Raw genomic sequence first — 115,343 nt, 5'->3', positions numbered from 1 at the left:
TCCAGTGGGCGCCGGCCCTGCCCAAGACCCGCTCGGGCAAGATCATGCGGCGTATACTGCGCAAGATCGCCTGCAACGAACTGGACAACCTGGGAGACACTTCTACCCTTGCCGATCCAAGCGTGGTCCAGGGCCTGATCGACAAACGCCTCAATCGATAACACGCGGCCGGGTGGCCGCCATGAACCCAAGGTCACCATGGAAGCCCTACGTCGCCGCATCGAAACCCAGGTCATGAGCCTCACCGGCGTGGCCCTCGGCCAGCTCGACCTGGAATCGCCCAAGGGTGACCCCGGCCTGTTCGGGCCAAAGAGCATCAGCTGGCAGGTGCATGGCGACTTTCCCAGCATGCTGGTCGGCGGAATCAGCGCGCTGATGCTGCAACTGCTGCACCCACTGGCGCTGGCTGGCGTATGGGATCATTCGAACTTTCGCCACGACCTGCTCGGTCGCCTGCGTCGCACCAGCCAGTTCATCTCCGGCACCACCTTCGGTTCGACCCGCGACGCCGAGTGGCTGATCGACAAGGTACGCACCATCCATCTTCAGGTGGTCGGCACCGCGCCTGACGGACGGCCCTACGCGGCCAGCGACCCCGACCTGCTGACCTGGGTGCATGTGGCCGAGGTCAGCAGTTTCCTTGCCGCCCACCTGCGCTACCGCAACCCTGCCCTGCCCCGCGCCAGCCAGGATGCCTACTACGCCGAAATCGCCCTGATCGCCGAACGCCTGGGCGCGCGCGACGTGCCACGTTCCTGCGACGCAGTGGAGGACTACCTGCGCCGCATGCGCCCACAACTGCAATGTGACAGCCGTAGCCTGGAGGTGGTGGACATCCTGCTCAAGGCCCCGGCCCCCAGCCGCCTGGCCGAACCGGTGGGCAAGCTGATGCTCAAGGCGGGCATCGACCTGCTGCCGGACTGGGCGAGCGACATGCTCGGGCTGCACCAGGGGCCACTGGCCCGGCACATGATCCGCCTGGGCCTGGGCAGGACCGCCCCGGTGCTGCGCTGGGCCATGCGCAATGGCTCTGCACACCGCGCCAGGCGGCGCATGGGCATCGAATGAGGTATTTTGGTTCGTTCATCGGAACCGATTTAACGTGCCATACTCCAAGCACTCCAGCCTGATACAGACGAAGCGACACATGCCCAAAGGATTGACCCGCGCCATCGGCGCACTGCTGGCCCTCGTGGCCCTGTACGGCCTGCTCGGCTTTTTCATTCTCCCCGGCGTCGCCCTGCGCATCGCCAACCAGCAACTGGCGCAGTACGCCACGGTGCCCGCGCACCTGCAACGCATCGAACTCAACCCGTTCAGCCTCGAACTGACGCTCTGGGGCCTGCAGATCGGCGAGCCCGGCAAGGAACAGGTCGGCTTCGAACGCCTGTACGCCAACTTGTCCCTCGACAGCCTGTGGACCAAGGCCCTGCGCCTGGACGCGGTGGAACTGGACAAACCCCGCACCGAGCTGCTGTTCGCCAAGGACGGCAGCCTCAACCTGGCCCAGTTGTTCAAGATCCCGCCCAGCGAGCCCAAGCCCGAGGAACCGCCAAGCGACCCGTTCCCGCTGCGCATCGCCAGCATCAAGCTCAGCGAAGGTTATCTGCATTTCCAGGACCTGCGCCCCAGCGAGCCCATCGAGTTCCTCTACGATTCGATGAACCTGGAGCTGAAGAACCTCAGCACCCTGCCTGACGACAATGCCGACATGACCCTGGTGGCCAACGGCCCGGCCGGTGGGCGCATCGACTGGAGCGGCACCCTCAGCCTGGCCCCGATCGCCTCCGAAGGTACCCTGAAGGTCACCGATGGCCAGATGAAGCTGTTCTGGCCCTACGTGCGCGACGCCGTGCCGCTGGTGCTGGAAGACGGCTTGCTCAGCCTGGAAACCCACTACAAGCTCAACCTCGCCAAGGAGACCGAGCTGCTGCTCGACAACACCTCCGTGCGAGTCGCGCCGTTCGCCATCAAGGCCCCGGATGGCCGGCCACTGGCCCGCCTGGCCAGCCTGGAAGTGAGCGAAACCTCTATCGACCTGGCCAAGCAACTGGTCACTGTCGGCAAGATCCGCAGCGAGAAGCTGGAAACCTGGGCGGCGCTGGAAAAGGACGGCCAGCTCGACTGGCAGAAACTGTTCGCCAGCCAACCGGCCAAGGCCACGCCAAAGGAAAAGGCCGAGCCCGCCGCCGCACAACCGGCGCCGGAAGAACAGGCCGCCAAGGAACCCGCCAAGCCCTGGCAGGTGCTGCTCAAGGACGTACAGGCGCGCAACTACATGGTCCACCTGGCCGACCGCAGCCAGAAGGAGCCCGTGGCGCTGGACGTAGGCCCGCTCAACCTCGACCTGCAGAACTTCGACAGCCTCAACCAGTCGCCCTTCACCCTGAAGCTGGACACCGGCGTGGGCAAGCAGGGCAAGCTGCAGGCCGCGGGCCAGGTCAATCTGGCGCCGGTGAGCGCCAGGCTGGACGTCGCCACCCGAGACATCGACCTGCGCGTCGCCCAGGCCTACATCAGCCCGTTCATCCGCCTGGAACTGCGCAGCGGCATGCTCTCCAGCGACCTGAAGGTCGACCTCAAGAGCACCGAGCCACTGGCCTTCAGCATCACTGGCAAGGCCCAGGCCAACCAGCTGCACACCCTGGACACCATCAAGAATCGCGACTTCGTCAAATGGCAGCAGGTCAACGTCGACGGCCTGTCCTATGTGCATGGCGATGCCCTGTCGATCGACAAGGTCACCCTGCTACAGCCTTACGCGCGCTTCATCATCAACGAAGACCGCACCACCAACGTCGACGACCTGCTGATTCCACAGCCCGCCGACAAGCCGGCTGCGGCGCCGAGCAAGCCGGCAGCACCCGGCACTGGCAAGGAACTGGGCATCCGTATTGGCCAGATCAGTATCAACGATGGTTCGGCCAACTTCGCCGACCTGACCCTGACGCCCAATTTCGCCACCGCGGTGCAGCAGCTCAATGGCCAGATCGGCACCATCGACAACCGCAAGCCGTTGCCGGCCAAGGTGGATATCAAGGGCAAGGTGGACCGCTACGCGCCAGTGACCATCAAGGGCGCGCTCAACCCGTTCAGCCCGCTGGCCAGCCTGGACATCGCCACCAGCTTCAAGCGTGTCGAGCTGACCACGCTCACCCCCTACTCCGGCAAGTTCGCGGGCTTGCGGATCCGCAAGGGCCGGCTGAACCTCGACCTGCACTACCTGATCACCAACGGCCAGCTCAAGGCCGAGAACAAGGTGGTGATCGAGCAGCTGCAACTGGGCGAGAAAGTCGACAGCCCGGACGCGGTGGACCTGCCGATCCGCCTGGCCGTTGCCCTGCTCAAGGACACCGAAGGCAAGATCTCCATCGAGCTGCCGGTATCGGGCGACCTCAACAACCCGCAGTTCAGCGTGATGCCCATCGTCTGGCAGACCCTGCGCAACCTGGTACTGCGCGCAGCCCAGGCGCCGTTCAAGCTGCTCGGCGGGCTGGTCTCTGGTGGCGGTTCGGAGGATCTGGGCAATGTCTCGTTCGCAGCGGGCTCCAGCGACCTCACGCCCGAGGTGCAAACCTCTCTGGACAAGCTCGCCTCGGCCCTCAAGGAGCGCCCCGAGCTGCGCCTGGAGATCGAAGGCACCGCCGCCCAGAGCAGCGACGGCCCACTGATCGCCCAGCAGCGCCTGGAGCGCGAATACCAGGCCACCTGGTACAAGATCCTGCAGCGCCGTGGCGACAAGGTTCCGGCCAACGCCTCGCTGCTGGTGGTCGACGACAGCGACAAGCCGGCGATGCTCGAAGGCATCTACCGCGCTCGCCTCAAGCAGCAACCGCCGGCCGAGTGGGAGAAGCTCGGGCGCGACGAGCGGACCACCAAGCTGCGCGAGGCCGTGATCAAGTCATGGGCCGAAAGCCCCGCCCTGCTACGCAACCTGGGCCAGGAACGGGCCAGCAGCATCAAGGACTACCTGGTGGACAAAGGGCAGCTGGAAGATGACCGGGTGTACTTCATCGATACCAACCTCGGCCAGGCTGAAAGCGATGGGCGGGTGGTGACGCCGATGCACCTGGACGCCGAGTAGCCCTTCACGATCGAGTCGCCTTCATCGCCGGCAAGCCGGCGATGAAGGCAGCACAGGCGATCGATCCCATCAGGCCAGCCGCTGCCCCGACACTGCCGGGTGATACAGCGGCTGCACCTTGTTCCCCGCCGGGTCCAGCAAGTGGAAACTGCGCGCGCCGTCGCCATGGTTGAACGGCCGATCCAGCAGCGTCACGCCATGGGCCTTGAAGTACTGGTACCAGGCTTCGAGCTCCTCCACACTATCGACGACAAAGCCATAGTGGTCCAGGGTCTGGAAACCGTTCGAGGCCCCCGCACCGCGCCCCAGCGACAGGTTGTCATTGCCACAGGTCAGGTACACCAGGTCTTCGTTGGCACGGTTGAGCACCTCCATGCCCAGCACATCGACATAGAAGCGCTCGCATTCCTCGAGGTTGGGCACCAGCAGGGCGATGTGACGCAGGCCATTCAGACGACCAGGGCGGGCGGGCAGATCGGACATGAGAGAAGCTCCTTTTTTTGTATACAATTCAAATCTGAATTTAAAACAAAAGGAGCTTCCTGTGTACTGCCTGTTCATCAAGACACGGGTGAAACCCGGTACCGCCGACACCTTCCTCAGCGCCATCAAGGCCAATGCCGCCGCATCGGTGGCCACCGAGCCGGGCTGCCTGGTGTTCGATGTGTCGCAGGACCGCGACGATGCGCACGTGATCTACCTGTACGAGATCTACCAGGATGACGCGGCGTACGACGCCCATACCCAGACCGCGCACTTCCGGGATAGCCGGCCGCTGGTGGAACCGTTGATCGTGGAGCAGGTGTGCTTCGAGAGCGATGTGATCGCACGCAATCCGGCGCTATAGCGCCCTGTGTAGGAGCGGCCTCGTGCCGCGAAAGGGCTGCAACGCAGCCCCTGATCCCTGCTCCGAGGCAGAAATTGATGGGGCCGCTGCGCGCGCCTTTCGCGGCGCCAGGCCGCTCCTACAGGGACAGCACAAAGCAAAAGCCCCGGCTAATGCCGGGGCTTGTGCTTGAAGGGGTGGCCAATTCCCTTTGGCCGCCGGGACATCCCTTACTCGGACTTCAGGCCATCAGCCGAGACGGCCTGCACGCCTTTGATCTTCTTGGCGATGGCGACTGCCATTTCCTTCTGGGCGTCGGTAATGGCCACCTCAGAGGACAGCGATACCACGCCTTTGTTGGTTTCTACCTTGATGTCACTGCCTGGCACGCCTTTCTCGGTCATCAGGTCAGCTTTCACCTTGGTGGTGATCCAGGTGTCGGAAGTAGCTTCCTTGGCTTTGGTCACCTCACCGGCCGCCAGCGTCATCGGGGCCTGGGTGGACTGGGCAGCGAACGCCGCGTTAGCCATGGTCAGGGTCAGAGCGGTGGCAGTAGCGGCAGCAATGGCGAACTTCTTCATGTGGGTCACTCCTGTTTTTCGAAAGGTCTGCGCCTTGGTTCCTGGCGTCAGGTAGGAGTGATGTTGCACAGCGTATGCCAGTTTTTAGATTTAAAATTAACCTTTAAAAATCAATAAGTTAGATATTAATACAAAAAGCCATGATCGTGCATTTTGCAAGTCCTGGCAAATTCCTGCATGCAAGATGCAAGTCCACAAGAGAAAGGCACAGGCATAAAAAAAGGACCCCGAAGGGTCCTTCTTCTCAGCCTGGAAGGCTTAGACGCCCGATGCCTTGGCAGCGGCGACGTCCTTGATCGACAGCTTGATACGACCGCGGTTGTCCACGTCCAGTACCAGCACTTCGACTTCCTGGCCTTCCTTGAGCACGTCGGTGACCTTCTCGACGCGAGCATCGCTCAGCATGGAGATGTGCACCAGGCCGTCCTTGCCCGGCAGGATGTTGACGAAGGCGCCGAAGTCGACGATGCGCTCGACCTTGCCGACGTAGATCTTGCCGATCTCGGCCTCGGCAGTGATGCCCAGGATGCGCTGCTTGGCAGCGTCCGCGGCTTCCTTGGTCTCGCCGAAGATCTTGATCGAGCCGTCGTCTTCGATGTCGATCGAAGCCTTGGTCTCTTCGCAGATGGCGCGGATGGTGGCGCCGCCCTTGCCGATGACGTCACGGATCTTGTCGGTGTCGATCTTCATCGCGATCATGGTCGGGGCGTTGGCCGACAGCTCGGTACGCGACTCGCCGATGATCTGGTTCATCTGGCCGAGGATGTTCAGGCGCGCTTCCAGGGCCTGGCCCAGGGCGATTTCCATGATCTCTTCGGTGATGCCGTTGATCTTGATGTCCATCTGCAGCGCGGTGACACCCTTGGCGGTACCGGCTACCTTGAAGTCCATGTCGCCCAGGTGGTCTTCGTCACCGAGGATGTCGGTCAGGACGGCGAACTTGTCACCTTCCTTGACCAGACCCATGGCGATACCGGCGACCGGGGCTTTCATCGGCACGCCGGCGTCCATCAGGGCCAGCGAGGCGCCGCAGACCGAAGCCATGGAGCTGGAACCGTTGGACTCGGTGATTTCCGACACCACGCGGATGGTGTACGGGAACACGTCGGCGGCAGGCAGCATGGCCTGGACCGAGCGACGGGCCAGACGGCCGTGGCCGATTTCGCGACGACCGGCACCGCCCATGCGGCCACACTCGCCCACCGAGAACGGCGGGAAGTTGTAGTGCAGCATGAAGGGGTCTTTCTTCTCGCCTTCCAGGGTGTCCAGCAGCTGGGCGTCACGGGCAGTACCCAGGGTCGCGACGACCAGGGCCTGGGTTTCGCCACGGGTGAACAGCGCCGAACCGTGAGTCTTCGGCAGAACACCGACTTCGATGTTCAGCGGACGCACGGTCTTGGTGTCACGACCGTCGATACGTGGCTTGCCGTTGACGATGTTCTCGCGAACGGTGCGGTATTCGATCTCGCCGAAGATGTCTTTGACTTCAGCAGCCGATGGCTGGCCTTCTTCACCGGAGAACTTGGCGATCGCCTGATCGCGCAGTTCGCCCAGGCGCGCATAGCGGTCGGCCTTGACGGTGATGGTGTAGCCCTGGGAAACAGCCTCGCCGAACTCGGCGCGGATGGCGTCGAACAGCGCGGTGTTGGCAACGGCAGGTTTCCAGTCCCAGGTTGGCTTGGCGGCTTCGGCAGCCAGCTCCTTGACGGCCTTGATCACGGCCTGGAATTCATCGTGGGCGAACAGCACGGCGCCCAGCATCTGGTCTTCGGTCAGCTCCTGGGCTTCCGACTCGACCATCAGCACGGCGGACTCGGTACCGGCAACGACCATGTCCAGGCTCGAGGCAGCCAGTTGCTCGTAGGTCGGGTTCAGCAGGTAGCCGGTGCTTTCGTGGAAGGCAACGCGGGCGGCGCCGATCGGGCCTTCGAACGGAATGCCGGAAATGGCCAGGGCAGCCGAGGTACCGATCATCGCGGCGATGTCCGGATCGGTCTTCTTGCTGGTGGAAACCACGGTGCAGACGACCTGGACTTCGTTCATGAAGCCTTCAGGGAACAGCGGGCGGATCGGACGGTCGATCAGGCGCGAGGTCAGGGTTTCTTTCTCGGAAGGACGGCCTTCACGCTTGAAGAAACCGCCAGGGATCTTGCCGGCAGCGTAGGTTTTTTCCTGGTAGTGCACGGACAGCGGGAAGAAGCCCTTGCCCGGATCGGCTTGCTTGGCACCGACCACGGTCACCAGCACGGTGACATCGTTGTCGACGGTGACCAGCACGGCGCCGGTGGCCTGACGGGCAATGCGGCCCGTTTCGAGGGTAACGGTCGATTGACCGAACTGGAACGTCTTGATTACCGGGTTCACGGTTTCCTACCTTTTTCAGTGGCTCTTGGGGGAACTGGTTCTTGCGAATTCTTGGGCAGAACGGGGAATCGGCCCCATTGACCGTCCAGATACAACACGAGGCTGGGAGCCTGGCGCCGAGCGGTCGAACCGCACGACAGACCAGGCTGCCAACCTCGCAGATCGCGTGGCGTGTCCAACGGCAACGCTGACGGGCAGCGTTGCCGAAGAATGCGACACACCATGCAACACCACTGGCCAGGCCGCTATTAGCGACGCAGACCCAGGCGACCGATCAGGGCGCTGTAACGAGTGGTGTCCTTGCCCTTCAGGTAGTCCAGCAGCTTACGACGCTGGTTGACCATACGGATCAGACCACGACGGGAGTGGTGGTCTTTTTCGTTGGCCTTGAAGTGGCCTTGCAGCTTGTTGATGTTGAAGGTCAGCAGGGCAACCTGAACTTCCGGGCTACCGGTGTCGCCGGCGGCTTGCTGATAGTCTGCAACGATCTGAGCTTTTTCTTCGACGCTGAGGGCCATTTGGCTTCTCCTGATAAACGGATCCCGTAAACGGTCTCCAATAGGCCAGGGACGAATCCCCGTATTAATAAGAAGAGGTGTGACCGTGCCTAATAACAGCCACCCTCGATACCACCGGTTTCAGCCGAAGCCTCTGCCCGTGGTTTCGGTCATTCCGACCGAATCAGTCGACGCGGCGCGATGCGCCCGTCTTCGCTCACTTCACCGATACCGATGAAGCGACCATTATGATCCTGTACCCGGACCATGCCGAACTGCGGCGCCTCCGGCGCGCGTACCGCCTGGCCATGCAGCCAGTAGAACGCGCTATGTTCGGAGAGACCTACCAGTGGCCAGTCCTGCAGCCCGCTGTCGGATGGCATCAGGAAGCGATCGAGCGCTTCGTTGCCGCCTTCGGCGTGGGCCTGTTCGAGCGCCTCGAGCGTCACCGTCTGTGCCAGCGCGAAGGGGCCTGCCTGGGTACGGCGCAGTTCGGCGACGTAGGCACCACAGCCCAGCGCCTCACCGATATCCTCCACCAGGGTGCGGATATAGGTACCTTTGCTGCAGCCAACCGACAGGCGCGCACGGGTGCCTTCGCACTCGAGCAGCTCCAAGCGGCCAATAGTAACAGAACGCGCCTCGCGCTCCACTACCTCTCCTGCACGCGCCAGCTTGTACAGCGGCTGGCCATCGCGCTTGAGCGCCGAGTACATCGGCGGTACCTGGAGAATGTCGCCACGAAAACGTGGAATGACGGCTTCGATATCGGCGCGACCAACGGTCACTTCGCGGGTCTGCAGGACTTCGCCCTCGGCGTCCGCCGTGCTGGTGGTCTGGCCCAGCTGCATGACCGTTTCGTAACCCTTGTCGGAGTCGAGCAGGTACTGCGAGAACTTGGTCGCCTCGCCGAAGCACAGCGGCAGCACGCCGGTGGCCAGCGGGTCGAGGCTGCCGGTGTGACCGGCCTTTTCCGCGTTGAGCAACCAGCGGACTTTCTGCAGCGCGGCGTTGGAGGTGAACCCCAGCGGCTTGTCGAGCAGGATGATGCCGCTGACATTGCGGCGGATACGTTTGACCTGGGCCACCGCTTACTCCTTGGTGTCCGGCTCGTCGGCATCCTTGTGCTGGCGATCTTCGGCCACCGCACGCTCGATAAGTGCCGACAGATGGGCACCGCGACTGACGCTTTCATCGAAGTGGAAATGCAGCTGCGGCACGCTGCGCAGCTGCATGACGCGGCCAAGGTGCAGGCGCAGGAAGCTCGCGGCGCTGGTCAAGGCTTTGAGGGTCTGCGGCACGGCGTCGGCGCCGTCCTGGCCCATCACGGTGATGAAGACCTTGGCATGGCCCAGGTCGCGGCTGACGTCGACGGCGGTAATGGTCACCAGGCCGACGCGCGGGTCTTTGACTTCACGGCGGATCAGTTCCGACAGCTCACGCTGCATCTGATCGCCGATGCGTTGGGTACGGCTGTATTCTTTTGCCATTTTTGCTACCTGTTACGTAAAGCGGCAAACGCCCGGTCAGGCGGAAACCTGACCGGGCGCTACCTGCAGAGGCGCTGCCAGCCGCCTTGCGACGGGGGCTGCGCCAGGCTCGACCCTTACAGGGTACGAGCCACCTGGACTTTCTCGAAGACTTCGATCTTGTCGCCGACCTTGACGTCGTTGTAGCTCTTGACGCCGATACCGCACTCCATGCCGTTACGCACTTCGGCAGCGTCGTCCTTGAAGCGACGCAGCGACTCCAGCTCGCCTTCGAAGATCACCACGTCCTCGCGCAGTACGCGGATCGGACGGTTGCGGTACACGGTACCCTCGATGACCATACAGCCGGCGATGGCGCCGAACTTCGGCGAACGGAACACGTCACGCACTTCCGCGACACCCAGGATGTTCTCGCGAACATCGCTGCCGAGCATGCCGGTCAGGGCCTTCTTGACGTCTTCGATGATGTCGTAGATCACGTTGTAGTAACGCATATCCAGACCTTCCTGCTCGACGATCTTGCGCGCGCCGGCATCGGCACGCACGTTGAAGCCGAACAGCACCGCGTTGGACGCCAGCGCCAGGTTGGCGTCGCTCTCGGTGATACCACCGACGCCGCCACCGATGACGCGCACCTGAACTTCGTCGTTGCCCAGGCCGCCGAGCGAGCCTTGCAGGGCCTCCAGAGAACCGCGCACGTCGGTCTTGAGGACGATGTTGAGGGTCTTCTTCTCTTCCTGACCCATGGTCTCGAAGATGTTTTCCAGCTTGCCGGCGTGAGCACGGGCCAGCTTGACCTCGCGGTACTTGCCTTGACGGAACAGGGCAACTTCACGGGCCTTCTTCTCGTCGGCGACCACGGACAGCTCGTCACCGGCTTCCGGCGTGCCATCCAGGCCGAGGATCTCGACCGGGATCGACGGGCCGGCTTCCTTCACAGGCTTGCCGTTCTCGTCGAGCATGGCGCGCACGCGGCCATAGTTGGAGCCGACCAGGACCATGTCGCCCTGACGCAGGGTACCGTCCTGAACCAGGATCGTGGCAACCGGGCCACGGCCCTTGTCCAGACGCGATTCGACCACGACACCACGACCCGGAGCGGTCGGCGTGGCGGTCAGCTCGAGGATCTCGGCCTGCAGCAGAACCGCTTCGAGCAGCTCGTCGACACCGGTACCCATCTTCGCCGAGACCTTGACGAACGGCGTATCACCGCCCCAGTCCTCGGAGGTCACGCCTTCGACGGCCAGCTCGTTGCGGATGCGATCGAGGTCGGCACCCGGCTTGTCGATCTTGTTCACCGCGACGACCAGCGGAACGCCGGCAGCCTTGGCGTGCTGAACGGCTTCGCGGGTCTGCGGCATCACGCCGTCGTCCGCCGCCACCACCAGGATGACGATGTCGGTGGCCTTGGCACCACGGGCACGCATCTGGGTGAACGCAGCGTGACCCGGGGTATCGAGGAAGGTGACCATGCCGCGGTCGGTTTCCACGTGGTAGGCACCGATGTGCTGGGTGATGCCACCGGCTTCGCCAGCAGCAACCTTGGCACGACGGATATAGTCGAGCAGCGAGGTTTTACCGTGGTCGACGTGGCCCATGACGGTCACGACCGGCGCGCGGGACTCGACTTCACCTTCGAACTTCAGCGATTCGGCCAGGGAGTCTTCCAGGGCGGTGTCGCTGATCAGGGTAACCTTGTGGCCCAGTTCTTCGGCGACCAGTTGAGCGGTCTCCTGGTCCAGCACCTGGTTGATGGTGACCGGAGTGCCCAGCTTGAACATGAACTTGACGACTTCGGCGGCCTTGACCGACATCTGTTGCGCCAGTTCCGAGACGGTGATGGTCTCGCCGATGGTCACGTCGCGGATGACCGGACCGGTCGGGTTCTGGAAGCCATGCTGGTTGCGCTTCTTCGGCTTGCCCTTGCCACCGCGACCGCGACGGAAACCATCGCTCTCTTCGTCGGTGGTGCGTGGCGCGGCGCGCGGAGTCGGAGCCTTTTCCTTCTCCTTGACCTTGACCTTGATGGAAACGCGTGGCGCTTCGCCACGACGCTCGCCTGCCGCACCGCCGCCGCCGCCGCGACGTTCATCGTCACGGGCACGGCTTTCGTTGCGACGCGCTTCTTCCTTCTTGCGCTCGGCAGCACGGGCAGCGGCGTCTTCCGAAACCGGTGCATCGGCCACTACCGGGGCCGGGGCAGGCTCGGCCTTCGGCGCAGGCGCCGCAGCCGGTGCTTCGGCCGCCTGACGACGGGCTTGCTCTTCGTTGCGCTGGCGTACTTCGGCCTCGACCTTCTCGCGGGCGGCGTTTTCCGCCGCGCGGCGCTCTTCCTGCTCGCGCTTCTGCTCGGCCTGGATCTCTTCCGGGCTGCGCTGCACGAAGACTTTCTTCTTGCGTACTTCTACGCTGATGCTCTTGCTACCGGCGACACGCAGAGTGCTGGTGGTCTTGCGCTGCAAGGTGATCTTGCGCGGCTCTTCCGCCTTGCTCTTGTGGCTGCTCTTCAAATGGGTCAGCAGGGTCTGCTTCTCATTGTCGGTCACTACCTGACCGGCGTCGGTGTGCGGCAGACCTGCCTCACGCATCTGCTGCAGCAGGCGCTCTACCGGTGCCTCGACCTCTTGGGCCAGTTCTTTCACCGTGACTTGCGTCATGCACTTCTCTCCTCAGGCCGCGCCTAATTACTCGAACCAGTGGGCTCGGGCGGCCATGATCAACTTGCCGGCACGCTCTTCGTCGATGCCGTCGATGTCGAGCAGATCGTCGATCGACTGCTCGGCCAGGTCTTCGCGGTTAACCACGCCGCGCACCGCCAGTTCCGCCGCCAGGTCCTTGTCCATGCCCTCGAGGGAGAGCAGGTCGTCGGCCGGATGGGCGTCTGCCAGTTTTTCTTCGGTAGCGATGGCCTTGGTCAACAAGCGGTCCTTGGCACGAGCGCGGAGCTCGTTGACGATGTCCTCGTCAAAGCCATCGATGTTGAGCATTTCTTCCAACGGTACGTAAGCAATTTCTTCGAGGCTGGTGAAGCCTTCGTCGACCAGCACTTGTGCCAGCTCCTCGTCGACTTCCAGTTCCTCGATGAAGTTACGCAGGATGTCGCCTGTTTCCGCCTGTTGCTTGGCCTGGATGTCCTTCTCGGTCATCACGTTCAGGGTCCAGGCGGTCAGCTGGCTGGCCAGGCGGACGTTCTGACCGCCACGGCCGATGGCCTGGGCCAGGTTGTCCTCGGCCACGGCGATGTCCATGGCATGGGCATCTTCATCAACGATGATCGCGGCAACCTCTGCCGGCGACATGGCGTTGATGACGAACTGCGCCGGGTTCTCGTCCCACAGGACGATATCCACACGCTCGCCACCCAGCTCGCCGGATACGGCCTGGACGCGCGAACCACGCATGCCGATACAGGCACCTTGCGGGTCGATGCGCTTGTCCTTGGAGCGGACGGCGATCTTGGCGCGCGACCCCGGATCACGGGAGGCGGCCATGACTTCGATGAGACCTTCGGCGATTTCCGGCACTTCGATGCGGAACAGCTCGATGAGCATCTGCGGCGCGGTGCGCGACAGGATCAACTGCGGACCGCGGTTCTCGGTGCGGATTTCCTTGAGCAGCGCACGCAGGCGCACGCCGACGCGGAAGGTCTCACGCGGGATGATGTCTTCACGAGCCAGCAGCGCCTCGGCATTGTTGCCCAGGTCGACGATGACGTTGTCGCGGGTGACCTTCTTCACGGTGCCGGAGATGATCTCGCCGACACGCTCGCGATAGGCGTCGACCACCTGGGCGCGCTCGGCTTCGCGAACCTTCTGCACGATGACCTGCTTGGCGGTCTGGGCGGCGATACGGCCGAATTCGATCGACTCGATCTTCTCTTCGATCACGTCACCGATCTTGGCGTCCGGGTGCGTGTCCTGGATCTTTTCCAGCCAGGTCTCGATCGCCGGATCGTCCAGGTCGTTCTCGTCGACCACGGTCCAGCGGCGGAAGGTCTCGTAGCTACCGGTGTGGCGGTTGATTTCCACACGCAGGTCGACTTCGTCCTCAAAACGTTTTTTGGTTGCAGTGGCCAGGGCCACTTCCAGCGCTTCGAAAATGACGCCGGGCGGTACACCCTTTTCGTTGGATACCGATTCAACAACCAGCAGTACTTCTTTGCTCATCGTACGCCTCGCCTTGCGCAAGCCATTGGGCCCGGAAAGTCCGCCGGGCCCGGCACGTCTCAGTCAAAACTGGGAATAATATTGGCCTTGTCGATCGAGTCGATCGGCAGCAGGAACTCGTTGTTGTCCACCTGGACCACCACATCCTGCTCCTCCACACCACGGAGAAGGCCCTGGAAGTTACGACGACCCTCGAAGGGCGTACGCAGCTTGATCTTCACCTGCTCGCCGGCATGCGAAGCAAACTGTTCAAGGGTGAACAGCGGGCGGTCCATGCCTGGAGAGGATACCTCGAGGGTATATTCAGAGCTGATCGGATCTTCCACATCGAGGATGGCGCTGGCCTGACGGCTGACCGCTTCGCAGTCGTCCACCAGGATCCCGTCTTCCTTGTCGATGTAGATACGCAGTACCGAATGCTTGCCTTGGGAGACGTATTCGATCCCCCAGCATTGATAGCCCAGACCCTCGACAACCGGGGCCAACAAGGCCTGCAACTGTTCTAGCTTGCTCGACACCTGAACCCCCTCGTGCATGCTGTGCAAATAAAAAATGGGCGAAGCGCCCATCCCTGAAAGCGCCGTTGGACAACGGCACCTAAAACTGTTCGGCTAGCAAAAAGCCCCTGAAAAGGGGCTCCGCTGAGACTGGTTGCGGGGGCTGGATTTGAACCAACGACCTTCGGGTTATGAGCCCGACGAGCTACCAAGCTGCTCCACCCCGCGACAAAGCTGGGGCGAAAGTATAAGACTGAACCCTTTGCTGGGTCAATCCGACCTCCACCTGCAAGAAAGCCCGCTACAGCGGGCTCTCATGCTTCAATTGGTACCGAGAAGGGGACTCGAACCCCTACACCCTATGGGCACAACCACCTCAAGGTTGCGTGTCTACCAATTCCACCACCTCGGCAATACTACTTCTTGAAACCCGTTACTGCTGCTCTTTGGCTGGAGGAGGTACGTCACCAGAGTTGGTGGTTTCGCTCTTCTGCTGCTGGAGCACCGGTACATCATCATTGACTGCCGGCTTTGGCTCTTTGACTTCCAGCACCGCTGGATCTGGCAAGCCAGCTTGATTCAGCTGGTGAGCCTGCTGCTTGGCGAAGTATCCTAACCCAAGTGCAGTCAAAAAGAAAGTGGCAGCAAGTATAGCAGTAACTTTACTCAAAAAGGTAGCGGAACCTTGGCTTCCGAACACAGTATTTGAAGCACCTGCGCCGAAAGATGCACCTGCTTCCGCACCTTTACCCTGTTGCAGCAGCACCATTACAACCAGTGCCAACGCTGCCAACAGATGAAAAACAACGATGACTGTTTCCAGCATTTGTTCAGTTTCCTGCGGCGCGACAAATTGCACCGAATTCGTCTGCGTTCAGGGACGCTCCACCAATGAGCCCCCCATCGATATCCGGCATGCCGAACAGTTCGGCCGCATTGGCCGCCTTCACGCTGCCGCCGTAGAGAAGTCGCACATTCGCTGCAACTTCGGCGTCCTTCGCCGCCAACTGCTTGCGGATGGCTGCATGCACATCCTGGGCTTGCTGTGGCGAGGCCGTCAAACCAGTACCAATGGCCCATACAGGCTCATAGGCAATTACTGCATTGGCGAAAGCCTTGATACCGAATACCTCGATAACACTGCTTAGTTGACGCTCTACAACTTTGAGCGTTTCGCCTGCCTCGCGCTCCGCGAGAGTTTCCCCTATACAGAGCACCGGCGTCAAACCACTTTTCTGAGCAGCTGCAAACTTCTGATTCAGCACTTCGTCACTTTCACCAATAATCTGGCGACGCTCGGAGTGCCCAACCAAAACATACTTGCAACCCGCTTCAGACAACTGACTCGGTGCAACTTCCCCGGTCAGCGCGCCTTGTTCAGGCTGTACAGCAGAATTCTGTGCGCCTACGGCGATTTCCTTACCCTCGAGCCCATCAACAACTTGATTGATGAACAAGGCCGGTGGAAACACCGCGACTTCCACACCGTTCGGCAGGGGCATATTGCCCAAGCCCTGGGTCAGCTCAGCGACGCTGGCGCGGGTACCGTGCATCTTCCAGTTACCAGCTACCATGGGGCGACGCATGCTTTACCTCGTCGGTCAAAGTGGGCGCAGATCTTACCCAACACGATCTGCGCTGGCAAGCCTCTTTCAGGCACAAACTTCTTCGACGAGCTTGGCCAGGGCCTCGGCATGGCCGCGCACCTGCCCTTCGTCGTCACCTTCGACCATCACCCGCACCAGCGGCTCGGTACCGGACTTGCGCAACAGCACGCGCCCACGCCCCGCCATGGCTTCGGTCGCCTTGGCGCTGGCTTCCTTGACCAGTGGGTTTTCCAGTGGGTCGCTCTTGCCCGCCGCGAAACGCACATTGATCAGCACCTGCGGGCACTTGCGCACGGCCTGACGCGCCTGGGACAGGTTCTCGCCCCGGCGCTTGAGCGCCATCAGCACCTGCAAGGCCGCGATGATCGCATCCCCCGTGGTGGTGTGGTTGGCGCACACGACGTGCCCGGAGTTCTCGCCACCCAGCAGCCATTCGCGCTCGAGCAGTTCGGCCATGACGTAACGATCACCGACTTTCGCCCGCACGAAGGGGATATCCAGCTCCTTGAACGCCAGTTCCAGGCCCAGGTTGCTCATCAACGTGCCAACGACGCCGCCCTGCAGCTTGCCGCGCTCCTGCAGGTCACGACCGATGATGAACAGCAGCTCGTCACCGTCGACGATGGCGCCGGTATGGTCGACCATCAGCACGCGATCACCATCGCCATCGAAGGCGATACCGAGGTCCGCATGCCCAACCAGGACAGCAGCCTGCAGCGACTCGATGTGGGTCGAACCACAGTTTTCGTTGATGTTCAGACCATCCGGAGCGGCATGCAGCACCGTGACATCGGCACCCAGCTCACGGAATACGCTCGGCGCTACCTTGTAGGTGGCGCCGTGAGCGCAATCCACGACGATCTTCAGGCCGTCGAAGCTGGTGCTGCTAGGCACGCTGCTCTTGCAGAATTCGATGTAGCGCCCGGCGGCATCATTGATGCGCGAGACCTTGCCCAGCTTGCTGGAGTCGACGACGTTCATCGGCTGATCGAGCAGCTCTTCGATCATCAGCTCGACTTCGTCCGGCAGCTTGGTGCCGGCACCGGAGAAGAACTTGATGCCGTTGTCGTCATGAGGATTGTGCGAAGCACTGATGACGATCCCGGCTTCGGCATGGAAGGTACGGGTCAGGTAGGCGATGGCCGGGGTCGGCATCGGCCCGAGCAGCATCACATCAGCCCCCGCTGCGGACAGGCCGGCCTCCAGGGCGGACTCGAACATGTAGCCGGAAATCCGTGTGTCCTTGCCCACCAGCACCCGGCAATTGCCTTGCTTGCGGAACGCCATGCCGGCGGCCCAGCCGAGCTTCAGCATGAAGTCGGGAGTGATGGGGTACTGGCCAACACGACCACGGATACCATCGGTACCAAAGTATTTTCTGCTCATAGTGACTCCAATGTTCTTATTCGGCGCTCTGCACGGCGGCGATCATGCGCACGACATCGACGGTTTCGGCGACATCGTGTACCCGCAGGATGCTCGCGCCCTTGGTCATGGCCAGGGCGGCCAGGGCCAGACTGCCGTAGAGCCGCTCGCCGACCGGACGATCCAGCGCGAGGCCGATCATGCTCTTGCGCGAGACGCCCACCAAGAGTGGCCGCCCCAGGCGGTAGAGCGCTTCCATGTGTTTGAAAAGGCTGAGGTTGTGCTCAAGAGTCTTGGCAAAGCCGAACCCCGGGTCGAGGATGATGCGCTCAGCCCCGATGCCGGCCGCCGCGCAGGCGGCCATACGCTGTTCAAGATAGCGCGTTACATCGGCTGTCACATCCTCGTACTGCGGATTGTCCTGCATGTTGCCCGGCTCGCCACGCATGTGCATGAGGCAGACCGGCAGGCCGCTATCGGCCGCCGCATCGAGCGCGCCATCACGCTCCAGGGCACGCACGTCGTTGATCAGCCCTGCACCAAGGCGGGCCGTCTCACGCATGACCGAAGGTGTCGAGGTGTCGACCGAGATGATCACATCGAGCCGACTGCTGATCGCCTCGACAATGGGCGCCACGCGCTCCAATTCCTCGATAGGCGAGACGGCGCGAGCCCCAGGACGGGTGGACTCGCCACCTACGTCGATCAGGGTCGCACCGGCCGCCACCATCTCCTCGGCATGGCGCAACGCTGCATCGCGCTGACTGAAGCGCCCACCATCGGAGAACGAGTCTGGGGTGACATTGAGGATACCCATGACATGGGTACGGGACAAATCAAGAACCCGGTTGCCGCAAGGCAACCGGGTCGGGTACTGCGTCAAGCTCATAGATACCCTTAGTGTTGAGCCGCTGGACCGCCGATCGGCGACTCCGGACGATCGTCCTGGGAAGCCTGGTTACCGGAGGTACCCGAGTCATTGTCCCAGTCACGCGGCTCGCGCGGGGTACGACCCGCCATGATGTCGTCGATCTGGTCGGCATCGATGGTTTCGTACTTCATCAAGGCTTCGGCCATGGCGTCGAGCTTGTCGCGGTTGTCGGTGAGGATCTGCTTGGCCGTGGCGTAGCACTGGTCGATGATGCTGCGCACCTCGGAGTCGATCATCTTGGCGGTCTCGCCCGAGACGCTGGCGTGCTGGCTGCCAGCACTGCGACCGAGGAACACCTCGCCCTCCTCTTCCGCGTACATCAGCGGGCCGAGTTTCTCGGACAGGCCCCACTTGGTGACCATGTTCCGGGCAATCTGGCTGGCACGCATGATGTCATTGGAAGCACCGGTGGTGACACCATCGAAGCCCAGGGTCATCTCTTCGGCGATACGGCCGCCGTACAGCGAGCAGATCTGGCTGATCAGCGCGCGCTTGGACAGGCTGTAGCGATCTTCCTCCGGCAGGAACATGGTCACGCCCAGGGCGCGACCACGAGGAATGATCGACACCTTGTAGACCGGGTCATGCTCAGGGACGACGCGACCGACGATGGCGTGGCCCGCCTCGTGGTAGGCGGTGTTCTGCTTCTCTTTCTCGGACATGACCATGGTCTTGCGCTCGGCGCCCATCATGATCTTGTCCTTGGCCAGCTCGAACTCCTTCATTTCGACCAGGCGCTTGCTGGCACGGGCGGCGAACAGCGAGGCCTCGTTGACCAGGTTGGCCAGGTCGGCACCGGAGAAGCCAGGCGTACCACGAGCGATGACCGCGGCATTGACGTTCTCGCCGACCGGCACTTTGCGCATGTGCACTTTCAGGATCTGCTCGCGACCACGGATATCCGGCAGGCCGACCACGACCTGGCGGTCGAAGCGGCCAGGGCGCAGCAGCGCCGGGTCGAGCACGTCCGGACGGTTGGTGGCGGCGATGACGATGATGCCATCGTTCATCTCGAAGCCATCCATCTCGACCAGCAACTGGTTCAGGGTCTGCTCACGCTCGTCGTGACCGCCACCCATGCCGGCGCCACGGTGGCGACCGACGGCGTCGATTTCGTCGATGAAGATGATGCACGGCGCGTGCTTCTTGGCCTGCTCGAACATATCACGAACACGGCTGGCACCCACGCCGACGAACATCTCGACGAAGTCGGAACCGGAAATGGTGAAGAACGGTACCTTGGCTTCACCGGCAATGGCCTTGGCCAGCAGGGTTTTACCGGTACCGGGCGGGCCGACCATCAGCACGCCACGCGGGATGCGACCACCCAGGCGCTGGAACTTGCCCGGGTCGCGCAGGAACTCGACCAGCTCGCCGACTTCTTCCTTGGCCTCGTCGCAACCGGCAACGTCGGCCAGGGTGGTCTTCACCTGGTCTTCGGACAGCAGGCGCGCCTTGCTCTTGCCGAAGCTCATCGGCCCGCCCTTGCCGCCGGCACCGCCCTGCATCTGGCGCATGAAGAACATGAACACGGCGATGATCACCAGGATCGGGAAGCTGGCCACCAGCAGCTGGGTCCAGATGCTCTGCTGCTCCGGCTGCTTGCCTTCGACGGTCACGTGATTGTCGACCAGGTCGCCGATCAGGCCGTTGTCGGTGATGGCCGGGCGCACGGTCTTGAAGTTGTCGCCATCGGTGCGCTTGCCGGTAATGATGTAGCCGTCGACGGTCACGCGCTCGACCTTGCCATCCTTGACCTGCTGGATGAAGTCGGAATAGTTGAGGGTCTGCGGCTCGTTAGGGCTGGAGAAGTTGTTCATCACCGTCACCAGGACGGCGGCGATGATCAACCACAGGATCAGATTCTTTGCCATGTCGTTCAATTCGCTACCCTCTGAGGCCGGCGCACGACGCAGCCGTGCCTCGCATGATATTCATCGCCCTAACTTACTACATTACCTACGCATCCGCAGGCACCGTCTGTAACCCTTTGTGAAAGCTAGACTACACGAAGTTCGGACGATCCAGACGGGGCTGCCGATTGGAAATAACTATCGGCAACCCCGCAAAACGCCTCTCATGCCCCCTTGAAGCCCCTGGCCAGCAGGTACTGCTCGCGGGAGCGATCCCGCGAAGACGACGGCTTGCGCATCTGCACCTTGTCGAACTTGCCTCGTACCTCCTTGAGGTACACATCGAAACCTTCACCCTGGAAGATCTTGATCAGGAAGTCGCCGCCAGGGCGCAGTACACGGGTTGCCAAATCGAGCGCGAGCTCGCAGAGGAACATGGCGCGCGGGATGTCCACCGCGGGCGTACCACTCATATTGGGGGCCATGTCGGAAATCACAAGGTCCACGTGTGAATCGCCCACCGCCTGCAGGATGTCGGCGAGCACTTCGTCCTTGGTGAAATCGCCCTGGATGAAGGTCACATCGGCGATCGCGTCCATCTCCAGGATGTCCGAGGCGATCAAGCGGCCCTGGCCACCGATCAGACGACTGGTCACCTGGGACCAGCCTCCGGGCGCCGCGCCGAGGTCGATGACGCTCATGCCGGGACGGATCAGCTTGTCCTTTTCCTGGATCTCCAGCAGCTTGTAGCTGGCGCGCGAACGGTAGCCGTCCTTCTGCGCCTGCTTGACGAAGGGGTCGTTGAAATGCTCTCGCAGCCAGTTTGCGCTGCTTTTGGAACGTTGTACCACGGGGCACCTCGATGATATGCGTCGTGATTGACTGGGCGGAGCCACAGGCCCTCGGGTAAAATGCCCGTCAATTTTACAGAATCAGACGAAAAGGGTCAGATTATGCCGCTCAACAACGAGCAGAAGAAGCAATACAAGTCCATTGGTCATGACCTGAAGCCGGTTCTGATCGTCGCGGGCAATGGTTTGAATGAAGGTGTCATCGCCGAACTGGAGCGCGCCCTGGCTGATCACGAGCTGATCAAGGTCGAAATCCGCTCGGAAGACCGTGAAGAGCGCGCTGCCGCCATCGCCGAACTGTGCAAGGCCGGCCGTGCAGAGCTGGTGCAGACCATCGGCAAGAAAGCGCTGATCTATCGCAAGAACCCACAGCCGAACAAGCAGCTGTCCAATATCCACCGCTACAAGTAACGGTAGCAGGGCTGCTGCGCAGCCCATCGCGACACAAGGCCGCTCCCACAGGGATTGCACCGACCTACGGCGCAGCGCAATCCCTGTGGGAGCGGCCTTGTGTCGCGAAAGGGCCGCAAAGCGGCCCCGGCGAACCTGGACTGCTTACCGCCGCGCCCTGACCGGGACCGGCTGGGCCACCAGCACGATGCCGGAGAAGCCCAGCACCAGGAAGCAGAACATCTGCCAACGCTCGCCCACGGAAATTCCGTAGCGCAGCGTGTAGTAGCTGACACAGGCGCCAAAGCCGAGCAGCAGCATCTGGCCACGGAATTGCCGCCACCAGGCCGCCAGGCCATCCACCCTCGCCAGCACCGCCAGCTGGGTCAACAGCCCGAGCATCGCCACGCCGATCAACCAGCGGTCGATCTGCGCGGCCACATCATGCACCAGCAATGGCGCCAGGCCACTGACCTTCAGCGCCGGCACCAGCCCCACATGGAACACCCAGAGGCCGCCGACCCAGAACACCTGGGCCAGCTGCCAGAGGATACCCTCGAGGGATGGCGCCCGCAGGCGCCGGTCAGATGTGCTTGACTTCGACAATCTCGTACTCGACCGTGCCGCTTGGCGTCTTGACGACGACAGTATCACCTTCTTCCTTGCCGATGATGGCCTTGGCGATCGGAGCACCGCTCGAGAGCTTGCCCTGCTTCACGTCGGCTTCGTCCTCGCCGACGATCTGGTAGGTCACCTCTTCATCGGTCTCGGTGTTCGCCAGCACCACGGTGGTACCGAAGATCACCTTGCCGGTGTGGGCGATGGTGGTGACGTCGATCACCACCGAGTTCTGCAGACGGCCTTCGATATCGCGGATACGCGCCTCGACCATGCCCTGCTCCTCACGGGCGGCATGGTACTCGGCGTTTTCCTTGAGATCGCCCAGCTCGCGAGCCTCGCCGATCGCCTGGCTCAGGCGCGGGCGCTCGGTCTTGCTCAGGAACAGATGCTCTTCTTCCAGGGCGCGAGCGCCCTGGACGGTCATCGGGTACTTGGTAATGCTCATGCTTTGAGTCCTGCATGCAGATCCTGCAGGCGACGAACGGTCTTTTCCGGACCGAATTTCAGCGCCTCGCAGATGGCTTCACCAGCCGCAATGGTCGTGGTGCAGTAGATCTTGTGCTGCAACGCATTGCGACGAATCGAGTAGGAATCGGCGATCGACTGGCGGCCTTCGGTGGTGTTGATGATCAGCGACACTTCGTCGTTCTTGATCATGTCGACCACGTGCGGGCGACCCTCGGTCACCTTGTTCACGCGACGCACTTTCAGGCCAGCCGCCTCGATCACCTTGGCGGTGCCGGCAGTGGCGACCACTTCGAAGCCCAGGGCGATCAGGTCGCGGGCAACGCCAGCCACTTGCGGCTTGTCGTCGTCACGCACGCTGATGAAGGCGGCACCGCCGGTCGGCAGCACTTCGCTGGCGCCCATCTGGGCCTTGGCGAAGGCTTCGCCGAAGCTGTCGCCAACCCCCATGACTTCACCGGTGGATTTCATCTCAGGGCCGAGGATCGGGTCAACCCCCGGGAACTTGGCGAATGGGAAGACGGCTTCCTTGACGCTGTAGAAGTTCGGGATGATCTCCTGGGTGAAGCCCAGCTCTTTCAGGGTTTTGCCAGCCATTACGCGAGCCGCGATCATCGCCAGGGAGGTGCCGATGCACTTGGACACGAATGGCACGGTACGCGAGGCGCGCGGGTTGACTTCGATCACGTAGATCTTGTCGCCCTGCAGGGCCAGCTGCACGTTCATCAGGCCGACCACGCCCAGCTCCAGGGCCATCTTCTTGACCTGTACGCGGACTTCGTCCTGCACTTCCTTGCTCAGCGAGTAAGGCGGCAGCGAGCACGCCGAGTCACCGGAGTGAACGCCGGCCTGCTCGATGTGCTGCATGATCGCGCCGATCACCACGTCGGTGCCGTCGCAGACCGCATCCACGTCCATCTCGATGGCGCAGTTGAGGAAGTGGTCGAGCAGTACCGGGCTGTCGTTCGAGACCTGTACCGCTTCACGCAGGTAGCGCTTGAGCTCGTCCAGTTCGTAGACGATCTCCATGGCGCGGCCGCCCAGCACGTAGGACGGACGCACCACCAGCGGGTAGCCGATGCCGCCCGCGGCGCTGATGGCTTCTTCCTCGCTGCGCACGGTGGCGTTTGGCGGCTGCAGCAGGTTCAGGCGCTGAACCATCTGCTGGAAGCGCTCACGGTCTTCGGCGCGGTCGATGGCGTCCGGGCTGGTACCGATGATCGGTACACCGGCTTCTTCCAGGGCGCGAGCCAGTTTCAGCGGGGTCTGGCCGCCGTAGTGGACGATCACGCCTTTCGGCTTCTCGACGCGGCAGACTTCCAGCACGTCTTCCAGGGTCAGCGGCTCGAAGTACAGGCGGTCGGAGGTGTCGTAGTCGGTGGAGACGGTTTCCGGGTTGCAGTTGACCATGATGGTCTCGTAACCGTCTTCACGCAGCGCCAGCGCGGCGTGCACGCAGCAGTAGTCGAACTCGATGCCTTGGCCGATACGGTTCGGGCCGCCACCGAGGATCATGATCTTGTCGCGGGTCGACGGGTTGGCCTCGCACTCTTCCTCATAGGTCGAGTACAGGTAGGCGGTGTCGGTGGCGAACTCGGCGGCGCAGGTGTCGACGCGCTTGTACACCGGGAACACTTCCAGCTTGTGGCGGTGACGGCGCAGGTTCTTGTCGGTGATGCCGAGCAGCTTGGCCAGGCGCTGGTCCGAGAAGCCCTTGCGCTTGAGGCGCAGCATGTAGTCCTTGTCGATGGCCGACAGGGCCAGGGTCTTGACCTTCTCTTCTTCCTTGATCAGGTCTTCCATCTGCACCAGGAACCACAGGTCGATGCCGGTCAGCTCGAAGATCTGTTCGATGGTCATGCCGGCACGCATGGCGTCGGCCACGTACCAGATGCGCTCGGCGCCCGGCACGGTCAGCTCGCGCTTGAGCGTGCTCATGGCATCGGCGCTGGCCAGGTCGACTTTCGGGTCGAGGCCGCAGGCGCCGACTTCCAGGCCGCGCAGGGCTTTCTGCAGGGACTCCTGGAAGGTACGACCAATGGCCATGACTTCGCCCACGGACTTCATCTGGGTGGTCAGGCGAGCGTCGGCTTTCGGGAATTTCTCGAAGGCGAAGCGCGGCAGCTTGGTGACGACGTAGTCGATCGACGGCTCGAAGGAGGCCGGAGTGCGACCGCCGGTGATGTCGTTCTGCAGCTCGTCCAGGGTGTAGCCGACGGCAAGCTTGGCGGCGATCTTGGCGATCGGGAAGCCGGTGGCCTTCGAGGCCAGGGCGGACGAACGCGAAACGCGCGGGTTCATCTCGATCACGACCATGCGACCGGTGTTCGGGCAGATGCCGAACTGCACGTTGGAACCGCCGGTCTCGACACCGATCTCGCGCAGCACCGCCAGCGAGGCGTTGCGCATGATCTGGTATTCCTTGTCGGTCAGGGTCTGGGCCGGGGCGACGGTGATCGAGTCACCCGTGTGCACGCCCATCGGGTCGAAGTTCTCGATGGAGCAGACGATGATGCAGTTGTCCTTCTTGTCGCGGACCACCTCCATCTCGTATTCCTTCCAGCCGATCAGCGATTCGTCGATCAGCAGCTCCTTGGTCGGCGACAGGTCCAGACCACGGGCGCAGATTTCCTCGAACTCTTCACGGTTGTAGGCGATGCCGCCACCGGTGCCGCCCATGGTGAACGACGGACGGATGATGCACGGGAAGCCCAGGCGCTCGAGAACGGCGTTGGCTTCTTCCATGCTGTGGGCGATACCGGAACGCGGGCATTCGAGACCGATGTCTTTCATGGCCTTGTCGAAGCGCGAACGGTCTTCGGCCTTGTCGATGGTGTCGGCGTTGGCACCGATCATCTCGACGCCGAACTTCTCCAGAACGCCGTGGCGCTCCAGGTCCAGGGCGCAGTTCAGCGCGGTCTGGCCGCCCATGGTCGGCAGCAGCGCGTCAGGGCGCTCCTTCTCGATGATCTTGGCCACCGATTGCCACTTGATCGGCTCGATGTAGGTGGCATCGGCCATGGCCGGGTCGGTCATGATGGTGGCCGGGTTGGAGTTCACCAGGATGACGCGGAAACCTTCCTCGCGCAGCGCTTTACACGCCTGGGCGCCGGAATAGTCGAACTCGCAGGCCTGGCCGATCACGATCGGGCCAGCGCCGAGAATCAGGATGCTTTTGATGTCTGTACGTTTTGGCATGGTTGTCACTCAAATCCGCGGGTCAGTCGGCAAGCCGTCTTGAACAATCTGGGTCAGGCGCTTCCGGGCGCGGCACAAGCCGCCCCGGGGCCTTGCTGCAGGATGCTCAGCGGCGCTTGGCCATGGCATCGATGAAACGATCGAACAGAGGCGCGACGTCGGTCGGGCCTGGGCTCGCTTCAGGGTGGCCCTGGAAGCTGAACGCGCTCTTGTCGGTGCGCTCGATGCCCTGCAGGGTACCGTCGAACAGCGACTTGTGGATGGCGCGCACGTTGCCCGGCAGGGTGGCTTCGTCGACGGCGAAACCGTGGTTCTGGCTGGTGATCATGACCACGCCGGTGTCCAGGTCCTGGACCGGGTGGTTGGCACCGTGGTGGCCGTGGCCCATCTTCACGGTCTTGGCGCCGGAGGCCAGGGCGAGCAGCTGGTGGCCGAGGCAGATGCCGAACACCGGGATCTCGGTGTCGAGGATCTCTTTGATCGCCTGGATCGCGTAGTCGCAAGGCTCGGGGTCGCCAGGACCGTTGGACAGGAACACGCCATCAGGATTGAGCGCCAGGACTTCGCTGGCCGGGGTCTGGGCTGGCACCACGGTGACGCGGCAGCCACGGGCGACCAGCATGCGCAGGATGTTCAGCTTCACGCCGTAGTCGAAGGCGACGACGTGGTACGGCAGGTCGGCGGCGTCGATGGTCGGGTGGCTGTCGGTCTTCAGCTCCCACACGCTGGAGCGCCATTCGTAGCGTTCCTTGGTGGAGACGACCTTGGCCAGGTCCATGCCTTTCAGGCCCGGGAAGGCGCGAGCAGCGGCGATGGCGGCTTCTTCGCTGATGTTGTCGCCGGCCAGGATGCAGCCGTTCTGGGCGCCCTTCTCACGCAGGATGCGGGTCAGGCGACGGGTGTCGATACCGGCGATGGCGACGACGTTGTGTTCTTTCAGGTAGTCGGGCAGGGACTGGGTGTTACGCCAGTTGCTTGCCAGCAGCGGCAGGTCGCGAATGACCAGGCCAGCGGACCAGACGCGGTTGGATTCGGCGTCTTCGGCGGTGGTGCCGGTGTTGCCGATGTGCGGGTAAGTCAGGGTAACGATTTGCTGGGCGTAGGAAGGGTCTGTGAGGATTTCCTGGTAGCCGGTCATTGCAGTATTGAACACGACCTCACCAACGGTCTGACCGTCGGCTCCAATGGCTTCACCGCGAAAAATGCTGCCATCGGCAAGGGCGAGTATGGCTGGCTTAGTCAAGAAGACCTCCCGTAAATCAAGCCTGAAAGGGCGATCGCAGGTTGCAAAAAAGCGGAATGACGTATGGACACGTCACCCCGCTTTTATGCTGAATTAGTCTGCGCGCTTTTAGTGGACACACTAAAGCTGTAGCTTACAGGAATTGTGGTTTTCGGTCTACCGCGTATGTGTCTCTAAAACACAGGATTGCGACAGGCAGACTTCGCGGGCTTGCCCGCGAAGAAGCCAACACCGATCGAACTGATCAACGCAGCTCGAGCACATCCTGCATGTCGTACAGCCCCGGCTCGCGCCCATCCAGCCACAGCGCCGCACGCACCGCGCCCTTGGCGAAGGTCATGCGGCTCGACGCCTTGTGGGTGATCTCCAGGCGCTCGCCCTCGGCGGCGAACAGCACCGTGTGGTCGCCGACCACGTCACCGGCACGCACGGTGGCGAAGCCGATGGTCTTGCGATCACGAGCGCCCGTCTGACCTTCACGACCATAGACCGCCACTTCCTGCAGGTCACGCCCCAGCGCATTGGCGACCACTTCGCCCATGCGCAGCGCGGTCCCTGATGGCGCATCGACCTTGTGCCGATGGTGGGCCTCGATGATCTCGATATCCACATCGTCGCCCAGCACCCGTGCCGCCATGTCCAGCAGCTTGAGACTGAGGTTCACACCGACGCTGAAGTTCGCGGCGAAGACGATCGGGATCTCCTTGCCCGCCTCGGCCAGCAGCTGCTTCTCTTCGACACTGAAACCGGTGGTGCCGATGACCATGGCCTTGCCCGCCTTGCGGCAGAACGCCAGGTTCTTCAGGGTGACCGACGGATGGGTGAAGTCGATCAGCACATCGAACTCGTCGACGACCTTGACCAAGTCGTCGCAGATGGTCACACCGATGCGCCCCAGGGCCGCCAGCTCGCCGGCATCGGCCCCGACCAGCGAACTGTCCGGGCGATCGATCGCCGCCGTCAGGCCAGCCTGAGGGGCCTGCTGCTGCACGGCCTCGATGAGGGTCTTGCCCATCCGCCCCGCCGCACCCATTACCGCAATACGTCGCATAGCCTGTTCCTTGTCAGAGATCGCCGAAGAAGCGCTTCATGCCGTCGAACCAACCGGTGGCCTTGGGCGAATGGGAATTGTCACCTTCGAGCGAATCGCGCAGCTCTTCGAGCAGCTCACGCTGGCGACGGCTAAGGTTGACCGGCGTTTCCACCGCCACGCGGCACAGCAGGTCGCCGGCCGCGCCGCCGCGCACCGGCGCCACGCCCTTGCCGCGCAGACGGAACTGCTTGCCGGTCTGGGTCCCTTCGGGAATCTTCAACTTGACCCGGCCATCGAGGGTCGGCACTTCCAGCTCGCCGCCCAGCGCCGCATCGGTGTAGCTGATCGGCACTTCGCAATAAAGATGCTTGCCATCACGCTGGAAGATCTCGTGCTCGCGCACATTGACGACCACGTACAGGTCACCGGTCGGACCGCCATGGGCGCCCGCCTCGCCTTCGCCCGACAGGCGAATGCGATCACCGGTATCGACGCCCGCCGGCACCTTGACCGACAGGGTCTTGTACTCCTCGACACGGCCTTCGCCATGGCACGAGGTGCAGGGGTCGGTGATGATCTTGCCTTGGCCATGGCAGCGCGGGCAGGTCTGCTGTACCGCGAAGAAGCCCTGCTGCATGCGCACCTGGCCGATACCGCCGCAAGTCGGGCAGGTCGACGGCGTCGAGCCTTTCTTGGCACCGGAGCCATCGCAGGGCTTGCAGTTGACCAGCGTCGGGACACGGATGTTGACCGTGGTGCCACGCACCGCTTCTTCGAGGTTGAGCTCGAGGGTGTAGCGCAGGTCGCTGCCACGCTGGGCACCACCACGACCACCGCCACGCCCGCCACCGAAGAAGTCGCTGAACACGTCGCCGAAGATGTCGGAGAAGTTGGCGCCGCCGAAGCCAGCACCGCCGCCGCCCATGCTCGGGTCGACACCGGCATGACCGTACTGGTCGTACGCGGCGCGCTTGCTGGCGTCGGACAGCACCTCGTAGGCCTCGTTGGCCTCCTTGAACAGGTCTTCCGACTCCTTGTCGCCCGGGTTGCGGTCCGGGTGGTACTTCATCGCCAGGCGGCGGTAGGCCTTCTTGAGGTCACCCTCGCTGGCGCCACGCTCGACACCCAGGACCTCATAAAAATCACGCTTTGCCATAGGTCATTTGCACTCTTGGGGGCGTTCGGCATACCTCGGCGCCTCAGTGCGCCATGCCGTCAGCACCTGTCGACTTACGCGAATGCGCCCTGACAGATGCTGTAAATAATTCTCGTGTTCCAGACACGCCAACGCGGGAGCAAGCTCCCGCGCGGCGACATCCTAGCAGTTCACCGCCAAACGGCGGTGAACTGACCGACAACATGCAGCAATTACTTCTTGTCGTCGCCTTTGACTTCTTCGAACTCGGCGTCAACCACGTCATCGTGCTTGGCTTCCGGCTCGGCCTGCTGGGCACCGCCCTGCGGTTGCTCGGCCTGCTCGGCGTACATCTTCTGAGCGACAGGCGCCGAGACCTTGGACAGCTCCTCGACCTTGGCGTCGATGGCGGCCTTGTCGTCACCTTTGACGGCGGCTTCCAGGGCGACCACGGCGGCCTCGATGGCGGTCTTCTCTTCAGCGGTGACCTTGTCACCCGCTTCGCTGACCATCTTGCGGGTCGAGTGGACCAGCGCGTCACCCTGGTTGCGAGCAGCGGCCAGCTCTTCGAACTTGCGGTCTTCCTCGGCGTTGGCCTCGGCGTCACGCACCATCTTCTCGATCTCTTCGTCGGACAGGCCGGAGTTGGCCTTGATCACGATCGACTGAGCCTTGCCAGTGGCCTTGTCCTTCGCGCCGACGTGCAGGATGCCGTTGGCGTCGATGTCGAAGGTCACTTCGATCTGCGGTACGCCGCGCGGTGCCGGCGGAATGTCGGCCAGGTCGAACTTGCCCAGCGACTTGTTCTGCGAAGCTTGCTTGCGCTCGCCCTGCAGCACGTGGATGGTCACGGCGCCCTGGTTGTCGTCGGCGGTCGAGAACACCTGCGACTTCTTGGTCGGAATGGTGGTGTTCTTCTCGATCAGCGCGGTCATCACGCCACCCATGGTTTCGATACCCAGGGTCAGCGGGCTGACGTCCAGCAGCAGCACGTCCTTCACGTCACCGGCCAGAACGGCGCCCTGGATGGCGGCGCCCATGGCGACAGCTTCGTCCGGGTTGACGTCCTTGCGCGCTTCCTTGCCGAAGAAATCGGCAACGGCCTTCTGCACCATCGGCATACGGGTCTGGCCACCGACCAGGATCACGTCGTCGATCTTGCTGGCGTCGATACCGGCGTCCTTCAGGGCGATGCGGCATGGCTCGATGGTACGGGTCACCAGGTCTTCGACCAGCGATTCCAGCTTGGCGCGGGAAATCTTCACGTTCAGGTGCTTCGGACCGGTCGCATCTGCAGTGATGTACGGCAGGTTGACGTCGGTCGACTGAGCGGAGGACAGCTCGATCTTGGCTTTTTCAGCGGCTTCTTTCAGACGCTGCAGGGCCAGAGGATCGTTCTTCAGGTCCATGCCGGACTCTTTCTTGAACTCGTCGACGAGGTAGTCGATCAGGCGCATGTCGAAGTCTTCGCCACCCAGGAAGGTGTCGCCGTTGGTGGCCAGTACTTCGAACTGGTGCTCACCGTCGACTTCGGCGATTTCGATGACCGAGACGTCGAAGGTACCACCACCGAGGTCATAGACGATGACGGTGTGGTCGCCCTTGGCCTTGTCCATGCCATAGGCCAGCGCGGCGGCGGTCGGCTCGTTGATGATGCGCTTGACGTCCAGGCCGGCGATGCGACCGGCATCCTTGGTGGCCTGGCGCTGGCTGTCGTTGAAGTAGGCCGGAACGGTGATGACCGCCTCGGTGACTGGCTCGCCGAGGTAGTCTTCGGCGGTCTTCTTCATTTTCTTCAGGACTTCGGCGCTGATCTGCGGCGGCGCCATTTCCTTGCCGGAAGCCTCGACCCAAGCGTCACCGTTGCCGGCCTTGACGATCTTGTAAGGCACCAGCTTGATGTCTTTCTGCACGACGTCTTCTTCGAAGCGGCGACCGATCAGGCGCTTCACCGCGAACAGGGTGTTGTGCGGGTTGGTGACGGCCTGGCGCTTGGCCGACTGGCCGACCAGGATTTCGCCGTCGTTGGCGTAGGCCACGATCGACGGAGTGGTGCGCGCGCCTTCGGCGTTCTCGATGACCTTGGCGGTGCCGTTTTCCAGCACGGAGACGCAGGAGTTGGTGGTCCCCAGGTCGATACCGATGATTTTGCCCATGTTAACTCTCCCGAAACTTGAATTGGGTGGCAGCGGCTACATTGGCCAACTGCGGTAATATTTGAATGCTTGACACCTAGATGGGGATGCCCGGAAGGATTTCAAGCCTTTTCATCAATAGAAGGCTGAGCGGCCGATGGCGCCTTGCTGACCACCACCATGGCGGGGCGCAGCAGACGGCCGTTGAGCAGGTAGCCCTTCTGGAACACCTTGAGCACGCTATTGGGCTCGACATCGGCGCTTTCCTGCATGGCCATGGCCTGGTGGTGCTCGGCGTTGAACGGCTCGCCGTGCGGCTCCAGGGCCTCGAGGTTGTAGCGCTTGAGGGTGTCGTGGAACATCTTCAGGGTCAGCTCGATGCCTTCGCGCATCGGCTTGATGGTCTCGTCGTCGGCGCTGGACAGCTCCAGGCCACGCTCCAGGCTGTCGATGATCGGCAGCAGGTCGCCGGCGAACTTCTCCAGGGCGAACTTGTGGGCCTTCTCGACATCCTGCTCGGCGCGACGGCGAATGTTCTGCAGGTCGGCGGCGGCGCGCAGGGACTGATCCTTGGCCGCGGCCAGCTGCTCCTCGAGCTCCAGGACGCGGGCATCGACATTCGCTGCACCAACTTCTTCGGAATTCAGGTTCTTCTCATCCAGCTGTTCGTCAGCCATTAGGTTTCTCCTCCACAATTTCTGTCGTGCGAGCCAGGCTCGCCATGTCTTGCCGGCTATATGGGGCCGGAAAATCCAGGTTCAAGGGGCAGGCCCGTTTTCCACATTCATCGGGCGGGCATTGTCAGCCCGGGGAAAAGCACTGTATAAATATCCAGACAAGACCCTTCGGGAGCCGACCCATGCTGGTGCACCTGTCCATTCACAACTACGCCATCGTCGAACACCTCGACCTCGAGATCGCCCGCGGCATGTCCGTCATCACCGGCGAGACCGGGGCCGGCAAGTCGATCATGCTCGACGCCCTGGGCCTGGCCCTGGGCGATCGCGCCGATAGCGGCGTGGTGCGCCCGGGCACCGACAAGGCCGATATCCTCGCCACCTTCGACCTGGTCGACATCCCCGAGGCGCACGCCTGGCTCGCCGAGCGCGACCTGGAAAGCGACGGCCCGTGCATCCTGCGCCGAGTGATCACCGCCGAAGGCCGCAGCCGGGGCTATATCAACGGCACGCCCTGCCCGCTTGGCGACCTCAAGGCGCTGGGCGAACTGCTGATCGACATCCACAGCCAGCACGAGCACCAGTCGCTGCTCAAGCTCGATACCCACCGCCGCCTGGTGGACGAGTACGCCGGCGCCAGCGACCTGGCCCGCCAGGTGCAACTGGCAGCCAAGCGCTGGAACCAGACGCGCCTGGAACTGGAGCGCCTGAGCAATTCCGGCGACGAGCAGCGCGCGCGCCACCAACTGCTCAGCTACCAGCTGGAAGAGCTGGACAACCTGGGCCTGGGCGAGAACGAGCTGGAGCACCTGGAACAGGAACACAAGAACCTGACCAATGCCGAAGCGCTGTTCGGCATCTGCCGCCAGGTCATCGACCAATGCAGCGAAAGCGACTCGGGCAATGTGTTGAGCGCCCTGACCGTCAGCCTCAACCGCCTGACCGCCGTCACCAACACCCCCAAGGCGCTGGGCGAGGCGGTCAACCTGATTGCCAGCGCACAAATCCAGATCGAGGAAGCCGTCGGCGAGCTGAACCGCTTCCTCGACCACTTCGACGCCGACCCGCTGCGCCTGCAGGCGCTCGAGGAGCGTCTCGACACTATCTACACCCTCGCCCGCAAGCACCGCGTGCACCCCACCGAACTTCCCCACCTGCAACAGCGCCTGATGGAAGAGCTGGAGGGGCTGAATGCCAGCGATGAATCCATCGAGCGCCTGGGCGAAGAGCTGACCGCCTATGCTCACCACTATAAAGAGAAGGCCGGCGAGCTCAGCGCCCTGCGTCAGCACGCCGCCAAGCAGCTGGCCACCGCCGTTGAGCAGGAAATCCAGCGCCTGGGCATGCCTGGCGGGCGCTTCTGCATCGAACTCACGCCTTTCGAGCAGGGCGACCTGTCACCCCACGGCCTGGAGCAGATCGAACTGCTGGTCAGCGCCAACCCCGGCCAGCCGCTCAAGGGCCTGGCCAAGGTCGCCTCGGGTGGCGAGCTGTCACGTATCAGCCTGGCGATCCAGGTGATCACCGCGCAAACCTCGCGCATTCCCACCCTGGTATTCGATGAAGTGGACGTGGGCATCGGCGGTCCTACCGCGGAGATCGTCGGCCAGTTGCTGCGCCGCCTGGGCGAACGCGGCCAGGTGCTGACCGTGACCCACCTGCCGCAGGTAGCGGCGCAGGGGCATCACCACCTGTTCGTGCACAAGGTGCGCAACAGCGACACGACCCACACCGCCGTCGCCAGCCTGGGCAAGCGCGAGCGGGTCGAGGAGGTGGCACGCATGCTGGGCGGGATCGACCTGACCAAGGAGTCCCTGGCCCACGCGCGCAAGATGGTGGTGAGCAGCAAGGCCTGATACCAAGACAACGCCCTTTCGCGGGCAAGCCCGCTCCCACAGGTCCGGCGTCACCCCTGTGGGGGCAGGCTTGCCCGCGAAAGGGCCGCAAGCCCCACCCACATCAGTGAGCCAAGGCCAGAAAGCACAAAGGCGGCCATAGGGCCGCCTTTGTCACTAGAAACGATCGAAATCGTTACTTCTTCTTACGCACATACAGGACCAGATTGTGGTCCACCAGCTCGAAACCATGCTCTGCCACGATTTCCTTCTGGCGCCGTTCGATCTCGGCATCCATGAACTCGATGACTTCGCTGGTATCCACGTTGACCATATGGTCGTGGTGACCGCCATCCGCCAGCTCGAACACCGCGTGGCCGCCGTCGAAGTTGTGGCGAACCACCAGACCCGCCGCTTCGAACTGGGTCAGCACGCGATACACGGTCGCCAGACCGACGTCCTCGCCAGCTTCCATCAGCGCCTTGTAGACATCCTCGGCACTCATGTGCCGCTGTTCGGTGGAGTCGAGCATCTGAAGAATCTTGACCCGAGGCAGGGTTACCTTCAGGCCCGCTTTGCGCAATTCGCTATTTTCAACCATGGTCAGCTTTCTCGCCGATGCTGCTTCGCAGCTTCTCTTAATACGGGTATGATCGGGGTTTACGTTGTCCAGCCAAGATAGTGGAAGTCGCCCACCGATGCAAAACAACACCAAGCTCTTGCTAACCAGTTTCACTCTCGTGGGACTGCTCGCACTCGCCGGTTGCTCGTTTCCCGGGGTTTACAAAATCGACATCCAGCAGGGCAATGTCGTTACGCAGGACATGATAGACCAATTGCGCCCGGGAATGACCCGCCGGCAAGTAAGGTTTATCATGGGCAACCCGCTGATCCAGGACACCTTCCACACCAACCGCTGGGATTACCTGTACAGCCTGCAGCCCGGTGGCGGCCAGCGCCAGCAAGAGCGCATGAGCATCTTCTTCAACGAAAGCGACCAACTGGTCAGCCTTTCCGGCGACTTCATGCCGGGCGTCAGCCGCGACCAGGAGATCCTCGGCGGCAGCGGCGATACCACCGTCAGCCCGGACAAACAGCCGAGCCAACCGGAAAAGCCGGCCAAGCCAGGCTCGCTGGAAGACACCCTGCAAAAAGAAATCGACAACATCGAGACCACCCCGGTACCCACCCCGGCCCCGCTCGAAACCTCGCCACAGTAAGCACTGGCGACCACGAAAAAGCCCGGACATGTCCGGGCTTTTCTATGGGCGCCTGCCTGGCGAGCCGTCAGCTGTAGAGCTGCTTGGCGCGCTGGCAGAATGCATCGACCATGGTGTTGGCCGCCTGGTTGAACAGCGGCCCCAAGGTGGCCCGCACCAGCGCCCCCGCATAGTCGAAGGACAGGTCAAGGCTGATCTTGCAGGCCTTTTCGCCCAATGGCTTGAAGATCCACAACCCATGCAGCTGGGTGAACGGACCTTCCTCCAGATTCATCTCGATCGACTGCCCCGGCACCAGCACATTGCGCGTGACGAACTGCTGGCTCATGCCGCCCTTGGCCACCTCCAGCCGGGCGCGCATATGCGTGTCGCTGGCCTCGAGCACCGTGGACGCCGAGCACCAGGGCAGGAACTCCGGGTAGCCGGCCACATCGTTGACCAGGTCGTAGAGCGCCTGGGCGGGGTACGGCAGCAGAGCGGAGCGTTGAATATGGGTAGTCATCCAGGCGTCACTTCCAAACGGGGCGGCAGCGCTTTTCAGCGCCTCGGAAACGGTTCCGCGGGGCAGAACGAGGGTTGCATTGTCCGGGATTCACCCAACAGGCTCAAGCGCACCTAAACCCCATAGCCGAGGACGCGGACTCTCCCTATAATGCGGCCCCTATGGCTAAGCAAAAGAAACATCCGACCGGGACCATCGCGCAGAACAAGAAAGCGCGACACGATTACTTCATCGAACACAAGTTCGAGGCCGGGCTGGTCCTGTCCGGCTGGGAAGTAAAGAGCCTGCGGGCCGGCAAGGCGCACCTGACCGACAGCTACGTGCTGCTCAAGGATGGCGAAGCCTGGCTGTTCGGCAGCCACATCACCCCGCTGACCACCGCCAGCACCCACGTCATCGCCGACCCGATCCGCACGCGCAAGCTGCTGCTGAACAAGCGCGAGCTCGAGCGCCTGGAAGCGGCCGTGGCACAGAAGGGTTATACCTGCGTGGCAATGTCGCTGTACTGGAGCAAGCACTTGATCAAGTGCGAAATCGCGCTCGGCAAGGGCAAGAAGGAGTTCGACAAGCGCGACACCGTGCGCGAACGCGACTCCAACCGCGAGCTGCAGCGCACCATGCGCAACAAGGGCAAGGAAGAGTAACCAGCCTTTCGACCGCGGCGCCTGCTTCGCGGGCAAGCCCGCTCCCACAGGTATGGCGCTGAATTCAGACTCGGCGCCATACCTGTGGGAGCGGGTTTACCCGCGAATGCCAGCACACTGGCTACCGCCCGCTGCGCCGCTCCGCCCGCGCCAGCCGCTGGGCTTCTTCCTGGGCCTCTTCCAGCACTTCCTGCACATACAGAATGTGCCGGCTGGACACCTCCCGCGCCTCTTCGGCACGCCCCTCGACAATCGCCTCGTACAGCTCACGATGCTGGCTGATCAGCATGTCACGCGTCTCGCTGCGCTGCTGGTACATGCCGCCGATGTTGGTCACCACATTGCGCTTGAGCAGGTCGAACAGCCCGCGAATGGTATGCAGCAGCACGGCGTTGTGGCTGGCCTCGGCAATCGCCAGGTGGAAACGCGCATCGGCCGCGCCCTCCTCTGCCCGATCGACTTCTCCAACCCGGTTATAGCAATCCTGGAGCGCATCGAACGCCACCTTCAGCCGCTCACGATCCGGCCCGGTGGCGCGCTGGGCCGCGTAATAGGCGCAGGACGCCTCCAGCGTATGGCGAAACTCCAACAGGTCGCGCTGCGCCTCGGGGCTGCCCTCGAGCAGCTTGAGCAACGGATCGCTGAAGGTCGAACCCAGCGACTCGGCCACATAGTTGCCGCCACCCTGGCGACTGACCAGCAGCCCCTTGGCCACCAGCTTCTGGATCGCCTCGCGCAGCGAAGGCCGAGACACACCGAACTGCTCGGCCAATGCTCGCTCGGCCGGCAGGCGCTGCCCCGACGTCAGCGTGCCTTCGAGAATCATCCCTTCCAACCGATCGACGATGTCGTCGGACAGGCGCCGCTGGCGGACCTGATCAAAAACCATCACATGCTCTCCACGAACCCCGGGATGCGGATCCGGGGGCGCCTATTCTGCGCCTAACCGCCCCACCTCGACACCCATCAGATGGCGTTTTTCGCCACCCACCAGCCGCCCGTTCATCGGCATCCGCGCAAACTTTTCCACAGGACAAATTGACACACCCGCAACGGCGCTTTTAACCTAGCGACCAGCCATTGTAAATTGGTCTTACCAATTATCCAATGCCAGTGCCTTGACCAACAACAATTAGGGGCCACCCCATATGCAAACCTGGCAACAACTCTATACCCCGCTTGGTAGCCTCGGCCTGTCCGCGCTGGCGGCGGTCATTCCCATCGTGTTCTTCTTCCTCGCCCTCGCCGTGTTCCGCCTCAAGGGCCACGTCGCCGGCAGCATCACCCTCGCACTGTCGATCCTGGTGGCGATCTTCGCCTTCCAGATGCCCGTCGACATGGCCCTGGCCGCCGCGGGTTATGGCTTCCTCTACGGCCTGTGGCCGATTGCCTGGATCATCGTCGCCGCGGTGTTCCTCTACAAACTCACGGTCAAGAGCGGCCAGTTCGAAGTGATCCGCAGCTCGGTGCTGTCGATCACCGACGACCAGCGCCTGCAAGTGCTGCTGATCGGCTTCTGCTTCGGCGCCTTTCTCGAAGGCGCGGCCGGCTTCGGCGCCCCGGTGGCCATCACCGCCGCGCTGCTGGTGGGCCTGGGCTTCAACCCGCTGTACGCCGCCGGCCTGTGCCTGATCGCCAACACCGCGCCAGTGGCCTTCGGCGCCCTCGGCATCCCGATCATCGTCGCCGGGCAGGTGACCGGCATCGACGCCTTCCATATCGGCGCCATGACCGGCCGCCAGCTGCCATTGCTGTCGCTGTTCGTGCCGTTCTGGCTGGTGTTCATGATGGACGGCATGCGCGGCGTGAAGGAGACCTGGCCAGCGGCCCTGGTCGCAGGCGCAAGCTTCGCCGTCACCCAGTACTTCACCTCCAACTTCATCGGCCCGGAGCTGCCGGACATCACCTCGGCCCTGGCCAGCCTGATCGCCCTGACCCTGTTCCTGAAAGTCTGGCAGCCCAAGCGCGCGTTCACCGAAGCCAAGGGCAGCGTCGGCGCCGCCGTGGTGCAATCGGGTGGCAGCCAGCCTAGCCCGTACAGCTTCGGCGAGATCTTCAAGGCCTGGTCGCCGTTCCTGATCCTCACCGTGCTGGTGACCATCTGGACCCTCAAGCCGTTCAAGGCCGCGTTCGCCCCGGGCGGCGCGATGTACAACTTCGTGTTCAACTTCGCCATCCCGCACCTCGACCAGCTGGTGATCAAGACCGCGCCGATCGTCACCGCGCCGACCGCCATGCCAGCGGTGTTCAAGCTCGACCCGATCTCCGCCACCGGCACCGCGATCTTCCTCTCGGCGCTGATCTCGATGTGGGTGCTGAAGATCAACTTCAAAACTGGTCTTACCACTTTCAAAGAGACCTTCTGGGAGCTGCGCTGGCCGATCCTGTCGATCGGCATGGTGCTGGCCTTCGCCTTCGTCACCAACTACTCGGGCATGTCCTCGACCATGGCCCTGGTACTGGCCGGCACCGGCGCCGCGTTCCCGTTCTTCTCGCCGTTCCTTGGCTGGCTGGGCGTGTTCCTGACCGGCTCCGACACCTCGTCCAACGCCCTGTTCAGCTCGCTGCAGGCCACCACCGCGCACCAGATCGGCGTCAGCGACACCCTGCTGGTGGCCGCCAACACCAGCGGCGGCGTCACCGGCAAGATGATCTCGCCGCAATCGATCGCCGTGGCCTGCGCCGCCACCGGCCTGGTCGGCAAGGAATCCGATCTGTTCCGCTTCACCGTCAAGCACAGCCTGTTCTTCGCCACCATCGTCGGCCTGATCACCCTGGTCCAGGCCTACTGGCTCACCGGCATGCTGGTTCATCACTAAAGTGAAAGGGGCCGGGCGCCGTGGCGCGCCCGGCATCACCTTCAACCCACGCTGCGAGAATCCATGATCATTTCCGCCTCCACCGACTATCGCGCCGCGGCCCAACGCAAGCTGCCCCCGTTCCTCTTCCACTACGCCGACGGCGGCGCCTACGCCGAGCACACCCTGCGCCACAACGTCTCGGACCTGGCCAGCATCGCCCTGCGCCAGCGCGTGCTGAAGAACATGTCCGAGCTGAGCCTCGAGACCCGGCTGTTCGACGAGACCCTGAGCATGCCCGTGGCCCTGGCCCCGGTCGGCCTCACCGGCATGTACGCCCGCCGTGGCGAAGTGCAGGCGGCGCGCGCGGCGGCGGCCCACGGCATCCCCTTCACCATGTCCACCGTGTCGGTGTGCCCGATCGAGGAAGTGGCCCCGGCCATCGACCGGCCGATGTGGTTCCAGCTCTACGTACTCAAGGACCGCGGCTTCATGCGCAACGCCCTGGAGCGCGCCAAGGCCGCTGGCGTGAAGACCCTGGTGTTCACCGTCGACATGCCCGTGCCCGGTGCCCGCTACCGCGACGCCCACGCCGGCATGAGCGGCCCGAACGCGCCGCTGCGCCGCGTATGGCAAGCCATGACCCACCCACAGTGGGCCCTGGACGTCGGCCTGCTCGGCCGCCCCCACGACCTGGGCAACATTTCCAAATACCGTGGCAACCCCACCGGCCTTGCCGACTACATCGGCTGGCTCGGCGCCAACTTCGACCCGTCCATCTCCTGGAAAGACCTGGAGTGGATCCGCGAATTCTGGGACGGCCCGATGATCATCAAGGGCATCCTCGATGCCGACGACGCCCGCGACGCGGTCAAATTCGGCGCCGACGGTATCGTCGTCTCCAACCACGGCGGCCGCCAGCTCGACGGCGTGCTGTCCAGCGCCCGCGCCCTGCCGGCCATCGCCGACGCGGTGAAGGGCGACATCAAGATCCTCGCCGACTCCGGCATCCGCAGCGGCCTCGATGTGGTGCGCATGATCGCCCTGGGCGCCGACACCGTGCTGATCGGTCGCGCCTTCCTCTACGCCCTGGCCACCCACGGCGAAGCCGGCGTGAAGAACCTGCTGGAGCTGTTCGAGAAAGAAATGCGCGTGGCCATGGTGCTGACTGGCGCCAAGTCCATCAGCGAGATCACCCGCGACTCGCTGGTCCGCGAACTGGGCGCCTGAACGCGCCCGCCACCGCCTGATTGCCCGGGGCACGCCGCGCGCAGACGCCGCGGCCCCGCGAGGAGACTGCATGAGCCTGCCCGCTGCGTTCCTGCGTGATGCCGAGCGCCTGATCCCCGCCGAACGCCGTTTCGACGACCCCACCTCGACCCTGGCCTTCGGCACCGACGCCAGCTTCTACCGGCTGATCCCCAAGCTGGTGGTGCGCGTGGAATCCGAGGACGAAGTGGTCGCGCTGATCCAGCTGGCCCAGCGCGACCGCGTGCCGGTGACCTTCCGCGCCGCCGGCACCAGCTTGTCTGGCCAGGCCATCAGCGACTCGGTGCTGATCGTGCTCGGCGACAACTGGAACGGCCGGGAAATTCGCGGCCAAGGTGAGCAGATCCGCCTGCAACCCGGCGTGATCGGCGCCCAGGCCAACGCCTGGCTGGCCCCGTACGGACGCAAGATCGGCCCCGACCCGGCCTCGATCAACGCCTGCAAGATCGGCGGCATCGTCGCCAACAACGCCAGCGGCATGTGCTGCGGCACCGCGCAGAACACCTACCATACCCTGGCCGGCCTGCGCCTGGTGCTGGCCGACGGCACCCGCCTGGACAGCGAAGACCCGGCCAGCGTCGCCGCCTTCGAACAGAGCCACGCCACGCTGCTCGACGAACTCGCCCGCCTGGGACGCGAGACCCGCGCCAACACCGAACTGGCCGATCGCATCCGCCACAAGTACCGACTGAAAAATACCACCGGCCTGTCGCTCAACGCCCTGGTGGACTACGACCAGCCGCTCGATATCCTGCAGCACCTGCTGGTCGGTTCCGAAGGCACCCTCGGCTTCGTCAGCGCCGTCACCTACGACACCGTGCCCGACCACCCGCACAAGGCCAGCGCCCTGCTGGTGTTCCCCAGCGTCGAAAGCTGCTGCCGCGCCGTCACTGTGCTCAAGCGCCAGCCCGTGTCCGCCGTGGAGCTGCTCGACCGCCGCAGCCTGCGTTCGGTGCAGGCCATGCCAGGCATGCCGGCCTGGGTCAAGGACCTGTCGGCCAACGCCTGCGCCCTGCTGATCGAATGCCGCGCCGCCAGCCAGAGCCTGCTGCACGAGCAACTCGACCAGGTGATGGACGCCATCGCCGACTACCCGCTGGAGCAGAAGGTCGCCTTCAGCGAAGACCCGGCGGTGTACAACCAGCTGTGGAAGATCCGCAAGGACACCTTCCCCGCCGTCGGCGCCGTGCGCCAGACCGGCACCACGGTGATCATCGAAGACGTCACCTTCCCCATCGAGCAACTGGCCGAGGGCGTCAACCGCCTGATCCAGCTGTTCGACAAGCACCGCTACGACGAGGCGATCATTTTCGGCCACGCACTGGAAGGCAACCTGCACTTCGTCTTCACCCAGGGCTTCAACAGCGCCGAAGAAGTGGCGCGTTACCAGGCCTTCATGGACGACGTGGCACAACTGGTGGCCGTGGAATTCGGCGGCTCGCTCAAGGCCGAGCACGGCACCGGGCGCAACATGGCGCCTTTCGTCGAGCTCGAATGGGGCAAGGACGCTTACCAATTGATGTGGCAGCTCAAGCGCCTGCTCGACCCCAACGGCATCCTCAACCCCGACGTGGTGCTGAGCAGCGACCCGGATATCCACCTGAAAAACCTCAAGCCGCTGCCGGCCGCCGACGAGATCGTCGACAAGTGCATCGAATGCGGTTTCTGCGAGCCGGTGTGCCCGTCGAAAGGGCTCACCCTCAGCCCCCGCCAGCGCATCGTCATGTGGCGCGATATCCAGGCCAAGCAGCGCGCCGGCCTCGATACCCGCGAACTGCTGCAGACCTACCAGTACCAGGGCATCGACACCTGCGCCGCCACCGGCCTGTGCGCCCAGCGTTGCCCGGTGGGCATCAACACCGGCGAGCTGGTGAAGAAACTGCGCAGCCAGGCCGCCGACCACACCAAGGCCGCCGACTGGCTGGCCGAGCATTTCCACACCACCCTGCGCGGCGCCCGCCTGACCCTGGCCGCCGCCAACGGCGCGCGCCAGCTGCTCGGCGCCCCACGCCTGGCCCGCCTGAGCGCCGGCCTGCGCAAGGCCAGCCACGGCCGCCTGCCGCAATGGACCCCGGCCATGCCCCAGCCGCTGCGCGCCGTCACATTGCCGCTGCCCAGCCACGACGCCCGCCCACGCGTGGTCTACCTGGCCGCCTGCGTCTCGCGCGTGATGGGCCCCGCCTACGCCGACCGCGAGCAGAGCTCGCTGCTCGACAAGACCCGCGCCCTGCTGGAAAAGGCCGGTTACCAGGTGGTGTTCCCCGACAACGCCGACAGCCTGTGCTGCGGCCAGCCGTTTGCCTCCAAGGGCTATCCCGAACAGGCCGAGCACAAGCGCCAGGAACTGATCGCCGCACTGCTGCACGCCAGCCGCGGCGGCCTTGATCCGATCTATTGCGACACCAGCCCCTGCACCCTGCGCCTGGTGCAGGACTTGGCCGAGACACGGCTGGACCTGTACGACCCAGTGCGCTTCATCCGCACCCACCTGGTCGACAGGCTGGAGTTCACGCCCCAGGAAGAGCCGGTGGCGGTGCATGTGACCTGCAGCACCCAGCACCTGGGCGAGAGCCAGGCGCTGATCGATTTGGCGCGGCGTTGCAGCAAGAATGTGGTGATTCCTGAAGGTATCCATTGCTGTGGGTTCGCTGGCGACAAGGGGTTCACCACGCCCGAGCTCAATGCCCACTCGCTGCGTACGCTCAAGGATGCGGTGCAGTATTGCAGTGAAGGGATTTCTACCAGTCGTACCTGTGAGATTGGGTTGTCGAGCCATAGTGGGATCGACTATCACGGGTTGGTGTATCTGGTGGATCGGGTTACGCGGGCGCGGGCGGTCTGATTGTTGGCGGGGATCGCGTGAGGGCGGCCAGGTGCATGCCGGGGTATTCGGTGAGGGCCACCAGGTGTTCGCCGATGTTGTTGCAGCGCCTATCAGATCGAGCGCCGCCCGCGCGGCGCATCGCGACGCAAGGCCGCTCCTACATCTGTTTCGGGCCAGTCAATCCTGTGCCATTACCTGGTCCGCCTTGTTGGCTCGACACAATTTCAGCGTGGGCGTTGCTGCCGCCCCACATGGCTCAAGGCATGCGCCAAGGCGGGCAGCGGTACTTTCACAGGACTCATTGGCCCGAAACAGATGTAGGAGCGGCCTTGCGTCGCGATGCGCCGCGCGGGCGGCGCTCGATCTCAAGGGCGCTGCAAGAACATCGGCAGGCACCTGGTGGCCATTACCAGATCCTGATCAGGCACCCCGCAACGGCGTAAGACATTTCCGAACCTGCAACCAAATGCTTCAGCCCAAAAGGCTTGGGACCTATCCTACGCACCTGTCGGAAGCCGCCGCGTTGCCGGGGAAATACCCCAGGGATAACGTCACTCCGTCGCCACATTTGGTGACCGGGGTGTGAGAATCCCGAAGTTCAAGAAATTCGGTTTCCTTCTATGGCAGCCGTGTGCGGGCAGACTTCGGTCTGACCGGGTTTCTTGTGCCCCGGATTCTCACCCTGTTCACGGCTGCCACCCTTTGTCTTGTGAGAATTGCCTTGGGGTGGTGCTTCCTTGAGACAGCGCAAGAGTTCCAAAAAATGAAAAAACTCGTCCCTGACCCACCCCACATCGCGTCCTACCTCACCATCTCCCCCACCCTCACCCGCGAAGACGCCATGGCCGCCGCCGTCGACGTAGCCACCGCCATTTCCGATGTACTCGATGTCTACTTCAAGACCGAGCCTGGCGACTACCGCGACCGCCTGTTCACCGCCAGCGACTACCTCGGCCAGCTCGCCTGCGCGCTGCTCGAACACAAGCCAGGAGCGCAGCCATGACCGTCACCCCAGGAAAGACCACCTGCATGGACATGTTCTGCGTGCAGCCCGGCATCCCGTTCGCCGATGCCTTCAGCGAGTTGTCGATACTGCTCGGCTGCATCCGCCACCTGACCTGTGAAGCCGAGATGGAAAGCGACCTGCTCGCCGGCAGCTCGGCGCGCATCCTCAGCGCCATGGCCAAGGCACTGATCGACGACATGGAGCTAGCCCTGGAAAAGCCCCCCCACTAAACCACCACCCCTCCCTTGCAGAAGCAGCCTCGCGCCGCGAAAGGGCCGCAAAGCGGCCCCGACGATCTTTACTCAACACTGAAACCTAGGGGGACCGCTACGCACCCCTTTCGCTACACAAACCCACTCCCACAGGCATCACCCCGTCCATCCCATATAGGCGCCGGCTTACCGGCGAACTACCCCCAGACGTTTCGTACCGATCATTCAGCCCGAGCTGAATAGCCGCGCATCGCCTCCGGTGGCATCGTTCGATGCCCCATGCATCAAGGCCTCACAGGCGGCCGAAGGGACGCGCCCATGCAAGTCGACAAGACCTATCACGTCATTGCCTCGTACGGCATTGCGTTCGACGTGCACACGTTCGTGATTGCACCCGAGCAATGCTGTCACCTGCGCGCCTTGAGCTTGCCGTTCGTGCACAAAGGGCACTATCAGGTCGTCGAAAAAGTGGCTGAGCTCTACGACAGGATGCTGCCCGGCGAACTGCCGTGCCATATGCGGGTCGCCGTGTCGCGTCCGCTCAATCGCTTGCAGGGCGATCTGTTGAATGAGCAACGCCACGACATCTTGAATCTGCTGGGTGCATCAGTAGGCCAAGCGGCAACGACGCTCGTCGGTGGCCCTGCAGGTTTTGCCGCCGGATTGCTTGCCGGAGGCGCAGCCGGCACAACGGCCAGCCAGTTGGCCAAAAGCAGGCTCCCCACGTTTCATGCCGGTGATGTACTGGTTTCCCTTTATGCCCAGGTTAATGGCGGCATAGGCCCACAAACGTCCTCCATGCTCCTCATAATTCAACCAGGCACGCCATGACGACACTCTACTTCCTCACTTGCTTGATGATCACGGGCGTCTTGCTCGACTGGGCCTTCAAATCAAGAACCATCAGATGCGTGCTTTACGTTGTGCTCACCGCCACAGGTATCACCACCTGTACCCAGCTGCGCGAACAGCAGGTGTGGCGCCTCGATGGCGGGGACTGGGGAATACTGTTGGTGCTCGTAGGCTACCGGCTGCTGTTCAAACGGTCGCGCTACTCTCGCAACGATGATGACTAAGAGAGTGCCCCGCGATAGGGTTCCTTGCATCGCTCCCACACCAACGTCCCCCTCCTCGCCCCTGCCATCACATCGATTGAACCCTCGCCCACCGTCGACCGTCCACCGTTCAGGCCCACCCTCCAGAGGCCTGCACAAGGAGACTCCCATGAAAGGCACTGCGCTATCCGCCCTGTTCGCGGCCGCAACCCTGCTGGCCTCGCCTGTGTTCGCCGCCGATGACCTGTGCGCCATCAACCTGCAGAAGATCGACGATGCCATGGCCACCGCCGGCGCCACCTCCGAAGGCCTGGACAAGGCCATCACCGAGCACGTCGACAAAGCCAAGGCCGCGCAAGCCGCGGGCGACAACAAAGAGTGCATCGCCATCACCAGCAAAGTGCTCGAGCGCCTGGAAAAGACCGAGAAAGGCAGCGGTTCTGCCGGCGGCGGCGGCGCCTGACCTCGCACGGGCGGCCCGCCTGTCGACGCCGCCCGCGCAAAGGCGTATACTCCACCTCGCATCCCGTAAAAGGGATGCCAGCTAGAGCTGAGTGTGGGGCCGATTAGGATTCGACGCCGGTAGCGAAACTCTAGGTGCATGCCGAGTTGGTAACAGAACTCGTAAATCCACTGTTGCAACTTTCTATAGTTGCCAATGACGAAAACTACGAGGGCTACGCTCTCGCTGCGTAAGCAGCTGAGCCCGCTCTCCTGGTAGCTTCGGCTCCAGCAATCATCAGGGGATGCCTGTAAACCCGAAATGATTGTCATACAGAACAGGATCGTCGTGCAGCACGTTGGGGGCGAAGCGACTAAAACTTACCCAACTCGTCCAAAGCACCCTGCCCGTCGGGCGGCTGCGGATTAACTCAGTAGACACGGCTAAGCATGTAGTACCGACAGCGGAGTACTGGCGGACGGGGGTTCAAATCCCCCCGGCTCCACCAAATGATCAAAAAAAGACGTCCACGGACGTCTTTTTTTGTGCCTGGAAGTCAGTGAAATCAAGGGTTTACTGCTCTTTTGAGGGCCACAACGGTTTTTTGAGTTCCAGCCGTCCCGGTATTCCCGGTGGTATTTCAGCCTACCTGGGGCTAATCTTGGGAATACCAAAAGGTGTCATGGAGCCTCTCCCATGTGCGCTCAAACAGCTCGTCTCTCCGACCGCCAACTCAAGGCGGTCAAGCCCAAAGACAAGGACTATGTCCTCACGGATGGCGACGGCCTCCAGCTCCGAGTCCGGGTAAACCGCTCGATGCAGTGGAATTTCAACTACAGGCATCCGGTCACCAAGAATCGAATCAACATGGCGCTCGGCTCCTATCCCGAGGTCTCTCTGGCGCAAGCTCGGCGAAAAGCGGTTGAAGCTAGGGAAGTACTTGCCCAGGGGATCGACCCCAAAGCTCAGCGCAATGATCTCGCGCAGGCCAAACTAGCCGAGACAGAACATACGTTCGAGAAAGTAGCTAGCGCCTGGTTCGAGTTGAAAAAGGACTCGGTCACGCCGGCCTATGCTGAGGACATCTGGCGCTCACTCACGCTGCACGTTTTTCCGAGCATGAAATCGACTCCAATCTCGGAAGTCAGTGCACCGATGGTGATCAAGATCCTTCGCCCTATCGAATCCAAAGGCAGCTTGGAAACGGTGAAGCGGCTTAGCCAGCGCCTCAACGAGATCATGACCTACGGGGTCAATTCAGGAATGATCTTCGCGAACCCGCTCAGCGGGATTCGGGCGGTGTTCAAGAAACCGAAGAAAGAAAATATGGCGGCGCTACCGCCCGAGGAGCTTCCTGAACTCATGCTGGAAATAGCGAACGCCAGTATCAAGCGCACGACACGCTGCCTGATCGAGTGGCAGTTGCACACGATGACCCGCCCCGCGGAGGCGGCAACTACTCGCTGGGTAGACATCGACTTTGAAAGGCGAGTCTGGACTATCCCACCGGAGCGGATGAAGAAGCGCCGCCCGCACAGCATCCCGTTGAGCGATCAAGCCATGTCATTGCTGGAGATACTGAAGTCTCACAGTGGTCATCGGGAATACGTCTTCCCGGCAGACCGAAACCCTCGTACTCATGCCAATAGCCAGACCGCCAACATGGCGTTGAAACGCATGGGCTTCCAGGACCGCTTGGTCAGCCACGGCATGCGCTCGATGGCCAGCACCATATTGAATGAACATGGGTGGGACCCGGAGCTCATCGAAGTAGCGTTGGCGCACGTCGACAAGGATGAGGTGCGCAGTGCCTACAACCGTGCCGACTACATCGAGCGACGGCGGCCGATGATGGCTTGGTGGAGCGAGTACATTCTGAAGGCGTCGACGGGCAATCTCTCGGCCAGCGCGATGAATGTGGCTAGGGATCGGAACGTAGTACCCATCCGATAGGGCGGCGACAACGGCGACACTGGCGACAGACCGCGTGCGATCTACATCCTTGCCGTCTGAGCGGATGGCGACAGTCGCCAACTCGCCTCGATTTTGGCTTCTCCGGCTAAGCCCGTGAGCATGGGGAGGCTTCGCATCCCCATGCTCACGGGCTAACACTAGAAAAGCGACAAACGGCCACTTTGCCACTGACACCCACCGACTTCCAAAGCACGCCAGAGGTGGAATCTGGTGCATTTCCATGTGCCTTTCACCAATTGACCCGTGCCGCGGTGACCGATAGAACGAAGATTCAAAGCGCTGCCTTAGGCAGCACCCCAGGTGACCAGAGCCTTCAAGGTCATACCGCTAACCCGGTGGTTCAACCCAAAGTGCGATTCGCGCCCGGAGGCTCGCACGGTCATTCGCCAGAATGATGGACGCCCTCTAAACAATCCGCCTAGTGCGGCTGCCCGCTAACCCTTTAGCCCTGCAGCAACGAACCTGCTCGGCCAATGTTTTGCGCCAACCGTTCGCCCGTCTCTTTTTCCAGAAAAGAGACGGGCGCTCCTACCACTGCTGCAGCCCTCATCGTACATGGCTTTGCGGCAATTCCCCTCGTGACAATCGGCGTGACAAACGCCGATATCACCAGCAACAGCGCTGTAGATGATGGTGCCGCAGACCAGGGAATGGAATGGACTGCACCTGACTGACAGTCAGGCATGCCCCAGTCATCGCATTGCTGCTTGCACATGGCTCAGGATCTCGCGGCACTGGTCTCGTCAGCCAGTGCAGCCTCCACCCGCCCACCGGCAACGGTGCTTAGGAGGCCAGATCATGAGATGCCCTTGCTCCTGGTAGTAAGGAGCCGTCAGTCCCGCGTCAGTGGACACCCTCACAGGTCGCAGGGGCCTTGATCCCTGATAACACTCAGCATTCTTGGCGGGATGACGTGAGGGAGAGGTCGGTAATTTATGGAGGAAGGCTATGCAACTGCGCGAAGTACAAGGGCCACCACGCCCCTTGTTGGAACAGCAGATAACGCCCCTACCCTACCCGGTCGCGGCGCTGGGCGATCTATTGGGGCCTGCCGTGGAGCGCATGGCCGATGTGATCGGCGTGCCCTGCGCCATGGCCGCACAATCCGTTCTGGCCACGGCAGCTTTGGCGAGCCAGGCGCACGCCAATGTTCACCTCGACGGCCGAATCTATCCGTTGTCGCTGTACTTGCTGACGGTGGCTTGCTCGGGTGATCGCAAAAGCGCGGTGGACCATATTGCACTGCAGGCCGTACGCGACTGGGAAAGGCAGCAGTGGATCGCCTATGGCGAACAGCTCAAGGCGCACCGATCTGCAATGAGCCTCACCGCGAAGTCACCGACCTCGAAAAAGTCAGCACAGCTAGCGCTGGACGCCCAACCTGAACCCGTCCAACCGAGACTCCTCAGTGCTGAGCCGACCATTGAAGGCCTGGTCAAAAGTCTGTGCCATGGCTTACCGAGCATGGGCTTGTTCAGTGATGAAGGCGGCCAGTTCTTGGGCGGCAGCACCATGAGCAAGGACAACATGATCAAGGCGATCACTCACTTGTCGACGCTGTGGGACGGCAGCCCGATTGATCGCTCGCGCGCGATGGCAGGGGAAAGTCTGCGTGCCTATGACCGCCGACTCAGCATGCACTTGATGCTGCAACCCCGCCTGGCCGATCGCTTGCTTCAGGATGCAGATATCAAAGACCAGGGCATCCTGGGGCGCTGCTTGATCAGTTGGCCCGAGCGTCTGGTTGGACAACGGCTGTATAAAGCCATCGACCTGACCCGAGATCCAAAGGTGCACCTGTACCAGCAGCGCATTGCCGCGCTGATGCAGAAGCCTTGGTCACGCCATAAAGACGGCGGCCTCAACCCTGCGGCCCTAGAGTTGAGCCCCCGCGCCCGTGAGGCCTGGATTGCCATTCACGACACCATTGAATGCGAGTCTGGGGAATTCGGCGAGCTGGTCAACGTGCAAGCTGCTGCGGGCAAAGCCGCCGCGAACGTTCTACGCATGGCTGGCGTGATGGCGGTGGTTGAGGAATCGACTGTATTGGAAGACATGCACATTCAGCGCGCCTCCACGCTGATGGATTACTACCTGGCCGAGAACCAACGCCTGACTGAACAGGAACCACTGAATAAGCTTCGCGCTGAGGCTGATTGCCTGCTGCGCTGGTTGATAAAGAAGAACTCGCCACCGTTTCGCCTCCGCGATCTCACGCGCAACGGCCCTCGCTTTGCCCGTAAAAGCACGCGGCACACTTTCGAGTTATTGCTGCAGCTGGTTGCCCATAACTGGCTGGACAATGACGGGGACATATTCGAGGTGCGCCATGTTCCGCCTCAATGACGCCGTGCGCCGCTATCGAGCGCAACATCGCTCGCCGGCCGAGCTACGGTGTGTCGCCGTTACTGCCACCACTTTGTCGCCACGTGCCAATCCAGATGCGGCGGGGCTTGTCGCCAGTGTCGCCGCTGTCGCCGCTCCAACATCTGAGTCAACCGACCTCGCTCGGCTTATCGAGCAGTTGCGAGAAGAAGGGGCGTTGCTGCAACGCAGCGAAAATGCCCTCCTCATCCGCCCAGCACACTGGGGACAGTTGGACACCATCAACTCCAACTGGAAAGCCCTGCTGCTGCTCCTACAAGCCAACGATCAAGGTGAAGACAATGGCGCTGGTCGGTCGGCGTGACGGTCGCAACTTTGGCTACGGTCGCCAACTGAGCTACGCCGGTAGGCAGGCACTGGAAGATCTGTTTGCCGGCGGCCACTTCGCCACCGTCAAAGCACACTGCGATCGCTGGCAAGCCTTCGTGCGCTGGTGCCGATCGGAGGACGGCCCCGGTTACAACGATGCACGCCAGATTGATCGACAGACGCTGGAGGACTACGTCGCATACCTGCGCCAGAAGATCCAGCAAGGCGAACTGTGCATCGCCACCGCGCAAAACCGCCTGAGCAGCGTTAACCGAACCCTCGCCGCGCTGCGCGGTGATCAGGACGTGAGAGTCATCAGCCCGAGCCAGGCGCTGGGACAGCACCGCTGCAACGTACGCACCCGTGCGCCGGACGGCCAAGATTATCAGGACGTACAGAGAGTGGCGCTGTCGCTGGTGGAAAACCAATACGAACGGGTGGCCGCTATCATCATGTTGGCCCGGACTACCGGTATGCGCCTGCGCGAAGCGATCCTGGCAAACCTTCCACGCTTGCACCACGAGGCCGAGTCGCTTGGTCGGATCAATATCCAGGACGGCACCAAAGGCGGGCGAAGCGGGGCATCAGCGCCGCGTTGGATCATCGCCAATGAAGAGGTCAAAGCATCACTCCGATTGGCGCGCAACGCATCACCGATGGGCAGCCACAACTTACTGCACTGGGCCGAAACCTACGCCACGTTCTTGCAACGGACGGTGCTCCCAGCTCGTGAAATTCTGCATAAGCACGGGATAAAGGGCTTTCATGAACTGCGCGCAGCCTACGCTTGCGAACGTTACGCGCAACTCACCCGCCATACTGCACCAGTCAATGATGGCCACGGCTACCGCATCGACCGCGATCTTGATCAGTGGGCGCGTCAGCAGATCAGCCTTGAGCTTGGGCACTACCGGATTGATGTGGTTTCGGCCTACATCGGTGGCCGATCATGAGCAAATCCTTTGATATGGCGTTGTTTCTCAACGGCGTACTGGCCGGTCGAAGAGCACCCAGCAACGACATCTACGGCAAGCTCGAATCATGCAGGCAGCCATCAAGCGGCGATGGCAGCGAGACAATCCGTGGACTTGGCAACTCAAGCATATGCAATGGTTTTTTACCCAGCATCTAAAGAGCCACTCCGAAGCTTCTCGTTATTATTATCTACTCACCGCGCGACTAATCAGAAAACGATTGGCGAGCTGAATAGCGTCTCCATCAAGTGAGAACACATGATAACTTCGTATTTTCTACAGCAGCTCATCGAAGATAGCGCCACTTTGGGACTGATAGCATAGATTCAGGTACGAGTAGCGACAAAGCCACGACCAGTATAAAATCAGTCGTCCGAGGGATGCTTAACTCAACTCTCCCGTCACCTATGGCAGCCAACCCTTTAGCAATCTCAGACAACCTAAAGGCACGCCGGTAACGCGTACAGTATTTAAAATCAAAAGAGAGAAATATGGATATTCAAATAAAAAAATTTAAGAAGATAGACAACGTAACAGTGAAGCTGGAATCATTGAATATCTTTATTGGAGCCAATAACTCCGGCAAGAGCAGCTTTATTCAAGGAATTCAATTTGCTATCTCTGGTTGCCAAACCTTATCCTTAAAAGGCGGCACATGGGGAAAAGACACCAAAACTCTTTCACTAGACTCAAGCGAATACCTTTATACGCCAACAAATAACATTGAATACCTTTACCATGGAAAAAGGCTAACAGGATCACGGACGAAAACAGATAGGAGTTGGATTGAGTTCAAGCTCTCCGACGGCAAGACCTCGACACTCAGGATATCAAAAGGTAAAAACGGGGGATTTACAACCAGCCTGACTGGGCGAGAGCTAGGTGAAAAATTAAGCGACATTGAAAAACCATACTGCGTATATGTCCCGGGAATTGCTGGAATTCCTACACAGGAAAAATATGAAGTTACCATTACAGTAAAAAAATCTGCAACACGCGGAGACAGCAACAACTACCTGAGAAACATCCTATATGCCATCAGCAGAGATAACGAAAAATGGATGCAATTTAAATATTCGGTAAACAGTATCTACCCCAATACAAATGTGGTCGCTAGATTTGACGAACACAAATCGGAGTATATACAAGTCTTCGTATTTGACGGCTCATTAGAACTACCACTTGACTCAGTGGGCACTGGACTGCTTCAAGTAATTCAAATATTCGCATATATAGAGTACTTCAACCCCAGAGTGATACTCCTGGATGAGCCAGACTCCCACATCCATCCCACAAAACAGAAGATGCTCGCCAAAGAGCTTTCTAGGCGAGCCACCGAAAATGATGATTTGAAAATTGTTTTCTCAACCCATTCTAGATACATCCTAGACTCCCTAGAAGACAAAGCAAACGTCGTACATTTTCAAGGCGGTAGCGTCTTTCAAAACGTGAAAGGCAGCAACATACTACTGGACATAGGAGCTGCAGACGCTGACTATCTTTTTTCTAAGAAAGAGCTAAAGTACATTATAGTCACAGAGGACAAAGTCGACGACATAGCTGAAAAAAAGGAATTTCTGAGGAAATTTATAATTGCCAACGGCCTCAGTGAAAATGATTTTGTTCTACACTCGTACGAGGGCTGTACAAAAGTAGATTTTGCCAAAATACTACAGGGGTTCGTTCGAAAACAGATACCTACAGTTAAAGTTATCGTACATATTGATAGAGATCAAAAAATAGATAGCGACAGAGAAGTTATAAAACTAGCTGAGGACTGCGCGAAGAGAGAGCTGATCTTCTTCATGACAAAATTCCAAGAAGTAGAGTCATATTTTTGCACACCACTACACATTCACAAAACGTATAACATTCCGCTAGAAAAAGCGAAGATAAAGCACCAACAGTTCATAGATGAGCTTTCGGAGGAAACCAAACGAAAGCTGGGAAATTTCATATTAAGGGAAAGACCTGAACTCAGCCTGAACGCAGCGGGAAAACAAGACATCAGCATTATAAATAACATCGTCAATGAGTGGTACGATCAATACGGCGAAGCTCTTACACCGGGAAAAGAGCTTCTTGGGAAAATCAAAAAATTTGCACAGCAAGACCTAAAGGACGATCCAAATAAAATCTTAAATATTTCAGATGCGCTGATTTCAGAAGAGTTCAAAGCGTTACTAGCAGTGCAATAGATTAATGCAATAAGCTAATGGGTATCGCCGTGTGTAGCCCGGATGGACGACTGGTGTTGGTTGAAAGCCGCCGCTTTCAACCCTTGACAGCCTTCGCAGAGGGCTACCCCCTGCGACGTGCTAGGGTGGCTAAGCCTAGTGAATCGCTGAGCCATAGAGAGGCCCAGCATTCGTCGCTTATCCGCCCCATGACTTCTGCCACATAGCCTACAGATCAGCTCTTGAGCAGTGGCGAAACGTCTGAACTTTGTGTGGGTCGTTCATCCAAGATATCTTGACGCTCGGCAACCCGCCGCCCAACAATATCATAGACAATTTCTGCGATCTTTTTTGCCAACAGAGGCGGTACCGCATTACCCACTTGATGGTATTGCTGCGTTCGATTCCCTTCGAAATAATAATTATCAGGGAATGTCTGGAGCCTTGCAGCCTCGCGAACGGTCAGACTACGACATTGCGCAGGGTCATAGTGAATAAAATAGTGCCCATCTTTCGAGATATGACTAGTGATAGTTGTTGCTGGAGTGCCCGCAAGCTGCACCCTAAAGCGATCACTAAACTTTCCGCTCTCCCAATTTTTATGAGCAGGAGCGAGCCCAGGAAGTGTAAATTGCTGATGTCCCTTAGGGGAAAATTTGTTGTGCTCCGCGAAAGTACTCGCAAAGGCATATCGCCTCAAATCTGATCTCATATGACTGCGTGCATCGTGACTCATCCAATATTTAATATTGGGATCATGATACCAAGTATCTAAAGAAGGTACGCCAGTAGCACCTTCCCCTTGCTCTTTTTTAACTCGCTCGCCGCCAGAACTGTGCGGTGCATTGAAAAGTGCTTCACGAGTCTCTCGTAAGGGCTTAATCATTTCGCCATTTTGCAGTTCAGCGTGCTTCAGAAGGTCATCTACTTCGTCGACAACAGCGCGATACCAATCTTCGTCGCAGTTGCCACGCCGTGACAGCTTGCTCCTAAGTCTAGGCAAGCCTCCAATTGCCTGCTTCACCGAGACTGGATCGGCAGTTTTTAAAAAATCATGATCCGGAATCTCACCCCGCTCATCGAGCGCTATTCCTAAGAGGATGACGCGATGGCGAGCTTGTGGAACCCCATATTTTTCTGCTTCGATGATAAATGACTTAGGTTTTACATTTTCGATGCAATCTGAAGAGCTAAACGCTTCTTCTGAAACTAGAGAGCAAATTTTGTATTTCTGCCCGCCTTCCGCATTATCCAATGCTTTGGTAGGATCAACCAAATCTTCCAAAATCTGTGAGAAAATTCCTTTCCCTCCGACCTTGGAAGACAAAATCCCTTTAACGTTTTCCATAACGAAAACAGTAGGACGATAATCCTTGATAATGCGCAGATAATCCTTGTAAAGAAAATGTCGATGATCATTCTCTGGGACGTAACCCTGCTTGGCTTGATTCCTGGCCCGCCCAACGATTGAATAAGCTTGGCATGGTGGACCACCAATAAGAACCCAAGGGCGCCCATCCTTCTTTAATCTGGCATTGATTATATTATTTAACTCTCTATCACCCTCTTCCGATCCCAAGGTTATCTGTCGTGCCTCTTGGTCAGCCCGACTCCAAAACTCTGCTGTCTCAGGCGAAGTAGGCTCTGACGCCTCACCATTGCAGTACCGATAGTAGTCTTTCAGCCCCTCTGGGTACTCGCGTTTGAGCAAGCGGTAGAAAGCGCGCAGCCTGAGAGTCTTCCTGGCGACGGGATCCATCTCAGCAGAAACGATGATGTCGAATCGCTTACCATCACCAGCGGATGAAAAACCCTCACCCAGTCCACCTGGGCCAGCAAAAAGGTCAACGATCTGGATGGCGTCCTCAACTGTAACAGCGGGCTCAACGATCGCCTTTGGCGGGAAAAGGGTATTCTGGTATTGAATCATGGGCTTCATTGGTCAGAAATCAGTAATGGCAACAGCTTGGGGAGCCGAGCTCCGATACTCTACCAGGATTGGGAGGTAAGCGCAGCTCCAGCAGTGCTTACCATGACCGCACTCACTCGGCGCGTGCTCTGGATTGGGCTAAATTAGCAGCCACAGGCGTGTTTTCTTGGGAAGCATATTTTCGTCATGGCTCATCGCCTGTCGCATCCAAGCCACGAAGCATCCGTCCACGCTCGGCGAGAAATCAATGAATATTAGAGGTTTTTTGGGGGCTATAATGGGCTCAAAGGCTTTATCCTTCTGAAAGAGTAGGCGCGTCTTAGGAGGGCTCATGGACCTAGTCAGTAAAGAAGTCAGGTCTCGCATGATGGCCAACATCCGCAGTAGCAATACATTACCGGAGATGAAGGTCCGGAAGCTGCTGCATAGGCATGGATTCAGGTATCGCTTGCATCCAAGGGAACTTCCTGGCCGCCCCGACGTTGTGCTACCACGCCACCGCCTCTGCATATTTATTCATGGCTGCTTCTGGCACCGGCACCTTGGGTGCAGATACGCGACACTCCCCGCTTCTCGCGAAGATTTCTGGCGCTCAAAATTCCAGCAAAACGTGAAGCGAGATGAAAGAAATAGAGCCGAATTACTTCAGCAGGGCTGGCGTGTCTTCGAACTTTGGGAATGCGGAATCCGCAAGCCGGAAGTCGAAATGAAATGGCTTCTTGAGGCCATTCCGGATCGTAATCAACAATATATCTCTTGGCCTGCTGTGGTGCCCACCAACTAACGGCGACATTCAGGCGACCACGCAGGCTAAATTTCTTGAGGACGCCCTTTTACCATCAGCAGCAGCCAGCATTGATTTAAATTATCGCCGGAGTACAACCGGCCTAGAGCATTGAGCCACTCCATCAACCAGCCAGAGCCAAACTAAGCATGACCTCTAAAGCTGTTGATACTCCAGACCGGAAAGATCAATTCTATATTCGAACTGCACAACTCCTACAGGCAATACTCCGCCTATAAAACTTTCAGGTGTTATACGAGGAAAGTTGTTGTCAACTGCATACGAGCGCGCCTCAAGCAGAATAAATTTTTCTTTCCGAACAGAGCATCCCGCCTCCATGCCAATCCTCTGCAGTGCCCTCTCGAGCATGGCTGCTTCGACGCCTAGCGTAATGAGCCGATCACAAACGAGATCTATAGATAAACCATCATCATCGACCGGTTCGAATCTAAAGTGAGCAAGGGTTAAAGGCTTACCGGATGACGCAGCCAACTGAAACTGACCGGAAATGTTTATCTCGGCCCCATAACGGCTAATCGTTGATTTAACCTCGTAATCGGTCGCTGGAGTTTTGATGTCAACCACGCCGCCAAACGGGCCACTCCACTCAAAGGTGGCTCCTTTAATGGCCAACATTTCAAGGGCCAGCAGTTCGGCAAGCACGTCATAGCCATGTTTATCGACCAGCGCATTGCCCAGAAGATGCCGCCACCGTTGCCACCAAACCAGTGGATCCGCCAGAAGAGCTTCGCGCACAGCTATACCAGATTCGACGCTGACCATATGCTCGCAGATAATTCCAAACTCGTTTCGAAGCCACTCAGTAGACGACTCCAACCGCAAGAAGTGCCGATGCTGCCCAGCAACAATCCGCTCCACGGTCCGGAGACTTGCTCCGGCAAAACCTTCTGAAATCTCTAAGGGTTTAGAACACTCAACGGCAACGCCGAACCTGTCGCCTTCACGAAAAATCCACGCAGGGTACGTTGCTGGCATCGTCTTGATAGGCAACATTCGGCCGCTCTGATCCAAGTTAGCAAAGCCTTCCTGAATTTCCTTCAATAAATCAGTCATGGTCACCATTCAAATCCATGGGTGCACATCCTACGTCGGTAAATAGCGCATCGACATATCCAAACAAACCGCCTTCACAAAACACAGGCTCCTTCAGCACAATCTGCGCCGTGTTGAGCTTCATGATTGATCTGAACTGATCTTGGGAAGGTTGGCGCAGCCGACGCATCCTAAAAATCATACGTGTCAGATCTATCCTAAAACCGCCCTTTCCAGGTCGCTCGACCAGTTGCACGACCGTATCCGTAGTAACACTTTCCAGTACCTGTCGAGTTTCTTCTTCGGAGCCTTGCCATGTAAGGTGAACGGTCCACCATACCGCCCGTAACCAGATGCGGCTTCGGCCCTTCAGGAACCGTACAGGTGGTGCACCGTCCCAACGACTTTTTACCAGATCTGGCAGAACACGCAGGGATAGGAAACGCCACCAGCCGTCATCAGCGGCGGTGCGAATGTCCATGCCAGCGTCTGCCAGTACCCGGTAAAGGGCGAGGCCAACTTTCATGTCATAGGCGCCAGGGCTTGAGGCGTTGCATTTTTCGGTGGGGTCATAAAGCGCCACGATGCTGAATAACTGGCGGCGAAGCTCTTCCATTTTCGGATTGGACGTATCGGGAAGAAATGTATCGCCTTTAACCATCTCGTCAAAATGCCGCTTTGATAGTTTTAGGTTCAGTGTCGGGAAACTCATGCATCACTCTCCAGTTTCCGGACCTGATTATCAAGCCAACATTGAGTGGATATAAACAACTCTGAAAGCGAGCATGTATTAAGATCACCCAATCGGATAAATGAACGTACGGCCTCGGCAATACTCGCAATACCTTCATCTGCATCGTGCGAGCCCAGATACGCATCGAACTGTGCCCCCATGTCATTCTTAACCTGTGCAATAACCAGCGCAAGCCAAGATGCGAATACCTGACGCATCAACGGCGACTGCTCGATTTTCATAGCCCTACGATCGCGCAACTGTTCAAAATGCGGATGGGCGCTGTTAAGTACAAGGGCGACGTATTCACTAGAAAACGGCTCATCCTGCGGATCGCTCCAGCAAGCTTTCAATTCCCATAGAGGCCCCTCTGCCCCCAGAGACTCCTCCAGCACAGGGAAAAGGGAGCCGTCTCCGTCGATGATGATTTCGATTGGCTGTGATAGAGGCCCTAGGCGTGCGCCTGGGTGATGTGCAAATCCGGGAGCGCACTCTGCGTTGTATTGACCCAGAAAAGCTTGAGCCGATAGAAATCCGCTACCTCTGACCGTCCCAGGCTCTAGTTCGATGTCGAGTATCAAAGACCTCGCTTCTTCTTCATGCCGTAGGCCATGAACGCCTCCAAGCGTTCGCCAGCACGAATCTGCAGATACCCACTCCAGCGCCAGAAACACCTCAGCGTCCGTGCTAGCCACTCCGTCGGGGCCGAAGATGACCTCCAAGAGAGAATCTCTGTCGATAAAGCATTGAACCAGTAGGGGATGCTCGGACGGGTTCCAGTCACTATCCTTGCCTAGGGCATATTGATCGCTACTTACTAATGTCGCACCCGGATCAAGACCATCGTAGGACCGGAATGCATAGTTCACCTCCGACACGCTTCCGCTGCTGAGTGGCGCATTCAGCATTCGATATAGTGGCAGCCGAGTGCTCATACCACCGCTCCATTCTGACCCGAAATGCGGACACCGATTACCGGTCGTAACAGTTTGACATTGGATTCAGTTATCCTGACATACAGCTCCCCCTCGATGATCAGGCCGGGTGAATTAGTCCCAGCACCAACAGTGAGCCTGACCCCGGTTCCATGGATAATTTTCAAGCTTTTTACAATAGGCGTCGTACTAATGACGCGGGGAGACTCCAGTCGAAACGGAAACGCGCCGAGCCCACTCTCTAACCATGTATCAAAGGCTATTGGTCCGCCCTCTGAATCGACAGCGATGGTGATTTCCCTCGGAATGTGTGGCAGCACCATCCCCCATCTCAAACGCCATCTCATGACGATGCCGGATGCTTCATGCCCAACTTCCAATATTTCCAGTTCGGGCGATGACATCGCACTAACTCTGCTTGAACCTTGTCCAGTAGCCGCACGTGGCGTCGCTTTGCCAAACCGCCCATCCCCTCCAAACCCACGGTTTGGCAGAACGAGCTCGGCGAGTTTGCGCGACATCCGCATCGAAGGTTTGACGGTCACGCTTGGCTGGGGGGGGACCCCAAAATCCTTCAGGGCTCTGCCACACTGGGCACGAATCTTTTCAACGACTCGCCCTCCACTTACATCTACCCACGCGGCATGATCCGCGCGCTCGCAACTCCTCAGATAGCTTTCGAGAGTTTGAATGGTCGAACGTAGCCCTCGGGCTTCAGATGGCAAAAGCTCCTGCTCTGAGTCCGGTAGAAAGAGTGCTACAACGTGTCTACCGTCCGCAAAACCAGAAAATCCACCCGCCCAACCTCGCGAATCAATACTGTCATCCCAGCAGATGTTCATTCCAGGCGAGCGCATAAACGTCACCAGCGGTCGATGGGGACCGGAGCTATCTGTCTTGGAAAAGATACAGGTTTCAGGACTTGGCGCATTATCTGGTGCATCCATTTGCAACTGGCGTGAAGTAATCGCCACGGCAAGCAGCCAGCCCGCATTACCACTCCCTACGAATTCGCCCCGCAACTGAATAGCTCTGCAGAGCACGTCATTTTCCTTGACACCTCTGGCCGTTAAATAATCTTCCTCGTCAGGATTCAATCCTACCGCGCGGCTATAAAGGGACTGTGTCACCCGAAATATGGGCAACATGTCCTCACTGGCAATTTCCTTCCCGTTCACCGACGCACTCAACCATCTGCCACTGGCAAAGAACGGGTTATCCAACCGTGCACTGAACCAGCGCTGGATCGCAACATTCACATAATCTTCGTAACTGCTGTACCACCATGGCGCCGCTCCGCCGTCTTCGTCAAACACGGGCAGTAAGTTTTCCTTTAGCAATGGAATGATGATCGCCGTTCCAGTTTTGTTACCGGTGAACGGCTGGACACCCAATGCATTCAGAATTTCGTAAATGTGCTCCGATTCGGTGATAGCACACAAACTGTCATATGCCCCCCACCATGCTATGCCGGTTTGCGTCTCAAGCTGCAGGCGATCGACTCGGTTTTCATCTTCGACCAACGAAGCCACCAACCGCTCTTCGTACCCATCGTCCGTCTTGATCCTGCTGTAGTACACGACTAGGCCGGCCCCCATGCGGAAATAACAGGTCTTGCCTAATCCCCACGAGCCACCTGCACCGTCATCCGCGCGAGTACGACCGATTTCAAACACGAGCTTCAGGAAATTTCCATGCTGACCGTTAGCTTCCACGCTGTCGAAGGTCATCGGCCCCGTGAGCCCCTCGGTCCCTGAGTCGCGAATTTCAAGGAGTTTCGGAGTACGCGGATAGCGTTTCACGAGCATCTGCAAATTCAGACCTTCACTGAAGGCGGAAGCGATGGCGTCCAGAGAATGCTCGCGAATATGGAAATCTACTAAAACCGGCCGTGACTTATTACCATCACGACCTGCGTCTAACGCATTCTGAACGGATTCTCGTACCAGCAGGTCCAATAAAGGTGTTTCTTCGTTCTGCAGAGCCCGAAGCAAGAATGCTCCGGACTCCTGCATAGGCTGCAATGGGAGGCTGTAGTACTTCATATGGGTCAGATCACGTCAACCGTTTCTTCAAGGTTATCTTCCGATGCAGTGAAGATATCCGGGATGTCAACCGTCACGTGAGTGACGTAATTTTTCTTCTTACCTTGCGAACCTGGCAGGTAAAGGCTGATGCCTACGATGTGCCCCTTGGCATTAAGCGATTGCCTCACTCGACGCGGCTCAGGAACTGTCTTTATAGAGGCCTCATATGGGCTGTCTTTGTCGATGAGATAGATCAGCAGTTGGGGTAATGTTCCAACACCACCTTTTTCGCGAAGCTCTGCCACTTGGGCGTTACTATATCCCGACTTCGAAAGTTCACTATCTTCAAGGCCGCGGACATCCGCCAGCAGATCCCTAGGGTCACGCAGCGCGCCAATGGACACACCACCATCCGAGCGTTTATCAGCAAAGCGGCTACGATTGACGCGACCAACAATTGCGCCAGAAATATTCCAGCTGTTGTTCGGTTTGGGTGTACTGCCTGCCACCACTACGTTCCAATTTGTGTAGCCTGCGTTTTCAGCGTGCTCTCCCAACCATTGCAGAAACGCTCTCATATCGGAGAAGAACTGATTCCCTGGGTGGAATGAAAGATTGGCTAAATAATCGGCGACACGACTTACGTCAACCTCGCGCCAGACAAAACTATTAGCGCCCTTACGTTCGGACTTTTTAAGATCGGTACCTGCCGAACGCAGAAATTTCTCCGTTAACGACAGATTGCCTTCAAGCACCTTGGCTGCATCATCGCCGTCATGAAAAACGGTTGTTTGCCGATTGATTCCTGAAAAATCGAACTCCGCCTCTATCGAGCGCTGCATCCTATTCGCACCCGTCGGGCGAATCCAAGCAAGCCTCGCATGTACACGGACGCGAGGCCCGAACTCCTCAGGTTTGGCGCCGCCGTGCATGAATCGCTGTAGATCATCACGAAGCTCCTCCTCTGCAACTGTCATGAATTCATACTTTGCTCTCGTATCATCGGACATCCAGATGCGAGGCAGCAGTTCATAGCCTTTGCGGTATCCAAACCAGCGCCCCATCTGCATGAGAGAATCCGCTTGGGCCGAGCCCCGCAGGAAAAACGTGCTGACCAGATTTTCAATCGTCAACCCTCGGGAAAGCGTCCCGCCGCCGATAACGATAAATGCTGTGCAGAAATCCAGTCCCTGCGCCGCGTCTGGGTAAAACAGCCGCCGGACTTCATTTTCGTCGGTCACCCCGTTGTTGGCGCAGTTATCTACACACACGTGGATTCCTCGGTGATAAATCCGGTTTGAATCCGCATCAAGTTGGATAGCCGTCACCGTATCGAGAAGCGTCCTTATTTCCGTAAAGAAGTTATCAAATATAGGCAGCTCATGAAGTTCAGATATACGTCCGTAGTCAGGGAACCGTTCGCAAAAATGCTCAACAGTTAGATCTGCCGAGACACTCTCCCACACAGGCCTAAAAGCACCGTCCAACTGACCATCATCATACTTCGACCAAGTCTCGAGGGCTGCCTGAACCGCTTTGCTCATAGAATCATGATGAAGCTGCCTTGCGCTGGTATGGATCAACATACTCACAGGTTTTACAGCACCAGACAGTCGCATCACTGCCACACAGCATAAGTACCAGATCAGGCTATCTTCCAGCGAGCGCGGCAAACTCAGATCTTCACCCTTGTGGAGCCTTACAACTTGCTTTAGGTCTACATCAGAGACTTCTCGAACGATGCCTAGCGGCTCTTTTTCATTTTCGGCATAGCCGAAAATTTGCACAGGCCCAAAATGTTCATCCGCTTGCGGCAACACCGCTATGAAGTCCGTTGGATACAGGGTATCACCAGGTCCTTCATTGAGAAAGTTAGCAGCTGGCGTGGCAGTGAACGCTATGTAGTTAACGCTTTGCAGCTGCAAACTGATCAACTCAAGGATGAGTCCATTAATGACCGTACGCTCAGCTTTCGAAACGTCATTAGAATTTATTCCCGCCTGATCAGCTTCGTCATCAATAACCACAAGTCGCATCTGCGACATACCCTGCTGATGTGCCTTGATCCACTCAATGAGATGCCTAAGTCGAGCCGGGTTCTTCAAGCAAACAACAAGGTGGCGGTCTCTTCGGCCTGCATCGAACTGCATATCCTGCGCCCGAGCACCATAGGGGCTATTTTTTGATGGATGCTCAATAGATTTCCAACTGACATTACCATCATGCTGGAAAAGATCGCCTACCAGACGCTTGCTGGTTTGCACTCGTAGGTTCTCGAGAGTACCAGTTAGCACGACAAATAGATTCCATCGATAATCCGCTGCCATGGAAATCAAACCTGCCATGTTGGCCGTCTTGCCGGACTGTACATGCCCAACCACCAGTCCTTTTACAGCCACGCGATCTTGAGTCGTCTGCCGAAGACCCAAAAGGATGCGTACCGCCGAGCTTTGGATATTGTCGACCGAGGCTTTCTTCCAGCCCTGAGCGAGCAGATGCTTTCTGTAGAGCTGCCAGGCACTACGCGCGTCCTGTGGCACGGCCATACCCGGCTCAGTCTCTTCCGCCCCCAATATGATCAAGGGCCTAGCAGCAGCAATAGATTGTTGTTCAGCCTGCTCCTTTCGCCTAACGATTTCCTTCCAGCGTTCGAAGCGCTCTTCAGGACTGTTTCCCAGCGAGGGCCAATCGTGCATTTCCTCCTGCGAAATGAGCCATTCATTGACCTCTTCAAGCACTCCTCCGAATCGGCCGAGCTTTGCGATATACTCCCAAGTCCGGCCTCTCAGGCGCCAACCATCAATGAACGCGCGGCATTTGTCGTACGCTGGGTCAGTACTGTAATCAGTCATTAGCATCCCTACTGTATTCTGAGGGCAATTCGAAAGGAGGGGCGACCTACCTCCAAGTCCAGGGTAGCGATAGTGGCATAGCGCCTGCCGCCTTGCAAAACCCATTACCAAGCGGCCGTCATCCACATGCCTCTCGCTGACATCCTTTCATCGCCGTCAGAACGCAATATCTCTTTAGCCTTTCCAACGAGTGGCTCAACCATCGGTAACTACTTTCTTACTCCAGGCGGCTATAGCAAACAACCTCAAGACCGCTTCGAATCAAAATGCGTTTCTTAGCCACTCTTTAGGCCGAAAGCTTTGGCGAATCTCAGACCATGAGCGAGCAGTCCATCCTGCGTGACTTCCAGCATAGTGGCGTCGTGAGTACAGAGTCTCTTTCGCCGCCTAATCGACTTGCACAGCCAAGAAAACTTGTCAACCTAGCTTATGGGCGGATGGGATCGCGCGTGGCAGCAGCGGCAGATTCCCGCACTTAGGGCCGCTGCTTTGCCGTGGAACCACACCTACAGCTGTTCCCGCACAGTTGCTTCGCTCTCAGCCACCTCGGCGAGGTCGCCAACATAGAATAAAGACCGAGCAGTACTACAAATCCAAACTGCAAGTCAATCGCGATAAAGTAAGAGGTCGGCTTCGTAGACAGATCGGCCTGAGCGACCAATCGAACTCTCCATTGTCGCCGTGGTTACTTAGAAATGGCTGTGGAACACTGGCTGACCATCCCTAACGGTTCAAGATTATGATGCAGACAATCACCACTCACAAGAAACGGCAGATTGAAGCCAGCACCATGCAAGCCAACAAACTGCCTGTAGGCGTAATCAGTAATGGACCCGGCAACCAACTGACCGCCCCATCATGAAAGTCTCCAAAGGCGTCCTAGAGCAGGCAATCTCGACCCAATCAATGCCCGCTTGGACAAAAACTGCCAATGGCGACTCAGTTACAATCATCGCAACGTGGGCTGTATTCCTACTGGTATTCCAAACAAACAATTTAGACGCGATTTTCTATATAAAACAGTACATTATTGAACGAATTCAGCTCACCCCGGCGTCTTAATCAACAACCCGAAGGCGATGATCGTGCGAACATCACTGGACTCAAGCGTAGCGGTAGAGCCTGAACCAATGGTGCGATTAGATCAACCTGCCGCATATCAGCTACCGTACCATCAACAATTTCCAGGCTCACGCCTATCCCGGCCTACCACACCAGAACTTCAAAACAACCGTCAGCAGTAGCGCGCTACATTGACAGAGTCCACCAAAATGCCCCCCACGCGCACCCCATGGCTCTGCCTAATCACCTGCCTGGCCCTGTTCAGCACCACCACCAGCGCCGCCCCCCAGATACTGCATCTGGGCCAGTCCCCCCCTTACAACTTCCTCGCCTACAGCAACACCGACCTGACACACCCCCAACCAGCAACCCGCGCAATCGTCATCCTCCATGGCGTGCGCCGCAACGCCGAGGACTATTACCGCAGCGGCCTGCAACTGCTGGCCAACGCCGGCCTGAACGGGCAAGACACCTTGCTGCTGGCCCCCAACTTCCTCACCCCACGCGACAGCACTGCCACCCGCGACATGCCGCTATGGCCAAAAGACCGCTGGATGCATGGCAGCCCTTCGACAGATGGCCAGCGCGGCATCGCGGCCTTCAGCGTGCTCGATGACCTGCTGGCCTACCTGACTGACCGCCAGCGCTACCCGCATCTGCGAGAGATCGTGCTGATCGGCCACTCCGCCGGGGCGCAACTCATGCAGCGCTATGCGGTATTGACTGACGGCACACCGCAAACGCCGGGCATCGCTATCCGCTACGTGGTTTCCAGCCCGTCCACCTACCTGTACCTGGACAGCAACCGACCACGGCAGGGCGGCTTCGCGCCATTGCCCCTCGGCCAATGCCCGGACTACAACCACTATCGCTACGGCCTCGAACAAGCGCCGCTGTACCTCACTCGCCAGGGTCTGGATGCCCGACAGCTGTTTCGCCGCTATGCCTCGCGCGATGTGACCTACCTGGTGGGCGAGCGCGACACTCACGCCGACAGCAAGGTCATGGACCACAGTTGCGGCGCCGAAGCTCAGGGGCGGAATCGACTCGAGCGCCAGCTCGACTACCTGCGTTACGAAGGTTTCCTGTCACGCACCTGGGGTGTCGCCGTTGCGCATCGCCAGTTCGTCATTCCCGAGGCAGGGCACGATGCCGGCCATCTGTTCGCCAGCCCGAGCGTGGCCGAGGTGCTGTTTGCGCGCAAACCCTAGCGCTGTGCATCGAGGGCATAGAACTCCTGAAGCTTGGCCTGCAACAGCGCCTTGTCCGGCAGGCGGGTCTGGTATTCGGCGATCAGCGCCGGCGACAGGCTGCGGTTGAGGGCGTACTCGACCACCTCGTCATCCTTGCTGGCGCACAGCAGTACGCCGATGGCGGGGTTTTCGTGGGCTTTGCGTTCGCTGCGGTCGAGGGCTTCGAGGTAGAAATCCAGTTTGCCCAGGTATTCGGGTTCGAAGCGCCCCACCTTCAGTTCAATGGCCACCAGGCAGTTGAGGCCACGGTGGAAGAACAACAGGTCGAGGGCGAAGTCACGGCCGCCCACTTGCAAGGGGTAGTGCGAGCCGACGAAGCAGAAGTCGCGGCCCAGCTCGACCAGGAAGTCCTTGAGGCGGCCGAGCAATCCCTGGTGCAGGTCGGCCTCGGCGTGCCCACCCGGTAGGCCGAGGAACTCGATCATGTAGGCATCGCGGAACACCTCCAGGGCCGACGGATGAGCCTGGGTGAGCGCGGCCGATGCCTTGGCCGGTTGCGTCATGCTGCGCTCGAACAGTGCTGCCTTGAGCTGACGCTCCAGTTCGCGTTTCGACCATTTTCCCTGGATTGCCATGCGCAGGTAGAACACCTGCTCGTCAGCACTCTTGCACTGGCCTAGAACGATCATGTTGTGGCTCCACGGCAATTGTCGCACCAGTGGCGCGACAATTTCGTTGCCCCGGTAAACCTCATAGAACTGGCGCATGCGAAACAGGTTGGCTCGGGTGAAACCGCGCAGCCCGGGTTGGGTCAACGCCAGATGCTCCGACAACTGGCTGACCACGCCATCACCCCACTCGGCGCGTGCCAGCTTGCCGCTGATGTACGCTCCGACCTGCCAGTACAACTCGATCAACTGCGTGTTCACGGCCTGGACCGCGCGCTGGCGGGAGGTGTGGATAAGTGCGAGGACTTCGGCGAAACGTATATCGCCGGTTGCAGACGCTGATGCGTCCTGGGGCGGGGTATTCATGCTTCGACGCTCCCTGGCGGTGGTAAAGGGCCGAAAAAGTCTATCCGCCTTCACGTACAACACGGCGCCTGCAACTGTTGCAAAACGCAAAGAGGGCGCCCAGTGGCGCCCTCTCGTTCACGGCAAAGCCATCAGCCCATCGACCGTGCTCCCACCACCCGCCCATGCCCGCGCGTGGTGACGATGCCCAGGAACGAAATCACGATCGCCAGGCTCAGCGTCGCGGTCACTTCGGCGCGGTGTTCCTCGGTGAACATCATCACGCCCAGGGCGCCGGAGATGAACAGGATCACCGCCCAGGTCAGCCAGGGGAACAGCCACATGCGGAACTTCAAGTTGGCGTTCTCGCGCTCCAGGCGGGCGCGCATGCGCAGCTGCGATATGGCGATCACCAGGTACACCAGCAGCGCGATGGCGCCGGAGCTGGCCAGCAAAAACTCGAACACGCCCTTGGGCGCGAAGTAGTTGAGGATGGCGATGGCCGCGCCGATCAAGGTGCTGCCGAACACCGCCGCGCGCGGCACGCCGACCTTGGAGGTGTTCTTCAGCAGGGCCGGGGCATCGCCGCGCTTGGCCAGCGAATACATCATCCGCGAGGCGATGTAGATCGACGAGTTCATGCAGCTGGTCACGGCGATCAGCACCACGAAGTCGACCATCAGCGCGGCGTTGGGGATGTTCATGATCTCCAGGGCGCGCTGGTAGGAACCCACCACCGCCAGCTGCGGGTCGTTCCACGGCACCACCGAGATGATCACGAAGATCGACAGGATATAGAAGGTGCTGATGCGCCAGATCACCGAGCGGGTGGCCTTGGCGATATTACGCGCCGGGTCGCTGGACTCGGAGGCGGCGATGGTCACCGCCTCGGTGCCGATGAAGCTGAACATCACGGTGATGAAGGCGCCGACCACCGCCGGCCAGCCCTTGGGCGCGAAGCCGCCGTGCTCGTCGATCAAGCTGCTCAGGCCGCTGACTTCGCGCTCGGGCAGCCAGCCCAGCAACGCGGCGAAGCCCAGGCCGATGAAGCCGAGGATGGCGGTGACCTTGAGAATCGCGAACCAGAACTCGAACTCGCCGTACTTGGCCACGCTGAACAGGTTGGTGCAGGCCAGCAGCAGCACCGAGGCCAGGGCGAAGATCCAGCTGTCCACCTGGGGGAACCAGGCATTGAGCACATGGCCCGCGGCCAGTGCCTCGATGGGGATCACCAGCACCCAGAACCACCAGTACAGCCAGCCGATGGTGTAGCCGGCCCAGCGGCCGATGGCCTGGTCGGCGTAGGTGGAGAACGAACCGGTGTCGGGATGGGCCACGGCCATTTCGCCGAGCATGCGCATGACCAGCACCACCAGGGTACCGGCCACGAAATAGGAGAGGATGGTGGCCGGCCCGGCCGCCGCGATGGCGTGCCCGGAGCCGACGAACAGTCCCGCGCCGATGATGCCGGCGATGGACAGCATCGTTACGTGACGAGGCTTGAAACCTTGAGCAAGGTTGCCATCAGTTCCCACGGTGTTCATTGATGTTGTTCTCTTTTTGCTGACACAAGGAAGGGACGGGCAGGCGTAGGCGAAAACGGTCTCCTCGGCAAAGGGCGGAGTACGTTGCGCACGCTCTGTTATCGGCCTTCTCACGCGCCTGGGGCAACGCACCATGGGGATGCGGGCTTCACTTTAAGCCGGGCGCGGCGCCAGCAAAATGCTCGGGAACGCCAGGTAAGTGTTCGATCACGACACTGCGTGCCTATCCACGCCAGTCAAGCCCCTCGGCATGCCTGAGAGCGTCAGTCGCGGTCACGCAGGTGGTCCCGGTAGAAGTTCAGCACGGCGAAAACCACGATCGCGGTGACGGTCATCAGGCCGATCTGCAGGTTGCTCATGGGCTCTGCGGATTAACGATCGAAACTGGCCGGCTATGCAGGGCTTCGCCAGCATGGTTGGCACCTACGGGTTAGGGTGAAACGCTGGTGCCTGTGGGAGCGGGTTTACCCGCGAAAGGGCCTGTGGATTCTCCAACGCATTCGCGGGTGAACCCGCTCCCACAGGACCACGATGTTTTCCCGATCGTGCCAGGCGCTTGAGCGCCAGCACCATCAATACGCCCAGCAGCATCATCGCCAGCACCAGCAGCGCATAAGCCAGCCACCATGGCACGCCTGCGGTCATCATGCTGAATTCGGACATGCCGCCAATGCTGGCGATCAGGTTCAGCGGCAGGAACACCACATTGATAAGGGTGAGCTTGCGCAGGGTTTCGTTCATCGCGTTGTTGGCCAGGTTGCCACGGGCGTCCATGAGTCCGGCGAACACCGTCGAGTAGATCTCGGCCTGCTTGTGGCACTGGGTATTCTCGATGACCAGGTCGTCGATCAGCGCCAGCACCTCGGGGTTGAAATGGCGCTTCTCGCCATGGGCGCGCAGCCGCGAGAGCACCGCGCCATTGCTGTGGATGGCGTTGATGTAGTGGATCAGGCTCTCGCTGAGGTTGAACATCTGCATCAGGTGGTGGTTTTCCAGCGACTGCTCGAAGCGTTGCTGCAGTTCGCGGGCGACCATCTTGATCACCTTCAGGTGCCCCAGGTAGTGGTGCAGGTTGTCCAGCAGGATGGCCAGCAGGACATCCATCGGGTCGTGCAGCGCATGGCGTTGCCCGAGGCCATCGAGCAGGGAGGCGTCCGGGGCGATCAGCACCAGGTGGCCGTCGACCATCAGCATGCCGAACGACGACACCTGGAAGGCAAAGCTGTCGCCTCCGGTATAGCTCTCCGGGCGCTTCCAGATCAGGAACAGGCCATCGCGGTGCAGCTCGATCCGCGACACCTCGTCCGGGTCCAACGCTGACGCCAGGGCATGGGCGTCCAGGTGGAACCAGGCCTGCAGCAGTTCACGCTCGGCACTGTCCGGTTCGACGAACAGCAGCACCTCGCAATCGAGCCCTTCGCGCTTGCGCAACTGGCCATGGGCCAGGCTGTAGCTTTCGATCATGCCAGCACCTCGTTACCAGGCTTGCCCCCGACGCTTCTGCTCCAGGCGGCGGATGAATTCCTCCAGCACCAGGGTGTAGAGGTCGTCGTGCAGATAGGCATCCTCGATGCCGGCGTCGAGGTTGGGGTTGTCGTTGACCTCGATCACCACCACCCGGTCGCCCACCTGCTTGAGGTCCACCCCGTACAGCCCGTCGCCGATCAGGTTGGCGGCCTTTACCGCCAGCTCCACCACCGCGCGCGGTGCCTCGTGCACGGCCAGGGTGCGGCATTCGCCGTTGACCTCGTCGCGCTGGGCCTGGTGGTTGAAGATCTGCCAGTGCCCTTTGGACATGAAGTACTGGCAGGCGAAGATCGGCTTGCGGTTGAGCACGCCGATGCGCCAGTCGTACTCGGTGTAGAGGTATTCCTGGGCCAGCAGCAGCACCGAGTGCTCGAACAGTTCGGCGGTGGCGGCCTGGAGTTCGGCGGGGTCCTTGACCTTGATCACGCCACGGGAGAAGCAGCCGTCGGGAATCTTCAGCACCAGCGGGAAGCCCAGGCGCTCGCCGATCCCTTCCAGGGCCTGGGGGTTGTCGCGGTAGAGGATCTCGCTGGCCGGCATGGCCAGGCGATGGCTGCGCAGCAGGTCGGTCAGGTAGACCTTGTTGGTGCAACGCAGGATCGACGCCGGGTCGTCCATCACCACCAGCCCTTCGCTCTCGGCCTTCTTGGCGAAGCGGTAGGTGTGGTTGTCGACGCTGGTGGTCTCGCGGATCAGCAGCGCATCGTACTCGGCCAGGCGCGCGTAGTCCTTCTTGCCGATCAGCTCGACGTCGATGCCCAGCTGGTGCCCGGCACGCACGAAGCGCTCGAGCGCCTCGGGGTTGGACGGCGGCAACGCTTCGTCGGGGTCGTGGAGGATCGCCAGGTCATAGCGCGCCACACGACGTGAGCGCGGCTGGCGCCAGATCCTGCGACTGAAACCGTCGAGCGCATTGGCGAACTGGTCCTGCTGGTCTTCGCGCAGCTTGTGCAACGCGCCGGCCTTGACCCCGGCGATATGCCAGGTGCTGCTCTTGCGAAACTCCACCAGCAGGATCGGACACGGAAAACTTTCGAACAGCTGGCGGGCGATATCCTGCAGCGGCTCCAGGTCGGTACGGCCGAAATACAGGGTCAGGGTGAAGCCTTCGGTTTCGCCATAAGGATGATTGGCCAGGGCACTCTCCAGGCGACTGGTCATGTCGTCGAGGGCCAATCCATACAGCGACTTGCGGGTCAACTCACTGATACTTCGTACCGAAGGAATAACTTTATGCCCGCGCGCCTCGGCCAACAGCGAACAATAATAACCATGGCCTAGGTACTTATAATTACGACATAAGTTTATGACTTGAACGCGTTTGCCACTTTCCGCTTCGCGCGGCTGTTCCAGATATTCCTGAGCCGTCACGACATCCTCGCTCGGGAGGTACGAAGCCCAGTCATCACGGCGCTCCACGATAATCACCAACTGGCTTGACTTGCTGTCCAGCGGCAGTGGATAAATAACACCAGTTGCGGATTGATTTGAACTTTCCCTGGTCCATCCAGGCAAGGGTTCCTGAAACGAAGACATTTTTGAAGCCCTGTGTTGGGTACACACTGCTTCTATTAAGCACGAAGTTTTTCGAATGTCCCGTTTCATTACGCAACTTTTACGGCGGCTCTATGCATATCGAATTTCGCCTGGCAACCGTTGATGACCTGCCGGATCTGCTGGCGCTGGAGAACCAGTGCTTCGCCCTGGACCGGCTCACCCCACGCAGCTTCCGCTGGATGCTGTCCCATGCCAATGCCAGCCTGCTGGTGGCCCAGCGCAATGGCCAGCTGATGGGTTACGCGCTATTGCTGTTCCATCGCGGCACCTCGCTGGCACGGCTCTATTCCATTGCCATTGCCGAAGCCGCGCGCGGCCAGGGGCTGGGCGCCCGCCTGCTCGAACAGGCCGAACGTTGCGCGCTGGAGCACGAGCGCGCCTACCTGCGCCTGGAAGTGCGCATCGACAACCCATCAGCCATCGCCCTGTACGAACGCCACGGCTATCGGCGCTTCGCGCTGGTGGACGACTACTACGAAGACCACGCCAGCGCCCTGCGCTACGAGAAGCGCATCCTCCAGCGCCCGACCGTCGAGTCGCGCCCGGTCCCTTACTACGCCCAGACCACCGATTTCACCTGCGGCCCGGCCTGTCTGTTGATGGCCATGGCGGCCCTGCAACCGCAGCGCCAGCCCACGCGCCACGAGGAACTGCGCCTGTGGCGCGAGGCGACCACGGTGTTCATGACCTCCGGCCACGGCGGCTGCAGCCCGCACGGACTGGCACTGGCCGCCTGGCGCCGGGGTTTTCGTGTACGCCTGCAGGTCAACACCGAAGGGCCGCTGTTTCTCGATGGCGTGCGCCAGCCGGCGAAGAAGGAGGTGATGCGCCTGGTCCACGAGGACTTCTGCGCCGAGCTGCACGGCAGTGACGTGACGATCGCCCGGCCGGCGCCCGACCTGCCTCGGGTACTGGCCGAAGGCGGCCTGGCGCTGGTACTGATCAGCAACTACCGGCTGACCGGGAGCAAGGCGCCGCACTGGGTGCTGGTCACCGCCTGTGATGACGACTTCGTGTATCTGCACGATCCTGACATCGACCACGGTCGCCATCGCCAGGCCCTGGATTGCCAGCATCTGCCGGTCAGCCACCAGGAGTTCCAGCGCATGAGCCTGTTCGGTGGTCGCAAGCTGCGGGCGGCGGTGGTGGTGTACGCAACGGCGGCGTAAACGAAAAAAGCCCCGGGTTACCGGGGCGGCGCTGCACGGGCGTCTGCCTACGCCCGACCGGGAACGCCGGTGGCAGCAGGAAATGTTTGCAGGAGGCCCTATCGCGGGGCAAGCCCGCTCCCACGAGCAATGTGTGGCATGGGAGCGGGCTTGCCCCGCGATAGGGCGGTAGGTGGTTGATCAGCGCACCAGGCAAGGCCGCTTGTTGTCGAAGGCCCACCCCGGCATCAGGTACTGCATGGCCACGCTGTCATCGCGCGCCCCAAGCCCCATGTTGCGATAGCACTCATGGGCCTTGGCCAGCTGGTCTTCGTCCAGCTCGACCCCCAGCCCCGGCCGCTCGGGCACGCGCACATGCCCCTCGACGATGCGCAGCGGCTCGCGGGTCAGACGCTGGCCGTCCTGCCAGATCCAGTGCGTGTCGATGGCGGTGATCTCGCCCGGCGCGGCAGCCGCCACCTGGGTAAACATCGCCAGCGAGATATCGAAGTGGTTGTTCGAGTGCGAGCCCCAGGTCAGCCCCCAGTCATGGCACATCTGCGCCACCCGTACCGAGCCTTGCAGGGTCCAGAAGTGCGGATCGGCCAAGGGGATGTCCACCGCTTGCGACTGGATCGCGTGGCCCATCTGTCGCCAGTCGGTGGCGATCATGTTGGTGGCGGTGCGCAGCCCGGTGGCGCGGCGGAACTCGGCCATCACCTCGCGCCCGGAGTAACCGTTCTCGGCACCGCAAGGGTCTTCGGCGTAGGCCAGCACCTGATGCTTGTCGCGGCACAGGGCGATGGCTTGCTTCAGCGACCAGGCGCCATTCGGGTCAAGGGTGATACGCGCATCAGGGAAGCGCTCGGCCAGGGCGACAACCGCCTCCATCTCCTCTTCACCGCGCAGTACACCGCCCTTGAGCTTGAAGTCGTTGAAACCATAACGGGCCTTGGCGGCTTCGGCCAGGCGCACCACCGCTTCCGGCGTCAGGGCCTGTTCATGGCGCAGCCGGAGCCAAGCGTCGTCGGCATTGGCCTCGTTGCGATAGGCCAGGTCGGTGCGCTGGCGATCGCCGATGTAGAACAGGTAACCGAGCATCTTCACCGCCTCACGCTGCTGGCCCTCGCCCAGCAACGCGGCCATCGGCACGCCCAGGTGCTGGCCGAGCAGATCAAGCAGGGCGGACTCCATGGCGGTGACCGCGTGCACGGTAATGCGCAGATCGAAGGTCTGCAGCCCTCGCCCGCCCGCATCACGGTTGGCGAAGGTCTCGCGCATGGCATTGAGCACCCGCTGGTAGTGGCCGATGGGCTGGCCGACCACCAGCGCCCGGGCATCCTCCAGGGTCTGGCGGATCTTCTCGCCCCCGGGCACTTCGCCCAGGCCGGTGTTGCCGGCGCTGTCGCGCAGCACCACGACATTGCGGGTGAAGAACGGGCCGTGGGCGCCGCTGAGGTTAAGCAGCATGCTGTCGTGACCGGCCACCGGGATCACGCGCAAATCCGTGACCACCGGGGTGCCGAGGTGAGCCTGTGGGGTTGTCTGCATGTTCATGGAGTCTCTCGCGGGGTCAGTTGGCCGAAGCGGCCTTGAAGTCAGGGGACGCCGCGCCTTTGGGGCGCATGCGCACGAAGAACACGGCGATGGCGGCCAGCACCGAAGTCACCGCCAGGCCGTACAGGCCGCCCTGGATCGAGCCTGTCTGCTGCTCCAGCAGGCCGAAGGTGGTGGGCGCGACAAAGCCGCCGAGGTTGCCCACCGAGTTGACCAGGGCGATCACCGCCGCCGCGATACGCGCATCCAGGTAGCCCTGGGGAATCGGCCAGAACAGCGACGAGGCAGCCTTGAAGCCGATGGCGGCGAAGCACACCGCGACGAAGGCGAACACCGGGCCGCCAGTGGTGGACATGAACATGCCGCATGCCGCGACCAGCAGGGCCGCAGCCACCCAGGCCTGCTGGAACCTCCAGCGCCTGGCGCAGGCGGCGAAGGCGTACATGGCGATGATCGAGATCAGCCAGGGGATCGAGTTGAAGAAGCCGACCTGCAGGTCGCTCAGCTCGCCCATGCGCTTGATGATGCTCGGCAGCCAGAAGGTGGCGGCGTAGATGGTCAGCTGGATGCAGAAGTAGATCAGGCAGAACAGCACGATCTGACGGTCCTTGAGCAGGCGCCAGGCCGATACCTTGGTCGCGCCGCCGGCCTCGCGCTCGCGCTGCTCCTGGTCGATGGCCGCCACCAGCGCATCCTGCTCGGCACGGCTCAGCCACTTGGCGTCGTGGGGCTTGGAATCGAGCCAGAAGAACACGAAGAAACACAGCACCACCGAAGCCATGCCTTCGATGAACAGCATCCACTGCCAGCCGTGCAGGCCCATGCCCTGGATCTGCATCAACGCACCGGCCAGGGGGCCGGAGATCAGCGAAGCCACGGCCGAGCCACTGAGGAAGATGGCGATGGCCTTGCCGCGCTCGGCGGCCGGCAGCCAGCGGGTGAAGTAGTAGATCACGCCGGGGAAGAACCCGGCTTCGGCGACCCCGAGCAGAAAGCGCAGCACGTAGAACTGGGTCTCGGTCTGCACGAAGGCCATGGCCGTGGCCACCAGGCCCCAGGTGAACATGATGCGGGTCAGCCACAGGCGCGCGCCGACCCGCTGCAGCAGCATGTTCGAGGGCACTTCGAACAGGGCGTAGCCGATGAAGAACAGGCCGGCGCCGAAGCCATAGGCCGCCGCGCTAATGCCCAGGTCGCTCTCCAGGTGCGGGCGGACGAAGCCGATGTTGACGCGGTCCAGGTAGTTGACGATGAACATGATGACGAACAGCGGCAGGACATGGCGCTTGACCTTGGCCACGGCACTGGCAAGCGTGTGCGCAGACGGATCTAGGGTGTCGTTCATGGGGGGCTCCCACTCATTGTTTTTATTGGGGGCTGGTGCTGGACAGAGAGTTGTCTGACCTCCAGGTGAGAAAGAGCATATTCTCGAGGTGGTTGTACGACAACAACAATTTTTCAGGTAAAGCCGAAAATACAAGCAAATATCTGCATAAAATCGGCAAAACATCCACAAACGAGAAAGTTGAAGCTGGCAAGCGGTTGCCAATTTCCAGATCAAAAAATTCTTTGTGCAGAACTTGTCATACAAGTAGATTGGCTATCGAAAGGCTGGCCCACGCCACCTGTGGGAGCGGGCTTGCCCCGCGATCGGGCCGCACCCGCCACCCCCTCACCAGAGAGCCTCCGATGTCCCGCGCCCACGACCTGGTCTCACGCCTCACCCAGCAGATCCTCCTCGGCACCTACGCACCGGGCGACCGACTGCCCTCGGAAAACGCGCTGGTGCGCGATCACGCCATCAGCCGCACCGTGGTGCGCGAGGCGCTGTCGAAACTCCAAGCATCCGGCCTGGTGGAAACCCGTCATGGCATCGGCACCTTCGTCATCGAGCGCCAGGCCCAGCCCGGACTGCGGGTTGGCCCGGAAAGCGCGGCCAGCGTGCGCGACCTGCTGGAGTTACGCCTCGGCCTGGAAGGCCAGGCCGCCGCCCTCGCCGCCCTGCGCCGCGACGAGCGCCAGCTGGCGCAGATGCGCCAGGCGCTGGACGACTACCAGGACCTGGCAGCCGCCGGCGACAGCTGCATCGAAGCTGACCGACGCTTTCACCTGCTGATCGCCGAGGCCACCGGCAACCTGTATTTCGGCGAGATGATGGCGCACCTGGGCACGGCGCTGATCCCGCGCAATCGCATCGCTCAGGCTGAGCGCGCCGGTGCCCGCCTGGCCCGGCACGCGTACTTGGCGAACCTGGAGCACGAGGCGATCCTCAATGCCATTCGCCGCCAGGACCCGGACGCGGCACGAGCGGCCATGTGCCTGCACCTGTCCAACAGCCGGGATCGGTTGGTGCCCGACTGAAGGCGAACGTGAGCGCGGCAGCACAAACTCTTACAACTTTTCAGCGCTGCGACGACTAACCTCTACCCTCCCTTCAGCGACAGGCATGGACGCCATGGCCATTATTCTCAACGACCCCGCGCTCACGCGGGTCGAGCACTACCGCGACGATCCAAAGCTGCGCGGCGAACTCAACGCCCTCACCCGCCAGACCTACGACTTCGACTTCGAAGCCTGGTACCAGGCGGGGTTCTGGCAGGACGGCAACCAGCCTTGCTCGCTGGTACGAGCCGGGAAGATGCTGGCCAATGCGTCGGCCAACCTGCTGGACTTCACCCTCGATGGCAGACGCTTGCGCGGCGTGCAGATCGGTACGGTGATGACCGCTCCAGAGGCTCAAGGCCGTGGCTACAGCCGCTACCTGATGGAAGTGCTGGTGCAGCGCTGGGCAGGCCAATGCGACCTGCTGTATCTGTTCGCCAACAGCACCGTGCTGGATCTCTATCCCAGGTTCGGCTTCCGCCGAGTGATCGAACACGAGTACTACCAGCCGTGGTTGGCACAGCCAAAGACCAACACCTTCCACCCGGTGAACCTGGACGATGGCGAACAACGCCAACGCTTCATCGACGCGGTGGAAAAGAGTTGTCCACAGGCGCGATTGAGCCTCATGCCGAATGTGCCGTTGACCATGTTCTATTGTGACGGGCCTTACCGGGAGGCGTTGTTCCACTCGACACGGCACGAAGCCTATGTGGTCGTGGAACACGACGGTGAACGGATGGTGCTGGTCGAGGTGTTCTGCCCACGCGCACTGGCGCTGCACGACGTGCTGGCCGAGCTGGTCACGGATCACACGCAAGAGGTGGTGCTGGGGTTCGCACCGCTGCACGGCGAAGGGTTCGCCACGCGGGTTGTGGATAACGACGATGCGCTGTTCGTCTGGGGTACGACGCAGACAGGCCTCGAAGCCCAGCCGCTGATGTTCCCGTTGCTGTCACATACCTGATCCACTTGTCGACCTGGCAGGGACCTGTGGGAGCGGCTTTAGCCGCGAACACCGGCGCCGGTGCCATCCACCGCATCGCTTGCTTCGCGGCTAAAGCCGCTCCCACAGGGTCAAGCTGAATCAACGAGTCAGCCAGCAAAGGCTCATCTCACCAGGTCAGGCAGATCTTGCCGAAATGCCGGTTGCTCTCCTGGTACTTGAATGCCTCGACGATCTGCTCCAGTTCGAAATGCTTGTCCACCACCGGCCGCATGCCGTTGGCATCGATGGCGCGCACCATCGCCTGCTGCTGGGCGCGGCTGCCCACCAGCACGCCCTGCAGGCGGATCTGCCGCACCAGTGCCTGCACCAGCGGCAACTGCCCGGCCACCCCGGTGAGGATGCCGATCAGCGACACCTGGCCACCAATGCGCGCGGCGATCATCGATTGCTCCAGCGTCGCCGGGCCACCTACTTCGATCACATGATCGACGCCACGGTTGTCGGTCAGCCGGCGCACCTGCTCGCCCCAGGCCGGGGTGCTCTTGTAGTTGATCAGATGATCGGCGCCGAGGGCCTTGAGTCGTTCGAGCTTGGCATCGCTGGACGAGGTGGCGATCACCGTGGCGCCGGCCAGCTTGGCGAACTGCAGGGCGAAGATCGACACGCCGCCGGTGCCCTGCACCAGCACGCTGTCGCCGGGCTTGAGATGGTCGTCGCTCATCAGCGCGCGCCAGGCGGTGAGGCCCGCGGTGGTCAGGGTCGCCGCCTCGGCGTGGCTGTAGCCTTTGGGCGCATGGGTGAACGAAGTGGCGCGCGCGGTCACCTGTTCACGCGCGTAACCGTCGATGCCATCGCCGGGCACGCTGGCGAAGCCTTCGACTTCGGCCTGGCCGTCGAGCCAGTCGGGGAAGAAGGTGCTGACCACCGCGTCGCCGACCTTGAACTCGCTGACCCCAGAGCCCACCGCGATCACCTCGCCGGCGCCATCGGCCATCGGGATGCGTCGCTCGCTCGGCCCCCACATGCCTCTGACCACGGCGAAGTCGTGGTAGTTGAGGGAGCTGGCGTGCAGCCGTACGGTGATCTCGCCGGCCTTGGGCGCGGCGGTTTCGCAGGTGCCGACCTGGACCTTGTCGTAACCGCCGCCGGGCAGCACGTAGATGGCCTTGGTACTCATGGATGACGTCTCCATCGTGGGAAAAGGTGCAGTCAGCTTAGACAGGTCTGGGCGATCGCGGGGCCAGCCCGCTCCCTCGATGTGGACTGCCCCCAAGGGCTGGATCGATGTCCAGCTTCTCGGGGCAGTCCAATGGATGCGTGGGAGCGGGCTTGCCCCACGATAGCGCCGTCAGCCGAGCAACGCCCTCAGCGCCCGGCAATCGACCGCATGCCAGTCGGCCAACTGCGGCCATGGGTTGTCCGGCAGGTTGACCAGCACGGTGCGGGTGCCGGCGGCCCGGCCACAATCGAGGTCGAAGCGATAATCACCGACCATCACCATCTCACCAGGGCTCACGCCCCACGCCCGGGCGATCTGCAACAGTCCGTCCGGGCTGGGTTTGGGCGCCGCCTCATCACGGCCGAGGATATGCTCCACCGGGAAGCAGTCGGCCAGGCCGATGGCCTCCAGGGTGACATGGGCCAGCTCACGGGCATTGCGGGTGAGAATGGCCAGCCGGCAATCGCGGGCGGCCAGTTCCCGCACCAGCGCCACCGCGCCGTCCGCGGCCTGCGAGGCGATCGCCAGGTCACGTTCGTGCTCCAGCAACCAGGCATGCTTGGCCGCGGCCTGCGCCGCTGGCAAGGCGGCCAGGTGAGTGAGGATGTCGTGGTCGGGCGGGATGCCGAGCGCCTCGCGAATGGCCGCGAAGTCATGCACGGCGACGGTCAGCGTGCCGTCCATGTCGAACACCCAGTGGCGGATGTCCCGCAGGTTCATGCCCAGTCCTTGCGGTGGCGAATCAGGCCTTCCTGGGTGGACGAGGCCACCAGTTGCCCGGCGCGGTTGAAGATGCTGCCACGGGTAAAGCCACGGGCGTTGCCGGCCCACGGGCTGTCGGTGGCATACAGCAGCCAGTCGTCGGCGCGCAGGTCGCGGTGGAACCACAAGGCGTGGTCGAGGCTGGCGATCTGCATGTCCTTCTGCCACACCGACTTGCCATGGGGCAGCAGCGCGGTGGTCAGCAGGCCGAAGTCCGAGGCGTAGGCCAGCAGGTACTTGTGCAGCGCGGGAATGTCCGGGAGCGTGCCATCGGCGCGGAACCAGGCGTACTTGACCGGATCGCCCGGCTTGGGGTCGAACGGGTCGCGCTCGGTGACCGGACGGATCTCGATCGGCTTGGCGCACAGCACCTTGTCGCGAATGCGCTCGGGCAGCTTGTCGGCCATGGCACTGGCCAGCTCGACTTCGCTCGGCAGGTTCTCCGGGCCGACCACGTCGGGCATCTGCGCCTGGTGCTCGAAACCGTCTTCGTCGTACTGGAACGATGCGCTGCAGGTGAAGATCGGCTGGCCCTTCTGGATCGCCGTCACGCGCCGGGTGCTGAAACTGCCGCCATCGCGCACGCGGTCCACCGAGTAGACCACCGGCATGCTGGCATCGCCCGGGCGCAGGAAGTAGCCATGCAGCGAATGCACATGGCGGGCGTCCTCGACCGTCTGGCTGGCCGCCGACAGCGACTGGCCGAGCACCTGGCCGCCGTACAGCTGGCGAAAGCCCAGGTCCTGGCTGCGGCCACGGAACAGGTTCTCTTCGATGGATTCGAGGCTCAGCAAGTCGACCAGATCGTCGAGTACGTGGCTCATGCGGTTCTCCTGGCAAGGCAATTCGGCGCGGTTATACCGGCGAATGATACAGGGTTTTGCCACTCGTCCCGTCGCACGAATGGCGACCTATTCAGCCGCGCAGATTCTGTTGCCAGCGGTCGCGGTCGATGCGGTACAGCACGTGTGGGCGCAGCGGATCGCCAACGGGCAGGCGGGGGTGCTCGAAGCTGCCTTCGAGGTCCTGGACCATGCCGATGGCCTGCATCACTTTCTGCGATGGCAGGTTGCTCTGGGCGGTAAACGACACCACTTCGTCCAGGTGCAACTGCGCGAAGGCACAGCGCAGGCAAGCCCAGGCCGCCTCGCTGGCGAAGCCCAGCCCCCAGTGCCGGCGGGCCAGGCGCCAGCCGATCTCCACCGCCGGGCCGAACGGCGCGTCGAAGTTGACGTTGAGCAGGCCGGTCATGCCGATGAAGGCACCACTGTCCTTGCGCTCCAGGGCCCACAGGCCAAAGCCGTACTCATTGAAATGGCCACGGATCCGCCCGATCAACGCGGCCGTCTCCACGCGGCTCATCGGCGCGGGAAAGTAACGCATCACCTGGGGATCGGCGCACAGGGCGGCGAACTCGCGCAGGTCGTCGTCCTGCCATTGGCGCAGCACCAGGCGTGGGCTTTCCAGTTCAAGAATGGGGGTCATCGGTGCGGCTCCGAAATCGCGGTCTGGCAGTCTACAGCGTAGGACGATGTAGAAACTTTCATCGTCGCATTCGCTGCACGATGCTTTTTTCACATCGCCTTCACCGCCCTCCAACAGGCCACTCCAGAGAATGCCGGCAACCACCGCGGCCATCGTCGACGCCGCACTGCCATCGGAGTGACGCATGCTGTCCAGCACCACCTTGCACAACCCAGCCCTGCTGGCCAGCCCCAAACGGCGCCGCTCGCGCACGACGATCGGCGCCGCGATCGGCCTGTTGCTGGCATTGGCCGGCGCCGGCACATGGCTCGTGACGAGGACGCACATCGTGAACCTTGGCAATGAACAACAGTTGAGCGACAGCGGCTTGCTGCAGGACTGGAAAGAGGGCGCGGTGATCGTCATGATCCGCCACGCCGAGCGCTGCGACAGCGCGCCAGGCCCGTGCCTGGACGACTCGACCGGCATCACCGTCGCTGGCAGCCAGGCGGCGCAGCGGGTCGGCCTGGGCATGCGGCAACTGGGACTGGCCGATGCCGACCTGCTCAGCAGCCCCAAGCTGCGCACGCGCCAGACCGCGCATTTCCTTCTCGGCCAGGCCGTGGCCAGCGAAGACTGGCTGGAAAGCTGCGATCAGCAGTTCCCCGCCGAAGCCATGGCCCGCAAGCGCCCAGGGCACAATCTTGTGCTGGTGACCCACAACGGCTGCATCGACCACTTCGCCCGCCAGCAGCATGTGCCCGGTGGCGAGCGTGAAAGTGGCTACGCCAGCGCGCTGTTCGTGTCGGTGGATGGCAGCGGCAAGGCACGCATCCTCGGGCGCATGAACGAGCCGGACTGGCAAAGGGTGCTGGCCTCGGCCAACCGGTGATCGGCTGTCGGTCTTTGCTCAGCCCTGTGGGAGCAACTGTCTTGCTGAGATTTCTTAACTGACGTGATCTCTGTAGGAGCGGCGTAGTACCTGTGGGAGCGGGTTTACCCGCGAAGCAGACAACGCGATGGATGGCACGGGCTTCGCCCGTGTTCGCAGCGGTTCGGCGCCCCGACAAGCCCGCTCCCGCAGGGATCGCGCCAGGCCGAGGCGTCTGAACATCCCACAGAAGCCACCAATCCTGGCAAGATCGGCTCTCGCCCCTACCGCGCCGACACCATGCCCCTGCCGCTGATCTACCACGACGACTACAGCCCTGAGTTCCCGCCGGACCATCGCTTTCCGATGGACAAGTTCCGCCTGCTGCGCGATCACCTGGTCGCCAGCGGCCTGACCACCGACGCCGCGCTGCTGCGCCCGGAAATCTGCCCCAGCGAGATCCTCGCCCTGGCCCACGACCGCGACTACATCGCGCGCTACATGCAGGGCGAACTGTCCCGCGAGGACCAGCGCCGCCTCGGCCTGCCCTGGAGCGAAGCCCTGGCCCGGCGCACGGTGCGCGCCGTCGGCGGCTCGCTGCTGACCGCCGAGCAGGCCTTGCAGCACGGTATCGCCTGCCACCTGGCCGGCGGCACCCACCACGCCCATTACGACCACCCCGCCGGCTTCTGCATCTTCAACGACCTGGCGGTGATCAGCCGCTACCTGCTCGAGGCTGGCCGCGTGCACCGGGTGCTGATATTCGACTGCGACGTGCACCAGGGCGACGGCACCGCGCGCATCCTCCACGACACCCCGGAAGCGATCACCGTGTCGCTGCACTGCGAGCAGAACTTCCCGGCACGCAAGGCCCGCAGCGACTGGGACATCCCCCTGCCGCGCGGGATGAACAACGCCGCCTACCTCAAGGTGGTCGAAGACGCACTGAACTACCTGCTGCCGTTGTACCAGCCCGACCTGGTGCTGTACGACGCCGGGGTGGATGTGCACAAGGATGATGCCCTGGGCTACCTGCAGCTGACCGACGCCGGCCTCGCCGCCCGCGACGAGCACGTGCTGCGCCAGTGCCTGGGCCGGGACATTCCGGTGATGGGCGTGATCGGCGGCGGCTACAGCAAGGACCGTGAGGCGCTGGCCCGACGGCACGGCATCCTCCATCACAGCGCGGCCAGGGTCATCGGTTGTTCACAATGACTGTGGAACCGCCTGTGGATAACCTGCGAGAAAGCGGCTCCAGCCCTTTAACTACCTGAGCTGCAAGGAACTGATCATTTATTGAGCAGTGTTTCCGGATAGCCCGCTAAGGTAGAATGCGCGGTCTTTTCCACAGCCTGTCGCCCGCCATGAACGATCCTCGCCCCACTTCCCGTCCCCTCGTCGCCGTGATCGGCGGCGGCCCTGCCGGCCTGATGGCCGCCGAGGCCCTGGCCCGGCGCGGGGTGGCGGTCGAGGTGTTCGACGCCATGCCCTCGGTGGGGCGCAAGTTCCTGCTGGCCGGCGTCGGCGGCATGAACATCACCCATTCCGAGCCCTACCCGGCCTTCGTCGGCCGCTACGCCGAGCGCCAGGGCGAGCTCGACGCGCTGTTGCGCGGCTTCGATGCCGAGGCCCTGCGCCAGTGGATTCACGGCCTGGGCATCGAAACCTTCGTCGGCACCTCGGGCCGGGTGTTCCCCCGCAACATGAAGGCCGCGCCGCTGCTGCGCGCCTGGCTCAAGCGCCTGCGCGAGGCGGGCGTGGTTATCCACACCCGTCACCGCTGGCTGGGCTGGCATGCCGATGGCGCGCTGCGGATCGGTTATCCACAGGGCGAATTACAGGTCCGAGCCGACGCCGTGGTCCTGGCGCTGGGCGGCGGCAGTTGGGCACGCCTGGGCTCGGACGGGACCTGGGTGCCGCTGCTGGCCGAACGGGGTGTGGATATCTCGCCGTTGCAGGCCAGCAACTGCGGCTTCGAGGTGCAGGGCTGGAGCGAGCTGCTCAAGGACAAGTTCGCTGGCGCGCCGCTGAAGAACATCGCCTTGAGCGTGCCCGGCGCCGCACCGCGCAAGGGCGAATTCATCCTCACCGCCCAAGGCGTGGAAGGCAGCCTGGTGTATGCCTGGTCGGCGGCGGTGCGTGAAGCGATCAACCGCGACGGACGTGGCACCCTGCTGCTCGACCTGCTGCCCGACCGGCCTGTGGACAAGATCGCCCAGGCCCTGGCCAAGCCCAGGGGCTCACGCTCGATGGCCAAGCACCTGCACGGCCAGCTGGGTATCGACGGGGTCAAGGCCGCGCTGCTGCGTGAACTGACCGATCAGGCCACGTTCGCCGACCCTTCGCGGCTGGCTGCCGCCATCAAGGCCCTGCCGATCGAACTGGTGCGTGCGCGGCCGCTGGATGAAGCGATCAGCAGTGCCGGTGGCGTGCGCTTCGAAGGGTTGGATGAGGGGCTGATGGTGCGCAACCTGCCTGGGGTGTTCTGCGCGGGGGAGATGCTGGATTGGGAGGCACCGACTGGCGGGTACTTGCTGACGGCGTGTTTCGCCAGTGGGTTGCGGGCGGGAAATGCGGCGGCGGATTGGCTGGCGCGCCTGGCCTGAAGAATGCCGGGACCGCTTTGCGGTCCTTTCGCGGCACAAGGCCGCTCCTACAGGTGATGCGCGATCCTCTGTAGGAGCGGCCTTGTGTCGCGAAAGGGCCGCAAAGCGGCCCCAAAATCTCAAGATTTGCGCTTGCCCGGCTTGCCCCCAAAGCTCGGCACCTTGCGCACGGCCTTGACCGCCGGCGCCGAAGCCCCCGTCTCCTCGCTGTCCATCCAGCGCCCCAGACCACGCTTGGCGCTGTTCTCTTTCGGCTTCTTGGGTTTCTTCGGCTTTTTCAGCACCTGGCCACTGGCATCGGTCACCGGCACCCGGTGATCGGGGATGAAGTCCGGCTCCTCATGGCGTGGCAAGGTCTGGCGGATCAGCGTCTCGATCGAGGCCAGCAGTTGCACTTCGTCGGCGCACACCAGCGAGATCGCCTCGCCCTTGTTGCCGGCGCGACCGGTACGACCGATGCGGTGCACATAGTCTTCGGCGACGATCGGCAGGTCGAGATTGACCACCAGCGGCAGGTCGTCGATGTCCAGGCCACGGGCGGCGACATCGGTGGCCACCAGCACCTGCACCTCACGGCTCTTGAAGCTGTCCAGCGCGCGTTGGCGGGTCGCCTGCGGACGGTCGCCATGGATGCCGTCGGCATTCACGCCCTCGCCCAGCAAGCGCTCGACCAGCTGATCCACGCCATTGCGGGTCTTGGCGAACACCAGCACCTGCTTCCAGCGTTGCTTGCGCAGCAGGTGGCAGAACAGGTCGGCCTTGCGCTTCTTGTCCACCGGCACCAGCCATTGCTTGACCGTGTTGGCAGCGGCATTTCGCGGGCTGACCTCGATGCTCAGCGGGTCGTTCAGCGCCAGGCCCGCGAGCATACGGATCTGCTCGGAGAAGGTGGCCGAGAACAGCAGTGTCTGGCGCTTGCGCGGCAGCGCGGCATACACCGCCTGCAGCTCTTCGGCAAAGCCCAGGTCGAGCATGCGGTCGGCTTCGTCGAGCACCAGGGTCTGCACCTGGCCGAACTTGATGGCGTTCTGGCGGAACAGGTCGAGCAGCCGGCCCGGGGTGGCCACCAACAGGTCGACGCCGCGGCGCAGGCGCATCATCTGCGGGTTGATGCTGACGCCGCCGTACACCGCATAAGTGGACAGAGGCAGGTTCTCGGCGTACTCACGCACATTGGCGTGAACCTGCTCGGCCAGTTCACGGGTCGGCACCAGCACCAGCGCGCGCACCGAGTTGCTGGCGACTTTCTCCCCCTCCAGCGCCAGGCGCTGCAGCACCGGCAGGGCGAAGCCGGCGGTCTTGCCGGTACCGGTCTGGGCCGCGGCCATCAGGTCGCGGCCGGCGAGCACGGCGGGGATGGCCTTGGCCTGGATCGGCGTGGGGGTGGTGTAGTCCAGCGTCTGCAAGGTGCGCAGCAGCGGTTCGATCAGGCCGAGTTGGGCGAAGTTCATGGCAATACCGTCAGGGGTTCAGCGAAGGCGGCAAGTCTACCGCAGCGCCACGGCGGCCCAAAGAACTCATCGCGGGGCAAGCCCGCTGCCACGCAGGCCGTTGTTCACTTGCACAGCTCTTCTTTCAATGCCACCGGCGGCTGCGGCGCCTTGCGCCACTGCGGCAGGCCGATCAGCACCACCGCGCCGATGATCACCGCCATGGCCACGCACTCTTCGGCGCCGATCTGCTCGCCGGCGAAGATGATCCCCAACAGCACCGCCACCGCCGGGTTGACATAGGCATAGCTGGTGGCCGCCGCCGGACGCACGTGCTTGAGCAGGTACATGTACGAACTGAACGCCAGGATCGAGCCGAAGAACACCAGGTAGGCCAACGCCCCCCAGCCGGCGGCGGTGGGCATCTGGGTCAGGCGCTCGCCGCTCACGGCACTGCCGATCAGCAGCGCGACGCCGCCCACCAGCATCTCGGCGGCACTGGCCATGGCGCCCTGGGGCAGCGGCAGGCTCTTGCTCCACACCGAACCGAACGCCCAGGCCGCCGCGGCGAACAGGATCAACGCGGCGCCCATGGGGCTGGCCTGCAGGTTCGAGCCCATGTTGAGCATGCCGATGCCAATCAGGCCGAGGGCGATGCCCGCCCACTCCAGTCGCGAGTTGCGGTGACCGAACAGCAGGCCGAACACCAGGGTGAACAGCGGCACCGTCGCCACCGCCAGGGCCGCCACGCCGGAGGCGACGCCGGCATGCTCGGCCAGGGTCACGCCGCCGTTGCCGCAACTGAGCAGCAGAAACCCGATCGCCCCGGCCGCGCGCCATTGCGGCCAGGTCGGCGCCGGCACCCCGCGCCAGCGCAGGAAGCCATACAGCAGGCTGCCGGCAATCACGAAGCGCACGCCAGCCATCAGCAACGGCGGCCAGGACTCCACGCCGATGCGGATGAACAGATAGGTCGAGCCCCAGACCAGGTACAGGGCAAGGAAGGCGCCGATGAGCAACAACGGGAAGCGACGGGAGGCAGACATGGTGGGGGCTCGAAATCCGTTTACGGGTGGCTTAGTTTAGAAAGGCCACCGCGCAAACTTAAGTTACAAAACACGTTTAAAACACCGAAACACTTTGCAATGCACGGTAATGCAATGGCTTCACCGTCGATTGCAAGGCCACCTGGAATCGCCATGGACAAATACGATCGCATGCTCCTCGCCGCCCTGCTGGAAAATGGCCGGGCCACCTACGCGCAGCTGGCGCGCCAGGTCAACCTTTCGGCGCCGGCGGTAGCCGAGCGGGTCGCCAAGCTGGAGGCCAGCGGCGTGATCAGCGGCTACACGGCGAAGGTGGACCTGGAGAAGATCGGCCTGCCGATCCAGTGCGTGATCGAATTGCGTCTGGCCAGCCATGGCAACCAGCAGGCGTATGACGCATTGACCAGGATCCCCGAGCTGACCGAATGCCATCGCGTCACCGGGGATCCGTGCGTGATCATGCAGGCCGCCGTGGCCTCGATGGGCGAGCTGGAGGCGCTGATCAACCGCGTATCGCAGCTGGGGTTCAGCAAGACTTCGATCATTCTGTCCAGTGCGGTGGAGCGACGGGTGCCGTTGGCGCAGCTGGAGGGCAACGGCAAAAAAAGCTGAAGCGAGCGCGTGGGGGCGTAATGCTGGGGCTGCTTTGCGGCCTTCGCGGGTAAACCCGCTCCCACAGCGTTGCCCGCTCCCACGCCCCCATCCGACTGGTTCGCAGCGCTCAGTGGCGCAACAGCAACTTGCCCTCGATCGGCACATAGCGGCTGGCGGCACGGATCAGCGCCAGGGCCGTCAGGCCGGGGACGCCGTAGACCACCGTCTCGATGCCATGGCGTTGCATCGCCCGCTCCAGCAACAGGTCGAAATCACCGTCTCCCGAGGCCAGCACCACCTGGTCTACCCGCGCTGCCGCCTCGATCACATCCAGGGTGATGCCGACGTCCCAGTCACCCTTGGCCGAGCCATCGGCACGCTGGATATAGGGCTTGAGGCGCACCTCGAAGCCGAGGTTGCGCAGGATCTGCTGGAACTGCTGCTGCTTGCTGTCGCCGCGGTCGATGGCGTAGGCCAGCGCTTCGACGATCTGCCCCTCGCGGCTGACCTCAGCCCACAGCGCGGCGTAGTTGAAATGGCAGCCATGGCCTTGGCGAACCGTGTAATAGAGGTTCTGCACATCGGCGAATAGCGCGATTTTCTTCACCTGTAACCTCTCTCTGGCAGTGGCGAACGATCGCGGGGCAAGCCCGCTCCCACGCTTTGCCAGGAGCGGGCTTGCCCCGCGATGAGCAGCAGTATGCCAGAGCACTCAGACGAAGGTGTCGTCGTCCGAGAAGAAGCCGCCATCGTCACTACCGTAATCGGTGTCGGCGAACCCGCCCTGGTCATTGTTCCAGCCACCGTTGTCGGCCACCTGCTGCGAGCCCTGGTCGTGCCAGCCGCCCTGGTCGCTGGCCGGCGCCGGTTCTTCCTTGATCACCTCGACCACCTCTTCGGGCTGCGAGTTGTGGTTGAACAGGCTGCTGATGCCCTGGGCCAGCAACACACCGCCGGCGACGCCGGCTGCGGTCTGCATGGCGCCACCGAGGAAGCTGCTGGCACCGCCACGGGCCGGCGCCGCGCCAAAGCCTGGTTGCGCTGGCGGGGGTGGCGGCGCATACGCTTGCTGCGAAGGCTCGCGCCAGCCGCCCGCGGACGACGGCGCGGGTGCGACCGAGCGCTGCGGCTGTGGCTCAGGGCTGCGGGCGCCCGCGCCGAAGATGCTGGAAAGGAAGCCACCGCCGCCATTACCGCTGGGGCGGCTGGCCTCCAGCTGGGCCCGGGCCTGCTTGAGCTCGGCCTCGAGCTGCTTGTTCTGCTCGTCCAGGCGCTTGAGCGCAGCCTCCTGGACCAGGATCGCCTGGGTCATGTAGTACGGCGCCGCCGGTTGCTGGCGCACGTGCTCGTCGATGCGCGCCTGGGCCTGGGCATCGCGCGGCTGGGCGGGGTCCTCGGCTTGCTTGATGCGGCCGAACAGGCCATCGATCAGGGTTTGTTCTTCAGTGTTCATCGGGGCAACCTCGTGCGCTGAACAGGACATCGGACAGCGTCAAAGATGGGGGGCCGGGGCAGGCTATTCAATCGCTGGGGCCATGAAACTTTTTTCAGCAAGCGGGTCGACTGGGCTAAAGTGACGCCCTGCTTTTTCCTCCATGCGATGTTGACCGATGAATCCGCTGAGCGTTCTGCGCGACTCCCTGTACTTCTTCCGCCGTCACCTGACGAGCATCCTGCAGTTGTGCCTGCCCCTGGTGGTGCTCGAGGCCCTCGGCACCCAGCTGCTCTACAGCCAACTTGGCGAGCAGGCCTCGCCGGCCTACGGCATGCTCGTCAGCCTGCTGTTCTACCCGCTGTACAGCGCGGCGCTGATCCTCTATCTCGACACCCGCAGCAACGGCCAGGACATCGCCAAGCGCGACCTGTTCGCCCGCGCCCTGCAGCTGTGGCCGATGCTGGCGCTGCTGGTGGTGATCAGCTCGCTGCTGATCATGGCGGGCCTGGCGCTGTTCATCTTCCCCGGCGTGTGGATCATGGTGAACCTGGTGTTCGCCGAGTACCTGCTGGTGCTGCGCGGCCTGCCGGTGATCGAGGCGATGCGCACCAGCGCGCGCATGACCACCGGGCACTTCCTGCGGATCATGGTCTGCATGCTGTCGGTGCTGGCGCCGCTGTGGCTGATCGACGGCCTGCTGCTGACGGTGTTCCCCGACCCGCAAGCTGGCGTGCAACTGGCGCTGGACAGCCTCAGCGGCTTCCTCCAGCTGTTCAGCACGGTAGTGCTGTATCGCCTGTTCATGCTGTTCGAAAGCGAGGCCGGCGCCTGACGGCGCCCGTCTCTCAGGCCTTGCGTGGCTTGGCCCGCGCCGTCGCCTCGGCCACCAGCGGATCGTCTGGCCAGTAGTGCTTGGGGTAGCGCCCCTTGAGGTCCTTTTTCACCTCGGCATAGGTGGTGCGCCAGAAGTTGGCCAGGTCCTGGGTCACCTGCACGGGACGACGCGCCGGTGACAGCAGGTGCAGCTTGACCTGTTGCCGGCCATTGGCGATGCGCGGCGTGTCGGCCAGGCCGAACAGCTCCTGCAGGCGCACGGCGAGGATCGGCGGGTGCTCGCTGTAGTCCAGGCGAATGCTCGAGCCCGAGGGTACGTCCAGGTGCGATGGCGCAAGCTCGTCCAGGCGCTGGGGCAACGGCCAGGGCAACAGGTTGCGCAGGATCGAGGGCAGGTCCAGGTTGGCGAAGTGGCTCAGGCGCGACACCTTGCCCAGGTAGGGCTGCAGCCAGTCTTCCAGGCTGGCGAGCAAGGCCTCGTCGCCCAGGTCGGGCCATTCGCTGTGACCGTCCTTTTGCAGATCCAGCTGGCGCAGCAGCGCGACACGGGCCTGCCACTGGCGCAGTTCCGGGGTCCAGCTCAGCAGGTTCAGGCCCTTGCGCCGCACCAGGCCAAGCAAGGCCCTGGCCCGCGCCTCGTCGTCCAGCCCCGGCAACGGCTCACGGCCGAGCACCAGTTCGCCGACCTTGCGCTGGCGCTCGGCGCGCAGCACCTGTTCGCGCTCGTCCCAGTCGAGCACGTCGAGCACCTCGACCTGCTCGGCCAGCACATCGTCGAACAGCGCAGGATCGAACTCGGCGGCCAGGTAGATGCGTTCTTCACGTTGCCCCTGGCGGCTGCCCAGGTCGGCGATCACCAGCCATGGGCTTTTCATCAAGGCATCGGCTTCGGCGAACAGCGCCGCCCGGCCATTGGCCAGGCGGTACTCGGCGCCGCCTTCGCGGCGCTGCTGCGCCACCCGGTCGGGATAGGCCAGCGCCAGCACCGCGCCAAGCCAGCGCGGGTGGTCAGGATCGGTCACCGGACTGCGCGGCTTGCCACGCAGCTGCCCACGGTACTGACGGGCCAACTGCCGGGCACGCTGCACGCCGCCCTGCCCGGCGCGAGACGCCCGGCTTTCCCCGCTGAGCAGCGCCAGCCGGCTGTGCAAGTCGGCACCGCCGCCGCGCAGGATATCGCGCTCGCCCAGCAACGCCGCGACATCACAGGCCATGTCGGCCAAGCCGAGGTCCTGGCCGCGCAGCAGCAGGTGGGCGATGCGCGGGTGCGCGGGCAGCTCGGCCATGGCCTGGCCATGGGCGCTCAGGTTGTCGCGGCTGCCAGACTTGAAGGCGCCCAGACGGGCCAGCAGATCCTGGGCCTGGCCATAGGCGGCAGCCGGTGGCTGGTCGAGCCAGTTGAGCTGCTCCGGCGGCACGCCCCAGCGCGCCAGCTGCAGCGCCAACCCAGCGAGGTCGGCCTGGAGAATCTCGGCGCTGCCGTGGGCCGCCAGTTGCTCATGCTGGGCTTCGGACCACAGCCGGTAGCACGCGCCGGGCTCCAGGCGCCCGGCACGGCCGGCACGCTGGGTGGCGCTGGCGCGGGAGATGCGCTGGGTGTCCAGGCGCGTCATGCCACTGCCAGGATCGAAACGCGGCACCCGCGCCAGCCCGGCGTCGATCACCACACGCACGCCATCGATGGTCAGGCTGGTTTCCGCGATATTGGTGGCCAGCACCACTTTGCGCAGGCCCCGGGGGGCCGGCTCGATGGCGGCGCGCTGGGCACTCAGGTCAAGCTCGCCGTGCAGCGGGCAGAGCAGGATGTCCGCACGCTCGCCAACGGCTTCCTGCAGTGACTGGTGTACACGGCGGATCTCCGCCTGGCCGGGCAGGAACACCAGCAGGCTGCCGGACTCGTCGGCCAGGGCCTGGAGCACGCAGTCGACCACCCGCGGCTCGACGAACTCGCCGGGCTGCCAGGGGCGGCCCCAGCGGATATCCACCGGGTGCATGCGCCCCTGGCTGCTGACGATCGGCGCATCGTCGAGCAAGCGCGACAGGCGCTCGCCCTCCAGCGTCGCCGACATCAGCAGGATCTTCAGCGGCGGCTCGTCGCGCAGCAGCGCGCGGCCATTGAGGCTCAGGGCCAAGGCCAGGTCGGCATCGAGGCTGCGCTCGTGGAACTCATCGAAGATCAGCAGCCCCACGCCCTCCAGCGCCGGATCGGCCTGCAGGCGACGGGTGAGGATGCCTTCGGTGACCACTTCGATACGGGTGTTCGGGCCGACCTTGCTGTCCAGGCGAATGCGATAGCCCACGGTCTGGCCGACCGTTTCACCCAACTCGCTGGCCAGTCGTTCGGCCGCGGCACGGGCAGCCAGGCGCCGGGGTTCAAGCATGAGAATGGTCTGCCCGGCCAGCCACGGCTCGTCGAGCAACGCCAGGGGTACACGGGTGGTCTTGCCGGCGCCGGGGGGCGCCTCGAGCACCGCTTCGTCACGCTCGGCCAGGGCCTGGCGCAGGTCGGACAGCACGGTATCGATCGGTAATGAAATCATGGTGGTCCTCGAACAATCGTCCGAGTATAACGGCGAACCGAGGCTGCCCTATCATGGTCTCAAGCTTCAGGCGTCGGCGACTGCCGCGCCTTGTCGTCGTTACCTTTCGGAGATTCACATGCGCATCCCTTCCCGCGTCATCGGTGGCGTCGTCATCGCCACCCTGCTGACCCAGCTGACGGCCTGCGGCACCCTGTTCTATCCCGACCGCCGGGGCCAGATCGAAGGCAAGATCGACCCCGTGGTCGCGGCGCTGGATGCCATCGGCATTCTCTTCTACGTCATTCCCGGCCTGATCGCCTTCGGCGTCGATTTCGCCACCGGCGCCATCTACTACCCAGGGGGCACCACCGCGCATGTCGATCCGGCCAAGCTCGCCCCGGCAATCAATGCCGACGGCCAGGTCGACAAGCTCAAGCTGCAGGCTATCCTCGAAAGCGAACTGGGCCAGCGCCTGCCCTTGAACGATCCACGGCTGATCCAGCACCGTGGCAGCGTCGAGCAACTGGCCAGCCATGGCCTGGTACCGGCCGCCTGATCCACCCAAGGACGACCACCCACGCATGACCGCGACCGCCGAACACAATCGCCTGCTGCGCCTGGCCACCCGCGCCTCGCTGAGCGTGGCCTGCATCCTGGTGCTGAGCAAGGCGGTGGCCTGGTGGCTGAGTGGCTCGGTCAGCCTGCTGGCCGGGCTGACCGATTCGGCGCTGGATGCCGCCGCGTCCTTCCTCAACCTGCTGGCCGTGCATTACGCCTTGCGCCCGGCCGATGACGACCACCGTTTCGGCCATGGCAAGGCCGAAGCCCTGGCCGGCATGGCCCAGGCGCTGTTCATCGGGGTCAGCGCGGTACTGATCGGGATCCAGGCGGTGGATCGGCTGAAGTCGCCGGAGCCCTTGGGCGACACCGCCGCCGGCATCGCCGTGATGCTGCTGTCGCTGGCGCTGACCGTGGCGTTGCTGGCGTTCCAGCGCAAGGTCATCCGCCTGACCGGCTCCACCGCCGTGCGCGCCGATTCCCTGCACTACCGCTCCGATCTGCTGCTCAACACCAGCATCCTGCTGGCGCTGCTGCTGGCACGCTTCGGCTGGCCACAGCTGGATGCGTTGTTCGGCCTGGGGATCGCCCTGTACATCCTCTGGAGCGCGGTGCAGATCGCCCGCGAGAGCACGGCGATCCTGATGGACAAGGAACTGCCGGCCGATGTCGGCGAACGCATGCTCGAAGTGGTGATGGCGATTCCCGGCGTGAAGGGCGTGCATGACCTGCGCACGCGGATCTCCGGCAGCCAGTGGTTCGTGCAGTTGCATCTGGAGCTGCCGGGCGAACTGCCACTGCACGATGCCCATGCGCTGTGCGTGCAGGCATCAAAGGCAATCCGCGAGCGCTACCCGCGAGCGGATGTGATGGTGCATGCCGACCCTGTGTAGGAAGATTGTCCAGCCTTCGGGCTCGCACTGCCGCGTGGGAGCGGGTTTACCCGCGATGGGCCGCGTTGCGGCCCGCCGATGCCTCAGTTGACACTGTATCCGCGCCCGCCAAGGCACGCCCCCAGCGCCCGCCGATAGGTGTCAGCGACATTCGCCGGCGGCGCATAGGTCGCGGTCGCTGGGTCGAACCCCGACTGGCTTACCGCCCAGCGATGGCACTGGTAGCGGTCCTGCTCCTGCTGCTCAGGCCCCTGGCCATGCATCGGATAGGCAACCACGTCATAGCCCTGCGGCTGCGCCGGAACAGGCGCAGGCGCGACCGTGGGCGGGTTGACCACCACGTATTCGCGGCTGTCGGCCAGGTACTGGTAGTAGGTGTCGGCCACCACGAAGAACAGCGCCCCGCTCAGCCACACCTCCCGCGCATAGGACGGCAGATAGCCGACACGCACGCCGTAAGGTGGCGTGACGATGATGTAGCCACCGCCATGGGGCCGGTACCAGTAGCCACCGGAGTAGAAGTAGTCCTGCCCACGATAAGGCACCTTCCAGTAGCGATCCGGGAAGCGGTCGATGGTATGGCCGGGACGGTACTGCGGCCCTGGCCCCCAGCCATTGCCATGGCCGTCCGGCCGGCCGTTCCAGTCACCACCGGGGCGCTGGCCCGGGCCACCGGCTTGCCAGTGACGGTTGTCGTCGTATCGACGAGGAATATCCTGGTAGTAGCCCTGCCGCGGCGGCTGCGTCTGGCGCACTTCGTCCCGCGAATTGAGCGGCGAACCACGCCTTTCGCCACCTTGCTCCGGCGCCCCGCCGTGACCATCGTGCCCATCCCCGGGTCCCTGGGCCAAGGCGCCAAGGCTGATGCCCATGCTCAGCAAACCAACACCGGCCAACTGCCAGATGCGCGACCTCATGATCTTCCTCTCGATGAAAACACCTGCGCTCACAGGCCTTGAGTTTACCGCCGCCCTCGATACCAGCAGATGAAATAGCCGACAGCAATCACTGGCAACGTTCTTTGCCGACTATTTACATACGGATCGTATGAATATTTAATCATACGCGATGTACGTAAACACCCCGACGGTAAGTCGCAGCAAGGAGAAACCGACATGCCAAACCCCTATCGTCAACTCTTCGCCACCCCTGGCACCCGGGCCTTCGCTCTGGCCGGGCTGCTCGCCCGCCTGCCCTTGCCCATGACGGGCATCGGCATCATCACCCTGCTGGCGCAATCGCGCGGCAGCTATGCCCTGGCTGGTGCGGTCTCGGCGACCTTCGTGCTGAGCTATGCCCTGCTTTCACCGCAGGTCTCGCGGCTGGTGGACCGCCTGGGCCAGCGGCGGGTGCTGCCGATGGCAGGTCTGCTCAGCGCTCTGGGATTGCTGTCGATGGCGGTCGCTACCTGGCTCGAAGCCTCTGCCTGGCTGCTGTTCGGCGCCGCCCTGCTGGCGGGCTGCATGCCCAGCCTGTCGGCGATGGTCCGCGCGCGCTGGACGCATCTGTACCGTGGCCAGCCACAACTGCAGACCGCCTATTCGCTGGAAACGGTGTTCGACGAGGCCAGCTTCATCGCCGGGCCGCCCCTGGCGGTCTGCCTCAGCGTATTGCTGTGGCCTCAGGCCGGCCTAATGGCCGCCGCCACACTGCTGGTGCTGGGCACCGTGCTGCTGGCGCTGCAAAAGACCAGCGAACCGCCGCGAATGACACCGACACCGCGCGAGCTGCCGGCCTGGCAAATCCCTCGGGTGCGCCAGCTCACCTTGCTGATGGTGGCGATGGGCGTGATCGTCGGCACCGTGGATATCGTCAGCGTCGCCTTCGCCAGCGAGCAAGGCCGACCGGCCGCCGCGAGCCTGGTGCTGTCGGCCTATGCCGTGGGCTCCTGTGTGTCCGGGCTGGTGTTCGGCGCGCTGCGTTGGCGCCTGCCGCTGCCCCGGCAGTTGCTGCTCGGCGCACTGGCCACCGCCCTGAGCACGCTGCCACTGCTGCTGGTCGGCAACATCGCCCTGCTCGCCGCCGCGGTGCTGCTGGCGGGCGTATTCTTCGCCCCGACCATGATCGTGGCCATGGCGCTGGTCGAGCGCAGCGTGCCCGAGCGCCAGCTGACCGAAGGCCTGACCTGGCTGCTCGCCGGACTGAACGTCGGCGTGGCGATCGGCGCCGCGGGCGCCGGGCACTGGGTCGACGCCACGACAGCCCGCGATGGTTTCCTCATCGCCATGGCAGGTGGGCTGCTGGTGCTGCTGGCGGCATGGTTGGTGGCCGGGCGCCGCGAAGCGTCGCTGACGCAGCCGTCGGCACAATAAAAAAGGGAGGCCTCGCGGCCTCCCTTCGGGAATTGTCGTCCGTGCTCGGCGCTTGTGACACCGGCTCACCTCGCGCCGTCTTCTGGACAGTGCGTAGCCCGGGGGCCTGGCGGATCCTGTTGGATCGCTGGCCGCGACCGCCCGCCTAGGGCGCGTCGCCGTGGACTGATGTCCGGGCAGTGATTCTGGTAATAAAGATAGGCCGGACGCCGGGGCAGAGGATTGCGAAGATTGCTCTGATAAATAGCGCTTGCGCAATTTTTCACTCAGGATCGATAATTCGCAGCAATCCGAACAGAAAAGGCCCTTTCCATGAGCAAGCTCGACCGCTACGACCTGAGCATCCTCGCCGAATTGCAGCGCGACGCGCGCATCTCCAACCAGGAACTGGCCGAGCGCATCGGCCTGTCCCCTTCCCCTTGCTCACGTCGGGTCAAACAGCTCGAGGACGATGGCTACATTTCGCGCCAGGTGGCCCTGCTGGACCGCAAGAAGCTCGGCCTGAGCCTGACCGCCTACGTGCTGATCGGCATGGACCGCCACACCCCCGAGCGCTTCGAGACGTTCGAAGCGGCGATCCGCAACCTGCCGCAGGTACTCGAATGCAGCCTGGTCACCGGGATGGACGCCGACTATCAGTTGAAAGTGGTGGTGCCAGACATGGATCACTACCAGAAACTGCTACTGGGCAGCCTGACCCGCATCGAAGGCGTGACCAGCGTGCGCTCGAGCTTCGTGCTCAACCAGGTGCTGGCCAGCACCGAGCTGCCATTGACCCACCTGCGTTGAATCCCTGCGTGCCCGGCGTATGATCGGGTGCTCAATCTGCCTGGAGTGAAGCGATGGATCCCGCCGTATTCGAAGAATGGATGATGATCGTCCTGGTCACCGTGCTGATCGGTTTCATGGGCTTCATCGTCTGGGACTTGGCAAAGAAATCCAAGGCGGGGCGCTTCGGGACGCTGATTCTGTTCTTCGTGCTGGGCCTGGGCGTGCTGGCGTTCATCATCAAGAGCGTGGTGGTGGGGTTTCTCGAAGGCGTCTGAGGCCCGATACCCATTCGCGGGTAAACCCGCTCCCACAGGCATCACCTGCTCCCTGTGGGAGCGGGTTTACCCGCGAAGAATTCCACACACAAATCAGCCTGCTACAGCTTTGCGTCCACTTCGCGCCAGCAACCCTGCTCCAGCCCTTCGAGCGTCCAGTCACCGATCCGCACCCGCACCAGGCGCAACGTCGGCAAGCCCACCGCCGCCGTCATGCGTCGCACCTGGCGGTTGCGTCCCTCGCGAATCACCAGCTCCAGCCAGGCGGTCGGCACGCTCTTGCGAAAACGTACCGGCGGGTTGCGCGGCCATAGCGTCGGCTCGTCGAGCAGGCGCGCCTCGGCCGGCAAGGTCGGCCCGTCGTTGAGTTCTACGCCATCGCGCAGACACTGGAGCTGCTCTTCGCTCGGCTCACCCTCCACCTGCACCCAGTAGGTCTTGGCCAACTTGTGCTTCGGATCGGCGATACGCGCCTGCAGGCGGCCGTCGTTGGTCAGCAGCAACAGCCCTTCGCTGTCTCGATCCAGGCGCCCGGCCGGGTAGATGCCGGGAATGTCGATGAAGTCCTTGAGCGTGGCACGGCCCTCGCCGTCGCTGAACTGAGTGAGCACGTCGAACGGCTTGTTGAACAGGATCAGGCGGGGCTCGGCCGGCGGCGCCTTGGCTTGGCGACGCGGGCCGGCAGGGCGCGCCGCAGGGCGGCGCGGTTTGTTGCGGGGCGGCAGGGGCATGGATCCTCAGCGGAACGGCGGCTCATCGAAGCTGCGCAGTTTACGCGAGTGCAGCGAGTTGAGCTCGGTGCGCAGCAGGTCGAGGGCGGCGATGCCGATCTTCAGGTGCTGGCTGACCGCGCGGTTGTAGAAGGCGTTGGCCGAGCCCGGCAGCTTGATCTCGCTGTGCAGCGGCTTGTCGGAAACGCACAGCAAGGTGCCGTACGGCACGCGCAGGCGATAGCCCTGGGCGGCGATGGTGCCGCTTTCCATGTCCACCGCCACGGCGCGGGACAGGTTGATCAGCGGGCGCTCCTGGGCCCAGCGCAGCTCCCAGTTGCGGTCGTCGTAGGTGAGCACGGTGCCGGTGCGCAGGCGCTTCTTCAGTTCCTCGCCACGCTCGCCGGTAACCTGCGCCGCGGCCTCTTGCAGCGCCAGCTGCACTTCGGCCAGGGCCGGGATCGGGATGTTCGGCGGCACCACGCGGTCGAGGATACCGTCGCGGCGCATGTAGGCGTGGGCCAGCACGTAGTCGCCGATGGTCTGGGATTGGCGCAGGCCGCCGCAGTGGCCGATCATCAGCCAGCAGTGCGGGCGCAGCACGGCCAGGTGGTCGGTGATGTTCTTGGCGTTGGACGGGCCGACGCCGATGTTGACCAGGGTCACGCCATCGCCATCGGCGGCGATCAGGTGATAGGCCGGCATCTGGTAGCGGTGCCAGACCACGCCGGCGACCAAGGCCTGGGCCTCGCCGTTGTCCATGCCCTTCTCGATGATCACGTTGCCCGGCAGGACCATGCGCACGAAACGTGGGTCCTCGCGCAGCTGCTCCAGGCCATGGGCGATGAACTGGTCGACATAGCGGTGGTAGTTGGTGAGCAGGATCCACGGCTGCACGTGGCGCCAGTCGCTGCCGGTGTAATGCACCAGGCGACGCAGCGAGAAGTCCACCCGAGCGGCGTCGAACAGCGCCAGCGGCAGGGTCTCGGCGCTTTCCCAGTCGTACAGACCGTCGGCGATATTGTCGGTGGCCGCCGACAGGTCGGTGCTGGGGAATACCCGCGCCAGCTGCGCGGCGGTGATGCCGCTGCCGGCCAGTTCGTCGCCCTGGTCGACCACATAGGGGTACGGAATGTTCTGCTCGCTGACGCCGACTTCCACGGTCACCGTGTAGTCGTGCATCAACGGGCGCAATTGCTCGAGCAGGTAGCTGCGAAACGCCGCCGGCTGGGTGACGGTGACGCTGTAGGTGCCGGCCACCTGGACCTTGGCGTAGGCCCGGGTGGTGGCGGCGACTTCGCCCTGGCTGTAGTAGGTCAGGCGCAGGGCCGGGTAGCGGAACAGTGCGCGCTCGGCGTCATCCGGCTCGGTGCGGTCCTTGAGATAGCGCTTGAGGGCCTGGCTCAGCGCCCCGGTGGCCTGTTCATGCAGGGCCGCCAGACGGTCGACGGCCTGCTCGGGGGTATCAACGACTACAAACGCTTGGCTCACGCTGGGCTTCCTGTCTTATGGAATGCATGACAGCCATCTTGCCTGCGTTGCAGGGTAAATACACCCCCGATAATCGGCGCGGAGCCCACCGCGGGGCAAGCCCGCTTCCACGCATCACACGCCGCAGATGGACTTCCCCAAAGAAGTTGGACACCAACCCAACCCTTGGGGGCGGTCCATGGTCGTGGGAGCGGGCTTGCCCCGCGATGGCATTACCCGGGCCATACCGGCGTGGCCCTGGCCACCAGTGCCTCGGCATCGACACCGCGCGGCAGTGCCCCGTACACCCGCCCACCGCCGCCCAGGCGGCTGCCGATGAAGGCATCGCTGACCGTGGCGTTGCCCGCCTCGAGCAACAGCTTGGCCTGCAGCGCCACGGCAATGTCCTCGGTCAACTGCCGCGCCCGGTACTGGATGTCGCTGGTATCGGCGAACGCGCCCTTGAGGTTGCCGATGAACGCGGCCAGGCGCGGATCGCCATGGCCATCGCCAAGCTCGGCGAACAGTGCGTCGAGCACACCGGGCTCCTTGGACAACGCGCGCAGCACATCCAGGCACTGCACGTTGCCAGAACCCTCCCAGGTCGAGTTGACCGGCGCCTCGCGGTACAACCTCGGCAGAATGCTGTCTTCGACGTAGCCGGCGCCGCCCAGGCACTCGGCAGCCTCGTTGATCATTGCCGGAGCGCGCTTGCAGATCCAGTACTTGCCCACCGCCGTCACCAACCGGGCGAAATGTGCCTGTTGCGGATCGTCGAGCTGGTCCAGGGCCTGGCCCATGCGCAGGCTCAGGGCCAGGGCCGCCTCGCTCTCCAGCGCCAGGTCGGCGAGCACGTTCTGCATCAACGGCTGCTCGGCCAGCAGGCGGCCACCGACCTTGCGGTGGGCGCAGTGATGCGCGGCCTGGGTCAGGGCCTGCCGCATCAGGGCGCTGGAGCCGACCATGCAGTCAAAGCGGGTCATGGCGACCATCTCGATGATGGTCGGCACGCCACGCCCCTCTTCGCCGATCATCCACGCAAGCGCACCACGAAACTCCACTTCGCTGGAGGCGTTGGAACAATTGCCGAGCTTGTTCTTCAGGCGCTGGATGTAGAACTGGTTGCGGTTGTCGTCGGGGCGGTGACGGGGCAGCAGGAAGCAGCTCAGGCCCTTTTCGGTCTGGGCCAGGGTGAGGAAGGCGTCGCACATGGGCGCCGAACAGAACCACTTGTGCCCCACCAGCTCATACGGCTGGCCTGGGCCGGGGGCGCCGACCGGGTAGGCGCGGGTGGTGTTGGCGCGCACGTCGGTGCCGCCCTGCTTTTCGGTCATCGCCATGCCAATGGTGACGCCGGCCTTGTGCCGGTCGCCGACGTTGCGCGGGTCGTATTCGCGAGCGAGAACCTTCGGCAGCCAGTAGCCGGCAAGTTCCGGCTGCAGGCGCAGGGCCGGCACGGCGGCAAAGGTCATGGTCAGCGGGCAGCCGGTGCCGGCCTCGGCCTGGCTGTGCAGGTAGGTCATCGCGGCCCGCGCCACATGGGCACCGGCCCGTGGCTCGGCCCATGGCAGCGAGGGCAGGCCGTGCTCGACCGCGGTGCGCATCAGCTCGTGATAGGCCGGGTGGAATTCCACCAGGTCGATGCGGTGGCCATAGCGATCATGGCTGCTGAACTCGGGCTTGTGGGCGTTGGCCAGAAAACCCGCGGCCATCAGCGGGCCGCCGGCAAGGGCACCATAGGCGTCGATCCGCGACTCGGCCCAGCCGGCGCCGAAGCGCCGCGACCATTGCTGCAAGGGCTGGTCGAGACGATACAGGTTGGCACCGTCGAGCGACGGCGGCTGGTTGGTGACTTCGTGGGTTTCAGCGAACTGGTGCAGGTTCATCGAGGGCCTCCTGGATCCGGTCATGCCTGGATAACCCAGTGAAGCACCACGGGCCGGTCAGTCAAAGTGACAAAACGGACTACGATGGGGGCGCTTCGCGCCCCTCCAGGCTAAAACCGGGTTGGCCCGGAAGCGGCACAGGCCACTGGCACCTGGATCTGCACCACGGCCACGGCCAGGCTCAACTCGAAGCGACTGCCCAGCCCCGGCGTGGATTCATGGGACAGCCTCGCGCCGATCAGTTCGCCCAGTTGCCGGCAGATCGACAGGCCGATGCCCAGCCCGCCATAGCGCCGGGTCATCGATCCATCCACCTGGAAGAAGCGCTGGTACAGCACGGCCTGGTCCAGGTCTTCGAAACCGATGCCGCTGTCACTCACGGTAATGCTCAGGGCCACGCTATCGGCACTCGTGCGCCGGCCACGCACCTGTACCGTGACCCCGCCCTGATGGGTGAACTTCAGGCCGTTGTCCACCAGGCAGGCCAGGCAACGGGCGAGCTTCTGGGCATCGCCGACCAGGCTGTCGGGCAGGTCGGCCGGGATGTCCAGGCTCAAGTACAAGCCCTTGGCCAAGGCCTGGCCGGCATAGCCCGCACGCAACTCCTGCAGCAGGCGGCGCAGACTGAAGGGCATGCCATGGCTGCGCAGGCGCCCGGCCTGCAGCTCGGTGAGGATGAGGATGTCGTCGACCATCGCCATCATGTCCTGGGCCGACCCTGTGGCGGTGCGATGGTACTGGGCCTGCTCGGCGCTCATGGGCAGGGTGTGCAGCAGTTCCAGCGATCCGATCACACCATTCATCGGCGTGCGCAGCTCATGGGTCACGGTGGCGAGGAATTCGTCCTTGAGTCGGTTGCTGCGCGCCAGTTCCAGGTTCATCTGCTCCAGCGTCCGGCCGGTTTCGCGCAGCGTGCGGGCCTGCTGCTCGCGCAGGTTGTTGATGCGGTCGGCCAGGGCCAGCGACAGCAACGCTACCTCCAGCGCCGAGCCCAGCTGGCTGGCGTACATGGTGAGGAACACGTTGGGCAGGTAGCCCAGCACCATCAGGGTATTGACCAGGCCACCGACAAGGAAGGCGGTCCAGGCGATGATGAACCAGCGCGCCACGCGCACGCCTCGCCACCAGGCATACAGCCCCGCCGTGAAGATGCTCACGGTGAACAGCAGCGCCAGCACCGTGGCCATGCGCAGCGCCACGCCATAGCGCAGGGTCACGGCCAGCACCATGACCAGCGCGCCCCCGGCCATCAGCAACAGCAACAGACGGTCGAAAGCGGCGCTCAGGCGCTGCATCTGCAGGAAGTGGCGGGCGAACTGACAGCCGAACAGCCCGGCCGCGCCAATGAACAGCGGCGTGGCGGCGTTGGCCCACCAGGGGTTGTCCGGCCAGAAATAGGCGATGCCGGCACCGTTCACCGAAATCTGGTACAGACCGAACGACGCGATATAGAGGATGTAGTAGAGGTAGCTGACATCGCGCACGCTGAGGTAGATGAACAGGTTGTACACCAGCATCACCAGCAGCACGCCATAGATCATGCCCAGCACGTACAGGCGGGTGGGCTGGTCTTCCAGGTACGCCTGGGCCGACCACAGCGTCAGCGGCGCCTGGATCGAGCCCTGGCTGTGCAGGCGCAGGTACAAGGTGGTGGCCTGCCCAGGACGCAACGGCAGTTCGAACAGATAGTTGTTCTGGCGGATCTGCCGACTGGCGTACGGCAAGGCATCGCCGGTGCGACGGGCCAGGTGGTACACGCCCTGCTCGTCGGGCAGGTAGAGTTCCAGATGATCCAGTGGCGGATAGGCCAGCTCCAGCAACCATTGGCGCGGCGCGGCGGACGGGATGGCATCGTAGGCGAGATCGACTTTCAACCAGAACACCGACGTGGAGTATCCGGCGTTGAGCACCTCGTGCGGGTGCGCCTGGAAACGACCGGCAAACGAAGGTGAGCTGACCTGGGCGATGCTGGCGCTGCCGTCGTGGTCCTCGTACACCTGCATGAACCTGCCCAGGGGAAGACGCGCGGTGGCATCGTCGAATTCGACCGCTCCGGCGAATACAGGCAAGCAGCCCAGAAGCACAATCAGCAAATAGCGCATACAGCCCCAGCATGGTCTGTGCGGTCGCGTCGCGATTGCCTCCCATCCCTTTGAGACGACGTGATCCGGCAGTACCCGTTCATCGAGTTATCCGAGCACTCTAGCATAGCTTTCCGGTATGGCCAGAAGCCACCAATAATTTATGCTCAGAGGCTCTATCACGCGCATTTCAGAGCGATCACACAAAACATCCTGATCGCCCGATCAGGAATTATCCGGCGCCGGCTGATCCGCGCAAAAAGGTTTGGTGATAAGCTCGCCGACCATGAATACCTACAGCTCCCGCCCCGTTGTCCTCTGTCTCTCCGGCCACGACCCCAGTGGTGGCGCCGGGCTGCAGGCAGATATCGAAGCCCTGCTCGCCCAAGGGTGTCACGCCGCCCCCGCCGTGACCGCCCTGACCGTGCAGGATACCGTCAACGTTTCCGACTTCCGCGTGCTCGACCGTGAGTGGGTGCTGGCCCAGGCCAACGCCGTGCTGGCCGACTCCACGGTGGCGGCGGTGAAACTCGGCATGCTCGGTTCGATCGAGATGGTCGACACCGTCGCCGAACTGCTCGCCGCCCACCCGCACCTGCCGCTGGTCTGCGACCCGGTGCTGCGCGCCGGTGGCGGTGGCCGCCTGGGCAAGGACGAGGTCGGCTACGCGCTGCGCGAACGCCTGCTGCCGCTGGCCACCATCGCCACGCCGAACCTGCCAGAGGCGCGCATCCTGGCCGAGCTGCCGGACGGCACCGCGGACCAATGCGCCGAAAAACTGCTGCCGTACTGTCGGCACCTGCTGATCACCGGCGGTCACGGTGACGAAGACGAGATTCACAACCGCCTGTACAGCCGTGACGGCCAGCAGCACACCTGGACCTGCCAGCGCCTGCCGGGCAGCTACCACGGCTCGGGCTGCACCCTGGCCAGTGCCCTGGCCGGCCGCCTGGCCCTGGGCGAGCAGCTGCAAAGCGCGGTGCGCAGCGCGCTGGACTACACCTGGCGCACCTTGCGTGACGCCGAGCAACTGGGCAAGGGCCAGTACGTGCCACGTCGCCTGCCCCTGGATTTCTGCTCCTGACACGAGGCCACCCGATGAAACTCCGCGGTCTGTATGCGATCACCGACAGCCAGTTGCTGGCCGGCCGTTTCCTCTCCCATGTCGAAGCGGCGCTGGAGGGCGGCGTGCGCCTGCTGCAGTACCGCGACAAGAGCGACGATGCCGCCCGCCGTCTGCGTGAGGCCGAAGCGCTGAAGACCCTGTGCGAACGCTATGGCAGTGAGCTGATCATCAACGACGACGCCGAGCTGGCGGCACGCCTGGGCGTCGGCGTGCACCTGGGCCAGACCGACGGTCCGCTCACCCCGGCCCGTGCCCTGCTCGGCCGCCAGGCGATCATCGGCTCGACCTGCCACGCCAGCCTCGAGCTGGCGCAACAGGCCGCCAGCGAAGGCGCCAGCTACGTCGCCTTCGGCCGCTTCTTCAATTCCGTCACCAAACCGGGCGCGCCTGCCGCCAGCGTCGAGCTGCTGGAGCAGGCCCGCGCCCAGGTCAAGTTGCCGATCGCGGTGATCGGCGGCATCACCCTCGACAACGCCGCCCCGCTGGTCGCCCATGGCGCCGACCTGCTGGCGGTGATCCACGGCCTGTTCGGTGCCGACAGCGCGCAGGAAGTCACCCGCCGCGCCCGCGCCTTCAACGCCCTGTTCGCTTCCTGATTTCGAGAGAAGATCCCATGTCCCGTTCCGAAGCCCTGTTCGCCCAAGCCCAGAAACACATTCCCGGCGGCGTCAACTCGCCGGTGCGCGCCTTCAAGAGCGTCGGCGGCACGCCGCTGTTCTTCAAGCACGCCGAAGGCGCCTATGTCATCGACGAAGACGACAAGCGCTACGTCGACTACGTCGGTTCCTGGGGCCCGATGATCCTCGGCCACGGTCACCCTGAGGTGCTCGATGCCGTGCGCAAGCAGCTCGAGCATGGTCTGTCCTACGGCGCGCCGACCGCCATGGAAACCGAGATGGCCGACCTGGTCTGCTCGATCGTGCCGTCGATGGAAATGGTGCGCATGGTCAGCTCCGGCACCGAAGCCACCATGAGCGCCATCCGCCTGGCCCGTGGTTACACCGGCCGCGACGCGATCATCAAGTTCGAGGGCTGCTACCACGGCCACTCCGACAGCCTGCTGGTCAAGGCCGGCTCCGGCCTGCTGACCCAGGGCGTGCCGAGCTCGGCGGGCGTGCCGGCGGACTTCGCCAAGCACACCCTGACCCTGCCGTTCAACGATATCGCTGCCGTCGAGAAGACCCTCGCCGACGTTGGCCAGACCGTGGCCTGCATCATCGTCGAGCCGGTGGCCGGCAACATGAACTGCGTGCCACCGGCGCCGGGCTTCCTCGAAGGCCTGCGCGCGCTGTGCGACAAGCACGGCGTGGTGCTGATCTTCGATGAAGTGATGACCGGCTTCCGTGTATCGCTGGGCGGCGCCCAGGGCCACTACGGCATCACTCCGGACCTGTCGACCTTCGGCAAGATCGTCGGCGGCGGCATGCCGGTCGGCTGCTTCGGCGGCAAGCGCGAGATCATGGGCTGCATCGCGCCGCTGGGCCCGGTCTACCAGGCCGGCACCCTGTCGGGCAACCCGCTGGCCATGGCCGCCGGCCTGACCACCCTGAGACTGATCAGCCGCCCGGGCTTCCATGACGAGCTGAGCGCCTTCACCAGCCGCATGCTCGACGGCCTGCAGCAGCGCGCCGATGCCGCCGGCATCCCGTTCGTCACCACCCAGGCCGGGGCCATGTTCGGCCTGTACTTCAGCGGCGCCGACGACATCGTCACCTTCGATGACGTGATGGCCAGCGATGCCGAGCGTTTCAAGCGCTTCTTCCACCTGATGCTCGAAGGCGGCGTGTACCTGGCGCCAAGCGCCTTCGAAGCGGGCTTCACCTCCATCGCCCATGGCGACAAGGAGCTGCAGATCACCCTGGATGCGGCCGAGCGGGCGTTCGCCAAGATCAAGTAAGGCCCCCTTCGCGGGTAAACCCGCTCCCACAGGTTGACTGGTGCCCCTGTGGGAGCGGGTTTACCCGCGAAGGCCTCGGCACAGGCGACATTGCAACGACCTTCACAACGCAGAAATCTGAGTAAAACTTTGTAAGGTTGACGCTGCTTATCCCATAATGTGCCACCAGAGACATTGGCCGCAGCTTTGCAGAGGTAAGTCGATCCCCATGAACCGCACCGGCCGCGCCCTGACCCTGGGCTGCCTGTTGCTTCTTCAGCCCCTGCTGGCCCTGGCGGAGGGCGGTAACTCGCTGCTGATTCCAGCAACGGGCCGCTGCACCCTTGGCACCGCGCCCGAGGAGCTGCAGAACGCCCTGAAGGCCTGCGAGCAGACGGCGGAATCCGGGGATGCCGAAGCACAGTACGAACTGGGCGAGTTCTACTACAGCAGCACGCCACGTCATCTCGACAATGCCCTGAAATGGTTCGAAAAAGCCTCGCTGCAGGGCCAGGCCCAGGCCCAGTACCGCCTTGGTTCGATGTTCTTCCATGGCGAAGGCGTCAAGGCCAACAACGTGCAGGCCTACATCCTGCTGAAGATCGCCGCGGTCAATGGCGCCGAAGACGCGCTGGACATGGCCGACGAGGTCACCGAGCAGATGCCCCGCGACGAGCTCGAACACGCCACCCAGGTACTCGGGCAGATCTTCCGCAAATACCTGCTGGAATTGCAGAACGCCGAAGGCCGCACCCCATTCTCGCCCCTTCCGTGAACCGCGCCGATGCCAAGCGCATCACCGAATCGTCAACTTGCCCTGCCACACTCGACAAGCGGATCGCAACGTTCACACCGACCCTTGATCGTTTCAGTGCTTTCGCCACTGCCACTCAAGGGTTATTCTTGAGTTCACATTCATTGCCGTCGAGCGGCTAAAAACGACCTTGAACGCACCCATACAACCCCATCGCTTCATCCTCGAACCCTTCGAGGCCAACCGCTTCGCCAACCTGTGCGGCCAGTTCGACGAGCACCTGCGCCTGATCGAACAACGCCTGGCCATCGAGATCCGCAACCGCGGCAATCAGTTCGAACTGATTGGCGAGCCCAAGACCACCTCCGCCGCCGAACAGCTGCTGCGCCGCCTCTATCGCGAGGCCAAGGCCACCGACCTGTCGCCGGAAACGGTCCACCTCTATCTCCAGGAGTCGACGGTCGAGAACCTCGACAATCCGGCGGTCAACGAAGTCAGCGTCTCGCTGCGCACGCGCAAGGGCAACATCCGCCCGCGCGGCGTCAACCAGCAGCGCTACGTCAAGGAAATCCTGGCCAACGACATCAACTTCGGCATCGGTCCGGCCGGTACCGGCAAGACCTACCTGGCCGTGGCCTGCGCCGTCGATGCGCTGGAACGAGAGCAGGTGCGCCGCATCCTGCTGGTGCGCCCGGCGGTCGAGGCCGGCGAAAAGCTCGGCTTCCTGCCCGGCGACCTGGCCCAGAAGATCGACCCGTACCTGCGCCCGCTCTACGACGCGCTCTACGAGATGCTCGGCTTCGAGCACGTGGCCAAGCTCATCGAGCGCCAGGTGATCGAGATTGCGCCGCTGGCCTACATGCGTGGCCGCACGCTCAACAACAGCTTCATCATCCTCGACGAGAGCCAGAACACCACGCTCGAACAGATGAAGATGTTCCTCACCCGCATCGGCTTCGGCTCCACCGCGGTGATCACCGGCGACATCACCCAGGTCGACCTGCCCCGCGGCACCAAGTCGGGCCTGGCCCACGTGATCGAGGTGCTCAAGGACGTCCCGGGCATCAGCTTCACCCACTTCCAGCCCAAGGACGTGGTGCGCCACCCCCTGGTGCAGCGCATCGTCGAAGCCTACGACCGCTTCGACGCCCGTCAGGCCAAGCCCGAGGCGCCCGGCAAAGATGCTTGAACTCGACCTGCAACGGGCCACGGACGCCGTTGCCCCCGATGACGCCGCCTTCCGTCGCTGGTGCGAGCTCGCCTTGCGCCAGCGCAGCGCCGATTCCGAGATGACCATCCGCCTGGTCGACGAACAGGAAGGTCGCGAGCTGAACCACACCTACCGGCACAAGGACTACGCCACCAACGTATTGTCCTTCCCGGCCGACGTGCCTGACGACCTGCTCGACATCCCGCTGCTGGGCGACCTGGTGATCTGCGTGCCGGTGGTCGAGCGCGAGGCTGCCGAACAGGGCAAGTCGCTGCAAGCGCACTGGGCGCACCTGGTGATCCACGGCTGCCTGCACCTGCTTGGCTACGATCACATCGACGATGACGAAGCCGAAGAGATGGAAGCGCTGGAACGGGATTTGCTGGCCGAACTGGGGCATCCTGATCCGTACGCCGACGACGAAACCGAATCAATCACACACTGACACTGCAAGGATCACGAGTAACCGCCATGAGCGAAGACCGATCGAGCAACGGGCAAAAGTCCTGGCTGGGCAAGCTGACCCAGGCTTTTGCCCATGAGCCGAAAAACCGCCAGGAGCTCCTCGAGCTGCTGCGCGAAGCCCATCAGAACAAGCTGCTCGACAGCGAAGCGCTGACCATCGTCGAAGGCGCCATCCAGGTCGCCGACCTGCAGGTGCGCGACATCATGGTGCCGCGCTCGCAGATGATCAGCATCAAGGCCAGCCAGTCGCCCCGCGAGTTCCTGCCGGCGGTGATCGACGCCGCGCACTCGCGCTACCCGGTGATCGGCGAGAGCCATGACGATGTGCTCGGCATCCTGCTCGCCAAGGACCTGCTGCCGCTGATCCTCAAGGACAACGGCGAGAGCCTCAACATCAAGGACCTGCTGCGTCCGGCCACCTTCGTGCCCGAATCCAAGCGCCTGAACGTGCTGCTGCGCGAGTTCCGCGCCAACCACAACCACATGGCCGTGGTCATCGACGAGTACGGCGGCGTCGCCGGCCTGGTCACCATCGAGGACGTGCTCGAGCAGATCGTCGGTGACATCGAGGACGAGCACGATGTCGAGGAAGACAGCTACATCAAGCCGCTGCCCAGCGGCGATTTCCTGGTCAAGGCGCTGACCCCGATCGAGAACTTCAACGCATTCTTCGACAGCGAGTTCTCCGATGACGAATTCGACACCGTCGGCGGCCTGGTGATGAGCGCGTTCGGCCACCTGCCCAAGCGCAACGAGACCACCGAGATCGGCGGCTATCGCTTCCGCATCCTCAACGCCGACAGCCGTCGGATTCACCTGCTGCGCCTGACCCCGATCAACCGTTAAGGACGAACATGCGCTGGATCACCCGCCCCGGCTGGCCCGGTAACCTGCTGGCCTTGGCGGCCGGCGCCTCCACCCTCCTGGCCCTGGCGCCCTTCGATATCTGGCCGATCGCGCTGCTGGCGCTGATGGTGTTCTATGCCGGGCTGCGCGAGCTGAGCCCGCGCCAGGCCATGGCCCGTGGCTGGTGCTTCGGCTTCGGCCTGTACGGCGCCGGCACCTGGTGGATCTACGTCAGCATGAACACCTACGGCGGCGCCTCGCCGCTGCTGGCGGTGTTGCTGCTGGTGGCGTTCTTCGCCTGCCTGGCGTTCTTCTTCGCCCTGCCCGCCTGGCTCTGGGCGCGCTGGTTGCGCCGCGACGAGGCGCCGCTGGCCGACGCCCTGTGCTTCGCCGCCCTGTGGCTGCTGCAGGAAGCGTTCCGCGGCTGGTTCCTCACCGGTTTCCCTTGGCTCTATTCCGGCTACAGCCAGCTCGACGGGCCGCTCGCCGGGCTCGCCCCGCTGGGTGGCGTGTGGCTGATCTCCTTCGCCCTGGCGCTGACCGCCGCCTTGCTGTGCAACCTCTACCGCCTGCGCGAGCGCCCGGCGTTCCTGGCCGTGGGCGTGCTGTTGCTGGCCGCGCCGTGGATCCTCGGCATGGCCCTCAAGGACCACGCCTGGACCAAGCCTGCGGGTGACCCGCTCAAGGTCGCCGCCCTGCAGGGCAACGTCGAACAGGACCTGAAGTGGGACCCGGCGCACGTCAACGCGCAACTGGCGCTGTACCGCGACATGAGCTTCAGCTCGCGGCCCGTCGACCTGCTGGTCTGGCCGGAAACCGCCGTGCCGGTGCTCAAGGACCAGGCCCAGGGCTACATCGACATGATGGGCACCTTCGCCGCCGAGCGGCACTCAGCGCTGATCACCGGCGTGCCGGTGCGCCAGGTGGTCCACCAGCAGCGCCGCTACTTCAACGGCGTCACCGTGGCCGGCGAAGGCGACGGCACCTACCTCAAGCAGAAGCTGGTGCCGTTTGGCGAGTACGTGCCACTGCAGGACATGCTGCGTGGCCTGATCGAGTTCTTCAACCTGCCGATGTCCGACTTCGCCCGCGGTCCCGAGGACCAGCCGCTACTGCAGGCCAAGGGCTACCAGGTAGCGCCGTACATCTGCTACGAGGTGGTCTACCCCGAGTTCGCCGCCAGCCTGGCCGCCCGCAGCGACCTGTTGCTGACCATCAGCAACGACACCTGGTTCGGCACTTCGATCGGCCCGCTGCAGCACCTGCAGATGGCCCAGATGCGCGCACTGGAAGCCGGCCGCTGGATGATCCGCGCCACCAACAACGGGGTGACCGCGCTGATCGATCCGTTCGGTCGGATTACCACGCAGATTCCGCAGTTCCAGCGGGCGGTGTTGTATGGCGAGGTGGTGCCGATGCAGCAACTGACGCCGTACCTGCAATGGCGCTCGTGGCCGCTGGCGATCGTCTGCGCGCTGCTGCTGGGCTGGGCGCTGCTGGCCGGGCGCATCGCCAAGACCGTCTGATGTTTCGCGGGTAAACCCGCTCCCACAGGTCGAATTGGCGCTCAACCTGTGGGAGCGGGTTTACCCGCGAAGAGGCCGGCGCAGGAAGCCCGAGACTCAGTAGAACAACCGATACCCCAGCAACCCCACCGCCTCGTTCAGCAACTGTCCGTTCTGCCAGAGCGCCCGGCTCTCGGGCAGCAATCCGGCGAAGGGTCGCGCATGGTCCCGCCCGAGGAAACCGACCGGTGCGGGCACCACCTCCAGCCCGGCGCGCTCGAAGCTCCAGCGCGCACGCTGCATGTGCCAGGCCTGGGTCACCAGCACCACGCGCCTGACCCCCTGCGCCTGCAGTAACCTGGCGCTGAACTGGGCGTTTTCCCAGGTCGTGCGGCTGGCTTCTTCCTTCCAGCGTACCGCTACCCCGAAGTCTGCCTGCAGGCGGTCGGCCATCAACTGCGCCTCGCTGGGAGGGGTCCCATAATGCAGGCCACCGCTGGTCAGCAGCGGCAGCCCCGAGGCCTTGGCCAGCTGCGCGGCGTAGCGCATGCGCTCGAGCGCGACGAGGCTCGGCTGGTCCGCGCCAGCCCAGGCCGGATCGCCACGCTCGCGCCCGGCCCCGAGCACCACGATCGCGTCCGCCCTGCTCGCCAGGCGCGCCCAGTCATCGGCGACCAGCGCCGGCTCGGTCTCCAACCTGCGCGCCACCTGCTCCACCACCGCGGGCAGGCTCATCAGGTACAGGCCACCCAGGCCCAGGGCGAAACACGCAGCGGCCAGGCGCGGCCGGCGACGGCGCCACCACCAGGCAGCCAGCAGCAGCAGGAGCAAAACGCCTGGCGGCATCAGCCATTGTTTGATGAAAAAGCGAACCGGCATCACGCACCTCCATGGAAGGCGTGCAGCCTAAGAGGATCGGCACCGGCCCTCAAGGGCAACCGGCGCCGATCGCAACATGCAACGTGAAGACCCGGCGCATCGAACCGCGCCAGCAACAGCCCTGAACGGCTATCGGGATGGCAGCGTCCTGGAGCTCGCGCGCTTGCGATCCTTGAGCCAGACGATCCTGGCCGAGGAAGGCTCCGGTCGCGAGTAGGCACCGGCACAGGTAAAGCGACCGTCCGGAAGGGATTCCAGATAGGCCTTGATCACTTCGAACTCGGCGTGGCTCAGGCCGCGCAACTCCAGTTCGGCGGGCATTTCATCGCGCAATCTGACCGACGTTCTGGCCACTTCCAGTGCCAGGCCCAGACGGTCGATCAGGCGTTCGTAAAGCTCCGGTTTGTTTGCGGTTAGCTGCGACTCTCCCATCCGTTCACCTCATTGAAGGTAAGAATATCTCCCCCCACAAATGAGCTTAGCGTCACTCGCAAAAGCGGCCGCTCGCCGCGACCAACGGCCCGCCCGGCAGCCGATGCAATCAGGGTTTCCCACGATACCGGGCGCTCATGTATGCTACGGCGTTCACTCTCTCAAGATACCGGAGTGCCGGACGCAGCGCGGTCGAGCTGCCTGGAACATGTCTCTTATTCCTCTCAATACAAAGTAGCCATGCACGAACAATACACGCCCCGTGATGTAGAAGCCGCCGCCCAGAATGCCTGGGACGAGCAACAATCGTTCGCTGTCACCGAACAGCCAGGCAAAGACACGTACTACTGCCTATCGATGTTCCCGTACCCGAGCGGCAAGCTACACATGGGCCATGTGCGCAACTACACCATCGGCGACGTGATTGCCCGCTACCAGCGCATGCTCGGCAAGAACGTCCTGCAGCCGATGGGCTGGGACGCCTTCGGCATGCCGGCGGAAAACGCCGCGATGAAGAACAACGTCGCCCCGGCCAAGTGGACGTACGAGAACATCGACTACATGAAGACCCAGCTCAAGAGCCTGGGTCTGGCCATCGACTGGTCGCGTGAAGTCACCACCTGCAAGCCGGACTACTACCGCTGGGAGCAGTGGCTGTTCACCCGCCTGTTCGAGAAAGGCATCATCTACCGCAAGAACGGCACCGTGAACTGGGACCCGGCGGACCAGACCGTACTGGCCAACGAGCAGGTCATCGATGGCCGTGGCTGGCGCTCGGGCGCGCTGATCGAGAAGCGCGAGATCCCGATGTACTACTTCCGCATCACCGACTACGCCGACGAGCTGCTGGAAAGCCTCGACGAGCTGCCGGGCTGGCCCGAGCAGGTCAAGACCATGCAGCGCAACTGGATCGGCAAGTCCCGCGGCATGGAAGTGCAGTTCCCCTACGACCAGGCCAGCATCGGTCACCCGGGCACCCTGAAAGTCTTCACCACCCGTCCGGACACCCTGATGGGCGCGACCTACGTCGCCGTCGCCGCCGAGCACCCATTGGCCACCCAGGCCGCCCAGGGCAACCCGGCGCTGCAGGCGTTCATCGACGAGTGCAAGAGCGGCAGCGTCGCCGAGGCCGACATGGCCACGCAGGAGAAGAAGGGCATGGCCACTTCCCTGTGCGTCGAGCACCCGCTGACCGGCGAGAAACTGCCGGTATGGGTCGCCAACTATGTGCTGATGCACTACGGCGATGGCGCCGTGATGGCCGTGCCGGCCCACGACGAGCGTGACTTCGAGTTCGCCCACAAGTACAACCTGCCGGTCAAGGCGGTGGTGCGCACCAGCGTTGGCGACGAAGTCGGCAGCGAATGGCTGGCCGCCTACGGCGAGCATGGCCAGCTGATCAACTCCGGCGAGTTCGACGGCCTGGACTTCCAGGGCGCCTTCGACGCCATCGAGGCCGCGCTGATCCGCAAGGACCTGGGCAAATCGCGCACCCAGTTCCGCCTGCGCGACTGGGGCATCAGCCGCCAGCGCTACTGGGGCTGCCCGATCCCTATCATCCACTGCCCGTCCTGCGGCGACGTGCCGGTGCCGGAAGACCAGCTGCCGGTCACCCTGCCGGAGAACGTGGTGCCGGACGGCGCCGGTTCGCCACTGGCGCGCATGCCCGAGTTCTATGAGTGCACCTGCCCGAAATGCGGCACTGCGGCCAAGCGCGAAACCGACACCATGGACACCTTCGTCGAGTCGTCCTGGTACTTCGCCCGCTATGCCTCGCCGAACTACGACAAGGGCCTGGTCGATCCGAAAGCCGCCAACCACTGGCTGCCGGTGGACCAGTACATCGGCGGTATCGAACACGCGATCCTGCACCTCTTGTACGCGCGCTTCTTCCACAAGCTGATGCGCGACGAAGGCCTGGTGACCTCCAACGAGCCGTTCAAGAACCTGCTGACCCAGGGCATGGTCGTCGCCGAAACCTACTACCGTGTCGCCAGCAACGGCGGCAAGGACTGGTTCAACCCGGCCGACGTCGAGGTCGAGCGTGACGCCAAGGCCAAGATCATCGGCGCGCGTCTGAAGACCGACGGCCTGCCGGTGGAAATCGGCGGCACCGAGAAGATGTCGAAGTCGAAGAACAACGGCGTCGACCCGCAGTCGATGATCGAGCAATACGGCGCCGACACCTGCCGCCTGTTCATGATGTTCGCCTCGCCGCCCGACATGAGCCTGGAATGGTCCGATTCCGGCGTCGAGGGTGCCAGCCGCTTCCTGCGTCGCGTCTGGCGCCTGGCCCAGGCTCACGTAGCTCAGGGCCTGCCGGGCAAGCTGGACATCGCGAGCCTGAGCGACGAGCAGAAGGTCATCCGCCGCGCCATCCATGCCGCCATCAAGCAGGCCAGCACCGACGTGGGCCAGTACCACAAGTTCAACACCGCCATCGCCCAGGTGATGACCGTGATGAACGTGCTGGAAAAGGCCCCGCAGGCCACCGCTCAGGACCGCGCCCTGCTGCAGGAAGGTCTCGAGGCCGTCACCCTGCTGCTGGCGCCGATCACCCCGCACATCTCCCACGAGCTGTGGAAGGCCCTGGGCCACGACCAGGCCGCCATCGACGCGGCCTGGCCGAC

General features: G+C 62.5%; 99 protein-coding genes, 2 tRNA genes, 1 other RNA gene and 1 pseudogene (2 of these 103 only partly in view). 47 read left to right on the top strand and 56 right to left on the bottom strand.

All coding sequences use genetic code 11. The features are described 5' to 3' along the window. The 3 genes from acs to ACYUME_RS03885 all read left to right on the top strand — a co-directional run. Positions 1–161: the end of an acetate--CoA ligase gene (acs, locus tag ACYUME_RS03895; RefSeq protein ID WP_460418105.1), read on the top strand. 1,774 nt of this gene lie to the left of the window's left edge; the window shows 161 of its 1,935 coding nt (coding positions 1,775–1,935); its start codon lies off the left edge, out of view; the stop codon is at positions 159–161. Positions 162–198: 37 nt separating this feature from the next. After that, positions 199–1,068, top strand: coding sequence for an oxygenase MpaB family protein (locus tag ACYUME_RS03890; protein ID WP_460418104.1), 870 nt, complete (start codon positions 199–201; stop codon positions 1,066–1,068). Between the two features lie 79 nt (positions 1,069–1,147). After that, on the top strand, positions 1,148–4,084 hold the full coding sequence (locus ACYUME_RS03885) for a DUF748 domain-containing protein (protein ID WP_460418103.1): 2,937 nt from the start codon (positions 1,148–1,150) through the stop codon (positions 4,082–4,084). Positions 4,085–4,153: 69 nt separating this feature from the next. Here the strand turns inward: ACYUME_RS03885 and ACYUME_RS03880 are convergent, their stop codons facing one another. Continuing rightward, entirely contained in the window at positions 4,154–4,567 is a 414-nt protein-coding gene (locus ACYUME_RS03880; RefSeq protein ID WP_279882612.1) for a VOC family protein, read from the bottom strand. 61 nt (positions 4,568–4,628) lie between these two features. Between ACYUME_RS03880 and ACYUME_RS03875 the strand changes: the two genes are divergently transcribed. Continuing rightward, the gene (locus ACYUME_RS03875) at positions 4,629–4,931 is read left to right on the top strand and encodes a putative quinol monooxygenase (protein WP_460418102.1); all 303 of its coding nucleotides are present in this window, start codon (positions 4,629–4,631) and stop codon (positions 4,929–4,931) included. Positions 4,932–5,140: 209 nt separating this feature from the next. Here the strand turns inward: ACYUME_RS03875 and ACYUME_RS03870 are convergent, their stop codons facing one another. The 16 genes from ACYUME_RS03870 to rlmE form a co-directional block, all read right to left on the bottom strand. Then, positions 5,141–5,491 (bottom strand): BON domain-containing protein, encoded by a 351-nt coding sequence (locus ACYUME_RS03870; protein ID WP_153784942.1) that lies wholly within the window; start codon positions 5,489–5,491, stop codon positions 5,141–5,143. 258 nt (positions 5,492–5,749) lie between these two features. Then, positions 5,750–7,855, bottom strand: coding sequence for a polyribonucleotide nucleotidyltransferase (pnp, locus tag ACYUME_RS03865; protein ID WP_279806712.1), 2,106 nt, complete (start codon positions 7,853–7,855; stop codon positions 5,750–5,752). A gap of 248 nt (positions 7,856–8,103) precedes the next feature. Further along, complete coding sequence (gene rpsO / locus ACYUME_RS03860) at positions 8,104–8,373, bottom strand: 30S ribosomal protein S15 (RefSeq protein ID WP_023629335.1); 270 nt, start codon at positions 8,371–8,373, stop codon at positions 8,104–8,106. A 149-nt stretch (positions 8,374–8,522) separates the two neighbouring features. Next, positions 8,523–9,440 (bottom strand): tRNA pseudouridine(55) synthase TruB, encoded by a 918-nt coding sequence (gene truB, locus ACYUME_RS03855; RefSeq protein WP_460418101.1) that lies wholly within the window; start codon positions 9,438–9,440, stop codon positions 8,523–8,525. 3 nt (positions 9,441–9,443) lie between these two features. Further along, complete coding sequence (rbfA, locus tag ACYUME_RS03850; protein ID WP_279882604.1) at positions 9,444–9,842, bottom strand: 30S ribosome-binding factor RbfA; 399 nt, start codon at positions 9,840–9,842, stop codon at positions 9,444–9,446. Positions 9,843–9,958: 116 nt separating this feature from the next. After that, complete coding sequence (gene infB / locus ACYUME_RS03845; RefSeq protein WP_279882602.1) at positions 9,959–12,499, bottom strand: translation initiation factor IF-2; 2,541 nt, start codon at positions 12,497–12,499, stop codon at positions 9,959–9,961. A 27-nt stretch (positions 12,500–12,526) separates the two neighbouring features. Then, complete coding sequence (gene nusA, locus ACYUME_RS03840) at positions 12,527–14,008, bottom strand: transcription termination factor NusA (protein WP_028691253.1); 1,482 nt, start codon at positions 14,006–14,008, stop codon at positions 12,527–12,529. 59 nt (positions 14,009–14,067) lie between these two features. Next, positions 14,068–14,526, bottom strand: coding sequence for a ribosome maturation factor RimP (gene rimP / locus ACYUME_RS03835; RefSeq protein WP_171031009.1), 459 nt, complete (start codon positions 14,524–14,526; stop codon positions 14,068–14,070). A 130-nt stretch (positions 14,527–14,656) separates the two neighbouring features. After that, positions 14,657–14,733 (bottom strand) — tRNA-Met (locus ACYUME_RS03830). Between the two features lie 98 nt (positions 14,734–14,831). Further along, positions 14,832–14,917 (bottom strand) — tRNA-Leu (locus ACYUME_RS03825). Between the two features lie 21 nt (positions 14,918–14,938). After that, entirely contained in the window at positions 14,939–15,331 is a 393-nt protein-coding gene (secG, locus tag ACYUME_RS03820; protein ID WP_279882599.1) for a preprotein translocase subunit SecG, read from the bottom strand. A 4-nt stretch (positions 15,332–15,335) separates the two neighbouring features. Next, on the bottom strand, positions 15,336–16,091 hold the full coding sequence (gene tpiA / locus ACYUME_RS03815) for a triose-phosphate isomerase (protein WP_460418100.1): 756 nt from the start codon (positions 16,089–16,091) through the stop codon (positions 15,336–15,338). A 66-nt stretch (positions 16,092–16,157) separates the two neighbouring features. Beyond that, positions 16,158–17,498, bottom strand: a complete 1,341-nt coding sequence (gene glmM, locus ACYUME_RS03810) for a phosphoglucosamine mutase (protein WP_279882595.1) — start codon at positions 17,496–17,498, stop codon at positions 16,158–16,160. A gap of 16 nt (positions 17,499–17,514) precedes the next feature. Further along, positions 17,515–18,366 carry a dihydropteroate synthase gene (folP, locus tag ACYUME_RS03805; RefSeq protein ID WP_460418099.1) on the bottom strand — a complete coding sequence of 284 codons (852 nt, stop codon included), beginning with the start codon at positions 18,364–18,366 and terminating at the stop codon, positions 17,515–17,517. 8 nt (positions 18,367–18,374) lie between these two features. Continuing rightward, positions 18,375–20,282 (bottom strand): ATP-dependent zinc metalloprotease FtsH, encoded by a 1,908-nt coding sequence (ftsH, locus tag ACYUME_RS03800; RefSeq protein WP_279882591.1) that lies wholly within the window; start codon positions 20,280–20,282, stop codon positions 18,375–18,377. A gap of 203 nt (positions 20,283–20,485) precedes the next feature. After that, positions 20,486–21,112 (bottom strand): 23S rRNA (uridine(2552)-2'-O)-methyltransferase RlmE, encoded by a 627-nt coding sequence (gene rlmE / locus ACYUME_RS03795; RefSeq protein WP_279882589.1) that lies wholly within the window; start codon positions 21,110–21,112, stop codon positions 20,486–20,488. Between the two features lie 102 nt (positions 21,113–21,214). Here rlmE and yhbY point away from each other — a divergent pair, with 102 nt between their 5' ends. Next, positions 21,215–21,523: a ribosome assembly RNA-binding protein YhbY gene (yhbY, locus tag ACYUME_RS03790; protein ID WP_054892619.1), complete on the top strand. Its 309-nt coding sequence runs from the start codon at positions 21,215–21,217 to the stop codon at positions 21,521–21,523. A gap of 144 nt (positions 21,524–21,667) precedes the next feature. On the opposite strand, the gene ACYUME_RS03785 is transcribed toward yhbY, so the two are convergent. The 8 genes from ACYUME_RS03785 to grpE form a co-directional block, all read right to left on the bottom strand. Beyond that, complete coding sequence (locus ACYUME_RS03785) at positions 21,668–22,108, bottom strand: hypothetical protein (protein ID WP_011532132.1); 441 nt, start codon at positions 22,106–22,108, stop codon at positions 21,668–21,670. Then, complete coding sequence (greA, locus tag ACYUME_RS03780) at positions 22,086–22,568, bottom strand: transcription elongation factor GreA (protein WP_279882584.1); 483 nt, start codon at positions 22,566–22,568, stop codon at positions 22,086–22,088. The genes ACYUME_RS03785 and greA overlap by 23 nt, the downstream gene beginning before the upstream one ends. Further along, positions 22,565–25,786, bottom strand: a complete 3,222-nt coding sequence (gene carB, locus ACYUME_RS03775) for a carbamoyl-phosphate synthase large subunit (RefSeq protein WP_279882582.1) — start codon at positions 25,784–25,786, stop codon at positions 22,565–22,567. The genes greA and carB overlap by 4 nt, the downstream gene beginning before the upstream one ends. A 106-nt stretch (positions 25,787–25,892) precedes the next feature. Further along, positions 25,893–27,029: a glutamine-hydrolyzing carbamoyl-phosphate synthase small subunit gene (gene carA / locus ACYUME_RS03770; protein WP_460418098.1), complete on the bottom strand. Its 1,137-nt coding sequence runs from the start codon at positions 27,027–27,029 to the stop codon at positions 25,893–25,895. A 244-nt stretch (positions 27,030–27,273) separates the two neighbouring features. Beyond that, positions 27,274–28,080 (bottom strand): 4-hydroxy-tetrahydrodipicolinate reductase, encoded by an 807-nt coding sequence (dapB, locus tag ACYUME_RS03765; RefSeq protein WP_460418097.1) that lies wholly within the window; start codon positions 28,078–28,080, stop codon positions 27,274–27,276. Between the two features lie 13 nt (positions 28,081–28,093). Further along, a complete protein-coding gene (gene dnaJ, locus ACYUME_RS03760) occupies positions 28,094–29,218 on the bottom strand; it encodes a molecular chaperone DnaJ (RefSeq protein ID WP_279882576.1) in 1,125 nt (374 codons plus the stop codon). A 212-nt stretch (positions 29,219–29,430) separates the two neighbouring features. Beyond that, positions 29,431–31,353: a molecular chaperone DnaK gene (gene dnaK / locus ACYUME_RS03755; RefSeq protein ID WP_279882574.1), complete on the bottom strand. Its 1,923-nt coding sequence runs from the start codon at positions 31,351–31,353 to the stop codon at positions 29,431–29,433. Positions 31,354–31,454: 101 nt separating this feature from the next. Continuing rightward, on the bottom strand, positions 31,455–32,009 hold the full coding sequence (gene grpE, locus ACYUME_RS03750; protein WP_279882573.1) for a nucleotide exchange factor GrpE: 555 nt from the start codon (positions 32,007–32,009) through the stop codon (positions 31,455–31,457). A gap of 182 nt (positions 32,010–32,191) precedes the next feature. Between grpE and recN the strand changes: the two genes are divergently transcribed. After that, entirely contained in the window at positions 32,192–33,865 is a 1,674-nt protein-coding gene (gene recN, locus ACYUME_RS03745) for a DNA repair protein RecN (RefSeq protein ID WP_460418096.1), read from the top strand. A 175-nt stretch (positions 33,866–34,040) separates the two neighbouring features. Here the strand turns inward: recN and fur are convergent, their stop codons facing one another. After that, complete coding sequence (gene fur / locus ACYUME_RS03740) at positions 34,041–34,445, bottom strand: ferric iron uptake transcriptional regulator (protein WP_134692394.1); 405 nt, start codon at positions 34,443–34,445, stop codon at positions 34,041–34,043. Between the two features lie 97 nt (positions 34,446–34,542). Here fur and ACYUME_RS03735 point away from each other — a divergent pair, with 97 nt between their 5' ends. Beyond that, entirely contained in the window at positions 34,543–35,064 is a 522-nt protein-coding gene (locus tag ACYUME_RS03735) for an outer membrane protein assembly factor BamE (RefSeq protein ID WP_279882567.1), read from the top strand. A 67-nt stretch (positions 35,065–35,131) separates the two neighbouring features. On the opposite strand, the gene ACYUME_RS03730 is transcribed toward ACYUME_RS03735, so the two are convergent. Next, the gene (locus tag ACYUME_RS03730) at positions 35,132–35,566 is read right to left on the bottom strand and encodes a type II toxin-antitoxin system RatA family toxin (RefSeq protein WP_279882565.1); all 435 of its coding nucleotides are present in this window, start codon (positions 35,564–35,566) and stop codon (positions 35,132–35,134) included. Between the two features lie 161 nt (positions 35,567–35,727). Here ACYUME_RS03730 and smpB point away from each other — a divergent pair, with 161 nt between their 5' ends. Next, positions 35,728–36,210 (top strand): SsrA-binding protein SmpB, encoded by a 483-nt coding sequence (gene smpB / locus ACYUME_RS03725; protein ID WP_011532120.1) that lies wholly within the window; start codon positions 35,728–35,730, stop codon positions 36,208–36,210. Between the two features lie 121 nt (positions 36,211–36,331). Here the strand turns inward: smpB and ACYUME_RS03720 are convergent, their stop codons facing one another. Further along, on the bottom strand, positions 36,332–37,099 hold the full coding sequence (locus tag ACYUME_RS03720) for an FCD domain-containing protein (protein ID WP_279882563.1): 768 nt from the start codon (positions 37,097–37,099) through the stop codon (positions 36,332–36,334). Positions 37,100–37,358: 259 nt separating this feature from the next. Here ACYUME_RS03720 and ACYUME_RS03715 point away from each other — a divergent pair, with 259 nt between their 5' ends. From ACYUME_RS03715 to ACYUME_RS03645, 15 genes and pseudogenes are all read left to right on the top strand, one after another. Further along, positions 37,359–39,029, top strand: coding sequence for a lactate permease LctP family transporter (locus ACYUME_RS03715; RefSeq protein WP_279882561.1), 1,671 nt, complete (start codon positions 37,359–37,361; stop codon positions 39,027–39,029). A gap of 63 nt (positions 39,030–39,092) precedes the next feature. After that, the gene (gene lldD / locus ACYUME_RS03710; protein WP_279882558.1) at positions 39,093–40,238 is read left to right on the top strand and encodes an FMN-dependent L-lactate dehydrogenase LldD; all 1,146 of its coding nucleotides are present in this window, start codon (positions 39,093–39,095) and stop codon (positions 40,236–40,238) included. A gap of 70 nt (positions 40,239–40,308) precedes the next feature. Continuing rightward, positions 40,309–43,119: an FAD-binding and (Fe-S)-binding domain-containing protein gene (locus tag ACYUME_RS03705; protein WP_460418095.1), complete on the top strand. Its 2,811-nt coding sequence runs from the start codon at positions 40,309–40,311 to the stop codon at positions 43,117–43,119. A 745-nt stretch (positions 43,120–43,864) separates the two neighbouring features. Next, positions 43,865–44,104, top strand: coding sequence for a hypothetical protein (locus ACYUME_RS03700; RefSeq protein WP_460418094.1), 240 nt, complete (start codon positions 43,865–43,867; stop codon positions 44,102–44,104). Beyond that, positions 44,101–44,337: a DUF3077 domain-containing protein gene (locus tag ACYUME_RS03695; RefSeq protein WP_460418093.1), complete on the top strand. Its 237-nt coding sequence runs from the start codon at positions 44,101–44,103 to the stop codon at positions 44,335–44,337. The genes ACYUME_RS03700 and ACYUME_RS03695 overlap by 4 nt, the downstream gene beginning before the upstream one ends. A 300-nt stretch (positions 44,338–44,637) precedes the next feature. Further along, the gene (locus ACYUME_RS03690; protein ID WP_460418092.1) at positions 44,638–45,150 is read left to right on the top strand and encodes a hypothetical protein; all 513 of its coding nucleotides are present in this window, start codon (positions 44,638–44,640) and stop codon (positions 45,148–45,150) included. Next, positions 45,147–45,395, top strand: coding sequence for a hypothetical protein (locus ACYUME_RS03685; RefSeq protein WP_460418091.1), 249 nt, complete (start codon positions 45,147–45,149; stop codon positions 45,393–45,395). The genes ACYUME_RS03690 and ACYUME_RS03685 overlap by 4 nt, the downstream gene beginning before the upstream one ends. 148 nt (positions 45,396–45,543) lie before the next feature. Further along, positions 45,544–45,837 (top strand): hypothetical protein, encoded by a 294-nt coding sequence (locus tag ACYUME_RS03680; RefSeq protein WP_460418090.1) that lies wholly within the window; start codon positions 45,544–45,546, stop codon positions 45,835–45,837. Positions 45,838–45,932: 95 nt separating this feature from the next. Continuing rightward, positions 45,933–46,324: a transfer-messenger RNA gene (ssrA, locus tag ACYUME_RS03675) on the top strand. 188 nt (positions 46,325–46,512) lie between these two features. Beyond that, positions 46,513–47,769, top strand: a complete 1,257-nt coding sequence (locus tag ACYUME_RS03670) for an integrase domain-containing protein (protein WP_084296683.1) — start codon at positions 46,513–46,515, stop codon at positions 47,767–47,769. 969 nt (positions 47,770–48,738) lie between these two features. Then, a complete protein-coding gene (locus ACYUME_RS03665) occupies positions 48,739–50,136 on the top strand; it encodes a YfjI family protein (RefSeq protein ID WP_460418089.1) in 1,398 nt (465 codons plus the stop codon). After that, the gene (locus ACYUME_RS03660) at positions 50,120–50,479 is read left to right on the top strand and encodes a hypothetical protein (RefSeq protein WP_460418088.1); all 360 of its coding nucleotides are present in this window, start codon (positions 50,120–50,122) and stop codon (positions 50,477–50,479) included. Before ACYUME_RS03665 ends, ACYUME_RS03660 begins: the two co-directional genes overlap by 17 nt. Further along, entirely contained in the window at positions 50,457–51,437 is a 981-nt protein-coding gene (locus tag ACYUME_RS03655; RefSeq protein WP_460418087.1) for an integrase domain-containing protein, read from the top strand. The genes ACYUME_RS03660 and ACYUME_RS03655 overlap by 23 nt, the downstream gene beginning before the upstream one ends. Then, positions 51,434–51,690 (top strand): annotated as a pseudogene (locus ACYUME_RS03650) (hypothetical protein). The gene ACYUME_RS03655 and the pseudogene ACYUME_RS03650 overlap by 4 nt, the downstream one beginning before the upstream one ends. Before the next feature lie 259 nt (positions 51,691–51,949). Beyond that, positions 51,950–53,656 carry an ATP-dependent nuclease gene (locus tag ACYUME_RS03645; RefSeq protein ID WP_460418086.1) on the top strand — a complete coding sequence of 569 codons (1,707 nt, stop codon included), beginning with the start codon at positions 51,950–51,952 and terminating at the stop codon, positions 53,654–53,656. Between the two features lie 214 nt (positions 53,657–53,870). On the opposite strand, the gene ACYUME_RS03640 is transcribed toward ACYUME_RS03645, so the two are convergent. Next, positions 53,871–55,565, bottom strand: coding sequence for a DNA cytosine methyltransferase (locus tag ACYUME_RS03640; protein WP_460418085.1), 1,695 nt, complete (start codon positions 55,563–55,565; stop codon positions 53,871–53,873). A 331-nt stretch (positions 55,566–55,896) separates the two neighbouring features. Here ACYUME_RS03640 and ACYUME_RS03635 point away from each other — a divergent pair, with 331 nt between their 5' ends. Then, positions 55,897–56,349 carry a very short patch repair endonuclease gene (locus ACYUME_RS03635; protein ID WP_460418084.1) on the top strand — a complete coding sequence of 151 codons (453 nt, stop codon included), beginning with the start codon at positions 55,897–55,899 and terminating at the stop codon, positions 56,347–56,349. Between the two features lie 156 nt (positions 56,350–56,505). On the opposite strand, the gene ACYUME_RS03630 is transcribed toward ACYUME_RS03635, so the two are convergent. Genes ACYUME_RS03630 through ACYUME_RS03610 form a run of 5 tightly spaced genes read right to left on the bottom strand, consistent with a single transcriptional unit; the run spans position 56,506 to position 63,949 of the window. Beyond that, a complete protein-coding gene (locus ACYUME_RS03630) occupies positions 56,506–57,423 on the bottom strand; it encodes a PD-(D/E)XK motif protein (protein WP_460419282.1) in 918 nt (305 codons plus the stop codon). Beyond that, the gene (locus ACYUME_RS03625) at positions 57,416–58,114 is read right to left on the bottom strand and encodes a hypothetical protein (RefSeq protein ID WP_460418083.1); all 699 of its coding nucleotides are present in this window, start codon (positions 58,112–58,114) and stop codon (positions 57,416–57,418) included. The genes ACYUME_RS03630 and ACYUME_RS03625 overlap by 8 nt, the downstream gene beginning before the upstream one ends. Then, entirely contained in the window at positions 58,111–59,070 is a 960-nt protein-coding gene (locus ACYUME_RS03620; RefSeq protein ID WP_460418082.1) for a hypothetical protein, read from the bottom strand. Before ACYUME_RS03620 ends, ACYUME_RS03625 begins: the two co-directional genes overlap by 4 nt. Then, a complete protein-coding gene (locus tag ACYUME_RS03615; protein WP_460418081.1) occupies positions 59,067–61,115 on the bottom strand; it encodes a hypothetical protein in 2,049 nt (682 codons plus the stop codon). Before ACYUME_RS03615 ends, ACYUME_RS03620 begins: the two co-directional genes overlap by 4 nt. Positions 61,116–61,120: 5 nt before the next feature. After that, positions 61,121–63,949 carry a Z1 domain-containing protein gene (locus ACYUME_RS03610; protein ID WP_460418080.1) on the bottom strand — a complete coding sequence of 943 codons (2,829 nt, stop codon included), beginning with the start codon at positions 63,947–63,949 and terminating at the stop codon, positions 61,121–61,123. A gap of 1,271 nt (positions 63,950–65,220) precedes the next feature. Between ACYUME_RS03610 and ACYUME_RS03605 the strand changes: the two genes are divergently transcribed. Beyond that, positions 65,221–66,222, top strand: coding sequence for an alpha/beta fold hydrolase (locus ACYUME_RS03605; protein ID WP_460418079.1), 1,002 nt, complete (start codon positions 65,221–65,223; stop codon positions 66,220–66,222). Here the strand turns inward: ACYUME_RS03605 and ACYUME_RS03600 are convergent. The 4 genes from ACYUME_RS03600 to ACYUME_RS03585 form a co-directional block, all read right to left on the bottom strand. Beyond that, complete coding sequence (locus ACYUME_RS03600) at positions 66,219–67,238, bottom strand: PDDEXK nuclease domain-containing protein (protein ID WP_460418078.1); 1,020 nt, start codon at positions 67,236–67,238, stop codon at positions 66,219–66,221. The genes ACYUME_RS03605 and ACYUME_RS03600 overlap by 4 nt on opposite strands. Positions 67,239–67,369: 131 nt before the next feature. Beyond that, positions 67,370–68,761, bottom strand: coding sequence for a GABA permease (gene gabP / locus ACYUME_RS03595; RefSeq protein WP_460418077.1), 1,392 nt, complete (start codon positions 68,759–68,761; stop codon positions 67,370–67,372). A 423-nt stretch (positions 68,762–69,184) separates the two neighbouring features. Further along, on the bottom strand, positions 69,185–70,225 hold the full coding sequence (locus tag ACYUME_RS03590) for a magnesium transporter CorA family protein (RefSeq protein ID WP_279882531.1): 1,041 nt from the start codon (positions 70,223–70,225) through the stop codon (positions 69,185–69,187). Between the two features lie 12 nt (positions 70,226–70,237). Next, positions 70,238–71,824 (bottom strand): RimK family protein, encoded by a 1,587-nt coding sequence (locus tag ACYUME_RS03585; RefSeq protein WP_279882529.1) that lies wholly within the window; start codon positions 71,822–71,824, stop codon positions 70,238–70,240. Between the two features lie 92 nt (positions 71,825–71,916). Between ACYUME_RS03585 and ACYUME_RS03580 the strand changes: the two genes are divergently transcribed. Continuing rightward, positions 71,917–73,014: a peptidase C39 family protein gene (locus ACYUME_RS03580; RefSeq protein ID WP_460418076.1), complete on the top strand. Its 1,098-nt coding sequence runs from the start codon at positions 71,917–71,919 to the stop codon at positions 73,012–73,014. A gap of 180 nt (positions 73,015–73,194) precedes the next feature. On the opposite strand, the gene gudD is transcribed toward ACYUME_RS03580, so the two are convergent. Together gudD and ACYUME_RS03570 are read right to left on the bottom strand one after the other, a co-directional pair. After that, entirely contained in the window at positions 73,195–74,550 is a 1,356-nt protein-coding gene (gudD, locus tag ACYUME_RS03575; RefSeq protein ID WP_460418075.1) for a glucarate dehydratase, read from the bottom strand. Between the two features lie 16 nt (positions 74,551–74,566). After that, positions 74,567–75,895 carry an MFS transporter gene (locus tag ACYUME_RS03570; protein WP_460418074.1) on the bottom strand — a complete coding sequence of 443 codons (1,329 nt, stop codon included), beginning with the start codon at positions 75,893–75,895 and terminating at the stop codon, positions 74,567–74,569. A 344-nt stretch (positions 75,896–76,239) separates the two neighbouring features. On the opposite strand from ACYUME_RS03570, the gene ACYUME_RS03565 reads away from it, so the two are divergent. Together ACYUME_RS03565 and ACYUME_RS03560 are read left to right on the top strand one after the other, a co-directional pair. Beyond that, positions 76,240–76,911, top strand: coding sequence for a FadR/GntR family transcriptional regulator (locus tag ACYUME_RS03565; protein WP_279882521.1), 672 nt, complete (start codon positions 76,240–76,242; stop codon positions 76,909–76,911). 94 nt (positions 76,912–77,005) lie between these two features. Next, complete coding sequence (locus ACYUME_RS03560) at positions 77,006–77,899, top strand: GNAT family N-acetyltransferase (RefSeq protein WP_460418073.1); 894 nt, start codon at positions 77,006–77,008, stop codon at positions 77,897–77,899. 148 nt (positions 77,900–78,047) lie between these two features. On the opposite strand, the gene ACYUME_RS03555 is transcribed toward ACYUME_RS03560, so the two are convergent. The 4 genes from ACYUME_RS03555 to ACYUME_RS03540 all read right to left on the bottom strand — a co-directional run bounded on the left by ACYUME_RS03555 (position 78,048) and on the right by ACYUME_RS03540 (position 81,347). Further along, a complete protein-coding gene (locus tag ACYUME_RS03555) occupies positions 78,048–79,058 on the bottom strand; it encodes a zinc-dependent alcohol dehydrogenase family protein (protein ID WP_460418072.1) in 1,011 nt (336 codons plus the stop codon). 171 nt (positions 79,059–79,229) lie between these two features. Then, the gene (locus ACYUME_RS03550) at positions 79,230–79,820 is read right to left on the bottom strand and encodes an HAD family hydrolase (protein WP_460418071.1); all 591 of its coding nucleotides are present in this window, start codon (positions 79,818–79,820) and stop codon (positions 79,230–79,232) included. Beyond that, positions 79,817–80,686, bottom strand: a complete 870-nt coding sequence (gene tesB, locus ACYUME_RS03545) for an acyl-CoA thioesterase II (protein ID WP_460418070.1) — start codon at positions 80,684–80,686, stop codon at positions 79,817–79,819. Before tesB ends, ACYUME_RS03550 begins: the two co-directional genes overlap by 4 nt. Positions 80,687–80,777: 91 nt before the next feature. Then, a complete protein-coding gene (locus tag ACYUME_RS03540) occupies positions 80,778–81,347 on the bottom strand; it encodes a GNAT family N-acetyltransferase (RefSeq protein WP_460419280.1) in 570 nt (189 codons plus the stop codon). A gap of 184 nt (positions 81,348–81,531) precedes the next feature. Here ACYUME_RS03540 and pmrG point away from each other — a divergent pair, with 184 nt between their 5' ends. From pmrG to ACYUME_RS03525, 3 genes are all read left to right on the top strand, one after another. Next, positions 81,532–82,218 carry a lipopolysaccharide core heptose(II)-phosphate phosphatase PmrG gene (gene pmrG / locus ACYUME_RS03535; RefSeq protein ID WP_279882509.1) on the top strand — a complete coding sequence of 229 codons (687 nt, stop codon included), beginning with the start codon at positions 81,532–81,534 and terminating at the stop codon, positions 82,216–82,218. Between the two features lie 279 nt (positions 82,219–82,497). After that, positions 82,498–83,412 (top strand): histone deacetylase family protein, encoded by a 915-nt coding sequence (locus tag ACYUME_RS03530; protein ID WP_460418069.1) that lies wholly within the window; start codon positions 82,498–82,500, stop codon positions 83,410–83,412. A gap of 149 nt (positions 83,413–83,561) precedes the next feature. Beyond that, positions 83,562–84,803: a TIGR03862 family flavoprotein gene (locus ACYUME_RS03525; protein WP_460418068.1), complete on the top strand. Its 1,242-nt coding sequence runs from the start codon at positions 83,562–83,564 to the stop codon at positions 84,801–84,803. Between the two features lie 119 nt (positions 84,804–84,922). Here ACYUME_RS03525 and ACYUME_RS03520 read toward each other — a convergent pair whose 3' ends face one another. Together ACYUME_RS03520 and yedA are read right to left on the bottom strand one after the other, a co-directional pair. Next, on the bottom strand, positions 84,923–86,254 hold the full coding sequence (locus tag ACYUME_RS03520) for a DEAD/DEAH box helicase (RefSeq protein WP_460418067.1): 1,332 nt from the start codon (positions 86,252–86,254) through the stop codon (positions 84,923–84,925). A 104-nt stretch (positions 86,255–86,358) separates the two neighbouring features. Continuing rightward, the gene (gene yedA, locus ACYUME_RS03515) at positions 86,359–87,279 is read right to left on the bottom strand and encodes a drug/metabolite exporter YedA (protein WP_279881386.1); all 921 of its coding nucleotides are present in this window, start codon (positions 87,277–87,279) and stop codon (positions 86,359–86,361) included. 153 nt (positions 87,280–87,432) lie between these two features. Here yedA and ACYUME_RS03510 point away from each other — a divergent pair, with 153 nt between their 5' ends. After that, complete coding sequence (locus ACYUME_RS03510) at positions 87,433–87,891, top strand: Lrp/AsnC family transcriptional regulator (RefSeq protein WP_279881384.1); 459 nt, start codon at positions 87,433–87,435, stop codon at positions 87,889–87,891. A gap of 109 nt (positions 87,892–88,000) precedes the next feature. Here the strand turns inward: ACYUME_RS03510 and ACYUME_RS03505 are convergent, their stop codons facing one another. After that, positions 88,001–88,480 (bottom strand): NYN domain-containing protein, encoded by a 480-nt coding sequence (locus ACYUME_RS03505; RefSeq protein WP_279881381.1) that lies wholly within the window; start codon positions 88,478–88,480, stop codon positions 88,001–88,003. Between the two features lie 105 nt (positions 88,481–88,585). Next, entirely contained in the window at positions 88,586–89,326 is a 741-nt protein-coding gene (locus tag ACYUME_RS03500; RefSeq protein WP_460418066.1) for a DUF2076 domain-containing protein, read from the bottom strand. A gap of 157 nt (positions 89,327–89,483) precedes the next feature. On the opposite strand from ACYUME_RS03500, the gene ACYUME_RS03495 reads away from it, so the two are divergent. Further along, entirely contained in the window at positions 89,484–90,140 is a 657-nt protein-coding gene (locus tag ACYUME_RS03495) for a YciC family protein (RefSeq protein ID WP_279881376.1), read from the top strand. Positions 90,141–90,153: 13 nt separating this feature from the next. On the opposite strand, the gene hrpB is transcribed toward ACYUME_RS03495, so the two are convergent. Next, positions 90,154–92,682, bottom strand: coding sequence for an ATP-dependent helicase HrpB (gene hrpB, locus ACYUME_RS03490; RefSeq protein WP_460418065.1), 2,529 nt, complete (start codon positions 92,680–92,682; stop codon positions 90,154–90,156). Between the two features lie 118 nt (positions 92,683–92,800). Between hrpB and ACYUME_RS03485 the strand changes: the two genes are divergently transcribed. Continuing rightward, positions 92,801–93,220 carry a polyribonucleotide nucleotidyltransferase gene (locus tag ACYUME_RS03485; protein ID WP_460418064.1) on the top strand — a complete coding sequence of 140 codons (420 nt, stop codon included), beginning with the start codon at positions 92,801–92,803 and terminating at the stop codon, positions 93,218–93,220. A gap of 25 nt (positions 93,221–93,245) precedes the next feature. Then, positions 93,246–94,115, top strand: a complete 870-nt coding sequence (locus ACYUME_RS03480; protein WP_279881369.1) for a cation diffusion facilitator family transporter — start codon at positions 93,246–93,248, stop codon at positions 94,113–94,115. Between the two features lie 83 nt (positions 94,116–94,198). On the opposite strand, the gene ACYUME_RS03475 is transcribed toward ACYUME_RS03480, so the two are convergent. Further along, entirely contained in the window at positions 94,199–95,032 is an 834-nt protein-coding gene (locus ACYUME_RS03475; RefSeq protein ID WP_460418063.1) for a DUF6515 family protein, read from the bottom strand. A gap of 198 nt (positions 95,033–95,230) precedes the next feature. On the opposite strand from ACYUME_RS03475, the gene ACYUME_RS03470 reads away from it, so the two are divergent. From ACYUME_RS03470 to ACYUME_RS03460, 3 genes are all read left to right on the top strand, one after another. Beyond that, on the top strand, positions 95,231–96,427 hold the full coding sequence (locus ACYUME_RS03470) for an MFS transporter (protein ID WP_460418062.1): 1,197 nt from the start codon (positions 95,231–95,233) through the stop codon (positions 96,425–96,427). A 312-nt stretch (positions 96,428–96,739) separates the two neighbouring features. Then, entirely contained in the window at positions 96,740–97,216 is a 477-nt protein-coding gene (locus ACYUME_RS03465; protein WP_003249795.1) for an Lrp/AsnC family transcriptional regulator, read from the top strand. Positions 97,217–97,269: 53 nt separating this feature from the next. Then, positions 97,270–97,473 carry a DUF2788 domain-containing protein gene (locus ACYUME_RS03460; protein WP_023378567.1) on the top strand — a complete coding sequence of 68 codons (204 nt, stop codon included), beginning with the start codon at positions 97,270–97,272 and terminating at the stop codon, positions 97,471–97,473. Positions 97,474–97,574: 101 nt separating this feature from the next. On the opposite strand, the gene ACYUME_RS03455 is transcribed toward ACYUME_RS03460, so the two are convergent. From ACYUME_RS03455 to ACYUME_RS03440, 4 genes are all read right to left on the bottom strand, one after another. After that, positions 97,575–98,204, bottom strand: a complete 630-nt coding sequence (locus ACYUME_RS03455; RefSeq protein ID WP_460418061.1) for a pseudouridine synthase — start codon at positions 98,202–98,204, stop codon at positions 97,575–97,577. A 6-nt stretch (positions 98,205–98,210) separates the two neighbouring features. Further along, on the bottom strand, positions 98,211–99,674 hold the full coding sequence (gene amn / locus ACYUME_RS03450; RefSeq protein ID WP_460418060.1) for an AMP nucleosidase: 1,464 nt from the start codon (positions 99,672–99,674) through the stop codon (positions 98,211–98,213). 212 nt (positions 99,675–99,886) lie between these two features. Continuing rightward, a complete protein-coding gene (locus ACYUME_RS03445; protein ID WP_279881357.1) occupies positions 99,887–101,539 on the bottom strand; it encodes an acyl-CoA dehydrogenase family protein in 1,653 nt (550 codons plus the stop codon). Positions 101,540–101,649: 110 nt separating this feature from the next. Then, a complete protein-coding gene (locus tag ACYUME_RS03440) occupies positions 101,650–103,641 on the bottom strand; it encodes a sensor histidine kinase (protein WP_279881355.1) in 1,992 nt (663 codons plus the stop codon). 265 nt (positions 103,642–103,906) lie between these two features. Here ACYUME_RS03440 and ACYUME_RS03435 point away from each other — a divergent pair, with 265 nt between their 5' ends. From ACYUME_RS03435 to lnt, 8 genes are all read left to right on the top strand, one after another. Further along, positions 103,907–104,704: a hydroxymethylpyrimidine/phosphomethylpyrimidine kinase gene (locus tag ACYUME_RS03435; protein WP_460418059.1), complete on the top strand. Its 798-nt coding sequence runs from the start codon at positions 103,907–103,909 to the stop codon at positions 104,702–104,704. Between the two features lie 14 nt (positions 104,705–104,718). Next, positions 104,719–105,342 carry a thiamine phosphate synthase gene (gene thiE, locus ACYUME_RS03430; RefSeq protein ID WP_460418058.1) on the top strand — a complete coding sequence of 208 codons (624 nt, stop codon included), beginning with the start codon at positions 104,719–104,721 and terminating at the stop codon, positions 105,340–105,342. 17 nt (positions 105,343–105,359) lie between these two features. Beyond that, on the top strand, positions 105,360–106,643 hold the full coding sequence (hemL, locus tag ACYUME_RS03425; RefSeq protein WP_279881348.1) for a glutamate-1-semialdehyde 2,1-aminomutase: 1,284 nt from the start codon (positions 105,360–105,362) through the stop codon (positions 106,641–106,643). A 208-nt stretch (positions 106,644–106,851) separates the two neighbouring features. Next, positions 106,852–107,397 (top strand): tetratricopeptide repeat protein, encoded by a 546-nt coding sequence (locus ACYUME_RS03420; RefSeq protein ID WP_279881346.1) that lies wholly within the window; start codon positions 106,852–106,854, stop codon positions 107,395–107,397. 169 nt (positions 107,398–107,566) lie between these two features. Next, positions 107,567–108,565 carry a PhoH family protein gene (locus tag ACYUME_RS03415; RefSeq protein WP_279881344.1) on the top strand — a complete coding sequence of 333 codons (999 nt, stop codon included), beginning with the start codon at positions 107,567–107,569 and terminating at the stop codon, positions 108,563–108,565. After that, complete coding sequence (ybeY, locus tag ACYUME_RS03410; RefSeq protein ID WP_460418057.1) at positions 108,558–109,031, top strand: rRNA maturation RNase YbeY; 474 nt, start codon at positions 108,558–108,560, stop codon at positions 109,029–109,031. Before ACYUME_RS03415 ends, ybeY begins: the two co-directional genes overlap by 8 nt. Before the next feature lie 26 nt (positions 109,032–109,057). Then, a complete protein-coding gene (locus ACYUME_RS03405) occupies positions 109,058–109,897 on the top strand; it encodes an HlyC/CorC family transporter (protein ID WP_279881339.1) in 840 nt (279 codons plus the stop codon). An 8-nt stretch (positions 109,898–109,905) separates the two neighbouring features. Continuing rightward, a complete protein-coding gene (lnt, locus tag ACYUME_RS03400) occupies positions 109,906–111,423 on the top strand; it encodes an apolipoprotein N-acyltransferase (protein WP_460418056.1) in 1,518 nt (505 codons plus the stop codon). Between the two features lie 96 nt (positions 111,424–111,519). Here the strand turns inward: lnt and ACYUME_RS03395 are convergent, their stop codons facing one another. Then, positions 111,520–112,281 carry a YdcF family protein gene (locus ACYUME_RS03395; RefSeq protein WP_460418055.1) on the bottom strand — a complete coding sequence of 254 codons (762 nt, stop codon included), beginning with the start codon at positions 112,279–112,281 and terminating at the stop codon, positions 111,520–111,522. Between the two features lie 129 nt (positions 112,282–112,410). Beyond that, positions 112,411–112,713, bottom strand: a complete 303-nt coding sequence (locus ACYUME_RS03390; protein WP_279881333.1) for a hypothetical protein — start codon at positions 112,711–112,713, stop codon at positions 112,411–112,413. A gap of 240 nt (positions 112,714–112,953) precedes the next feature. On the opposite strand from ACYUME_RS03390, the gene leuS reads away from it, so the two are divergent. After that, positions 112,954–115,343, top strand: the 5' portion of a protein-coding gene (gene leuS, locus ACYUME_RS03385; RefSeq protein ID WP_460418054.1) for a leucine--tRNA ligase. 217 nt of this gene lie beyond the right edge of the window; only the first 2,390 of its 2,607 coding nucleotides appear in the window; the start codon lies at positions 112,954–112,956; its stop codon lies beyond the right edge, outside the window.

Source organism: Pseudomonas sp. microsymbiont 2 (assembly GCF_054788395.1).
The sequence above is the reverse complement of the archived record's forward strand: the minus strand, read 5'-3'. Positions and strand labels throughout refer to the sequence as shown.

What these genes read in the sequence shown, in the direction of transcription:
- ACYUME_RS03890 (WP_460418104.1), top strand. Translation starts at nt 199, where the DNA reads ATGGAAGCCCTACGTCGCCGCATCGAAACCCAGGTCATGAGCCTCACC.
- ACYUME_RS03885 (WP_460418103.1), top strand. Translation starts at nt 1,148, where the DNA reads ATGCCCAAAGGATTGACCCGCGCCATCGGCGCACTGCTGGCCCTCGTG.
- ACYUME_RS03880 (WP_279882612.1), bottom strand. Translation starts at nt 4,567, where the DNA reads ATGTCCGATCTGCCCGCCCGCCCTGGTCGTCTGAATGGCCTGCGTCAC.
- ACYUME_RS03870 (WP_153784942.1), bottom strand. Translation starts at nt 5,491, where the DNA reads ATGAAGAAGTTCGCCATTGCTGCCGCTACTGCCACCGCTCTGACCCTG.
- rpsO (WP_023629335.1), bottom strand. Translation starts at nt 8,373, where the DNA reads ATGGCCCTCAGCGTCGAAGAAAAAGCTCAGATCGTTGCAGACTATCAG.
- rbfA (WP_279882604.1), bottom strand. Translation starts at nt 9,842, where the DNA reads ATGGCAAAAGAATACAGCCGTACCCAACGCATCGGCGATCAGATGCAG.
- infB (WP_279882602.1), bottom strand. Translation starts at nt 12,499, where the DNA reads ATGACGCAAGTCACGGTGAAAGAACTGGCCCAAGAGGTCGAGGCACCG.
- nusA (WP_028691253.1), bottom strand. Translation starts at nt 14,008, where the DNA reads ATGAGCAAAGAAGTACTGCTGGTTGTTGAATCGGTATCCAACGAAAAG.
- secG (WP_279882599.1), bottom strand. Translation starts at nt 15,331, where the DNA reads ATGCTGGAAACAGTCATCGTTGTTTTTCATCTGTTGGCAGCGTTGGCA.
- tpiA (WP_460418100.1), bottom strand. Translation starts at nt 16,091, where the DNA reads ATGCGTCGCCCCATGGTAGCTGGTAACTGGAAGATGCACGGTACCCGC.
- glmM (WP_279882595.1), bottom strand. Translation starts at nt 17,498, where the DNA reads ATGAGCAGAAAATACTTTGGTACCGATGGTATCCGTGGTCGTGTTGGC.
- folP (WP_460418099.1), bottom strand. Translation starts at nt 18,366, where the DNA reads ATGAGCTTGACGCAGTACCCGACCCGGTTGCCTTGCGGCAACCGGGTT.
- ftsH (WP_279882591.1), bottom strand. Translation starts at nt 20,282, where the DNA reads ATGGCAAAGAATCTGATCCTGTGGTTGATCATCGCCGCCGTCCTGGTG.
- yhbY (WP_054892619.1), top strand. Translation starts at nt 21,215, where the DNA reads ATGCCGCTCAACAACGAGCAGAAGAAGCAATACAAGTCCATTGGTCAT.
- greA (WP_279882584.1), bottom strand. Translation starts at nt 22,568, where the DNA reads ATGAGCATTACCAAGTACCCGATGACCGTCCAGGGCGCTCGCGCCCTG.
- carB (WP_279882582.1), bottom strand. Translation starts at nt 25,786, where the DNA reads ATGCCAAAACGTACAGACATCAAAAGCATCCTGATTCTCGGCGCTGGC.
- dapB (WP_460418097.1), bottom strand. Translation starts at nt 28,080, where the DNA reads ATGCGACGTATTGCGGTAATGGGTGCGGCGGGGCGGATGGGCAAGACC.
- dnaJ (WP_279882576.1), bottom strand. Translation starts at nt 29,218, where the DNA reads ATGGCAAAGCGTGATTTTTATGAGGTCCTGGGTGTCGAGCGTGGCGCC.
- dnaK (WP_279882574.1), bottom strand. Translation starts at nt 31,353, where the DNA reads ATGGGCAAAATCATCGGTATCGACCTGGGGACCACCAACTCCTGCGTC.
- grpE (WP_279882573.1), bottom strand. Translation starts at nt 32,009, where the DNA reads ATGGCTGACGAACAGCTGGATGAGAAGAACCTGAATTCCGAAGAAGTT.
- recN (WP_460418096.1), top strand. Translation starts at nt 32,192, where the DNA reads ATGCTGGTGCACCTGTCCATTCACAACTACGCCATCGTCGAACACCTC.
- fur (WP_134692394.1), bottom strand. Translation starts at nt 34,445, where the DNA reads ATGGTTGAAAATAGCGAATTGCGCAAAGCGGGCCTGAAGGTAACCCTG.
- ACYUME_RS03735 (WP_279882567.1), top strand. Translation starts at nt 34,543, where the DNA reads ATGCAAAACAACACCAAGCTCTTGCTAACCAGTTTCACTCTCGTGGGA.
- ACYUME_RS03730 (WP_279882565.1), bottom strand. Translation starts at nt 35,566, where the DNA reads ATGACTACCCATATTCAACGCTCCGCTCTGCTGCCGTACCCCGCCCAG.
- smpB (WP_011532120.1), top strand. Translation starts at nt 35,728, where the DNA reads ATGGCTAAGCAAAAGAAACATCCGACCGGGACCATCGCGCAGAACAAG.
- ACYUME_RS03720 (WP_279882563.1), bottom strand. Translation starts at nt 37,099, where the DNA reads ATGGTTTTTGATCAGGTCCGCCAGCGGCGCCTGTCCGACGACATCGTC.
- ACYUME_RS03715 (WP_279882561.1), top strand. Translation starts at nt 37,359, where the DNA reads ATGCAAACCTGGCAACAACTCTATACCCCGCTTGGTAGCCTCGGCCTG.
- lldD (WP_279882558.1), top strand. Translation starts at nt 39,093, where the DNA reads ATGATCATTTCCGCCTCCACCGACTATCGCGCCGCGGCCCAACGCAAG.
- ACYUME_RS03705 (WP_460418095.1), top strand. Translation starts at nt 40,309, where the DNA reads ATGAGCCTGCCCGCTGCGTTCCTGCGTGATGCCGAGCGCCTGATCCCC.
- ACYUME_RS03700 (WP_460418094.1), top strand. Translation starts at nt 43,865, where the DNA reads ATGAAAAAACTCGTCCCTGACCCACCCCACATCGCGTCCTACCTCACC.
- ACYUME_RS03695 (WP_460418093.1), top strand. Translation starts at nt 44,101, where the DNA reads ATGACCGTCACCCCAGGAAAGACCACCTGCATGGACATGTTCTGCGTG.
- ACYUME_RS03690 (WP_460418092.1), top strand. Translation starts at nt 44,638, where the DNA reads ATGCAAGTCGACAAGACCTATCACGTCATTGCCTCGTACGGCATTGCG.
- ACYUME_RS03685 (WP_460418091.1), top strand. Translation starts at nt 45,147, where the DNA reads ATGACGACACTCTACTTCCTCACTTGCTTGATGATCACGGGCGTCTTG.
- ACYUME_RS03680 (WP_460418090.1), top strand. Translation starts at nt 45,544, where the DNA reads ATGAAAGGCACTGCGCTATCCGCCCTGTTCGCGGCCGCAACCCTGCTG.
- ACYUME_RS03670 (WP_084296683.1), top strand. Translation starts at nt 46,513, where the DNA reads ATGTGCGCTCAAACAGCTCGTCTCTCCGACCGCCAACTCAAGGCGGTC.
- ACYUME_RS03665 (WP_460418089.1), top strand. Translation starts at nt 48,739, where the DNA reads ATGCAACTGCGCGAAGTACAAGGGCCACCACGCCCCTTGTTGGAACAG.
- ACYUME_RS03660 (WP_460418088.1), top strand. Translation starts at nt 50,120, where the DNA reads ATGTTCCGCCTCAATGACGCCGTGCGCCGCTATCGAGCGCAACATCGC.
- ACYUME_RS03655 (WP_460418087.1), top strand. Translation starts at nt 50,457, where the DNA reads ATGGCGCTGGTCGGTCGGCGTGACGGTCGCAACTTTGGCTACGGTCGC.
- ACYUME_RS03645 (WP_460418086.1), top strand. Translation starts at nt 51,950, where the DNA reads ATGGATATTCAAATAAAAAAATTTAAGAAGATAGACAACGTAACAGTG.
- ACYUME_RS03640 (WP_460418085.1), bottom strand. Translation starts at nt 55,565, where the DNA reads ATGATTCAATACCAGAATACCCTTTTCCCGCCAAAGGCGATCGTTGAG.
- ACYUME_RS03635 (WP_460418084.1), top strand. Translation starts at nt 55,897, where the DNA reads ATGGACCTAGTCAGTAAAGAAGTCAGGTCTCGCATGATGGCCAACATC.
- ACYUME_RS03630 (WP_460419282.1), bottom strand. Translation starts at nt 57,423, where the DNA reads ATGACTGATTTATTGAAGGAAATTCAGGAAGGCTTTGCTAACTTGGAT.
- ACYUME_RS03625 (WP_460418083.1), bottom strand. Translation starts at nt 58,114, where the DNA reads ATGAGTTTCCCGACACTGAACCTAAAACTATCAAAGCGGCATTTTGAC.
- ACYUME_RS03620 (WP_460418082.1), bottom strand. Translation starts at nt 59,070, where the DNA reads ATGAGCACTCGGCTGCCACTATATCGAATGCTGAATGCGCCACTCAGC.
- ACYUME_RS03615 (WP_460418081.1), bottom strand. Translation starts at nt 61,115, where the DNA reads ATGAAGTACTACAGCCTCCCATTGCAGCCTATGCAGGAGTCCGGAGCA.
- ACYUME_RS03610 (WP_460418080.1), bottom strand. Translation starts at nt 63,949, where the DNA reads ATGACTGATTACAGTACTGACCCAGCGTACGACAAATGCCGCGCGTTC.
- ACYUME_RS03605 (WP_460418079.1), top strand. Translation starts at nt 65,221, where the DNA reads ATGCCCCCCACGCGCACCCCATGGCTCTGCCTAATCACCTGCCTGGCC.
- ACYUME_RS03600 (WP_460418078.1), bottom strand. Translation starts at nt 67,238, where the DNA reads ATGAATACCCCGCCCCAGGACGCATCAGCGTCTGCAACCGGCGATATA.
- gabP (WP_460418077.1), bottom strand. Translation starts at nt 68,761, where the DNA reads ATGAACACCGTGGGAACTGATGGCAACCTTGCTCAAGGTTTCAAGCCT.
- ACYUME_RS03590 (WP_279882531.1), bottom strand. Translation starts at nt 70,225, where the DNA reads ATGATCGAAAGCTACAGCCTGGCCCATGGCCAGTTGCGCAAGCGCGAA.
- ACYUME_RS03585 (WP_279882529.1), bottom strand. Translation starts at nt 71,824, where the DNA reads ATGTCTTCGTTTCAGGAACCCTTGCCTGGATGGACCAGGGAAAGTTCA.
- ACYUME_RS03580 (WP_460418076.1), top strand. Translation starts at nt 71,917, where the DNA reads ATGCATATCGAATTTCGCCTGGCAACCGTTGATGACCTGCCGGATCTG.
- gudD (WP_460418075.1), bottom strand. Translation starts at nt 74,550, where the DNA reads ATGAACATGCAGACAACCCCACAGGCTCACCTCGGCACCCCGGTGGTC.
- ACYUME_RS03570 (WP_460418074.1), bottom strand. Translation starts at nt 75,895, where the DNA reads ATGAACGACACCCTAGATCCGTCTGCGCACACGCTTGCCAGTGCCGTG.
- ACYUME_RS03565 (WP_279882521.1), top strand. Translation starts at nt 76,240, where the DNA reads ATGTCCCGCGCCCACGACCTGGTCTCACGCCTCACCCAGCAGATCCTC.
- ACYUME_RS03560 (WP_460418073.1), top strand. Translation starts at nt 77,006, where the DNA reads ATGGCCATTATTCTCAACGACCCCGCGCTCACGCGGGTCGAGCACTAC.
- ACYUME_RS03555 (WP_460418072.1), bottom strand. Translation starts at nt 79,058, where the DNA reads ATGAGTACCAAGGCCATCTACGTGCTGCCCGGCGGCGGTTACGACAAG.
- ACYUME_RS03550 (WP_460418071.1), bottom strand. Translation starts at nt 79,820, where the DNA reads ATGAACCTGCGGGACATCCGCCACTGGGTGTTCGACATGGACGGCACG.
- tesB (WP_460418070.1), bottom strand. Translation starts at nt 80,686, where the DNA reads ATGAGCCACGTACTCGACGATCTGGTCGACTTGCTGAGCCTCGAATCC.
- ACYUME_RS03540 (WP_460419280.1), bottom strand. Translation starts at nt 81,347, where the DNA reads ATGACCCCCATTCTTGAACTGGAAAGCCCACGCCTGGTGCTGCGCCAA.
- pmrG (WP_279882509.1), top strand. Translation starts at nt 81,532, where the DNA reads ATGCTGTCCAGCACCACCTTGCACAACCCAGCCCTGCTGGCCAGCCCC.
- ACYUME_RS03530 (WP_460418069.1), top strand. Translation starts at nt 82,498, where the DNA reads ATGCCCCTGCCGCTGATCTACCACGACGACTACAGCCCTGAGTTCCCG.
- ACYUME_RS03525 (WP_460418068.1), top strand. Translation starts at nt 83,562, where the DNA reads ATGAACGATCCTCGCCCCACTTCCCGTCCCCTCGTCGCCGTGATCGGC.
- ACYUME_RS03520 (WP_460418067.1), bottom strand. Translation starts at nt 86,254, where the DNA reads ATGAACTTCGCCCAACTCGGCCTGATCGAACCGCTGCTGCGCACCTTG.
- yedA (WP_279881386.1), bottom strand. Translation starts at nt 87,279, where the DNA reads ATGTCTGCCTCCCGTCGCTTCCCGTTGTTGCTCATCGGCGCCTTCCTT.
- ACYUME_RS03510 (WP_279881384.1), top strand. Translation starts at nt 87,433, where the DNA reads ATGGACAAATACGATCGCATGCTCCTCGCCGCCCTGCTGGAAAATGGC.
- ACYUME_RS03500 (WP_460418066.1), bottom strand. Translation starts at nt 89,326, where the DNA reads ATGAACACTGAAGAACAAACCCTGATCGATGGCCTGTTCGGCCGCATC.
- ACYUME_RS03495 (WP_279881376.1), top strand. Translation starts at nt 89,484, where the DNA reads ATGAATCCGCTGAGCGTTCTGCGCGACTCCCTGTACTTCTTCCGCCGT.
- hrpB (WP_460418065.1), bottom strand. Translation starts at nt 92,682, where the DNA reads ATGATTTCATTACCGATCGATACCGTGCTGTCCGACCTGCGCCAGGCC.
- ACYUME_RS03485 (WP_460418064.1), top strand. Translation starts at nt 92,801, where the DNA reads ATGCGCATCCCTTCCCGCGTCATCGGTGGCGTCGTCATCGCCACCCTG.
- ACYUME_RS03480 (WP_279881369.1), top strand. Translation starts at nt 93,246, where the DNA reads ATGACCGCGACCGCCGAACACAATCGCCTGCTGCGCCTGGCCACCCGC.
- ACYUME_RS03475 (WP_460418063.1), bottom strand. Translation starts at nt 95,032, where the DNA reads ATGAGGTCGCGCATCTGGCAGTTGGCCGGTGTTGGTTTGCTGAGCATG.
- ACYUME_RS03470 (WP_460418062.1), top strand. Translation starts at nt 95,231, where the DNA reads ATGCCAAACCCCTATCGTCAACTCTTCGCCACCCCTGGCACCCGGGCC.
- ACYUME_RS03465 (WP_003249795.1), top strand. Translation starts at nt 96,740, where the DNA reads ATGAGCAAGCTCGACCGCTACGACCTGAGCATCCTCGCCGAATTGCAG.
- ACYUME_RS03460 (WP_023378567.1), top strand. Translation starts at nt 97,270, where the DNA reads ATGGATCCCGCCGTATTCGAAGAATGGATGATGATCGTCCTGGTCACC.
- ACYUME_RS03455 (WP_460418061.1), bottom strand. Translation starts at nt 98,204, where the DNA reads ATGCCCCTGCCGCCCCGCAACAAACCGCGCCGCCCTGCGGCGCGCCCT.
- ACYUME_RS03445 (WP_279881357.1), bottom strand. Translation starts at nt 101,539, where the DNA reads ATGAACCTGCACCAGTTCGCTGAAACCCACGAAGTCACCAACCAGCCG.
- ACYUME_RS03440 (WP_279881355.1), bottom strand. Translation starts at nt 103,641, where the DNA reads ATGCGCTATTTGCTGATTGTGCTTCTGGGCTGCTTGCCTGTATTCGCC.
- ACYUME_RS03435 (WP_460418059.1), top strand. Translation starts at nt 103,907, where the DNA reads ATGAATACCTACAGCTCCCGCCCCGTTGTCCTCTGTCTCTCCGGCCAC.
- thiE (WP_460418058.1), top strand. Translation starts at nt 104,719, where the DNA reads ATGAAACTCCGCGGTCTGTATGCGATCACCGACAGCCAGTTGCTGGCC.
- hemL (WP_279881348.1), top strand. Translation starts at nt 105,360, where the DNA reads ATGTCCCGTTCCGAAGCCCTGTTCGCCCAAGCCCAGAAACACATTCCC.
- ACYUME_RS03420 (WP_279881346.1), top strand. Translation starts at nt 106,852, where the DNA reads ATGAACCGCACCGGCCGCGCCCTGACCCTGGGCTGCCTGTTGCTTCTT.
- ybeY (WP_460418057.1), top strand. Translation starts at nt 108,558, where the DNA reads ATGCTTGAACTCGACCTGCAACGGGCCACGGACGCCGTTGCCCCCGAT.
- ACYUME_RS03405 (WP_279881339.1), top strand. Translation starts at nt 109,058, where the DNA reads ATGAGCGAAGACCGATCGAGCAACGGGCAAAAGTCCTGGCTGGGCAAG.
- lnt (WP_460418056.1), top strand. Translation starts at nt 109,906, where the DNA reads ATGCGCTGGATCACCCGCCCCGGCTGGCCCGGTAACCTGCTGGCCTTG.
- ACYUME_RS03395 (WP_460418055.1), bottom strand. Translation starts at nt 112,281, where the DNA reads ATGCCGGTTCGCTTTTTCATCAAACAATGGCTGATGCCGCCAGGCGTT.
- ACYUME_RS03390 (WP_279881333.1), bottom strand. Translation starts at nt 112,713, where the DNA reads ATGGGAGAGTCGCAGCTAACCGCAAACAAACCGGAGCTTTACGAACGC.